At 53.6% G+C, this 115,343-nt stretch carries 106 protein-coding genes, 6 tRNA genes and 1 riboswitch (2 of these 113 cut by a window edge); of the genes, 42 read left to right on the top strand and 70 right to left on the bottom strand.

From position 1 onward, the window contains the following. The 5 genes from JAO79_RS10555 to JAO79_RS10575 all read right to left on the bottom strand — a co-directional run. On the bottom strand, window positions 1-2,932 hold the 5' portion of the coding sequence (locus JAO79_RS10555; RefSeq protein ID WP_199007229.1) for an STY4851/ECs_5259 family protein. 386 nt of this gene lie to the left of the window's left edge; only the first 2,932 of its 3,318 coding nucleotides appear in the window; it begins with the start codon at window positions 2,930-2,932; the stop codon falls past the left edge of the window. 119 nt (window positions 2,933-3,051) lie between these two features. Next, window positions 3,052-3,978 (bottom strand): metallophosphoesterase, encoded by a 927-nt coding sequence (locus JAO79_RS10560; RefSeq protein ID WP_199007230.1) that lies wholly within the window; start codon window positions 3,976-3,978, stop codon window positions 3,052-3,054. A gap of 21 nt (window positions 3,979-3,999) precedes the next feature. Beyond that, window positions 4,000-4,647 carry a hypothetical protein gene (locus JAO79_RS10565; RefSeq protein WP_199007231.1) on the bottom strand — a complete coding sequence of 216 codons (648 nt, stop codon included), beginning with the start codon at window positions 4,645-4,647 and terminating at the stop codon, window positions 4,000-4,002. A 59-nt stretch (window positions 4,648-4,706) separates the two neighbouring features. Next, window positions 4,707-5,087: a hypothetical protein gene (locus JAO79_RS10570; protein ID WP_199007232.1), complete on the bottom strand. Its 381-nt coding sequence runs from the start codon at window positions 5,085-5,087 to the stop codon at window positions 4,707-4,709. Beyond that, window positions 5,084-5,338, bottom strand: a complete 255-nt coding sequence (locus JAO79_RS10575; protein ID WP_199007233.1) for a hypothetical protein — start codon at window positions 5,336-5,338, stop codon at window positions 5,084-5,086. Before JAO79_RS10575 ends, JAO79_RS10570 begins: the two co-directional genes overlap by 4 nt. Before the next feature lie 132 nt (window positions 5,339-5,470). Between JAO79_RS10575 and JAO79_RS16525 the strand changes: the two genes are divergently transcribed. From JAO79_RS16525 to JAO79_RS10590, 3 genes are all read left to right on the top strand, one after another. After that, complete coding sequence (locus JAO79_RS16525) at window positions 5,471-6,625, top strand: PcfJ domain-containing protein (RefSeq protein ID WP_199007234.1); 1,155 nt, start codon at window positions 5,471-5,473, stop codon at window positions 6,623-6,625. 87 nt (window positions 6,626-6,712) lie between these two features. Then, a complete protein-coding gene (locus tag JAO79_RS10585; protein WP_199007235.1) occupies window positions 6,713-7,093 on the top strand; it encodes a hypothetical protein in 381 nt (126 codons plus the stop codon). Window positions 7,094-7,103: 10 nt separating this feature from the next. After that, on the top strand, window positions 7,104-7,457 hold the full coding sequence (locus JAO79_RS10590) for a hypothetical protein (protein ID WP_227664551.1): 354 nt from the start codon (window positions 7,104-7,106) through the stop codon (window positions 7,455-7,457). Window positions 7,458-8,225: 768 nt separating this feature from the next. Here JAO79_RS10590 and JAO79_RS10595 read toward each other — a convergent pair. Further along, window positions 8,226-8,699 (bottom strand): hypothetical protein, encoded by a 474-nt coding sequence (locus JAO79_RS10595; protein WP_199007236.1) that lies wholly within the window; start codon window positions 8,697-8,699, stop codon window positions 8,226-8,228. A gap of 229 nt (window positions 8,700-8,928) precedes the next feature. Here JAO79_RS10595 and JAO79_RS10600 point away from each other — a divergent pair, with 229 nt between their 5' ends. From JAO79_RS10600 to umuC, 3 genes are read left to right on the top strand one after another with little or no spacing between them, the layout of a single operon-like run. After that, window positions 8,929-9,372 carry a LexA family protein gene (locus JAO79_RS10600; RefSeq protein ID WP_199007237.1) on the top strand — a complete coding sequence of 148 codons (444 nt, stop codon included), beginning with the start codon at window positions 8,929-8,931 and terminating at the stop codon, window positions 9,370-9,372. Beyond that, window positions 9,369-10,118, top strand: coding sequence for a CLCA_X family protein (locus JAO79_RS10605; protein ID WP_199007238.1), 750 nt, complete (start codon window positions 9,369-9,371; stop codon window positions 10,116-10,118). The genes JAO79_RS10600 and JAO79_RS10605 overlap by 4 nt, the downstream gene beginning before the upstream one ends. Beyond that, complete coding sequence (gene umuC, locus JAO79_RS10610; protein ID WP_199007239.1) at window positions 10,115-11,401, top strand: translesion error-prone DNA polymerase V subunit UmuC; 1,287 nt, start codon at window positions 10,115-10,117, stop codon at window positions 11,399-11,401. Before JAO79_RS10605 ends, umuC begins: the two co-directional genes overlap by 4 nt. A gap of 3 nt (window positions 11,402-11,404) precedes the next feature. On the opposite strand, the gene JAO79_RS10615 is transcribed toward umuC, so the two are convergent. Beyond that, window positions 11,405-11,893 carry a hypothetical protein gene (locus JAO79_RS10615; protein WP_199007240.1) on the bottom strand — a complete coding sequence of 163 codons (489 nt, stop codon included), beginning with the start codon at window positions 11,891-11,893 and terminating at the stop codon, window positions 11,405-11,407. 118 nt (window positions 11,894-12,011) lie between these two features. On the opposite strand from JAO79_RS10615, the gene JAO79_RS10620 reads away from it, so the two are divergent. Further along, window positions 12,012-12,368 carry an SLOG family protein gene (locus JAO79_RS10620; protein ID WP_199007241.1) on the top strand — a complete coding sequence of 119 codons (357 nt, stop codon included), beginning with the start codon at window positions 12,012-12,014 and terminating at the stop codon, window positions 12,366-12,368. Here JAO79_RS10620 and JAO79_RS10625 read toward each other — a convergent pair. Further along, a complete protein-coding gene (locus JAO79_RS10625) occupies window positions 12,365-13,390 on the bottom strand; it encodes a helix-turn-helix transcriptional regulator (RefSeq protein ID WP_199007242.1) in 1,026 nt (341 codons plus the stop codon). The genes JAO79_RS10620 and JAO79_RS10625 overlap by 4 nt on opposite strands. A 223-nt stretch (window positions 13,391-13,613) precedes the next feature. Here JAO79_RS10625 and JAO79_RS10630 point away from each other — a divergent pair, with 223 nt between their 5' ends. Continuing rightward, entirely contained in the window at window positions 13,614-14,279 is a 666-nt protein-coding gene (locus JAO79_RS10630; RefSeq protein WP_199007243.1) for an SOS response-associated peptidase, read from the top strand. Between the two features lie 34 nt (window positions 14,280-14,313). On the opposite strand, the gene JAO79_RS16560 is transcribed toward JAO79_RS10630, so the two are convergent. Continuing rightward, window positions 14,314-14,523, bottom strand: coding sequence for an MbcA/ParS/Xre antitoxin family protein (locus tag JAO79_RS16560; RefSeq protein ID WP_199007244.1), 210 nt, complete (start codon window positions 14,521-14,523; stop codon window positions 14,314-14,316). A 171-nt stretch (window positions 14,524-14,694) separates the two neighbouring features. Here JAO79_RS16560 and JAO79_RS10640 point away from each other — a divergent pair, with 171 nt between their 5' ends. The 3 genes from JAO79_RS10640 (at window position 14,695) to JAO79_RS10650 (ending at window position 16,806) form a co-directional block, all read left to right on the top strand. Beyond that, window positions 14,695-15,105: a hypothetical protein gene (locus tag JAO79_RS10640; protein WP_199007245.1), complete on the top strand. Its 411-nt coding sequence runs from the start codon at window positions 14,695-14,697 to the stop codon at window positions 15,103-15,105. 218 nt (window positions 15,106-15,323) lie between these two features. Then, window positions 15,324-15,563 carry a hypothetical protein gene (locus tag JAO79_RS10645; RefSeq protein WP_199007246.1) on the top strand — a complete coding sequence of 80 codons (240 nt, stop codon included), beginning with the start codon at window positions 15,324-15,326 and terminating at the stop codon, window positions 15,561-15,563. Window positions 15,564-15,648: 85 nt separating this feature from the next. Further along, window positions 15,649-16,806, top strand: a complete 1,158-nt coding sequence (locus JAO79_RS10650) for a hypothetical protein (protein WP_227664552.1) — start codon at window positions 15,649-15,651, stop codon at window positions 16,804-16,806. Between the two features lie 93 nt (window positions 16,807-16,899). Here JAO79_RS10650 and JAO79_RS10655 read toward each other — a convergent pair. Beyond that, window positions 16,900-16,973: transfer RNA gene (locus JAO79_RS10655), tRNA-Cys, on the bottom strand. 51 nt (window positions 16,974-17,024) lie between these two features. Continuing rightward, window positions 17,025-17,100 (bottom strand) — tRNA-Gly (locus JAO79_RS10660). Window positions 17,101-17,341: 241 nt separating this feature from the next. On the opposite strand from JAO79_RS10660, the gene JAO79_RS10665 reads away from it, so the two are divergent. Next, the gene (locus JAO79_RS10665) at window positions 17,342-18,046 is read left to right on the top strand and encodes an START domain-containing protein (RefSeq protein WP_199007247.1); all 705 of its coding nucleotides are present in this window, start codon (window positions 17,342-17,344) and stop codon (window positions 18,044-18,046) included. Between the two features lie 14 nt (window positions 18,047-18,060). Here the strand turns inward: JAO79_RS10665 and JAO79_RS10670 are convergent, their stop codons facing one another. Further along, entirely contained in the window at window positions 18,061-18,792 is a 732-nt protein-coding gene (locus tag JAO79_RS10670; protein WP_114335523.1) for a murein L,D-transpeptidase catalytic domain family protein, read from the bottom strand. 159 nt (window positions 18,793-18,951) lie between these two features. Further along, window positions 18,952-19,047: riboswitch (TPP riboswitch) on the top strand. Between the two features lie 52 nt (window positions 19,048-19,099). Here JAO79_RS10670 and thiB point away from each other — a divergent pair. The 7 genes from thiB (at window position 19,100) to JAO79_RS10705 (ending at window position 25,945) form a co-directional block, all read left to right on the top strand. Then, window positions 19,100-20,104, top strand: a complete 1,005-nt coding sequence (gene thiB, locus JAO79_RS10675; RefSeq protein ID WP_199007248.1) for a thiamine ABC transporter substrate binding subunit — start codon at window positions 19,100-19,102, stop codon at window positions 20,102-20,104. A gap of 115 nt (window positions 20,105-20,219) precedes the next feature. Then, window positions 20,220-21,779 carry an ABC transporter permease subunit gene (locus tag JAO79_RS10680; RefSeq protein ID WP_227664553.1) on the top strand — a complete coding sequence of 520 codons (1,560 nt, stop codon included), beginning with the start codon at window positions 20,220-20,222 and terminating at the stop codon, window positions 21,777-21,779. Then, window positions 21,772-22,386, top strand: coding sequence for an ATP-binding cassette domain-containing protein (locus tag JAO79_RS10685; RefSeq protein WP_199007250.1), 615 nt, complete (start codon window positions 21,772-21,774; stop codon window positions 22,384-22,386). Before JAO79_RS10680 ends, JAO79_RS10685 begins: the two co-directional genes overlap by 8 nt. A gap of 36 nt (window positions 22,387-22,422) precedes the next feature. Then, window positions 22,423-23,574 (top strand): MlaE family lipid ABC transporter permease subunit, encoded by a 1,152-nt coding sequence (locus tag JAO79_RS10690; protein WP_413785057.1) that lies wholly within the window; start codon window positions 22,423-22,425, stop codon window positions 23,572-23,574. A 3-nt stretch (window positions 23,575-23,577) separates the two neighbouring features. Continuing rightward, window positions 23,578-24,384, top strand: a complete 807-nt coding sequence (locus JAO79_RS10695) for an ABC transporter ATP-binding protein (protein ID WP_199007251.1) — start codon at window positions 23,578-23,580, stop codon at window positions 24,382-24,384. A gap of 14 nt (window positions 24,385-24,398) precedes the next feature. Continuing rightward, window positions 24,399-25,337: an MlaD family protein gene (locus JAO79_RS10700; RefSeq protein WP_199007252.1), complete on the top strand. Its 939-nt coding sequence runs from the start codon at window positions 24,399-24,401 to the stop codon at window positions 25,335-25,337. Beyond that, window positions 25,334-25,945 carry an ABC-type transport auxiliary lipoprotein family protein gene (locus tag JAO79_RS10705; protein WP_199007253.1) on the top strand — a complete coding sequence of 204 codons (612 nt, stop codon included), beginning with the start codon at window positions 25,334-25,336 and terminating at the stop codon, window positions 25,943-25,945. Before JAO79_RS10700 ends, JAO79_RS10705 begins: the two co-directional genes overlap by 4 nt. Window positions 25,946-25,967: 22 nt before the next feature. Here the strand turns inward: JAO79_RS10705 and pgsA are convergent, their stop codons facing one another. From pgsA to JAO79_RS10725, 4 genes are all read right to left on the bottom strand, one after another. Continuing rightward, window positions 25,968-26,552: a CDP-diacylglycerol--glycerol-3-phosphate 3-phosphatidyltransferase gene (gene pgsA, locus JAO79_RS10710; RefSeq protein ID WP_199007254.1), complete on the bottom strand. Its 585-nt coding sequence runs from the start codon at window positions 26,550-26,552 to the stop codon at window positions 25,968-25,970. A gap of 7 nt (window positions 26,553-26,559) precedes the next feature. Then, on the bottom strand, window positions 26,560-28,419 hold the full coding sequence (gene uvrC / locus JAO79_RS10715; RefSeq protein WP_199007255.1) for an excinuclease ABC subunit UvrC: 1,860 nt from the start codon (window positions 28,417-28,419) through the stop codon (window positions 26,560-26,562). Beyond that, on the bottom strand, window positions 28,403-29,065 hold the full coding sequence (gene uvrY / locus JAO79_RS10720) for a UvrY/SirA/GacA family response regulator transcription factor (protein WP_133005379.1): 663 nt from the start codon (window positions 29,063-29,065) through the stop codon (window positions 28,403-28,405). The genes uvrC and uvrY overlap by 17 nt, the downstream gene beginning before the upstream one ends. Before the next feature lie 126 nt (window positions 29,066-29,191). Beyond that, complete coding sequence (locus JAO79_RS10725) at window positions 29,192-29,440, bottom strand: hypothetical protein (RefSeq protein ID WP_199007256.1); 249 nt, start codon at window positions 29,438-29,440, stop codon at window positions 29,192-29,194. Between the two features lie 77 nt (window positions 29,441-29,517). Here JAO79_RS10725 and JAO79_RS10730 point away from each other — a divergent pair, with 77 nt between their 5' ends. Together JAO79_RS10730 and JAO79_RS10735 are read left to right on the top strand one after the other, a co-directional pair. Beyond that, window positions 29,518-30,222, top strand: coding sequence for an AzlC family ABC transporter permease (locus tag JAO79_RS10730; protein WP_199007257.1), 705 nt, complete (start codon window positions 29,518-29,520; stop codon window positions 30,220-30,222). Beyond that, a complete protein-coding gene (locus tag JAO79_RS10735) occupies window positions 30,215-30,559 on the top strand; it encodes a branched-chain amino acid transporter permease (protein WP_199007258.1) in 345 nt (114 codons plus the stop codon). Before JAO79_RS10730 ends, JAO79_RS10735 begins: the two co-directional genes overlap by 8 nt. Here JAO79_RS10735 and JAO79_RS10740 read toward each other — a convergent pair whose 3' ends face one another. Then, window positions 30,560-30,964, bottom strand: coding sequence for a DUF1330 domain-containing protein (locus tag JAO79_RS10740; protein ID WP_199007259.1), 405 nt, complete (start codon window positions 30,962-30,964; stop codon window positions 30,560-30,562). A 101-nt stretch (window positions 30,965-31,065) separates the two neighbouring features. Between JAO79_RS10740 and JAO79_RS10745 the strand changes: the two genes are divergently transcribed. Beyond that, window positions 31,066-32,016 (top strand): AEC family transporter, encoded by a 951-nt coding sequence (locus JAO79_RS10745; protein ID WP_199007260.1) that lies wholly within the window; start codon window positions 31,066-31,068, stop codon window positions 32,014-32,016. A gap of 59 nt (window positions 32,017-32,075) precedes the next feature. On the opposite strand, the gene JAO79_RS10750 is transcribed toward JAO79_RS10745, so the two are convergent. Further along, window positions 32,076-32,166: transfer RNA gene (locus JAO79_RS10750), tRNA-Ser, on the bottom strand. 190 nt (window positions 32,167-32,356) lie between these two features. Between JAO79_RS10750 and JAO79_RS10755 the strand changes: the two genes are divergently transcribed. Both JAO79_RS10755 and JAO79_RS10760 read left to right on the top strand, forming a co-directional pair. Beyond that, window positions 32,357-32,887, top strand: coding sequence for an isochorismatase family protein (locus tag JAO79_RS10755; RefSeq protein ID WP_199007261.1), 531 nt, complete (start codon window positions 32,357-32,359; stop codon window positions 32,885-32,887). A gap of 18 nt (window positions 32,888-32,905) precedes the next feature. Continuing rightward, entirely contained in the window at window positions 32,906-33,559 is a 654-nt protein-coding gene (locus JAO79_RS10760; RefSeq protein WP_199007262.1) for a cupin domain-containing protein, read from the top strand. A 31-nt stretch (window positions 33,560-33,590) separates the two neighbouring features. Here JAO79_RS10760 and JAO79_RS10765 read toward each other — a convergent pair whose 3' ends face one another. After that, on the bottom strand, window positions 33,591-34,418 hold the full coding sequence (locus tag JAO79_RS10765) for a CheR family methyltransferase (protein ID WP_199007263.1): 828 nt from the start codon (window positions 34,416-34,418) through the stop codon (window positions 33,591-33,593). 37 nt (window positions 34,419-34,455) lie between these two features. Continuing rightward, the gene (locus JAO79_RS10770; protein ID WP_199007264.1) at window positions 34,456-35,385 is read right to left on the bottom strand and encodes a chemotaxis protein CheV; all 930 of its coding nucleotides are present in this window, start codon (window positions 35,383-35,385) and stop codon (window positions 34,456-34,458) included. A 153-nt stretch (window positions 35,386-35,538) separates the two neighbouring features. Here JAO79_RS10770 and flgA point away from each other — a divergent pair, with 153 nt between their 5' ends. The 3 genes from flgA to JAO79_RS10785 all read left to right on the top strand — a co-directional run bounded on the left by flgA (window position 35,539) and on the right by JAO79_RS10785 (window position 37,168). Beyond that, window positions 35,539-36,243 (top strand): flagellar basal body P-ring formation chaperone FlgA, encoded by a 705-nt coding sequence (flgA, locus tag JAO79_RS10775; RefSeq protein WP_199007265.1) that lies wholly within the window; start codon window positions 35,539-35,541, stop codon window positions 36,241-36,243. A gap of 126 nt (window positions 36,244-36,369) precedes the next feature. Further along, window positions 36,370-36,690 carry a flagellar biosynthesis anti-sigma factor FlgM gene (gene flgM, locus JAO79_RS10780; RefSeq protein WP_199007266.1) on the top strand — a complete coding sequence of 107 codons (321 nt, stop codon included), beginning with the start codon at window positions 36,370-36,372 and terminating at the stop codon, window positions 36,688-36,690. Window positions 36,691-36,697: 7 nt separating this feature from the next. Beyond that, entirely contained in the window at window positions 36,698-37,168 is a 471-nt protein-coding gene (locus tag JAO79_RS10785) for a flagella synthesis protein FlgN (RefSeq protein ID WP_199007267.1), read from the top strand. A 67-nt stretch (window positions 37,169-37,235) separates the two neighbouring features. On the opposite strand, the gene JAO79_RS10790 is transcribed toward JAO79_RS10785, so the two are convergent. After that, on the bottom strand, window positions 37,236-37,988 hold the full coding sequence (locus JAO79_RS10790) for a pilus assembly protein PilB (protein ID WP_199007268.1): 753 nt from the start codon (window positions 37,986-37,988) through the stop codon (window positions 37,236-37,238). Between the two features lie 215 nt (window positions 37,989-38,203). Here JAO79_RS10790 and JAO79_RS10795 point away from each other — a divergent pair, with 215 nt between their 5' ends. The 3 genes from JAO79_RS10795 (at window position 38,204) to JAO79_RS10805 (ending at window position 41,433) form a co-directional block, all read left to right on the top strand. Then, on the top strand, window positions 38,204-38,809 hold the full coding sequence (locus JAO79_RS10795) for a peptidylprolyl isomerase (protein WP_199007269.1): 606 nt from the start codon (window positions 38,204-38,206) through the stop codon (window positions 38,807-38,809). Continuing rightward, on the top strand, window positions 38,809-40,707 hold the full coding sequence (mnmC, locus tag JAO79_RS10800) for a bifunctional tRNA (5-methylaminomethyl-2-thiouridine)(34)-methyltransferase MnmD/FAD-dependent 5-carboxymethylaminomethyl-2-thiouridine(34) oxidoreductase MnmC (protein ID WP_199007270.1): 1,899 nt from the start codon (window positions 38,809-38,811) through the stop codon (window positions 40,705-40,707). The genes JAO79_RS10795 and mnmC overlap by 1 nt, the downstream gene beginning before the upstream one ends. Before the next feature lie 90 nt (window positions 40,708-40,797). Beyond that, entirely contained in the window at window positions 40,798-41,433 is a 636-nt protein-coding gene (locus tag JAO79_RS10805; protein WP_199007271.1) for a CBS domain-containing protein, read from the top strand. 12 nt (window positions 41,434-41,445) lie between these two features. On the opposite strand, the gene JAO79_RS10810 is transcribed toward JAO79_RS10805, so the two are convergent. The 5 genes from JAO79_RS10810 to JAO79_RS10830 all read right to left on the bottom strand — a co-directional run bounded on the left by JAO79_RS10810 (window position 41,446) and on the right by JAO79_RS10830 (window position 51,601). Further along, on the bottom strand, window positions 41,446-44,115 hold the full coding sequence (locus JAO79_RS10810) for a hypothetical protein (RefSeq protein WP_199007272.1): 2,670 nt from the start codon (window positions 44,113-44,115) through the stop codon (window positions 41,446-41,448). A 154-nt stretch (window positions 44,116-44,269) separates the two neighbouring features. Beyond that, window positions 44,270-46,306 carry an NAD-dependent DNA ligase LigA gene (gene ligA, locus JAO79_RS10815; protein ID WP_199007273.1) on the bottom strand — a complete coding sequence of 679 codons (2,037 nt, stop codon included), beginning with the start codon at window positions 46,304-46,306 and terminating at the stop codon, window positions 44,270-44,272. Window positions 46,307-46,329: 23 nt separating this feature from the next. Continuing rightward, the gene (gene zipA, locus JAO79_RS10820; RefSeq protein ID WP_199007274.1) at window positions 46,330-47,307 is read right to left on the bottom strand and encodes a cell division protein ZipA; all 978 of its coding nucleotides are present in this window, start codon (window positions 47,305-47,307) and stop codon (window positions 46,330-46,332) included. A 120-nt stretch (window positions 47,308-47,427) separates the two neighbouring features. After that, on the bottom strand, window positions 47,428-50,922 hold the full coding sequence (gene smc / locus JAO79_RS10825; protein WP_199007275.1) for a chromosome segregation protein SMC: 3,495 nt from the start codon (window positions 50,920-50,922) through the stop codon (window positions 47,428-47,430). 1 nt (window position 50,923) lies between these two features. Continuing rightward, complete coding sequence (locus tag JAO79_RS10830; RefSeq protein WP_199007276.1) at window positions 50,924-51,601, bottom strand: GntR family transcriptional regulator; 678 nt, start codon at window positions 51,599-51,601, stop codon at window positions 50,924-50,926. A 264-nt stretch (window positions 51,602-51,865) separates the two neighbouring features. On the opposite strand from JAO79_RS10830, the gene JAO79_RS10835 reads away from it, so the two are divergent. Further along, on the top strand, window positions 51,866-52,792 hold the full coding sequence (locus tag JAO79_RS10835; protein ID WP_199007492.1) for a GGDEF domain-containing protein: 927 nt from the start codon (window positions 51,866-51,868) through the stop codon (window positions 52,790-52,792). Window positions 52,793-52,803: 11 nt separating this feature from the next. On the opposite strand, the gene rluB is transcribed toward JAO79_RS10835, so the two are convergent. The 13 genes from rluB to sdhC all read right to left on the bottom strand — a co-directional run bounded on the left by rluB (window position 52,804) and on the right by sdhC (window position 68,133). Next, window positions 52,804-53,811 carry a 23S rRNA pseudouridine(2605) synthase RluB gene (gene rluB / locus JAO79_RS10840; protein ID WP_199007277.1) on the bottom strand — a complete coding sequence of 336 codons (1,008 nt, stop codon included), beginning with the start codon at window positions 53,809-53,811 and terminating at the stop codon, window positions 52,804-52,806. A 39-nt stretch (window positions 53,812-53,850) separates the two neighbouring features. Next, window positions 53,851-54,513, bottom strand: coding sequence for an SMC-Scp complex subunit ScpB (scpB, locus tag JAO79_RS10845; protein ID WP_199007278.1), 663 nt, complete (start codon window positions 54,511-54,513; stop codon window positions 53,851-53,853). A gap of 16 nt (window positions 54,514-54,529) precedes the next feature. After that, window positions 54,530-55,357 carry a segregation and condensation protein A gene (locus JAO79_RS10850; RefSeq protein ID WP_199007279.1) on the bottom strand — a complete coding sequence of 276 codons (828 nt, stop codon included), beginning with the start codon at window positions 55,355-55,357 and terminating at the stop codon, window positions 54,530-54,532. A gap of 41 nt (window positions 55,358-55,398) precedes the next feature. Beyond that, the gene (locus tag JAO79_RS10855) at window positions 55,399-56,613 is read right to left on the bottom strand and encodes a tryptophan--tRNA ligase (protein ID WP_199007280.1); all 1,215 of its coding nucleotides are present in this window, start codon (window positions 56,611-56,613) and stop codon (window positions 55,399-55,401) included. A 195-nt stretch (window positions 56,614-56,808) separates the two neighbouring features. Next, complete coding sequence (gene sucD / locus JAO79_RS10860; RefSeq protein ID WP_199007281.1) at window positions 56,809-57,681, bottom strand: succinate--CoA ligase subunit alpha; 873 nt, start codon at window positions 57,679-57,681, stop codon at window positions 56,809-56,811. Continuing rightward, window positions 57,681-58,847 carry an ADP-forming succinate--CoA ligase subunit beta gene (sucC, locus tag JAO79_RS10865; RefSeq protein WP_199007282.1) on the bottom strand — a complete coding sequence of 389 codons (1,167 nt, stop codon included), beginning with the start codon at window positions 58,845-58,847 and terminating at the stop codon, window positions 57,681-57,683. Before sucC ends, sucD begins: the two co-directional genes overlap by 1 nt. Before the next feature lie 195 nt (window positions 58,848-59,042). Beyond that, window positions 59,043-60,485, bottom strand: coding sequence for a dihydrolipoyl dehydrogenase (gene lpdA / locus JAO79_RS10870; protein ID WP_199007283.1), 1,443 nt, complete (start codon window positions 60,483-60,485; stop codon window positions 59,043-59,045). Between the two features lie 35 nt (window positions 60,486-60,520). Next, a complete protein-coding gene (gene odhB, locus JAO79_RS10875) occupies window positions 60,521-61,744 on the bottom strand; it encodes a 2-oxoglutarate dehydrogenase complex dihydrolipoyllysine-residue succinyltransferase (RefSeq protein WP_199007284.1) in 1,224 nt (407 codons plus the stop codon). 25 nt (window positions 61,745-61,769) lie between these two features. Then, window positions 61,770-64,607, bottom strand: coding sequence for a 2-oxoglutarate dehydrogenase E1 component (locus JAO79_RS10880; RefSeq protein ID WP_199007285.1), 2,838 nt, complete (start codon window positions 64,605-64,607; stop codon window positions 61,770-61,772). Window positions 64,608-64,921: 314 nt separating this feature from the next. Then, window positions 64,922-65,626: a succinate dehydrogenase iron-sulfur subunit gene (locus tag JAO79_RS10885; protein WP_199007286.1), complete on the bottom strand. Its 705-nt coding sequence runs from the start codon at window positions 65,624-65,626 to the stop codon at window positions 64,922-64,924. A 15-nt stretch (window positions 65,627-65,641) separates the two neighbouring features. Next, entirely contained in the window at window positions 65,642-67,414 is a 1,773-nt protein-coding gene (sdhA, locus tag JAO79_RS10890) for a succinate dehydrogenase flavoprotein subunit (RefSeq protein WP_199007287.1), read from the bottom strand. Between the two features lie 3 nt (window positions 67,415-67,417). Continuing rightward, window positions 67,418-67,759, bottom strand: coding sequence for a succinate dehydrogenase, hydrophobic membrane anchor protein (gene sdhD, locus JAO79_RS10895; RefSeq protein WP_199007493.1), 342 nt, complete (start codon window positions 67,757-67,759; stop codon window positions 67,418-67,420). Further along, the gene (gene sdhC / locus JAO79_RS10900) at window positions 67,756-68,133 is read right to left on the bottom strand and encodes a succinate dehydrogenase, cytochrome b556 subunit (RefSeq protein ID WP_199007288.1); all 378 of its coding nucleotides are present in this window, start codon (window positions 68,131-68,133) and stop codon (window positions 67,756-67,758) included. Before sdhC ends, sdhD begins: the two co-directional genes overlap by 4 nt. 474 nt (window positions 68,134-68,607) lie before the next feature. Here sdhC and gltA point away from each other — a divergent pair, with 474 nt between their 5' ends. Beyond that, window positions 68,608-69,882, top strand: a complete 1,275-nt coding sequence (gene gltA, locus JAO79_RS10905; RefSeq protein ID WP_199007289.1) for a citrate synthase — start codon at window positions 68,608-68,610, stop codon at window positions 69,880-69,882. Window positions 69,883-69,964: 82 nt separating this feature from the next. Next, window positions 69,965-70,837 (top strand): NAD(P)-dependent oxidoreductase, encoded by an 873-nt coding sequence (locus tag JAO79_RS10910; protein ID WP_199007290.1) that lies wholly within the window; start codon window positions 69,965-69,967, stop codon window positions 70,835-70,837. An 86-nt stretch (window positions 70,838-70,923) separates the two neighbouring features. Here JAO79_RS10910 and topA read toward each other — a convergent pair whose 3' ends face one another. The 3 genes from topA to fadB form a co-directional block, all read right to left on the bottom strand. Next, complete coding sequence (gene topA / locus JAO79_RS10915) at window positions 70,924-73,563, bottom strand: type I DNA topoisomerase (protein WP_199007291.1); 2,640 nt, start codon at window positions 73,561-73,563, stop codon at window positions 70,924-70,926. 265 nt (window positions 73,564-73,828) lie between these two features. Next, window positions 73,829-75,004, bottom strand: coding sequence for an acetyl-CoA C-acyltransferase FadA (gene fadA, locus JAO79_RS10920; RefSeq protein WP_199007292.1), 1,176 nt, complete (start codon window positions 75,002-75,004; stop codon window positions 73,829-73,831). A gap of 33 nt (window positions 75,005-75,037) precedes the next feature. Beyond that, complete coding sequence (fadB, locus tag JAO79_RS10925; RefSeq protein ID WP_199007293.1) at window positions 75,038-77,185, bottom strand: fatty acid oxidation complex subunit alpha FadB; 2,148 nt, start codon at window positions 77,183-77,185, stop codon at window positions 75,038-75,040. A 342-nt stretch (window positions 77,186-77,527) separates the two neighbouring features. Between fadB and JAO79_RS10930 the strand changes: the two genes are divergently transcribed. Together JAO79_RS10930 and JAO79_RS10935 are read left to right on the top strand one after the other, a co-directional pair. Next, window positions 77,528-78,346: a hypothetical protein gene (locus JAO79_RS10930; protein WP_199007294.1), complete on the top strand. Its 819-nt coding sequence runs from the start codon at window positions 77,528-77,530 to the stop codon at window positions 78,344-78,346. 108 nt (window positions 78,347-78,454) lie between these two features. Further along, entirely contained in the window at window positions 78,455-78,886 is a 432-nt protein-coding gene (locus JAO79_RS10935) for a universal stress protein (RefSeq protein WP_199007295.1), read from the top strand. A gap of 42 nt (window positions 78,887-78,928) precedes the next feature. Here JAO79_RS10935 and JAO79_RS10940 read toward each other — a convergent pair whose 3' ends face one another. From JAO79_RS10940 to JAO79_RS10955, 4 genes are all read right to left on the bottom strand, one after another. Beyond that, entirely contained in the window at window positions 78,929-80,863 is a 1,935-nt protein-coding gene (locus JAO79_RS10940; RefSeq protein ID WP_199007296.1) for an ATP-binding cassette domain-containing protein, read from the bottom strand. A 5-nt stretch (window positions 80,864-80,868) separates the two neighbouring features. Next, window positions 80,869-81,666 carry an MOSC domain-containing protein gene (locus tag JAO79_RS10945; protein WP_199007297.1) on the bottom strand — a complete coding sequence of 266 codons (798 nt, stop codon included), beginning with the start codon at window positions 81,664-81,666 and terminating at the stop codon, window positions 80,869-80,871. A gap of 138 nt (window positions 81,667-81,804) precedes the next feature. Beyond that, window positions 81,805-81,880, bottom strand: a tRNA-Gly gene (locus JAO79_RS10950). A 160-nt stretch (window positions 81,881-82,040) separates the two neighbouring features. Next, window positions 82,041-82,643, bottom strand: coding sequence for a DUF924 family protein (locus JAO79_RS10955; protein ID WP_199007298.1), 603 nt, complete (start codon window positions 82,641-82,643; stop codon window positions 82,041-82,043). 54 nt (window positions 82,644-82,697) lie between these two features. On the opposite strand from JAO79_RS10955, the gene JAO79_RS10960 reads away from it, so the two are divergent. The 3 genes from JAO79_RS10960 (at window position 82,698) to JAO79_RS10970 (ending at window position 84,180) form a co-directional block, all read left to right on the top strand. Next, entirely contained in the window at window positions 82,698-83,075 is a 378-nt protein-coding gene (locus tag JAO79_RS10960) for a sirohydrochlorin chelatase (protein ID WP_199007299.1), read from the top strand. A 36-nt stretch (window positions 83,076-83,111) separates the two neighbouring features. Then, a complete protein-coding gene (locus tag JAO79_RS10965) occupies window positions 83,112-84,017 on the top strand; it encodes a TIGR01777 family oxidoreductase (protein WP_199007300.1) in 906 nt (301 codons plus the stop codon). Window positions 84,018-84,104: 87 nt separating this feature from the next. Further along, window positions 84,105-84,180: transfer RNA gene (locus JAO79_RS10970), tRNA-Glu, on the top strand. A 10-nt stretch (window positions 84,181-84,190) separates the two neighbouring features. Here JAO79_RS10970 and ccoM read toward each other — a convergent pair. Continuing rightward, the gene (ccoM, locus tag JAO79_RS10975; protein ID WP_199007301.1) at window positions 84,191-84,346 is read right to left on the bottom strand and encodes a cytochrome c oxidase subunit CcoM; all 156 of its coding nucleotides are present in this window, start codon (window positions 84,344-84,346) and stop codon (window positions 84,191-84,193) included. 285 nt (window positions 84,347-84,631) lie between these two features. Between ccoM and JAO79_RS10980 the strand changes: the two genes are divergently transcribed. Genes JAO79_RS10980 through pta form a run of 3 tightly spaced genes read left to right on the top strand, consistent with a single transcriptional unit; the run spans window position 84,632 to window position 90,436 of the window. Next, complete coding sequence (locus JAO79_RS10980) at window positions 84,632-87,049, top strand: EAL domain-containing protein (RefSeq protein ID WP_199007302.1); 2,418 nt, start codon at window positions 84,632-84,634, stop codon at window positions 87,047-87,049. A gap of 20 nt (window positions 87,050-87,069) precedes the next feature. Further along, the gene (locus JAO79_RS10985) at window positions 87,070-88,254 is read left to right on the top strand and encodes an acetate/propionate family kinase (protein ID WP_199007303.1); all 1,185 of its coding nucleotides are present in this window, start codon (window positions 87,070-87,072) and stop codon (window positions 88,252-88,254) included. A gap of 28 nt (window positions 88,255-88,282) precedes the next feature. Further along, entirely contained in the window at window positions 88,283-90,436 is a 2,154-nt protein-coding gene (gene pta, locus JAO79_RS10990) for a phosphate acetyltransferase (RefSeq protein WP_199007304.1), read from the top strand. 33 nt (window positions 90,437-90,469) lie between these two features. On the opposite strand, the gene der is transcribed toward pta, so the two are convergent. The 13 genes from der to trmJ all read right to left on the bottom strand — a co-directional run bounded on the left by der (window position 90,470) and on the right by trmJ (window position 103,184). Then, window positions 90,470-91,891, bottom strand: coding sequence for a ribosome biogenesis GTPase Der (gene der, locus JAO79_RS10995; RefSeq protein WP_199007305.1), 1,422 nt, complete (start codon window positions 91,889-91,891; stop codon window positions 90,470-90,472). A gap of 60 nt (window positions 91,892-91,951) precedes the next feature. Next, entirely contained in the window at window positions 91,952-93,121 is a 1,170-nt protein-coding gene (bamB, locus tag JAO79_RS11000) for an outer membrane protein assembly factor BamB (RefSeq protein WP_199007306.1), read from the bottom strand. Then, the gene (locus JAO79_RS11005) at window positions 93,121-93,774 is read right to left on the bottom strand and encodes a YfgM family protein (protein ID WP_199007307.1); all 654 of its coding nucleotides are present in this window, start codon (window positions 93,772-93,774) and stop codon (window positions 93,121-93,123) included. The genes bamB and JAO79_RS11005 overlap by 1 nt, the downstream gene beginning before the upstream one ends. Window positions 93,775-93,821: 47 nt before the next feature. Continuing rightward, complete coding sequence (gene hisS / locus JAO79_RS11010; RefSeq protein ID WP_199007308.1) at window positions 93,822-95,096, bottom strand: histidine--tRNA ligase; 1,275 nt, start codon at window positions 95,094-95,096, stop codon at window positions 93,822-93,824. Window positions 95,097-95,136: 40 nt separating this feature from the next. Beyond that, the gene (gene ispG / locus JAO79_RS11015) at window positions 95,137-96,255 is read right to left on the bottom strand and encodes a flavodoxin-dependent (E)-4-hydroxy-3-methylbut-2-enyl-diphosphate synthase (protein WP_199007309.1); all 1,119 of its coding nucleotides are present in this window, start codon (window positions 96,253-96,255) and stop codon (window positions 95,137-95,139) included. A gap of 34 nt (window positions 96,256-96,289) precedes the next feature. After that, window positions 96,290-97,282 (bottom strand): RodZ domain-containing protein, encoded by a 993-nt coding sequence (locus JAO79_RS11020; protein ID WP_199007310.1) that lies wholly within the window; start codon window positions 97,280-97,282, stop codon window positions 96,290-96,292. Further along, window positions 97,272-98,075 carry a type IV pilus biogenesis/stability protein PilW gene (gene pilW, locus JAO79_RS11025; RefSeq protein WP_199007311.1) on the bottom strand — a complete coding sequence of 268 codons (804 nt, stop codon included), beginning with the start codon at window positions 98,073-98,075 and terminating at the stop codon, window positions 97,272-97,274. The genes JAO79_RS11020 and pilW overlap by 11 nt, the downstream gene beginning before the upstream one ends. A gap of 39 nt (window positions 98,076-98,114) precedes the next feature. Next, a complete protein-coding gene (rlmN, locus tag JAO79_RS11030) occupies window positions 98,115-99,224 on the bottom strand; it encodes a 23S rRNA (adenine(2503)-C(2))-methyltransferase RlmN (protein WP_199007312.1) in 1,110 nt (369 codons plus the stop codon). Window positions 99,225-99,286: 62 nt separating this feature from the next. Next, on the bottom strand, window positions 99,287-99,715 hold the full coding sequence (ndk, locus tag JAO79_RS11035; protein ID WP_199007313.1) for a nucleoside-diphosphate kinase: 429 nt from the start codon (window positions 99,713-99,715) through the stop codon (window positions 99,287-99,289). Window positions 99,716-99,785: 70 nt separating this feature from the next. Continuing rightward, entirely contained in the window at window positions 99,786-100,934 is a 1,149-nt protein-coding gene (locus JAO79_RS11040; RefSeq protein ID WP_199007314.1) for an IscS subfamily cysteine desulfurase, read from the bottom strand. Window positions 100,935-100,957: 23 nt separating this feature from the next. Further along, a complete protein-coding gene (iscR, locus tag JAO79_RS11045; protein WP_199007315.1) occupies window positions 100,958-101,455 on the bottom strand; it encodes a Fe-S cluster assembly transcriptional regulator IscR in 498 nt (165 codons plus the stop codon). A 78-nt stretch (window positions 101,456-101,533) separates the two neighbouring features. After that, window positions 101,534-102,319 (bottom strand): serine O-acetyltransferase, encoded by a 786-nt coding sequence (cysE, locus tag JAO79_RS11050; protein ID WP_199007316.1) that lies wholly within the window; start codon window positions 102,317-102,319, stop codon window positions 101,534-101,536. Window positions 102,320-102,323: 4 nt separating this feature from the next. After that, window positions 102,324-103,184, bottom strand: a complete 861-nt coding sequence (trmJ, locus tag JAO79_RS11055) for a tRNA (cytosine(32)/uridine(32)-2'-O)-methyltransferase TrmJ (RefSeq protein WP_199007317.1) — start codon at window positions 103,182-103,184, stop codon at window positions 102,324-102,326. 192 nt (window positions 103,185-103,376) lie between these two features. Between trmJ and JAO79_RS11060 the strand changes: the two genes are divergently transcribed. After that, window positions 103,377-104,177, top strand: a complete 801-nt coding sequence (locus JAO79_RS11060) for an inositol monophosphatase family protein (RefSeq protein WP_199007318.1) — start codon at window positions 103,377-103,379, stop codon at window positions 104,175-104,177. An 83-nt stretch (window positions 104,178-104,260) separates the two neighbouring features. Here the strand turns inward: JAO79_RS11060 and secF are convergent, their stop codons facing one another. The 10 genes from secF to JAO79_RS11110 form a co-directional block, all read right to left on the bottom strand. Further along, window positions 104,261-105,214, bottom strand: coding sequence for a protein translocase subunit SecF (secF, locus tag JAO79_RS11065; RefSeq protein ID WP_199007319.1), 954 nt, complete (start codon window positions 105,212-105,214; stop codon window positions 104,261-104,263). Beyond that, on the bottom strand, window positions 105,207-107,081 hold the full coding sequence (gene secD / locus JAO79_RS11070) for a protein translocase subunit SecD (protein ID WP_199007320.1): 1,875 nt from the start codon (window positions 107,079-107,081) through the stop codon (window positions 105,207-105,209). Before secD ends, secF begins: the two co-directional genes overlap by 8 nt. Window positions 107,082-107,169: 88 nt before the next feature. Next, entirely contained in the window at window positions 107,170-107,532 is a 363-nt protein-coding gene (yajC, locus tag JAO79_RS11075; protein WP_199007321.1) for a preprotein translocase subunit YajC, read from the bottom strand. 41 nt (window positions 107,533-107,573) lie between these two features. Beyond that, entirely contained in the window at window positions 107,574-108,695 is a 1,122-nt protein-coding gene (gene tgt / locus JAO79_RS11080) for a tRNA guanosine(34) transglycosylase Tgt (RefSeq protein ID WP_199007494.1), read from the bottom strand. A 14-nt stretch (window positions 108,696-108,709) separates the two neighbouring features. Beyond that, a complete protein-coding gene (gene queA / locus JAO79_RS11085; RefSeq protein WP_199007322.1) occupies window positions 108,710-109,810 on the bottom strand; it encodes a tRNA preQ1(34) S-adenosylmethionine ribosyltransferase-isomerase QueA in 1,101 nt (366 codons plus the stop codon). A 40-nt stretch (window positions 109,811-109,850) separates the two neighbouring features. Next, window positions 109,851-109,937 (bottom strand) — tRNA-Leu (locus tag JAO79_RS11090). Window positions 109,938-110,019: 82 nt separating this feature from the next. After that, on the bottom strand, window positions 110,020-111,252 hold the full coding sequence (gene flgL / locus JAO79_RS11095) for a flagellar hook-associated protein FlgL (RefSeq protein ID WP_199007323.1): 1,233 nt from the start codon (window positions 111,250-111,252) through the stop codon (window positions 110,020-110,022). A 16-nt stretch (window positions 111,253-111,268) separates the two neighbouring features. Further along, on the bottom strand, window positions 111,269-113,341 hold the full coding sequence (gene flgK, locus JAO79_RS11100; RefSeq protein WP_199007324.1) for a flagellar hook-associated protein FlgK: 2,073 nt from the start codon (window positions 113,339-113,341) through the stop codon (window positions 111,269-111,271). 6 nt (window positions 113,342-113,347) lie between these two features. Beyond that, window positions 113,348-114,340 carry a flagellar assembly peptidoglycan hydrolase FlgJ gene (gene flgJ / locus JAO79_RS11105; protein WP_199007325.1) on the bottom strand — a complete coding sequence of 331 codons (993 nt, stop codon included), beginning with the start codon at window positions 114,338-114,340 and terminating at the stop codon, window positions 113,348-113,350. 8 nt (window positions 114,341-114,348) lie between these two features. Next, window positions 114,349-115,343, bottom strand: partial view of a flagellar basal body P-ring protein FlgI gene (locus JAO79_RS11110; RefSeq protein ID WP_199007326.1) — the 3' portion only. 100 nt of this gene lie beyond the right edge of the window; the window shows 995 of its 1,095 coding nt (coding positions 101-1,095); the start codon falls outside the window, past its right edge — the gene reads right to left on this strand; the stop codon is at window positions 114,349-114,351.

Below are 115,343 nucleotides of genomic sequence, written 5' to 3' on the forward strand. Positions count from 1 at the left end.
AATTGGAAAGATGCATAAAACAAGGAATTACACTTGCGACGCTACTTATCCGATCCTCTATAAGTTTTTCAGAGAATTCTTCGGGTATGCCCTGATCAACGAGGTAATCATGCTGCCTAGACCGAACCTTGACCCAGGTCTTCACATTCACTGTCTCCCAGATCACTGCAAGCTCATTACTTAACCGCCGACAAAATACAGGATCAAACTCTAGCCGAAAAACAGCTGTGGCGACCGCCGCAGTATTCTTCGCTAACGCCTTCCAACTCTCAAACGCTGACAAGGGCAAGGCGTGATATTGCTCTTTGAGAACCCTAAGATAGTCCCAACCACTATGTGAAAAATCCTCGGTCATCGCCGATATTACTTCGTCAAAAGCATGAGGATTGTGCATCGGGTGAAAATTTTTGGCCGCAGAATGCAAGGTGTTTGCTTGAACTTCAGATGTGATCGCCGAATCCTCCGTAACCCAGACGGCCGGGCGAAACATTACGCTGGATTGAGTCGGAGAAAATAGTAACCACGGACCGTTTTTCATCATTTTCGGCGGAATTTCGAATATCCCCATTCCCACGCCCTCGGACACCCTCTCGGGAACCTCAACTGGTACTGCGCGCGGGTCGTCGAGTCGCATACCGGACACTCTGACAGAGCCCTGTGACTCGCAGCTAGTATCTGTAACAACTTCAAGCCGCCCTATCGCTGACGGGCGTTCAAGACGAGCATCGTAACGAACAATATTGAATTGTTTTAGTATTCGATCTGTTTCAACGGTTATGCGCACAAAGGCATCTTGATTAGAGGTTGTTCCCAGCATCTGCTGAATGTCTTCCTCAAACGCGTACAGGCTAATTTTCTGAGCCTGGCTGTTCACTGTAAATGGATAATAACGCCTGAAATTAGGAAGTTGCGGGCACATTAGTTCCAGAGAAACAAAGAATTCTTCTCTCGTGTCGGGCTTTGGTGTCAGCGTCATAGATATACCTATAAGCTGATCGAGGGATATCAAGCCACCCTTAATCTCTGTGCTCATATCATTAAAAAGCTGAACACCAGTCTTTGGATAGGGCAACCTTAAAATGACTGGTTCGCCTGGGTTTATCCCGTCAACGATAGCTACCTGTACTTTCTCTGGCGCTTTCTGTCCGGCTTTCGGCTCCATCGTTAACAGGTAACCATCGGAAGACTCCTCCGTCTTGGAATTAATGCTTTCTCCTATCAATTCGACCGAAAGTTTTCTGGAACTCCTTAGAATTATCCGCGCAGAGCTGTTTGACGAAGCCGGAACCGACATCACTCTCAAGTCTCTGGGGATAATCCCGACTTTGCGGCGAAGAAGAGTTTCTCCGGATTTTCCAAGAGCATTAAAATAAAAACTACCGACTTCGTTTTTTTGGTAGTCGAATTGAACAGGTACGCCATTGGCGAAAAGCCGGCAGTCCTGGCCGCCATCGCCTTCCATAAATTGAAGGTTTGGCCAGCCCCGATAGACCAAATTTGGCAGCGTGTCATAGAGCGCTACAGTTCCGGTCAAGATGGGCTTTGAAATCGTCGCCTGAGGATCGAAGTGCAAAATTACTTTGGTGCCCTCACCAACTAACGTAGCGTCATCGCATATTTCAAGCCATTGGCCAGACAGCGTGTCAATCCCTAAAACGCTAGGTCCTTCGTCCGATTGGATAGCAAATGTTTCCGGCAGTCTCACGATAGCGCTGGAATCAGGCACTGTTATCGATGCTGTTGCCGCCAGTTTGAGCTGTTCCCCTTCCTTTAAAAACACCATGGGAAGCGATCTATAGTCGACTTCGCTTCCCTCGAAATAAACAGCATGGACGCGATGGCCATTTGAGAGGAATTGGACTGTAAGCGGCAGCTCGGGCTTTGATCGAATGACTGGGATCGCTCGTGTGTTTATTTTCACGCCTATGCTAGATCGGTCATCGCTGACTTTTCCGTGAGCGATTCCGGAACGCTTCAGTAGAGCTTCACCCTCATAGAAAGCTATCTCGAGTCGGGTGCTTTGTATCTTGTGGCCTTCCAACTCGATCTGTATTTCGGCAGGTAGGAAGACCTCTGTTTCGATGTTCCAATTTTCATAGCCGCCTTTCAGCCAATGTTCACAGGTATAATTCTTCTCATCTGCTTCAAGGCGTTTTTTCTCCGAACGACTTTTACCAGCATCCTTGAGCCACTCATTGATGAGATTTCGCGCGTTGCCCTCGCCAACAGGTAACGGAGACTGCCTTCGCCACTCTGGGGCTTTATCGTCAAGGTAATCAGCGGGGTTATCAACGGTCGATATCGGATGGGCCTCAGCAAGGTCCATCAACCAATCCACGATTGAGGCAATCAGCAGATATTTGTCATGTGTTCTGAACGCCTGCGGAAAGTAGTGAGAATAATTAGCAACGACTGACACAATGTCGCCACCGAACTGCTTAATTCTGTAATAATTGGAAACCGCACCACGGACTGCACGGCCAAAGCTGTGGGTATTACTCTGAATTAAGCGCCACGGCAGTCCCCCTTCGTCAAATAACGAGCCAAGATAATCATAGCCGTTGGTTCTATGCCGAATTGGGCGTTTCCAGAAATCCAGACCTTTTCGTACCACTTCTCTACGGAGCTGACTGGAAAGCTCAGCAGATATCGGCTTTTCAAATCCACTCCATGACCAGCCTAGATTTGAACCGTCGTACTCTCTTCGATATTTCTCAGCTACGAACAGGCAGAAAACCGCTGACCAATATCTGAAATAGGAAGGGCTATCGACATCAGGAAGGGATTGTCGAAGTATGGTTGTTAGTTCTGAGTATTCTTCATCCGTAACATGGTATTGATAAAGAGGGCTAGCGTCTGGTCCTCCAATCATTCCTCTGACGAATAGGAATTCATTAATCCATGCTTTGGTTTTGCTACGCCTAGCGTACATTAATAAGTCCCTTTATACCTGTATTTATTCGTATCGAATCTATTTTCACTTGCCAACCTCTAGTGGCTCTACCAAGCAAACACATTTCGAAAAATTTGTTCAGGAAAATTAACTAGAGATCAGGCATGAACCCAAACGAAATTGCTAGCAGAGAGACACCGCTCGCCACCGAACTGATACGCGCATAATTTCCCGCCGTGATCTCCTGCAACGCTGTAATCAAGACAAGCAACATGCTCGCTCAACGGTGCAGGTTCGCCCTTCATCCAGTAATGCCCCACGAACACCGGCTTTTCTCCGTCATAACCTGGAAGGATGTGAGCCTCAACAGGCTCATGGGGGATCTTTTCAATCTCAGAGCCCGGCACCATCGCAAGGTCGCGATAGGTAAGATTTCCTGTCTGCCACCACTTGGTTCGCACATCAGTCCGCTTGTTCTTTTCTTTGTCGAGAAAGTAGTGATCACCTGGCAGGGGGATTTCCAAGCCTTTCAACAGAGTTTCGACCGCTCCATAGGCTTCGCTGCCTTTGCGGGCGCTCGCCTCCCAAGCCTCGGGTAACAACCGGTTGCGATCGTCAGTAAACTGCTTTACAGATTCCAGGTATGTCGGGTGCCAGCATGCGTGTACCACCCGAAATTCCGGCAGGTCTAGGTACAGCGGTAGAGATTTGAACCATTCGAGCATACTGAGGTGAAGCCTACTGCCCTCGCCTACCTGGTCCAAAAAGGCTTCGTGCTGCTTTAGATTTTTTTCGGTGTGGGGGCGAAGGTACTCGCTAGGGTTTCGTGGGTCTGGCGTGGCCCAGGCAACGGCATTGAACTCGTGGTTACCCATGACCGCTAAGGCATTACCGCTTTCGACCATGTTACGGGCGATCTGAACGGTTTCGATCTGTTCCGGGCCGCGATCCACAAAATCTCCTAGGAAGATCACTTCGCGCTCTGAATGCTGCCAAACGCCATTGGTTTCCTGGTAGTCCATCTTGGTCAGTAGGGCTTTAAGTGCGCGGGCGTGGCCGTGAATATCGCCAATCAGATCGTACATGGATACCGCTCCCTTCATCCATTAATGCGAGGCTGTGCGTGTTGCCTTGGTGATCAGATTTAAGGCCTTGTTTCCCGTGGCCTTACTGGGCACTGATCCCTCACATTTCCCTATTAATTCACCGTTGCGAGCTAACAAGTAGGCTGCATCGTTCTTGTAATAAAACCAATACTGCTTTATTTCGCCCCATATTCCAAGACTTCCGCCAGTTTCGTATACATGTTCGCGGACCATGATTTGGGCGCGCCCCAATTGTGCATCGGGCGTTAACCGCCAAAAGCCTTTTGGAAGTTCCAAGTAGCGCTGATGTTCGCACGCTGCAAGGGCAAAAAGTGGCTCGCTCTTTCGCTTAAATCCGGTATCCACCCACAAGTAGGGTTTGAACGCTACCTTTTCTACCGAAACGCGTTTTCTAATGCGAGTGATCCTCTGGTCGGCCAACGCGATATCCATTCCGACTACGGCGCACAATGCCCTCAAAAAGCCTTCACTACTGAATTTGAAATCGAAACCACCGTTGTTCAAGCCGAACTCGTCGCTTTCCAACACGGATTTTAATCGCTGTAAATTGGCGGAGGTGGGTTTGAAGTACCCCATGGCTTTGAGGATTTCTTCGGGCGGAATAGCCGCGGCGCGCACTACTAGGTCAGTTTTAAAGTTATCGATCATGACGCCTCCTTGAGTAATTCTAGGTGTTCATCAGGCGGGGCTTACACGGCTCAGTCCTGTTACGCCGTTTTCATTCGGTAAAAGTAAAAAACAGCCCCCTCTTCCACCATCTGGTATGGGAATCGCTCAGCAAAATACGCGGCCACCCTGCGGTAGATCATTTTTCGTTTTTCAGTCTCGGCTGAGAAGCTAAACATTGGTGGGCGTGTCTCGCCAATCCAATGAATGACTGTTCGGAGCGCAGTGCGCAATACCGTAATGGGGTAACGTGTAGTGCCTACATCCGCTGTGATGAACGGGGTGTACTCCCAATCGAATGGGTCATATGCTGGTTGGAACGTGGGGGAAGCTCCCCCGGTTATAGCTAGATGAATTGCATAGCGACTACTGATAGTCAGCTCATAAATCAGCCCGTCTACTTTGAAAGTGTGCAGCATCATTTTTCCTCCCTGAGTAATTCGAGAGTCGGGTTTAGCTGTTCGGTGTCGAAGCTTTCTCCGCCAAAGAACCATTCCGAGAAGCACTCGGCTAAAGCCTTTTCCAGACTCATCCCCTCCACCATTCGCTCTACTATTGCCTCCGCAACGTAGTCGTATTCATCAAAATAGTCGTTTTCTTTACAGCAGGTATTGGCGGGGTCGGTTTGGAACAAGGCGTGGGATAGTTGTTCTGTCGTGACGTTTAGCGTCATGGGCCCTCCTTTTTCGACAGGAGTATTGTGCAACAAGCATGCGACATATAATGTCGCGCCCATCGGTTAGGATAAAAACTCACTATCAAAGGTATTCTGCAATCAGTCAGATCTGATGAGGAGAACAACACGGTGACCACTTCGGCAACGCAGCGCCCGGAAGCCACAGTCGTATTCGACCTGAGCTCTATCCTCAATTACGCCATCCAGCTCACCGTGCAAACCTGGGACTCATCCCGGCCGCTACACTGGTTCAGTCAAACCGATGATTCGATTTTAGCGGAGGGGCGTTTTCTGGAAGCGCCGGGCTTGCCACTGTTCACTTTGGAAGACAACTCAGGAAGGCGGGTGTCTGATGGCATTCCTGAATCGGTTCTTAAGATCACTCGCTTAATGCCGGCGATGGATTTTGAGCTGGCCCAAGCCTGTGCCGCTTCTAGTGCAGCGTGCGAACTGGCTGAAAGCTCTCCCCTTTTATTTATCCTGCTCGTGGACTATGCCCGCGGTCAGTCGCTCACGCTTGACGAATTCGAAGAGTTATTAGCTTTGAAGCGAACCAGCATTCTTGAAAGGGCCGGCCTGCCCGCCAGCAAGTCTCTCGTGAAGCTGGTGAACCGTATTGAGCTTTCTCCACTGCTTCCTTGGGAATTAGAAGATGTGGTCAAAACGCTTCGCCGCACCGAGTTTATCGAACTGCTTCGGCATCATCCGAATGTGCATCTGAACCATTTACGGTTTCTGCGGCGCCAGCGCCAACCGCTTTGGCCAGGGATATTGTATCTGGTTGATAGCCAATCATCGGCTTTGGACATTACCTGGCTGTGCCGGATGATTCGAGACACGCTGACGATGGCGGAGGGGGATGTGCAACGCCTTAGGCATGTGAGATCGCGTGACGCTTTGCAAGATCTGCACGACCGTTTGGTAGGCTGGTTCAACAATTTGGGCTCTGAAGGAAAACGTAAAGCTCAAGCTGCTGCCCTCGAACAACGGCACGGCAAATATCCGGCGCCGCCTATTCCTGCCATCGAGGGTATCGAGCCCCTCACCTCTTGGCTTGAACTGCTGGAAGAAGGTGTGACGATGCACCACTGTGTAGGCAGCTATGATGAGCGCGTGGCCGATCGCGAGGTGTTCATTTACCGTATGATTCATCCGGAACGGTTAACGATTTCGTTGGCCTATCGGAACAACCGCTGGATCGTGAGTGAGGTGCGGGGGAGCCGAAACGCCAATCCGCCAACTCGGGCCATGGATTACATTCGCCGCTGGGTTGAAACACGTTGATCGCGACACTATTTGTCGCACACCTCTGTTAAAGTCTTTTCTGACTTCGGAAACCTCAGGCAAGCCAATCATCAAAGGTGACTTACTTTGACTGCATCTGCCTTTTCCGAAATTCTGGTCGAACACGGGTTCGTGCCCTACTCCTACGATTTCGCCGCCACAGCCTTGGGTTTTCAGCACGAGATTTTTAACGTGCTCATCCATGACGATCCGGTGTTCACCACCGACTCAACTATCCATGAACAGCTGTGCACGCCTGATGCGATGCTGCGCTGTGAGCTGGTTACGAGAACCGGGGATTTAACCGCCGGTATCGCCTACTTCTACCAACAGTGGTTCAGGGAGCTTCGTTACACCAACCCGGTGTTGCAAACCATCAACCTCAACCAGAACGCGGATACCGCCACGTTCGAGATTCTGACTATGAGTCAGCACAACGCAATGACTTTCCTGTTTACGATCAAATGAGGAACGCACGATGAACCGATATACAACCGAAGAAGCCCGTGCAAGCCAAAACGCTCGTGTTGGTAAAACGCCTGCCGAAATTACTGAGCTAGACCAGCAAAAAACACTTCAAGCCCGCATTTGCGAACTCGCCCGGACGATCCATATAGAACGATTCCCGGAAGAGTACGACCACTATTACGACTCCATCGCGGATGCGAGCGACCGTGCCAGCGGAATCAATCCGATGAGTAAAGAATACATTGAGCGAGTGACCGCCAAGCGGAAGAAAGAAGGAATGTCCCCGCTTGCAGAGAACGGACTGCCTACCGCCAACGACACGAGGGAAATCGCTCTCGCAGAAGCCGAGCGCCAGTTGTGCTGAAGAATCCAACACGCTCGATCGTCCACTAATCAAAAACACACTGCATCTATATAATTTTTTTGTACTTACTACCCTTTGAGGTTTTCCTCGGAAGCATAAGAGATCTTTTCAAACCCGTCGTGTGTGACGGGTTTGCGACAGGTTAGAGAATGATGCTGATGAATTACCACGTTCCGATCGAGCAAGTCGTCGAAATGTCGTCGATTCGACACAAAACCTATGCGCAATGGTATCGAATAAGGCACCAAAAGGCGGGCTCCTAGGACGTGCCCACCTTTCTCTCGTTCAGACAGACCAAACATGGGCGTAATTCCGGGACGGCGAGTTACGTCGAACGAGGGCTGTATTAATTAAATGTGGCATCGCGGATTCATGCTCGACGTGCCGCTTATACTGGTCTGCGCTGAAAGGAATTGACTGGAGATCAGGCAGGCGAGGATCACCATCGCGCAGGCATCATCAATAGCTAGTTCGCAGATGGTAAAAATGAAATAAGGAGGACAAATGGCACGCCACGATCAGACGCTGATGGTAGCTAATTCTGCGCCCTAAAGCCCCAAACAAACCGCCATATCGGTAGCCCACAATATGTCGTCACCAGGTCTACCGATCTTCAGATAAATCATGAGAATTAGGATTTGACTAGCGATTTTTGGCGACGGTAAACCCAAACTGATGGCCAAAGTCCAAAGGCCCTGATCAGCAACAAGGCCTTTGTCCACCACCTCTTATTTTATGACATGTTCGCTCCATCACTACGTCAGCGTATCAGTCGACACCGATATTGATAACCGTTAACCAAGCAAGGAATTTTTTCCATACGTTTGTAAGTCGATTAATTTTGCTCCTACAAAAGCTACAATTACAGGACGTTACAGACGCTTGTTCATCAAACCTCCTGGCCGCTTCTCGATATTTTCCGTTCGTCTCGATGACAAATGGCCAGGGAGCATCCTGCCCGCGAAACATAACGTTATGCCAAATCTCCCGGTCCGCCCAAAACTGCAGTTCGGTGAGATTTTGAAACTGATCAAGGTCGCATTTAATGTTATGTTGTTTCAGATATTTGAGCTCAATCTTTACCTCCTTCGTATTGCGATGTAGTGGCATCTGGGCCCATCCGAGCTGGAGAAATCGAGAAAGAGTGTCAGGTGACCACAGGTCAACACGAGGCTCAGGGAGATCAAAATGTTTAACGATCTGTCGAATTTTCTTCAATTGCTTTTCTGTTACTGCCGCCATAAGTCGCTCCGCTTAATGAAAATGCAACCTCAGGATAATGTCTCGAACAAGCCTGATGCTGACGTTAAAGTGTGTTTTTCGTCCGCTTTAACGTCATAGAGCGAATTTCTCGCGCGTAAAAACAGTTTTTTTGGTTCAAGAGCGTAGAGGAGCCCGATGGGATGTCGTATTGACCTCGAATCAAAATCATCCCAAAATACTGTATATTCAAACAGTATCTAGGAAAAGTATGTCCTGCACACTTCTTGGTGACTACCAATCGTTTTCCCGACTTGGCATTCCGTTCTTTTTAGAACGCGTCTCCGCGGGCTTTCCCTCACCCGCTGAGGATTACGTCGAGAGAACGCTAGATCTGAATGAGCTGTGTATCCAGCACCCTGCTGCGACCTTTTTTGTGCGCGTTCAGGGCGAGTCCATGATTGAAGCGGGCATCTACCCGGATGATGTACTGGTGGTTGATCGCTCTCTGCGCGCGACCCATGGCGACATCATAATCGCCAGCCTGGAAGCCGAAATGACGGTGAAGCAGCTCCACCTCAGCCCACCACCGGTGCGACTGCTGCCACGGAACGCAGCCTATCAACCGATCATCATTGACGGCGATAAGGTGATGGAAGTGTTTGGTGTTGTGACCAATGTCGTTCGCTCTCTCAAACGAGGAGGTAAGTCATGATGCCTCCTCAACCAATCTCCTTTGTCACGGTACGACGCCAGTTTGATTTCAGGGGTATTGAGATTGGCCGCTGGGTGACCGAGCAGGAACGTGATCGCGCAGCCGGTCGTTTTTACCGCGCGCTGTGTGATTTGATGGCAATACTCCAAGGGCCGGAGACACTGATATCACTGCGAGGCACTTTGGGTATGCAGTACGGAATTGGCGGTCGGCCCGGGGTGGCCGCACATTACATTCCGGCTACTCGTCAACTGGCCCTCGCCAAAAACGCCGGGGCCGGCAGCCTGGCCCACGAATGGTTTCACGCATTTGATCATTACATGGGAAACAAAGCATTTCGCGATGTGGGGAAGTTCGGCTTTGCCTCCAGCGGTTGGCTGGGAAGCGCGACTCAGAAAGAGCATCCGCTGAACAAACTTCTTAGTGACTGCTTCAAAACCGTTTTGCTGACTGAAGACGGTGCTGCACCTAGCCCTTTGTTCCAAGCATCAAAGGCTGCAGACAGTCGGTTAAAGGTACTCTATTACGCCAAACCTGAAGAACTCTGTGCTCGTGCATTCGAAGCATTCGTCGAAGACAGCACGCCTAAGAACGCGTTCTTGGTGCGCGGCACCGTTTACTCAGACGAAGCAAAAGCTGGCCTTTACCCCGAGGGAACGCACCGCCAGCGAATCAACGATGCTTTCCGGAACTATTTTGCCGCGCTGGGTACAGCCTTGTATCGGGAACAGGCCAAAGCGGGATGAAGCAGCCGGTCTTTGCCCTTGTGGACTGCAATAATTTTTACGCATCCTGCGAGAAGCTGTTTCGGCCAGACCTTCGGAATACGCCTGTCGTCGTACTCTCCAACAACGATGGCTGTGTGGTTGCGCGCTCTAAGGAAGCCAAAGCCCTAGGCATTAAAATGGGAGTGCCGGTACACCACATTAAGCAAGAAATCCGGCAGCACGGTATCCAACTGTTTTCATCCAATTACACCCTGTACGGAGACATGAGCCATCGCGTAATGATGACACTGGAAGCGATGGCACCGAAGGTAGATGTGTACTCCATCGATGAGGCGTTCTTAGATCTCACCGGCCTGGAACGCCTTATGTCCTATCAGAACTTTGGCCAACAGGCAAAAGACACGGTGCACCAAAACGTGGGGCTTCCGGTCTGTGTTGGTATTGCACCCACCAGGACACTCGCCAAACTTGCCAATTATGCGGCCAAGAAATACCCTGCAACCGGCGGCGTGGTAGACCTTACCAACCCAGCCAGGCAGCGAAGGCTTTTAGCGCGAGTGCCCGTAGACGAAGTCTGGGGTGTCGGGCGCAAGATAGCCTCCAGGCTCCAAGCCATGAACATTGTTACAGCAATACAACTGGCCGACACCGACTTAGCCACCCTGAGAAAGCGCTTCTCTGTTGTACTAGAACGCACAGCCCGCGAGTTAAACGGTGTGCCCTGCCTACCCTGGGAAGACGCGCCCCCACCGAAAAAGCAGATCATGTGCTCGCGCTCTTTTGGCCAGCCCGTTTATGCCCTCGCTAATCTGGAAGAGGCCGTAACACACTTTGCAACGAGAGCGACCGAAAAGCTGCGTGGTGGTCAGCAATATGCCGGCGAACTAATGGTCTTCATTCGAACCAACCCGTTCAAATCCACGGTGCCTCAATACTCTAAAAGCGCGAGCGTCCGATTCATCTCAGCATCTCAAGACTCCAGAGTGATTGTTCAGCACGCAATGAATCTACTGCGCTCTATCTATCGCGATGGCTTTGAGTATGCGAAAGCCGGGGTGATGTTGAGCGAACTAACCGACGATTCTGCCTTACAGGACGACCTCTTTGGATCCAGTGAAATCGGCACAGCCCATAGTGCGCGGTCCGAACGCCTTATGAGTGTTATAGACGAGATCAACCGAAAAAGCCGTGCAAAGATCTGTATGGCCAGGGAAACCGGGCCGGCTGTTTATGCCATGCGCAGAGAGCATTTATCGCCGGCGTATACGACGGATTGGGGCGAACTGCCTAGGGTTCTTTGAGTTTCAGCCAGCGCTCAACCGTTCGTTTACAACCTCCGGCACATTAACAACGGGCCCACCCGCCTCATACTGGGCATCCAGGTCGTAGGCCATTCGCTCCAGTGGCATTTTGTCATAGCCAGCGGCCTGCAACTCCTCAAGGTAACGGGTTACAAAGCCTTCCACTCCTAGCCGTTGCCACTGAGCCACGTGCACCAACTCGTGGAAATGCACCCGCAAATTGTTTTCTACGGAGGGCAGTAGGTAGTAGGTATTGTTTAAGGTGAGGCCAGCCACGTCCCGGTTGAATAGGTCCGTTAAGCCATGCTGTTCCAGGAATTGATACGCGGGCACGGGCATTTGGGGGACCACTACGTAGTGAGTTTGCGCCAAAAAGGGCTCGGGGAAATAACCCGCAAAGGGTTCTTTAAGTACCGTACATGGACGCCTGAGATCGTCGAATTGCATATTCATCAGACGCATCCATTCACTAACAATTTCCAGCATGGTCATAGCATTAATCCCTTCAGAGTTGCGAAAGCCACTCCCACCATAACGAACACATGCGACAGAAACTGTCGCACTCTACACCTACCATGGAGTATCCAAGCCTGCTGTAAGAGGATGCTCTATGCGGAAAATTGCCGTTATCGGATCACGCTCTTTTAACGATTTCGAACATCTTGAACGAGTGTTGTTGCCTTGGCTTCCGGCGCACATTGTTTCCGGCGGCGCACGCGGTGCGGACGCTTTGGCGGCCCGTCTCGCCGAAACGCACGACCTGCCTATTACCGTCATAAAACCGGACTGGGCTCAATACGGCCGTGCCGCGGGGCCCATCCGCAACCGGGCGATTGTCGAGGCCGCCGATATTGTGATTGCTTTCTGGGATCACTCATCTAAGGGTACGAAATCGGCCCTTGATTACGCTCGCAAAAAGCAGAAAACCATCATTATCGAAGGGATGTCGCCGGACGGCACCGCCTAGCCTTGTTTTCTTAGTCGTCGATCGCTTAAACCTTCCATACGCTCAAGCCCCTCTACTAACGTTTTCGTTATTTCCTCACGTAGCCAATTAGGCTCCAAAATATCGCAATGGACAGCTTGGGCCGTTAGCCACCATCGCAGATCCTGGGTATCACCTACGGTGACCGACAGCTCAAACGTTTGGTCATCGTCCTCTGTGACCAACTGATCCAACCCGAGAGGCGATTCGATCAGGTGATTCAAGGCGGGTTTGTCACAACGTAACTTCAGGAAAACCGGCTTGTCGGATTTCAGAATGCCCATGGCGCCCGAGTGAATGTACAGGTCCAGATCGAAGTCATCCGGGCGGTCTACCGGCTCTTCAACGATCTCTCCGGTGGTCGCCCTATGAAGGACTAACTGGCGCACACCTTCCCTGCCCTCAATGGTGCCAATGAGGTAGACGTTCGGGTCCCGGAATATGAGGCCATACGGGTGGACTCTGATCTCTTCTGGCTCTGGCCAGCTGCGCGCCTGGTAAGTGAGTTTGCACTGATACTCTCGAAGCAATGCCTCGGTTACGGTTTCCAGCACATCGGCATCAATGTCTGGGCGGCGGCCACCCAAGCCACGATTAATGACTCGCACCCGGTTTGGCCATTGCCCGAGAGGATTACGGTCTCGCGACAACGCTCGGTGGGCTTCATTGAAATGCGGTTCCAGATGCGACAACGCCCTGGGGGGCAACATGGGTGTGAGATACGCCTTGGCCAGTTCAAACGTCAACGCAGCGGGTAGGTCCAACGCCGGGATGATATCCATAGACGCTTCACGATCGAACGACCATCTGAACGGCCGAGCACTCTCGTCCACCATCAACGGGAAGTCGGTACTGAGCTTTTCAAGGTCACGCTGGATTGAGCGCATGGTCACCGAAAAATCATGCTCTTCCAGACGTTGAGCAAGCTCGGTGGTTGTAATGGACTTGGGATACCTTGGCACCATCCTGAGCATAGTCAGGTAGCGAATGGCGGTACTGGACAAAACTCGACTCCTTGTCGTGCGGGGACGGCCGACAGCGGACCCTGCTGCCACCCCGATTTTTTAGCGGCTACTCCAAAGTAGCATTAATTATCGGTGAAGCCCTGCAGAGTAACAACTCATTAGCCCAAAGCGTTTGGCCGAATGGTCTCGGTCAGTGCCTTGTTAGCGCAACGTCCAATCAAGCAGCTACTGTATCTAGCTAGGGTATGGAACCGAGGGCTTTATGTGCGGTAGATACAACGTCACGGATTCACCTGAGCTCCGAGCACTGATGGAACAGCTCGGCTTGCCTGGTATAACGCCGAGATTCCAACACAACGTTCCGCCAGGAGGTATAGGCGAATTTGTCGTTGAAACCGTTGAAGATCGCCACCTGCTTTCGGGGATTTGGTCGTTACTGATTGAACCTTGGCCTGAAGGCCAGGGATATCGGCCAAACCCGAAATTTAACACCTTTAATGCCCGAAGTGATCGACTTACCAGAAGCCCGCTCTGGAAAAAGGCGTACCCCTCAAAACGATGCATCATCCCAGTAAGCGCTTTCCATGAATGGCAAGGCAAGCAGGTTTACAACATTCATCCGTTAAATGAGGCCACGGCTCTCGCCGGCCTCTGGCAATCCTGGCACTTTGGCAACGAGCAGGTGAACTCATTCTCCGTCATTACCCTTCCACCACACCCAAGGTTCAGCCACATTCATCCAAAAAGTATTCCGATGATGCTTAGGCCCAATGAGTTTGATCTATGGCTAGACTCACGCTTTCATCAAGTGGAAGCGTTTCAGTCGCTCCTACAACCTCGCATTCCTGCTCCGCTGGTGTGTGAGCCGGTTTGCAGCCCTATGGACTTGGAGCTAGCGGGAGATGTAGAAGTTATACCTCCCGATTAACGGCTACATTGATGCTAGGGTGTCGTGCAGCTGTCTACGAGAGGTTGCCGTACTTCATATCACACAAATAACCTTCCAGCTGATCGATTCCCATCGGATCTAGCAATAGCTGATTCGGTGTTTTGCCCTCTAGAGCCGGAACAGGCCGACTTAACCATCGCTCGAATAATTCATCGTCCCCTCTGAATAGGGTTCGCCTAATTTCATCTAATAACGCTTTTTGTATGTCGCCTTGGGAGTCCATGGAGTCAACCAATAGTAAGACCTCAACGTTTATGTCAGCGTGAATAAAGGCTGGGGGGAGCCGAGCTTAAAGCTCACTTTTCCCGCAGGCCCAGCCCCTGTCCCACCCCAATTAGGTAAATCTTCCCTCTGCGTTATGCTTAATATTCACTCACTTTAGGTGGATAAACGCATGATCACAATCATTGCAGTAATTCTTGGCGCAGTGCTCGGCAGTTACCTCGGACCATTCGGGCTAATTGGTGGCGCGATTGCCGGACTCTCGCTTTCAAGCGCTGCCAGAACCTCTTACAGAGCAAATCATCCAAAGCATGGAATGTTTTCGGCGCCCCACATACCGACAGGTTTCAATGGAATGAACACGGAGAGAAATATCGATACCCATACACACAGCATCGATAGTTTTGATGAATCGCCTATGGCGAAGCCTACAACAATTAACCCGGCAACAGGATTACCCATGATAAGTGGGGATACGACTGGGGTAGATGTGGGTGGCAACCTGTTCGGCACGAGCAACGACGACCTGTTCAGCTCTCCAATGGATATAGGTAGCGACTCCATGTTTGACGACAACCTCTAATTCTCAGATCGGCCGGCACAAATCTTTGATGGAAACAGCCAGCCTCACGAGCATCCGAGGTACTTTTTCCTGAAAAGAGCGGTAAAACAGTCAAAAAAGTCATTTTAACGACAAAAGGGCTGAATTCTGAACCTTATCATTAGCGTTAACTGGTTCGGGCCCAAAGCTTAAGCCGCCCAAATCCAAAATGTAGGTAAACGCAGATTAGAGGAAAGTTTATGAGGCTCGTCTCGATCAAGAGCTTTATCAAGATCGTATATGGCGACGATGAAAAACCGCCTACGCCCACTACGATTCGCCGACGTTGCCCTGACATCCCAGGTGCCGTGAGGGATGGGCATCGCTGGATGATCGATCTCGATTGCTATTTCGAAGTCATGGAACGCCGTGTGTGGGGTTTTCCGGAGGACAACCAAGAACTGGGCTTCATCAAATCTCTTGCTAAGAAGCTGAAGTAATATGGGAGCTTCTCGAGATCGAACACAACACTGGCTTGATCGATACCCGGGCCTATACAGGCGACGCCGAGACGGTATCTATTATGTGCGTCATCCATTTACCCGCAAACAAGGCAGCTTGCAGACTGACGACAAAGAAACCGCGATTCGTCGTTGGGCAATCCTGCAACAAATCTGGGAGGAGGAACGCAGGGCGTTTGATGCTGAACTCATGGCCGGCAATCTTTCCATGTGCGATCCCATTGATGAAGCGAATCGAATCACTTTGAGGAAATACCTGCATACGTGGCGCACCGAATATCTCGGCCACAGCGTCGTAGATGGACGAACAAAATGGGGCAAGTGCACTATTTTCGCAAAACGAGGCAACAACCGCGGAAAACCCATTGCACTGTCGACACGGACGGATTACGCGAGTGATGCGCAGCAACTGGAAGCTAGCGAAGGGTCTGATTTTCTATTAGCAGACCCGCAAGTACTTCGTCGAATACGGCGGCTGCTCTCCGGCTGGCACACCAAACCCACTCACTATAATGGCTTGCGTAATACCCTCTCTCGAGTGTTCAGCCACGCGGTTCAGGACGGATTGATCGACCGAAACCCCATGGTAGACATCGAAAAGCTCATCGAGCCGAAAAGAGAAGTTCTGATTCCCGACGACGTATATGCAGACATAACCACACGTCTGTGTGTTCACAACCATAATCGTCGTACCAAGGATGGCACGTGGCGAGCGAAGATTTGCGATCTGATCTACATGATGAGTCAGCAACCCATCGATGTATTCGGACTAAAAGAAGATCAAATCAAAGACGACGAAGGTGAATTCGGAGAAATTCATTTTGCCCGGCACAAAACCGGGGTTGCAATTGCACTAGAAATGAATCAGGACCTACGGGAACTCATCGACTGGTTTCGCGAATGGAAACGCGACCAAGACATCATCTCTCCATACCTTATGGTCTATCCCCGCTATTTTGATTTCCGTAGCCGTACCAAACCAGTCAGGCACCGATATATCCAGGGAGTCTGGGCAGAGGCCTGCGAAGAGGCTGGGTACAGAGGCCAATATCAATTAAGAGATTTGCGGAAGAAAGGTTTAACGGATGAATTTGTCTCGCAAGGAGAAAACAACAAGGGTGGTCACGAGACCGAAGCAATGCGGAAACACTACCGATTGATTCGACCACCAGAGCGTTCGAAATCGACGTTAAAATCACTGAGAGATGCGGACAGAAAATGAAATTGATGTCGCCATTTTGTCGCCATTTTGTCGCCATCGACACGCCGGTTAAGACAGCAAAACGCTAAGCGATTGAACCAAAAGGGTAAAAAATGGAGGCGCGGGTCGGAATCGAACCGGCGTACACGGAGTTGCAGTCCGCTGCATAACCACTCTGCCACCGCGCCGGGTAAGCCTTTTCGGGCTCTGCTCTCAGGGGGCGTGAGAGACTTGGAAATTGGAGCGGGAAACGAGATTCGAACTCGCGACCCCAACCTTGGCAAGGTTGTGCTCTACCAACTGAGCTATTCCCGCTCTTCGTTTAAGAGGCTTTGCCTCGTCAACGGATGCGTATTCTACGGATTACTTCGCCGGCGTCAACAACTTTTTTCAACCTTTTGTTTTTTAGCGTGTTTTGGGTGTTTTTTAGCCAAACAAGACAATTCTTTGCCGCTCCTCTCCCCTGCGATGTCATTCACGCCATAGATTCACCCTGACTCATCCCCGAGAATCGCCGCCTATCGATATTCCGTTTCAATAAAGGCTTGTGTTGACCATGCGACATTTCAGTTTTTCGACCCTGGCATTTCTAACACTTTCGTTATTCAGCGTGAGCCCTGCCCTTGCCTCTGAGTGGGTCGTCAAGCAGCAGGGCGAAGAACGTTCCGACATTACAACTTACGTTCGTGATGCTGAAAATTCGCCGATTAAGCAGTTCCGTGGTGTGGTGGAAACTCAACACTCCATATTCTCAGCGATGTCCGTCATCAACGACATTTCCGTATGCCAGGAATGGATCTACAACTGCCAGGAGGCTCACTATCATTTCACCGAAGACGGCGAAAAGTTTCTATGGATGATGTTTGATGGCGTATGGCCAGCTTCCGACCGTGACCTGGTGATGAAGTCTGCATTTAAGCAAGAAGAAGTAGACGGGCCCGTCACCGTGCAATCTATTGGCTGGCCAAAAGGTGCACCGGAACAGGAAGACTATGTGCGCATTCCGATGCTGAACAACAGCTTTTACCTTGAGCCGCTGGCTGACGGCTGGACGCGCATCACGTTTACCACCCAGGTTGATCCGGGCGGGTTGGTTCCTGCATGGATTGCAAACATGGTTGCCACCGACGCCCCCATCCGAACTCTGGAAGGACTTCAGAAGATGATGAAAAAGGAGCCTTTCAACAATTACGATGAAGAGAACGTGCCAACAGAATTAGTTGAGAAGCACAATTTGCGCTTCTCAACGCTGGGCTCTTAAACAAACTCGCCAACTTACGAGTTATTACCCTTCGCCGGAGTGGCTTCGGCCACTTGGGCGGGGGCATCGCAATTCAGGAAGCTGGAACTCTGCAGCCACTCCTGATCCGGGTAATAGGTAAACACCAACTGCCCACCCTTCAGATTATCCACCACAGAACGAATCACTTTTCGGTCAACCGCCGGGCAGCCGTGACTACGGCCAATTCGTCCGTAATCTGCCACCCAATCCGGGCTTACGTAATCGGCACCATGAATCACAATGGCTCTCTGGCGGGCCAGGTCATTCACCCCAGGTTCCAATCCGTCCAGTCGCAACGCATAACCATGAGTGCCACTGTAGCTTTCGTTACCTTTGAACAAGCCAATGCTGGACTGGTGGCTGCCTTCAATGTTCGAGAAGGCGCGGGCTTCCAGGTTTCCGGAATTCTTTCCATGCGCTACCAAATCTCTGAGCAACAAATCGCCCTTGCTTAGATCGAAGATCCACATACGTTCTTCACTGGATGGCAGTGAAAAATCAATCACCGCTAGCCGCTCGGGCATGGCAACACCGTTGTTAACCGCACACTGGGTTGCTTTGTAGGCTGCACCCAACACTTCTGGGTTCAAATTCGGAGCAGCCCCAGACAGTCTATCGAGTAACGTTTGATCAATGGATGAGGCATTTCCTTGAACGGAAAAACAAGCAAGAAATGCCAGGCCCGATAACCATGTAAAAGGGCGTCGTTTGGTGTGCAAAGACATACGCACAAGACCTCAAAAGTAATAATCGTTGACTAGCTGACTAAAAATTGGCCCCATTCTAACAGCGAACTTTTAGACTTTCGTGTTTCCGTACATTTTTTAACCTTTACCCTACAAAGACCTCGAATTTGTCCTGCCTCAGCGGCATGATAGAATCGCTCTAACTCAACGGGGTGCCCTCGTTAAAGGGCTGAGACCACACCCGCGGAACCTGACACGGATAATGCCGACGAAGGAATTGAGTCACACTGAACACCTCAGTGTGTGCCGCGGCATGGTATCTCCCCCTCAAATAAGGATGCCGCACATGCTTTCTCGCTTATCCCTCTTGGTCTTGGCCGTTACCTTGCCTGTGATTGCACACGCGGCCGACCGACCGGTATTGAACGTATATACCCACCCGTCCTTCGCCGCTGAATGGGGCCCCGGGCCCGGCGTTAAAGAGGCGTTTGAGAAGCAATGTGAGTGCACGCTCAATTACACCGTACTGAACAGCGGTGGTGATATTTTGCAGCGGCTTCGGTTGGAAGGCGCTTCAACCCCGGCCGATGTGGTGCTGGGGCTGGATACAGCCACTATGGAAACCGCGCTTCAAACCGGCCTGATTGCAGAGCACGACCGCTCGTTAGAGGCACTGGATTTACCCATCGACTGGAATGACGCCCATTTCATTCCTTACGACTGGGGCTACTTTGCCTTTGTGTATGACACCGAACAGCTGCCAGAGCCACCCACCAGTTTCGATGATCTGATCAACTCACCCGATGATCTGAAAATCATCATCCAAGACCCCCGAACCAGCACTCCGGGGCTCGGTCTGTTGCTGTGGATGCACTCGGTCTACGGCGAAGAAGCGCCGGCCAAGTGGGCGCAGCTGAATGACAAAATTCTGGCCACCACACAAAGCTGGAGTGACGGCTATTTCTCGCTGTTTATGAATGGTGAAGCGCCAATGATTCTTTCCTACAGCACTTCGCCTGCCTATCACATGGCCGTTGATAAAACCGACCGGTACCAAGCGGTTCAGTTTGAGGAAGGTCACTATCTGCAAGTCGAAGTCGCCGCGCTGGTTGAATCTTCGCAACAAAAACCGTTGGCCCGGCAATTTTTGGATTTCATGCTCACTCCTGAGTTTCAAACACACATCCCGCTCAAGAACGTCATGTACCCGGCCATTGATCTGGGCGACGATCTGCCTAGCGTTTTCAACCGCCTGATTTCGCCTGAGCATACCTTCTTCCTGCCTCCAGCGGAGGTTGCCGGCCAACGACGCCAGCTTGTGAACGACTGGCTGGATGCGATGACCCGTTAGCGTTATGCGCTCCACGCCCACGAAAGCACCTCTCAGCCACCCGGGATGGCAACTCGTCCCGGGCCAACTTATAGGCTTGGTCTTATTGATACTGGTCGCCCTTGGTCTTGGCAGTATGCTGATAACCGCCGGCGGCCTGGATCTCTCGACGGTGCTTGGCAGCCGTTATTTGCGGGGCGTGGTGTGGTTTACGGTCTGGCAGGCATCGCTGTCAGTTTTATTCAGCCTGGCACTGGCACTTCCCGTTGCCTTGGCCTTGGCCAGATACCGCCACTTCCCCGGCCGGTCAGCGCTGCTTCGAGTGATGGAACTCAGTTTGGTGCTGCCTACCATTGTCGCGGTTTCAGGGATCATTGGCGTGTATGGCCGGCAAGGCTGGGCCACCGGTTTACTAACCGAATGGCTCCCCGGCCATGGCTGGAATCTGTATGGGATCAACGGCATTCTGCTGGCCCACGTGTTCTTTAACGCGCCTCTTGCCGCACGCGTGATGCTGCAATCCCTGGAAGCAGTACCGCCATCCCGGCTGCGAATTGCTTCACAACTGGGCCTTCGTGGCTGGTGGTTGTGGCGCTCGGTGAAGTGGCCTGCCTTGCGGCCTGTCTTGCCGGGGTTGAGCGCCCTGGTCTTTACCCTGTGCTTCACCAGTTTTGCCATCATCATGACGCTCGGGGGCGGGCCGGCGGCGACAACTCTGGAAGTAGCGATTTACCAAGCGCTGCGATTTGAATTCGACTTCCCGCAGGCGGCGGTTTTAGCAGTTATTCAATTATTGATTTGCGGCAGCTTGTGGCGGCTGGTGTTCCGCCAGCGCCTGGAATCCTCTCTGCTTCCGCATCGGCAGTTTGCCCATGCCGTTCCGCTCAAGCCCTGGCGCGCCCAGTCTGCGCTGTCAGGTGCACTGTTACTGATGTTCAGCCTATTTTTACTGCTGCCCTTATTAGCCATAGGCATTCGCGGATTGCCCGCGCTTTTGGCCCTCGATGCCAGCCCTACTCTCTATGGCCGGCTATTACCCGCTACCGGGCGTAGCCTGATGATTGCGCTGCCTGCGGGGGTTGGCTCGGTCGCCGCGTCGTTATTGATTCTGGCCTCGGCCAACAAAGCCAAGAACTCGATATTGAAGGCCATTCCAACAACCACCGGATACCTGCCATTGATCGTACCACCCCTTGTGCTTGGCACCGGGCTGTTTTTGTTGCTTCGCCCGGGGTTAGGCAACCATGCGCAAGGCTGGGTGCTGGTGGCTTTGATCAACGGCTTGATGGCCCTGCCTTTTGTTATCCAGGTATTGCGTGGCCCACTGAGCAGCCTGGATGGCCATTCCCGCCGTGTGGCCTATCAGTTGGGCATATTGGGTTGGTACCGGTGGCGCTGGATCTATTGGCCATTATTACGCCGCCCGATGGCTCTGGGGCTGGCCTATGGCATTGCGCTTTCAATGGGAGATTTCGGGGTTATTGCCCTGTTTGGAAGCCCCGGCCAGCCAACATTGCCGGTTCTGTTATACCAACAACTGGGCAGCTATCAGGTAGCGGCAGCCGCTGGCACCGGCTTATGGTTGCTGCTGTTGTTGGTGTTCATTTTCGGACTTCTGTCGGCCATTGGCCGGCCACCCGCCCACCAAACCAGATCCCGCTTGCCTGAAACCACTCTGGAGCCCAAGCATGCTTGATGTCGAACACCTGTGTTTTCGCTACCCGGGGCAATCCGAGGGTTGGGAATACCACTTCTCTCTGGCACCCGGCCGGTGCGTGGCGGTTCATGGCGCCAGCGGCAGTGGCAAGACCACATTACTGAATTTAATTGCCGGTTTTCTCGCGCCGGATTCAGGGCAAATCCTTTGGAACGGCAGGCCGATTCAGCACCTTGAGCCCTGGAACCGCCCGGTTACCAGCGTGTTCCAGGAACACAATTTGTTCGAGCATCTGGATGTAGCCACCAATATCGGCCTCGGGCTTCATCCGGGATTGAAACTGACCGCCCATCAGCAGCAAAGCATTCACGACGGGCTCGAACGCACCGGGCTTTCGGGGTTCGGCTCGAGAATGCCGGGCGATCTGTCTGGCGGACAACGCCAGCGAGTGGCTTTGGTGAGAGCGATTCTGCGGCGACAACCTTTATTGCTACTGGACGAACCACTAACCGGCTTGGACAACGAAGCAAAAGACAGCCTTCGAGCCATGCTGAAGGAAGAGAAGGCTCGAGGTGTCGCCTTGATTCTCGCCAGCCACGACGAAGATGACCGAAAGTTATTGGCAGACTCCTATTGGAATCTCTAAGCTTGCAGTGAACGGCAGCAAGGACCTAATTTCGTAGTGGCAATTTCTCCCCGGCAATCTTCACGCTCACACGAACCGTCAGCCGGTAACGCAGAACTGAGCGATTCCGGACTGACCTGCAGCGGCGATTGGACTCTGTCGAATTACACCGAACTGGCCCGATTGGTCGAGATGATACAAACGAAGGATGTTGCAAGCGTCCCGCTCGATGTCTCTCAGCTCGGCCGGGTGGATACCGCAGGCGCTTCATTACTGGTAAAACTCGTCGGGCCCTCGGCACTTATACAATCTGTCGAAAGCAGCAATCTAGCCACCGAGCAACAAGCGTTGATTTCAACAGTTGCGTCAGCGATGAAGGCAGAACCACGCCCAGAACCGAGGACCAACCCTCTACTGGCATTTGTGGCAAGCACGGGTGAGAGAGTAACCGACATTTCCCGTCTGGTCTGGCTATTGGCGGGCTTCATCGGTCAAACATTGGCGGCATTATTTTACATCCTTCCCCGCCCCACACGCTGGCGCATTACCTCGTTTGTAGCAGCCGTTCACGACACCGGTCTCAACGCACTGCCTATTGTTGCCTTGCTCACCTTTCTTGTCGGTTCCGTCGTCGCCTTTTTGGGTGCCACCGTGTTGCAGGATTTTGGTGCCACCATATACACCGTGAACCTCGTAGCGTTTTCGTTCCTTCGGGAATTCGGCGTTTTGCTGGCCGCTATCCTGTTGGCCGGTCGCACCGCCAGCTCTTTCACCGCACACATCGGCGCCATGAAGGTGAACGAAGAGCTGGATGCCATTCGTACTTTGGGCTTAAACCCGGTGGAGTTACTGGTGGTGCCCCGGGTACTGGCCATGATGGTGAGCCTGCCGGTTCTCACGTTTGTCGGCATGATTTCGGGCATGATTGGTGGTGCGGTGGTCTGCGCGATTACGCTGGATATTCCGCCAAGCCAGTATTTGGCGATTGTTGAACGGGATATTGGCCTAACGCACTTTCTGGTGGGTATTGGCAAAGCTCCGGTGTTCGCCTTTCTGATCGCCGTGATCGGCTGCCTCGAAGGCTTCAAGGTGGCTGGCAGCGCACAGTCCGTCGGTGAGCACACCACGTCCAGTGTTGTGCAATCGATCTTCATGGTGATTCTGCTGGACTCCATCGCCGCGCTGTTTTTCATGGAAATGGGCTGGTAACGCATGACTCACTCTCAAGCTCAACGAAAACAACCGGGCGACGTCATTATTCAGGTACGAGGCTTGAGCACGCGCTTTGGCAGCCACATTGTGCACGACGATCTTGATCTGGATTTGTATACGGGCGAGATACTCGGCGTGGTGGGCGGCTCGGGAACCGGAAAATCGGTACTGCTTCGAACCATTGTGGGCTTGAACACCCCAAGTGCCGGGCATATTCGGCTGTTCGATACCGACCTTACCGAACTGCCCGCTGAAGAACGCTCCCGCTATGAACAGCGATTCGGTGTCTTGTTCCAGGGCGGCGCTCTGTTTACTTCTCTGAATCTGGTGCAGAACATTTCGGTACCACTGGTCGAACATGCGGGGCTTGCTCGCGCTGATGCAGAAGAGATAGCCCGCATGAAACTGGCGTTGACGGGATTACCGCCGGAGGCGGCCTTGAAATACCCGGCCGAACTTTCAGGCGGCATGGTCAAGCGGGCGGCACTGGCCCGCGCGCTGGCGCTGGATCCTGAAATTCTGTTCCTGGACGAGCCGACCGCCGGTCTGGACCCTATCGGTGCCGCAGATTTCGATGAATTAATTGTCACCCTGAGCAAGGCCTTGGGTTTGACGGTTTTTCTGGTCACCCACGACCTCGACACACTCTATTCCACCTGTGATCGGGTGGCGGTGCTGGCCCAACGCAAGGTATTGGTTGCCGATACGCTTGACCGCGTTGCCCAAACCGATGACGCTTGGATTCAGGAATATTTCCATGGCCCTCGTGGTCGTGCTGCCATCGCTGCTGGAACAAGAGCTACTTAACAGGAGTTCCGTAAATGGAGCCGAAGGCCCATCACATCATCATAGGATTCTTCACGCTGGCTGCGGTAACGGCAGCGCTGCTTTTTGCGCTGTGGCTCGGAAAATCCTCGGCAGATAGGGAATGGGCCTATTACCAAATCGGCTTTGATCACCCCGTCAGTGGGCTGGCCAAGGGAAACCCGGTTTTGTACAGCGGCATTCAGGTAGGTGACGTTCTGGAACTGACGTTAGCGCCGGATAATCCCGCCCACGTTCGGGTGCTGGTGCGCGTTGAGCAAGACATTCCGGTGCGCACAGACACCAAAGCCGGATTGGTACTGGCCAACATCACCGGCAGCATGAGCATCCAGTTTACCGGGGGCACGCCTCAGAGTGAGAGGCTTCAGGGCGACCGCAATAACCCACCGTTAATTCATGCAGAACCATCGGCTCTGAACAATCTGATGAATAACGGCGAAGCCATGCTCGCGCAGGCAGAACAATTACTGACGAACATGAACCGGCTGCTGGCTAGCGAAAACATCGAAAACGTATCCGCTCTGCTCGACAACGCCCGGGAAGCGAGCGAATCTTTGTTAGCAAACCGCGAAGCACTCATTGCCCTGATGGATCAATTCAACGCCGCCGCTGTGCGCGCCGAGGAGGCGGCCATTAAGGTATCGAACGTGTCTGACAACACTCGGGCAGTGCTCAATGATCGAGTCGTGCCCGTGCTGAATGCTATGGATAACGCCATCGCGACCCTGCAACCATCCTTGGAGCGGGTTAACAGCCTCACCGCCGACAATGAGCATTCGCTGAACGCCGGGCTTCAAGGGCTATCTCAGCTAGGCCCTGCCCTGCGGCAATTGAAATCCACTTTGCGCAACCTGAACAGTTTCACGCGGCGGCTTGAACAAGATCCGGCAAGCACCCTGTGGGGCGGATCGACCATCAAGGAGTTTGAGAAATGAATAGTCGCCTCTCTGCAATGGCCGTCTTGATGGCCGCACTATCAACGGCCGCGTGCACGGTTCTCCCGAGGCCAGAGCCACCCAGAGCCATGGATTTGGCGGTTGTGAGTGCATCGGTTGATTTCGAAAAACCGCTGCAAAGCAGCCTGCGCATCCATACGCCACTGGCTTCAGACCCCATGGACAGCTCCGCCATTCTGCTTAAGCCAACCCCTTACGAGTTTCAGGCCTACCCAAAAGCTCGGTGGCGCGACAGTGCTCCGGTCGTGATTCGCGACTACCTTGCCCGGCATCTTCGCAACAGTCGAGGGTTTCGAAATGTAGTGATCGACACCAGTGCAGCCAACACCGAACACTCCCTGCTCACAGAACTGTCGGCGTTTCAGGTCGTGCAACACGGTAACAGGCATCAGGTGGTTCTGGAACTGCATGCCGAAGTCATCAGCGAGCAAAGTGGCCGCAGTTTGTGTATTCGCAACTGGTCGATTCAAGAAATGGCTGCCAGCTCCGAACTGGAATCGGCGGTAGAAGCCTTTTCCCGAGCCAGCAATACGCTGGCAACCGAACTGACCGATTGGGCCTGGAGTTGTGTGCAGCGGGCGCAGTGAGCCGCGCCCGGATAGGGCAGGTTTAGATTTCGCTCCGGTTTTCGTCCGCCACTGTTTCATCCGCCTTCGGAAACAAGTCATCCCAGGCGGCGTGCAAGTACAGGTACATCGACCACAACGTTAGCACCGCAGCCAGGTACAGCAGCCCAACGGCGATGTCAGCAAGCATGTTCCCCGGCGGGAATGCCAGCAATCCTACGATGGCTGCAATCTGAGCCGTGGTTTTAATTTTGCCAATGTAGGAAACCGCCACACTGCCCCGGCTACCAATTTCAGCCATCCATTCGCGCAACGCGGAAATCACAATTTCACGCCCGATAATGATTGTCGCGGGAATGGTCAGCAGAACCGCAGAATACTCTTCGATAAGAACCGCCAGCGCGACTGCCACCATCAATTTGTCTGCAACCGGATCCAGAAACGCACCAAACGGTGTGCTTTGGTTCAGCCGCCGGGCCAGATAACCATCCAACCAGTCCGTGATACCCGCCAACGCAAAAATCGCCGCACTCGCCATATAACTCCAGCTCGCCGGCAAATAAAATACCACCACGAACACCGGAATCATGACGATGCGGGACAGGGTAATCAGGTTCGGTAAATTCATTGTGTTCCTATTCGTTATGCAATGCTGCGTAAATGGTTTCGGCCAATGCTTTGCTGATGCCTTGAACCTTGGCAATTTCGTCGACTCCGGCTTTTCGGATACCCTGAATTCCACCGAAGTAACGTATCAATTCTCGCCTGCGTTTCGGCCCCACACCCTCAATGCCTTCAAGGGTGGATTGCCGGCGCTTTTTATCTCGCCGCGCCCGGTGGCCGGTAATAGCAAACCGGTGTGACTCATCCCGAATGTGCTGAATCAGGTGTAACGCCGGCGAATCCGCAGGCACTCTGAATACCGCATCGGTCATGGCATCAATCAATTGTTCCATGCCCGCCCGGCGAGTAACACCCTTCGCCACACCTATTAGCGGAATATCTGAAATCTCAAGTTCGTCAAATACTTCCCGGGCAATGTTCAATTGCCCTTTACCACCATCGATAAACACCAGGTCCGGCTTCTTACCTTCCCCGCTCGCCAATCGACGGTAGCGGCGGGTCAGCACCTGCCGCATGGCGGCGTAGTCATCGCCAGCGGTCACGCCTTCGATATTATACAGGCGGTAATCGCTTTTCAGGGGGCCATTCTCGTCGAAAACCACGCAGGATGCGACGGTATTTTCGCCATGGCTGTGGCTGATATCAAAGCATTCCATGCGACTGGGGGTTTCGGTTAGCTCCAGCAGATCCCGAAGCGCCAGCAAACGACGATACACGGTTTCCTTGCTGGCAAGATGCGTAAGCAACGTCTGCTGAGCGTTGGTCATCGCAAGTTCGAGCCAACGTTTACGCTCACCTCGCACGTTGCCCCGTATACGGGTTTCGCGGTTGGCCGCCTCGGTAAGAGCTTCCGCCAGCAGTTCCTGCCCCTCAACCTTGACCGGCACCAGTATATCGTTCGGGATCTCCCGGCGCGTATCGCCGCCAAAATAATACTGGCCAAGAAACGATGCCAACAATTCGCCTTCGGTCTGCTCCAACGAGAATTTCGGGAAATAATCCTTGGTGCCCAGTACCCGGCCGCCCCGCACAATAATCACCACGATGCACACCACGCCGGCATCCTGGGCGATGGCAATCACATCGGCATCGCCACCCTCGCCATCGACGGACTGCTGCTCCTGTACATGGCGCAAATGATTCACCTGATCGCGGTAGGTTGCGGCTTTTTCAAACTCGAGCTTTGCAGCCGCTTCCTCCATTGCATTCATCAGATCCCGGATGATCGCAGGGTTCTTACCCTCCAGAAACATGGTGGCTCGACGGATGTCCTGCTGGTACTCCTCGGGGCTGATGTACTCTACACAAGGCGCGGTGCACCGGTTAATCTGATATTGCAGACAGGGCCGATTCCTGTTTCTGAAATAGCTTTCATTACAGGATCTTATCTTAAATACTTTTTGTAGAATATTAAGACTTTCTTTGACCGCGCCGGAGCTGGGAAAAGGCCCGAACCACGTACCACCGCCCTTTTTTGTGCGGCCACGACGAAAGGTCAAAGACGGGTAATCGCTGTGCGATGACAGGTAGATATAGGGATAGGATTTGTCGTCCCGAAGCAGAATGTTGTACGGCGGCCTGAGCGATTTGATCAGGTTTTGCTCGAGCAAAAGCGCTTCAGTTTCACTCCCTGTAATGGTCACTTCAATGGAGTGAATCTTGCCAACCAAGGCTTCGGTTTTCGGCGCCAGGCCAGTTTTGCGAAAGTAACTGCTGACGCGATTTTTCAGGTTGCGCGCTTTGCCGACGTACAGGATTTCTCCCGCACTGTCGTACATACGATAGACACCGGCGCGTTCGGAGAGTTGTTTGAGGAAGCTCTTGCTGTCGAACTCCCCGGGAGTGTAGTTAGGGTCAGACGGTGTCGGCATCCAGCAATCCAAGCCGTACTGCCATCAGCGCCAGTTCAACGTCGCTGGAAATCTCGAGCTTTTCGAAAATCCGATAGCGGTAGCTGTTCACGGTTTTCGGGCTCAGGCAGAGCTTGTCCGAAATATCCTGAACTTTCTGGCACTCTACTACCATCATGGCAATCTGCATTTCACGCTCAGACAGGCGCTCGAATTTAGACAATTCGCCGTCTTCATCCCGATCACCGCCGCCCAGCGAGTTTAACGCCATCTTCTGGGCGATCTCGGGGCTAATGTAACGCTGGCCGGAATGGGCTTTGCGAATGGCACGCACCATTTCCTGAATATCTGCGCCCTTGGTGATATAAGCTGCAGCACCACTTTGCATCACTCGCGCCGGATAAGGATCGTCCGCGCAGGCGGTCACCACGATGATCCGGATGGAATCGTCTAACCGGAGAATTCGGCGTGTGGCTTCAAGCCCACCAATACCCGGCATCCGAATATCCATCAAAACAATATCCGGACGGGCGTTGCGGACAAAATCGATTGCATCCTCACCAGAAGACGCCTGACCAATCACATCAATGTCAGGATTGTCAGCCAGCATGCGCGTAATACCGGAGCGCACCAACTCGTGGTCATCAACAACCAGAACCCTGATCAAAGCTCACCTCACCAACAGAATAAAAACAACGCTCAGTGATTGTACCCATTAGCAGAGTCAGCGCATAGGTAAGGCGCTCAAAACCTTGGCCTTCGTCAACTCTTGCCGTATTCCTGGCCCAGCACATCAAGCCGGTGAGCCCAAACCGGCGGTATTTTCAACCGGATCAAACCACACCACCAACTCCCCTGCGCGAACAGCCGCAAGCACGCGGCTGCGCTCGGCCAACGGGTTCTCGGTATCGTTCAGCCCGTGGTAACGGGTGCAGTACTCCTCTACCAAGCCTTCCAACTGATCTTCAGTCAGCAAGCTGGCATCTACCACAAACTTTTCCTGGCGCGGATCGGACTCAGGTCCATTAGCATAATCGCTCATCATCAATCCTTTCACACTATCTTCAAAAGCCACAAGCAATTCATTATCATCGTGCCTTTCACAAAGTTTGGATGCTAATGAACCAGAACGTTTTCAAGCTAACACTACCTATCCTGTTTGGCTACCTGCCCCTGGGCACCGCCTTCGGTGTGCTTTTTTCCACGCAACTGGATTACGCGTGGTGGATAGCACCGCTGATGGGCTTGGTGATCTATGCGGGTGCCGGGCAAATCCTCGCTGTCAGTTTGCTGGCCGCCAACGCAGGGCTACTCGAAGTAGCGGTTGCCATGCTGGTTCTGAATGCCCGTCATTTATTCTACGGTTTGTCGCTGCTAGGGCAATTTCGCGGAGCCGGCTGGCGTAAAGGCTATCTGATTTTTGGCCTTACCGATGAAACCTACTCGTTGCTCACCAGCCGTGCACGATCCGGCGACAAACACCACGAACAGGAAATCGACTTTCGCATTACAGCTTTCAATCAACTTTATTGGATAGCCGGCTGCGCACTGGGTGCTCTGTTGGGCGACTGGATCGCGTTTGACAGCACCGGCATCGAATTCGCACTGGTTGCGCTGTTCATTGTATTGACCATCGAGCAGTTCAAAGCCTTGCGTAATACCTTTCCGATCTGGGCCGGTGCTCTGGCGGCCGGCGCTGCCATGTTACTGATACCCGCCACGCACCAGCTAATTGCCGCCATTGCCATTGTTACCGCTGTGCTGCTGATTCAGTACCGGTATCAGAGCGATTCAGCTCTTGAACCGGAGGTCAGTCATGACTGAGAGCTACTATCTAATGGCCTTTATCGCGGTGACGGCGCTGGCAACCTTTGCCACTCGGGTGGTGCCTTTTCTGTTTTTCGAACGCCATACCGAACACCCGTTGATCAAACATCTCGGGAGGTTTTTACCCGCAGCTGTGATGGCGCTTTTGGCCACCGTTTTCCTTCAGCGTTCGGCGAGTTGGGATGCGGATACTCTGGGGTTGGACGCCCTGATTCCCGGCTTGCTTGTGGTAGCGGTCCATCTTTGGCGAGGTAATGCATTGCTGTCGATTGCGACAGGCACCGTCGCCTACATGGCTATTCAGCAAACCGGAATGATCGTTTCCGGAGGGTGATTACACACCGCCTTCAACATTGGCGACCAAGCGGGAGTCTTCCAGTGCCGCGGTTCTATGTTTGAGAACCCCTTTGTAATCGGGACTTTCAATCATGGCCAGAAAGGCATCAGTCGAAGGGTAGCGAACCAATAACACTTGATCCCAGGCTTCGTCTGGTGGCGCAATGAGCGACCCGACACTTCGGCCCGACCAAATAACTTCAGCGCCGACGGCTCTGACACATTCGGCAGCTTCCTTCATGTAGCGCTTGTAGGCATCGCGCCCGGAACATTCTTCACTCGCGTCCTGGTATTCCGCGCGATCACGGAATCTCAGCAAGTTGAGCATGACCACCGGTTGATCTTTAGGGGTCTCCTGCAGGACTTTTTTCAGCTCTTCCTGGGAAGCGTCAACAGTCGCCATAAGTATCCTTTTTATTTGTTATTGAGGATGCCAAAGTTCGCAAGCACTTGGGCACCATAAACCAATTTGCCCAACCATGCACATTGAGAGAGTACTGTACTTTGAGCGGATTACTAGCCACCTTCAGCTACACACTGGAAACCACACTTCCCGTCTTTGCCATGGTGTTCTTGGGAATCGGCCTCCGCCGGCTGGGCTGGATTGACCAAAACTTCATTTCCACCGCATCCGCCCTGGTATTCAAGGCGACCCTGCCCACCCTGGTTTTTCTGGCCATTATCAAAGCCGATTTGAGCGCCACACTGAACGCCAACATGCTGCTGTTCTATCTAGCGGCAACGCTCGCGAGCTTTTCCGCAGCTTGGCTATGGGCCATCAAACGGGTGCCCAGAGACGACCGAGGGGTGTACGTGCAGGGCGCGTTTCGAGGGAATTGCGGTATTGTCGGCCTGGCGCTTGCCGCCAATCTCTATGGCGATTACGGGCTCTCGGCCGGGGGCTTGTTGCTCGGCCTGGTCATCATTTCATACAACATATTGTCGGTGGTTGTGCTGCTTGCTTACCAACCCGGCAAACAGATGAACGTCTCAACAACGTTGCGAGACATTGTGCGTAATCCATTGATCATCGCTGTGGTGGTCGCTGTTCCCTTCGCGGGCCTGCAAATCACGCTGCCCGAATGGGTCATGACCAGCGGCGAGTACTTTGCCTCGCTGACCCTGCCACTCGCCCTGCTCTGCATTGGTGGCGCTGTGTCATTAAAAGCCATCCGCAATGACAGCGGACCTGCTTTGGGGTCAGCGGTTTGGAAGATGGTGACACTACCGGTAGCCTGCACACTGGCCGCCTGGTTGCTTGGATTCGAAGGTCGGGAACTGGGATTGATGTTTCTGTTCTTTGCCAGCCCAACGGCAGCGGCCAGTTTCGTCATGGTGAAAGCGTTGGGCGGCAACGATCGCATGGCCGCCAATATCATCGCGCTAACCACGCTTACGGCAAGCGTCACTGTGACCGTGGGTGTGTTCGTGTTGCAGACAACGGGACTGGGTTGAGTAAACCTTTTTTCTGCTGACAAACAAAAAACCCCAGCATCTCTGCTGGGGTTTTTATTTGGCGGAGAGGGAGGGATTCGAACCCTCGATACGCTATTAACGTATACACACTTTCCAGGCGTGCGCCTTCAGCCACTCGGCCACCTCTCCAATAAACTGTTTCAAATCAGCGAACTCGCCGCTCATTTGAGGGCGCAAACTTTAATTGTTTTGGCGGCGTTTGGCAACCGTATCTGTGAAATTCTCTGAAATTTTCTTTCAGCACGTTCGATTGGCCCTATTGGGGCGGCATTTTCGCTATGCTTAACGGATTAACGCCCACTTAATCTGGAGACACACCATGCTGATGAAAGCCGAGCAATCCACCTTGCTACTCATCGACGTACAGGAAAAGCTAATGCCGGCGATCAGTCAGGGCGCGGAAGTCATTGATCGCTGTACCACACTCGCAATCATTGCAGGTCTGCTTGAGGTCCCCATTATCGGCACCGAGCAGCTGCCTGATAAGCTGGGCTCGAACGTTGAGTCCATCCGGGAGCTGTGCAACACCACTGTTGGCAAAACTCACTTTGACGCCTGCCCTGACGGCCTCATCGACGAATTACCAGAAGGACGCCAGCACATCATCATCGGAGGCTGTGAAACTCACGTTTGCATGCTTCAAACGGCGTTGAGCCTGCTGGACTCCGGATACAAGGTTTGGGTCGTTGCCGATGCCACCGGTTCGCGCAATGAGCTCGACCGGGATGTCGCCCTGGACCGCCTGCATCAAAGCGGAGCCAGGATCGTCACTACCGAAATGGTGGCGTTTGAATGGCTGGGCCATTGCCAGCACCCGCACTTCCGCGACATACAAGAACTGATCAAGTAAGGAGTAACGAGCACCCTCATGCTGAACATGGACTTTACCCAACGCGTGGTCATCCGGACTCGCGATCTTGAGTGGGCACCCAGCCCTGCCGCTGGTGTAGAGCGCAAACCTCTGGCCCGCGAAGAAGCAGAGCGCGGCCACGCCACCAGCATTGTTCGGTATAAGCCCGGAGCTTCGTTCAGCCGTCATGAACACCCTTTGGGCGAAGAGATCCTGGTGCTTGAGGGCGTTTTCTCGGACGAAACCGGCCACTACCCTGCAGGCACCTACCTTCGTAACCCGCCCGGAAGTGGCCACGCGCCGTTCAGTGACGAAGGTTGCACCTTGCTGGTCAAACTACACCAATTTGATCCGCGTGACCGTGCAACCGTCAGCATTGATACCACAGCCGCCGAATGGCTACCCGGTACAGGCGGCTTGCAGGTTATGCCGCTGCACGACTTCGAACACGAACACGTTGCGCTGGTGAAGTGGCCGGCCAATGAAGTGTTCCAGCCCCATCGGCATTTTGGTGGCGAGGAAATTCTGGTGCTGTCCGGGGAATTCTGCGACGAGCAAGGCCGTTATCCGAAAGGCACCTGGATACGCTCACCGCATATGAGCCAACACCATCCCTTTGTGGAGCAGGAAACCGTGATTTGGGTTAAGACGGGCCACCTGCCACTGGACTAGCCCGGCGGCAGGTTTCTCGGTTACGCCGGATTCATTTTTTTCGGTAGATAATACCGGGCTGGCACTGCACCATTTCGTACAGATCCGGCAGGCCGTTCAGCGATTCGGAAGCGCCGAGAATCAGGTACCCACCCGGATTCAGCGCCCCGTGCAGGCGCGTAAGGATGTCTTTTTTGGATTCCGCGGAGAAGTAGATAAGTACGTTTCGGCACAGAATGATGTCGAATTTTCCGAACATATAGCGCTCAAGCAGGTTGAGCTCTTTGAATTCCACCATGGCCCGGATCTGATCGTTAATCTGCCAGCCACCGTTTACAGACGGCTTGAAGTAGCGTTTCTGGCGCTCAGGGGACAAGCCGCGCCCAATCGCGATCATTTCATACTCGCCTTTGCGCGCCACTTCCAGAACACTTTTCGATATATCGGTCGCCGTGATGCGCACATCCCTGAGCTTACCCGGCCGGGCCTGTCGATACTCATCCAGAACCATGGAAACGGAATAAGGCTCCTGCCCCGTTGAACAGGCAGCAGACCAAATTCTCAGCGGCTGTAACGATTTACGCTCCGCGAACTCCGGGAGCAACTTATCCTGAAGAATGCGGAATGGATGATTGTCCCGAAACCAAAGCGTCTCGTTGGTGGTCATCGCATCGATCACCACTTCGCGCAGCCCCATGCGCCCGGAACGCTTGAGTCGCTCCAATAGCTCACCAAGCGAACTCAGTCCATTATCTTCAAGAATTCTGCGCAACCGGCTTTTCACAAGATACTGCTTGTTATCGCCGAGCAAAATGCCGCAAGCATCTTGCAAGAACGTTTTGAACTCTTCGTATTCCCGAGGCGTAATTTCCGCGTTCATTGCATCTCTATCATGGGTAAAACGGTTAACCGAGACCTTAACTCTGATCGATTAATTCCATCACGCGCTCAGCCAACTCATCCGGGCTGAATTTCGCCATAAAATCGTCCGCACCGACTTTCTTGACCATGGCAAGATTGAAAACGCCGCTAAGCGACGTATGCAACATGATGAATGCATCTTTCAGCGCGGGGTCTTCTTTAACGCGAGTGACTAGCGTATAGCCGTCCATCTCGGGCATTTCCACATCAGAGATAATTAATGAAAGGTGGTCTTTGATGGATGAACCATCGCGGACCAGACTTTTCAGATAATCCAGCGCTTGCCTGCCATCGTTGTAGGTGACCACCTCCATTCCGATCGCCGTCAGGCACCTGCTGATCTGGCGCCTGGCGACGGCCGAATCGTCCACCACAAGAATCGGCAGATAACGTTTTGCGCCAGCAGCACTGCGCGTCACAAGCTCATCATTGACGTCTTCACGAAGCGGAGCAACTTCTGAAAGAATCTTCTCTACATCAATGATTTCTACAAGCTTTTCATCAACTTTTGTCACCGCAGTCAGGTAAACATCTTTACCCGCACCTTTTGGCGGCGGCAAGATCTCTTCCCAGTTCATGTTCAAAATACGGTCAACGCCAGACACCAGAAAACCCTGTGTCTTCCGATTGTATTCCGTAATGATAACGAAGCTTGTCGCGAGTTGTTCTTGGGGAATTCCGGGCAATCCAATCGCCATGCCCATATCAACAATCGGAATAGTTTCTCCGCGTATGTGAGAAACCCCACGGACAACTGCGCGACTGTTAGGAATTGAAGACAGTTTCGGGCACTGCAACACTTCTTTCACTTTAAACACGTTAATGCCATACACCTGCCGTCCACGGAGCCGAAACAGCAACAGCTCCAGCCGATTCTGGCCGACCAGCTGCGTGCGCTGATTAACGCTTTGAAGTACCCCTGTCATGTCGTTCTGCTCCTGATTGCCCTAACCGGCACTGATTTTGCTTCGTAGCTCAAAGACTCGGATTTCAGCTTAGTGTAACGGCCACAAGCCCAGATTCTTAACTTTTTTTAAAGGGCGACAGGCTTACCGACAGCATAGGACAAAGCACCCAATATGCGTACCCTCATTTTATTGACGCTGACACTGGTTTTCAGCGTACCCGTTCTCGGCGAACAGAGCACAACCGCCAGCGACATCCGGCAGATGGCCGAGCGGTTCTTGCAAGTTTGGGCCGAGGAACAGCAGGGCCTCGGCCGCCGCGTTGCGTATCAAACCGGCAATGTGGACCGACGTTTGAAACTTGCGCTCTGCGAAGGTGAACCTGAGCTGGAATTTGCCAGTAATCCGTTGCGCACCCCCAGCCCGTCGATTCTCATCAGCTGCGCGGGAAAACGCCCTTGGCGAATGTACGTATCAGCCTCTGTGGAGGTGTACGGCCCGGCGATCGTTGCCGCTCGCCCTCTGACCCGCGGGGAGCGCCTATCCAGCTCTGCCCTGACCACAAGTGAAGTGCAACTGAACGCCAGTCGCCGTGGCACACTCACCGATATCCAATCCATTCAGGGCATGCTGGTCCGCCGTCCTGTAAAAACCGGCACAGTGTTAACACCGGACTTACTGGAAGCGCCCGATGCCATCGAGCGCGGAGACCATGTTATTATTCTGGCCCGTACCGGTTCTTTTTCAGTGAGCTCCCGAGGCAAAGCCTTGGGCAACGCCAGCATCGGCGAGCAAGTAGTGGTAGAAAATCTACGCTCCGCTCGAACCGTCAAAGCCACGGTTGTCGCACCGGGACGTGTCGAAATTCCAATGCAGTAAGCCGTAAGAAGCCGGGCGGAAATTTTTTTCCTATATTGACTAAAGTCCGGCAACAACTTGCCGTTAACGAGATATAAACCCGAATCCGCCACTGAAAGATGTGGCCCCAGGCAAGCAGGTAATATTATGTCAGTTGACTTAAATGGAATTGGCCCAGGCCAGGTCAACACCACCAGAACCCAGGCCGACAAGGCGTCAGGCAGCGCCACGACAGCACCCGCCGATCAAGCCAAGGCACAAGGCCCGGCAGCCCGCGGCGAAAACGTCAGCCTCAGCAGCCAGGCAAAAAACCTGAAGCAGCTTGAGGAAGAACTTGGCGATTACCCGGAAATGGACGACGATCGCATTGCGGAAATTCGCTCCGCGCTGGATAACGGCACCTACAAGATTGACGCAGAAAAACTGGCCCAGAAAATGCTTGAGATGGATGAAAGCATTTTCGGGTGAGTAGAGTATGGCCGCTATCGATGAATTGAAGACTCTTCTACAAGAAGACATCCGCCAGCTGAACGTTCTGGCGGATCTTCTCCTTAGGGAGAAAGAGGCGCTGGCCTCTGCGGATATCAATCCCCTGCACGAGCTCACGGAAGAAAAGAACCAGATTCTTGGCGCAATCCGTGATCGAGCTCGCCAGAAGATCCACCACCTTGTGAATATAGGTTACCGCCCGGATTCCGGCGAGGCTTCACGCTTTATTCGCGCAGGCGGGATGGAGGACCTGTATCAGCTCTGGAAAGCCGCTGACCAAAAGCTTCGGGAATGTCAGTCGCTTAATCAGAATAACGGACGCGTGGTTGGCCATCTGCAAAAACGTCTCGCCCGCGTAACCGATATTTTCAGGGGCGCTTCCGGACAACAAAAGCTCTATGGCGCTCAAGGGCAACAAACCAACGTGTCGAGCGGAACTGTATTTGCCAGCGCTTAACGTTAGCGTTTCAACAAGAAGGCCCGGCAACTAGCCGGGCCTTCTTGTTTTGCACCCGGACAAAGGATTAACGAGTATAAATGGTCATGCTCGACGCGGTATGAAAACGAATATCCTGAATGCTGACGCTGCCCATCGATGCGCCATTACCGCCCGCCACCCGGATATTATCCATTCGAATTTCTTCAATACGCTCTGGCAACGCGAGCGATAACGCGCCGTCGTCCCGGATTGAATAACGCTCTTCACCCTCCCGGTATTTCACGCCTGATATCGTAAGGTCCGAATCAAGAAAGCTTAGAACCGGCACAAACACGTTGGCCGCCAGCCGCACCCCTTCAACCGCGTCCAGCCCGATCTCATCTGCACTACCGCCATCGGCATCCGCGGCTTTCTCTGGCATAGCAGCAACTTTCTCGATGCGGTCCAGTAACCCGATGTTGCGCTGCCCTGACACAGAAGACATTTCGTCATCGGTCAAAGGGGAAAAACCATGGCCTTCATACAACTGCCCTGCACTGGCGACAGCATCAGCATCTTCTTTGTCGGTAGTCGAGGCAAACGACACTAACGGTTGAAAAGGCAACGCCACCATCGTGACGAAAGCGGCGGTATTCCGGTATCGGGACTGGTGCTTCAGTACCCGGACCAAATCCTTTTCACTGATACACCCCGAAGCCACCAGAACCTCACCGAGGCGCTGACCAGAGGTACGCTGCTGCGTCAACGCCTCTTCCAGCTCCGCTTCGGTCAAATAACCACGATTGATCAACAACCGACCTAGCCGTGACTTCTCTTCAAATCCTCTTTGGACTTTCACTCGAGTTCTCCTGTGTTCGCCATGAACACCGTACAACCAGGCCCGGCATCGTCATTTTTGGTTAAGCTATGGCAAGCGTAGCCGAGAGTAGCCGGACTTGCTGTTTGCTTTTACTCTTATCGGCGTAAGGATCTGTTAATATCGTTAACTGCTTTGTAGCAACTATGATTATGTCACCAATCCCGACACCCACTGAAACAAAGAGCTGCCTTTAAATGACAAACTTCGTAAAACAACAATTCCTTGTGATTTATGCCGCATTGTTGGTTATGTCAGCGTTGATTTTCTCCGGCGCAGCACACGCAGACGCCAACAACGACTTGCCCAAAGTGCGCTTCGTCACTTCCGAAGGCGCGTTTGAACTTCTTTTACGCCCCGACGTTGCACCCAAAACGGTCGAGAACTTCTTAAGCTATGTGGACGACGGCTTCTACGACGAAACCATTTTTCACCGAGTCATCGCCGGATTCATGATCCAGGGTGGCGGGTTTACCGCAGATATGGGCCGAAAGCCTACGAAAGCTCCGATCGTCAACGAAGGTAGTCAAACGCTACCCAACCTGCGCGGCACCATCGCCATGGCGCGAACCAACAATCCTGACTCGGCCACATCGCAATTTTTCATCAACGTGGTGGACAATGACTTTTTGAACGCCGGCGTTCGCGGTGCTGGCTACGCTGTATTCGGGAAAGTGACCGAAGGCATGGGCGTAGTGGACAAGATTGCCTCGGTACAAACCGGACGAAAGCAAGGCATGGGAGATGTCCCGGTGTCTCCGATCACCATTAAAAGTGTGACACGGGTTTCCGCAGAAGACTGATGGCTTTTACCGGTACCCTAAAACCGCCGGCCACAGCGCCGGCGGATTTAATTTGGCAAGACGGCGTTCCGGAGTCGGCCCGGTTCGGCGATGTCTATTTCAATCGCGACGATGGTCTCGCTGAAACCCGCCATGTATTTATTAATCCCAACAGACTGCCCGACCGTTTCGGGAAACTGTCGCATCATGGGCAGTTTGTCATTGGCGAAACAGGCTTTGGTTCTGGCCTCAGTTTTTTAACGGCGTGGGCGGACTGGAAACAGCAAACAACCAGCCTCGAACACACCGTTCTGCATTTTGTTTCGTTCGAGCGCTACCCGCTCACCCGTGAACAGCTACAAGCCGCACTGGCCCGCTGGCCTGAACTTTCGGCCCTATCCGACCAACTAATCCGCCACTACCCACCTCTTATGAACGGCGTTCATCGGCTGGTTTTCGAGGGCGGCAAAGTCAGGCTAACCCTTTTCTTCGGTGAAGTTCTAAATGGGCTGGGTCAACTCTCGTTTCAGGCAGATGCCTGGTTCCTTGATGGCTTTGATCCTCAACACAATCCGGAGATGTGGTCTGATGAGGTGATGCAATCCGTCCGAACTCATAGCCGGCCGGGCACCACGTTCGCAACATTTACTGCCGTCGGTCGGGTGCGGCGATCTCTTGAAGCGGCGGGGTTCGAGGTTCGAAAACTGCCAGGCTTCGGCCGTAAAAGAGAAATGCTCTCCGGCACCCTGGCGACAGATACCAATGCCCCGGGTCCTGTAGACAACCCCAATGGCCCCGTCGCCATCATTGGAGCGGGAATTGCAGGCACCCTATTAGCCCGAAATCTGGCCGAGCGGGGTCTCCCGGTTTTGCTGATCGACAAAGCCGCCAAAGCGGGCTCCGGGGCATCCGGGAACGCTCAGGGTGCGCTTTATGCCAAGCTTGGCATTGAATACAACGCGCAAGCCGAACTGGCGGCGACGGCTTTGGCTTTCAGCCAGCGTTACTACCGCCCATGGCAAGGTGACTTCTGGCACCCGACCGGTTTGTTGCAGCTCGCGACAACGGAAAAAGAGAGTGAGCGCCAGCGAAAATTTTGCGAGCGTAATCAATATCCCGGAGATTTGCTGACACCTGTAACGGCGAATCAAGCCTCGGAACTCGCCGGCATCGAGATCCCGGTTGAAGGCCTATGGTTTCCGCAGTCAGGCTGGCTTGAGCCCGCAAAAGCGTGTGACCGCCTGTCCCGACACCCTCTGATTACCACCTTATTTGATTTTGAGGTGCATCGTATTGGGCGCCTGGAACATGGCTGGTGCATTCAGGATATTCACGGCACAAACCAACAGGTGTCTAAATTGGTCATCGCTTGCGGCCATCAAACGGCCGAGATTGCCCCCGTTACGGGAACGCTCCGGCTGAAGCCTATTCGCGGGCAAGTCACCTATCTACCCGAGAGCACCGTGACCCCGCCGGCAACCGTTATCTGCGGTTCTAAATATCTGAATCCTGTCGCTCATGGCCAAGCGACCACCGGCGCAACCTTCGACATCAGAAATAACAACCCCGAGTTAACCGCCGAAGGTCATCAGGAGAATCTGGATGAACTTCTGCGCATGTTGCCCAAGCTGCCAGCAACCCAGATACCCTCAGCCGACGCATTACATGGCCGTGTTGCCTTTCGATGCACCACCCATGATTATCAACCGGTCGCCGGGGAACTGCGCACAGAATCCGGCGACAAAGTAGAGGGCGCATACCTTTTTACGGGGCTCGGCAGTAAGGGACTGGTTTGGGGGCCGTTGCTGGCAGAATATCTGGGAGACCTTATCTGCGAACAACCCCTGTGCTTGCCCAGTCATCTTACCCGCCGTGTAGAGACACATCGCCTGTACCCGAAGCGGGAGGCCGGGCAATAAAGCAAATAACTGAAGTTTTCAGCTCTGCAGCCGATAAACGGTTAATGACGTTCATAGGGATTTGGCCGATCAGCCACGCAAGGTGTTGTTATGTCTATTCATGTTAGTGAACCCGGCCGCCCCATCGGCACTCGTCTTCCGGAAATCTTCCGGAACCGCACGGTGGGTGATGTCACAGAACTGGAAGCTTCAAGTGCGCTTTCGAATACTCACAACGAAGCCACGGATGCCGAGTTCCAGCAAGCGGCTAACAGCGGCCGGCAAAGGGCGCTGCAGCAATATGGTACCGTGGCAGCTGGTGAACGAAAGGAAGAGCGGGTTTACCTGCCTGTTTCAGAGATCGCGTCACCTGCCCAATTTACGGTACCGGCAACCGCCACGATGGCCCAGGCGCTCGCGGTGATGGAAGACAATGCCGTACACCATCTGGCGGTTATATCCGAGGATAACATTGCGGGCTTAATCGACTTCAGGTGGCTGCTGAGCTGGATATACGAAAACCCGGAGGAAGCACAGACCCAGAGCCTGCTAAACATAGAGTTGCCGGCGTTCCTGACCGCTTTTCCCGAAACCGACGCACACCAATTGGCTCGGCTGATGCTGGCCCACCGCTTGAATGCCGCGCTGATCGTCGATGGAACCAGCGGCCAGCCTTCCGGCATTGTCACCAGCACGGATTATTTAAAACTCTATGCCAACGCAAGCAGACAAGAAGGGGCGGTGTAATCCGCCCCGGCACTAAGGCCCAATCGGCGACAGCAGTTTTCCTTCGGGGCTGAACACAATCAGCTGCCGTTCCCCAGCCACATCGACCAGCGCCATCACTTCGTCATTACGATAGTTCACGAGATCAAGGAACGATAAATCGCTGGGAATCTGCGTGTTCCAGTTCCGATGATGCAACTCACTCTGTGCGCTTCTTCTGGCCAGGATACCGTCGTTACTCGTGGCCATGGGGCTGGTTTCATCCAGTTGCCCGTCGGTATTGCCTGCCAGCACGATGTCGCCATCGAACAGTATGCTTTGGGTAAGTGTTTCGTTCGATGCATCAGCAAAATCGTTGACCTGGAGGGCGTGCTTCGGATCGCCACTTCCCGCTATGCCCCACACGAACCCCGCCTGACTGTTAAGTGTGCGGCTACGGGTCAGTTCGTTATCGGCATCTTCCACTTCCGTGATGCCGTATGCCAGCCCGCTCGCATCACCCACCAACCAGGCCAGCCCTGAACCATATACCCCATGTCGCAGCGTTTCGGTAGCGTCTTCACCACTCTGAACCAGGTTAAAATCCGCACTGACCCTACCGCTGGCAAAGAAAGGGCCTATTGCGTTGGTGCCGTCCAGCGTGACCGGCGCTTGCCCAAACAGCACGACGGACGACGCATTGAAATCGCCCGCTGCCAGGCGGTCATCAGCACCTGAACCAAACAACCGGACTCCCTTCTCCTCAGGCGCACCGCCGTTATCAGCAATTTCCGCCAAAAACACATCTGTACGGCCTGCATTAGCCTGGGCGCCCCAACTCCCGTCGGTATCACCTGCAAGGGCCACAACGGGCTTGCCTTGATCGACTCTTAAACCCACCCACCGCACTAGATCATCAGCGTTCGAACCAACTTCGTAAGCAGTATTCCAGACAGGAAGATAGGCGGAACCATCAAACCGGAACAAACGGGAAAACACATTCTGATCCCCCGTGTTACCGGGCGCAGAGTAGCCTACCGCCAATTCCTGGTAGGTCACCCTCGGGGTGGCTGTAGTGTCAACTCGAGCCGCCACGCTGATGTATAGTTCGGTACTGGTCACGCCGGAGGCGACCGTCACTGTCTCCAACAAATTACCGGCCTGATCGTAAATGCGAACTTCCGAATCCGAATTGGTGTATCCCGCCACAAACAAACGGCTGCCATGCCCCAGCTCTATGTCTGTCGGCGTAAAATCAGTAAAGGTTTTCGGGGAGACCAAGCGGTTGAGATTGACCCTTAGCAAGCTGTCACTCGCCCCCCTCGCGTAACCTTGGCGACCCGCTTGATAGGCATCGTCTACGGCAAGATTCAGAAACAAATCGTCGAAGCCGTCGTCAGCGCTCAAGTTGTAGGCTTTACCGCGAAGACCAAACTCAATGGCGTCCTGCCCTAGGGGAAACAATAACTCCGATATAGCCGAGCCGTTGCCATCAACAATCTCGTAATGAGTACCTTTCCTGGCACCGGAACCTTTACCCTGCTCCGAAAACCGTACTTTTACGGGGCCGTCACGCTCTCCTTCCAAAACCGCCTTGTAGGTTGTGGGTTCCTCATTTTCATTCGCATTGATGGCGTCTTTTGCCCCGCCCTTCAGCGTTTGAACCGTAACCAAAGGCTCATTATCCAGTATGGTAATACCCGCCCGGGTGCCTGTGTTTTTCACCCCAAGCGAGGCAATGCCGTCGCGCACTTCGGTCAAACGAATAAACGCCAGTTCGCTGAGTTCCGGAATGCGATCATCGATCACTTCCATGGGGATGTAACATTCGGTGATGCCAGGTTCCAACGTCAGCACGCCACGATCATAAATACCCGCAGCATTTTTTTCATAGGTGATATAGGAAAGAGATTTTCCATTCTGATCAACCGCTTCATCCGACTGAGAACCGCGAACAACAATATCCTGACCAACGATAGCCCGCCCGGTATTAGAGGTGCTGTATTCGCATTTCTGATGCGGCGCGCTTTCGCCTGAGTCGCAATTGTCAGGATCGAAATCGCTATCCAGCTGAAAGGCAACGCGGATGCGTGTGACCGAAGGTTTGTCCAGAATGACTTTGGCGTAAGTGCGATGGGTAGTGCTGGTGACAGGTTCGGTTTGCTTGAAACTTCCGTCATCCTCGTAGGTATTCAGCTCAAACGAGTGCTCTCCAGTGGCCTCGAGAGCCGGCACCGAACAGCTTTCCGCGTTCGGGCTCGGTTCCGCCCCGGTCGCCTCTCCCTCTTTGAGCTCCCCGACTTCGATCGACATCACATTGGGCTTTACTTCAATATCGAACGCCTGAAAGCCCGCCATTTTGCCGTCGGTAGAAACAATTTCGATGTTCGTGGTTTTGCCAAGATCCGCTTCGCCGCGATTACCCCCTGAGAGGCCGGGTACCCCCCGCATAATGATGCCTTGGCGAGCCTTGTTTGAGGTATCCTCCAGCGCGAGCCAGGCAGGTGCGTTTACCAGCGAGTAGTCGAGAATATCCTCACCGCCGTATGCGCCCCAGTTGTAGTAATACTCAACGCCAAGATAAGCAGTCGGCGCAGGGGCACCCAGTAACGTAGGTTGGTCAGGATCTTTTTCGGTTTTGCAGCCTGCAAAAACCAGAACGATAAGTGCAAGACCGGCCAAGCGGCTGGCCGGGCAGGTACGGGAAGACAAATCGGCACGCATGCAAAAATCCGTTTCTTGACGTTGTTGTTAGGTCGGTGATCCGGCTCGCTTTCACGCGGCCTATTTACACACCGTTACAGATCAACGTCATGGTAGCCAATTTGTCCAAGGCAGGACCTGCGCGAGTTCTCAGATTCACCCGGCAGGCATCTGGTCAGATTTCTACTCCGTGTTCGTCAAAGAAGGCCAGTAGTGCTTCTTCATCCAGCACGGCTACACCAAGCTGTTCTGCCTTGGCGAGCTTTGAACCCGCCGCTTCACCCGCGACCACGCAGGCGGTCTTCTTCGAGACACTGCCGGCCACTTTGGCCCCTAGCCCTTCCAGCCTGGCTTTGGCCTGATCTCGTGTCATTTTCGACAAAGTGCCGGTCAGAACCCAGGTTTCGCCTGCCAACGGCTGCGCCTCAGCAGGCGCCACTCGCTCTTCTTGCCAAACAACGCCGGCCTCTCGCAGAGCAGCAAGAGTTTCCTGGTTGTGGGGCTGATCAAAGAAGCTGCGAATATGGCCGGCAACGATCGGGCCCACATCTGGCACCTGCTGAAGTGCTTCTTCCGTGGCAGCGGCAATGGCTTCCAGGGTACCAAAATAAGCCGCTAACGATTTCGCCGTAGCCTCACCCACTTCCCGAATACCTAGCGCATACAAGAACTTCCACAATACAGGATTACGGGAACGGTCAATCGCGGCAACAAGGTTGCTGGCCGATTTGTCGCCCATGCGCTCTAAGCTGGATATCTGGAATTTGGTTAAACGATAAAGGTCAGCAACGGTGGCGACCATACCTTCATCGACCAGCACTTCAATCAGCCGATCGCCCAAACCTTCAATGTCGAGCGCTTTACGAGACGCATAGTGGCGGATGGCTTCTTTGCGCTGCGCGGGACAATAAAGCCCCCCGGAACAGCGCGCCACCGCTTCTCCTTCGATTTGAACAATGTCGGACTCACACACCGGACATTGGGTGGGCATCACCACCCCTTGAGCGTTCTGGGGGCGTTTCTCGGGCACCACTTTCACGACTTGCGGGATGACATCACCAGCCCGGCGAATAAACACCGTGTCACCGATGTGCACATCCAGGCGCCGAACTTCATCCATATTGTGCAGAGTGGCGTTCGAGACGGTCACGCCGCCTACAAACACGGGCTTCAAACGCGCAACCGGGGTCACGGCACCGGTTCGACCCACCTGAAATTCAACGCCTTCAATGGTAGTCAGCTCTTCCTGAGCCGGGAATTTCTGGGCAATGGCCCATCTGGGTGCCCGCGACACAAAGCCGAGCTGCGTTTGCAGATCCAGCCGGTTCACTTTGAACACAATGCCATCGATCTCATAGGGTAAGCTGGCGCGCTTATCCATCAAGTCGTTATAGGCATCCAGGCAGGCTTTTGCCCCGGTCGCCAAACGCATCTCTGGGTTGATTCGAAAGCCCCAATCTTTCACCCGCTGCAAGCTATCCCAGTGCGTGGCCGGCAACTGATCTTCATCCAGGACCGCCATACTATAGGCGCACATTTCTAAGGGCCGCTTCGCGGTGACGGTCGATTTCTTTTGCCGCAAGCTACCGGCAGCCGCATTACGGGGGTTTACGAAGGTTTTCTCGCCTTGGTCCGCCAGCCCTTTATTGAGCTTCTCGAAACCCGCTTTAGGCATATAAACCTCTCCCCTAACCTCGACGAGATCCGGGTAATCGCTCCCACGTAATTTCAGAGGAACCGATGGAATGGTTCGAATGTTGGCGGTTATGTCCTCACCGGTTGTTCCGTCACCCCGCGTTGCCGCCCGGGTAAGCAAGCCGTTTTCGTAATGCAGGCTTACCGCCAGCCCGTCAAGTTTCGGTTCACATACGTACTCGATCGGCTCATCCGCTCCAAGCCTGTCACGCACCCGTCGGTCGAACTCCTGCAGTTCTTCTTCGCTGAACGCATTATCCAGCGAGAGCATCGGAACACGGTGGGTCACCTCGGCAAAGCTGGTATCTACGGCACTACCGACCCTGCGGGTGGGAGAATCGTCCGAGGCAATCTGCGGATGCTCGGCTTCTAACGCCTGCAGCTCCCGGAACAAACGGTCGTATTCTGCGTCGGGAATTCTGGGGTCATCCAGTACGTAATACTGGTAGTTATGATCGTGGAGTGCAGCGCGTAGCTCTTCTACGCGCTGCTGCACTTCTGCGGGGATCTGTGTCATCAGGTGGGTGTCCTGGTTAAGCGTTACACCCGGTGGAAACGCTGTTTACGTTCAAATTCACGGATGCGCTGGCGACAATGCTCAATGGTTTGCGGGGTCATCACACTCCGGCGCTCGTCTTTCAGTTCTCCACCCATATTACGAACCACACACTGGGCGGTTTCAAGCATGAACTCAAACGCTTGCAGCGCGTTGGTCGGGCCCGGCAAACTCATAAAGAAACTAAGGCCTGGCGTGCTCAGCGTGGGCATGTCTTCCGGCCGGAAGGTGCCCGGCTCAACCGCACTGGCAACGCTGAACTGAACGGGGGTCGTCGTGTCGCTGCCTTCATGGCGGTGATAGATATCCAAATCCCCGAATTCCAGACCACAGGCTTCGAAGAGTTTTTTCAAAACCGTCCCTTCGAAGGGTTTGTCTTGCGGCGACAGCACATTAATGACCAATACTTCTTTCGCTTCCGGTCGGTTGGCGCCGGCCAATGGCCGGTTGGCATCGCGCTGAGCGACTTGTCGATTGGCGGTATCTTCCTGAACGTCTGAAACCACACCTTCACGCTGCTGCGCGACATGATCTCCCTCTCGGGCAGAATCCTCCGCCGGCTGGATCGTAGGCTCGTCAGGAGCCGCAACAGGCGCTGATTCCGCCCTACGAGAATTCTGCTGCGGTTGGTCCGGGGTAAAGCCATCGTCTCGCTCGGCCCCCCATCCGGATTCGGGGGCAAAATCGCCATCGTCGTCCAGGCTGTTCAAAGTCTCAGAATGATCGGATTTCACATAACCATTCTCTTCGAGCGTTCCTCTGGAAACAATTCGCGCCCCGCCGTTGGGTAGTTCGGGATTAAAGTCCGGATCCAGAGGTGAATCATCCAGCTCGTCTACACCCATGCCCGACGATATAGCGATGGATTCTTTACGGGCTCGGTGCATTCTACGGATGCCATCAACGACGATTCCGATAATAACCAGGGTACCTATGGCAATTAACCATTCCCTAAGTGACATAATTCTGCTGTCCTGTTTGCAGTTTGCAACGTTGTTACTCTAAAAAAAGCCCGTAGCGAATACAACGCGCGCCGGGCCCAGATGGCCGTATTGTCATGGTTGGTGGCTTTTCCACCAGCGTTAGGCTTCGGCTAAAGCGGCCGCCTCGTCTACATCCACCGTGACCAATCGCGAGCAGCCGGGTTCATGCATGGTAACCCCCATCAGCTGATCTGCCATTTCCATGGCAATCTTGTTATGGGTAATGTAAATAAATTGTACCTGTTTGGACATTTCTTTCACCAGATTTGCGTAACGCCCTACGTTGGCATCGTCCAGCGGCGCATCCACTTCGTCCAACATACAAAAGGGTGCCGGATTCAGTTGGAAGATTGAAAATACCAATGCAATCGCGGTCAACGCTTTCTCGCCACCCGAGAGCAGGTGAATCGTACTGTTCTTCTTGCCGGGGGGACGGGCCATGATGGCCACGCCGGTTTCCAAAAGGTCGTCGCTGGTGAGCTCGAGGTACGCACTGCCACCACCAAACACCTTCGGGAACAGCGCCTGCAAACCACCATTAACCTGATCAAAGGTTTCCCGGAATCGTTGACGGGTTTCCCGGTCTATCTTGCGAATGGCGTTATCCAGCGTCTCCAACGCTTCCATCAGGTCGTCGTTCTGCTCGTCCAGATAGTTCTTACGCTCACTCTGAACCTGGTACTCCTCGATAGCAGCCAGGTTAATCGCGCCCAAACGCTGAATGCGATTCCCAATTTTGGTGAGTTCTTCTGCCCAAACCTTTTCTTCGGCGTCTTCGGGAAGTTGGCCGAGCACTTCCTGCAGCTTCACGCCCAGCTCTGCGAGCTGCTCAATGTGGTTTCCGGATCGGATTTCAAGGGCTTGAGATTCCATTTTCAATTTTTCGAGACTCGCCCGTACATCCTGAACAACGTGATCGGTGCGGCTACGCCCCTGCTCCCGGTCACGCACTTCTTTGTCGATATCTTCCAGAGCATCTCTGGCCGCACTGAGCTTTTCTTCTTCCGCCAGGCGCCGCTCCAGCAACCCTTCCAATTGCAGCTTGAGGTCTTCGATGGGTTCTTCCGATCCCTCGCGAGTTTCCCGGAGCACCTCGAGGCGCTCTTCAAGACGTTCTTTCTGTAGCTGCATCCGGTCAATGGTTTGCTTCAGGGCATCCCGCTGGCTGTGCAGGGTTTGCAACTGCAGCTGAAGCTGGTGTGCATGGTCGCGATCGTGGCGTGCATCCTGGCGCAACCGGTCAAGATTTTCGCGGAGCGTATCACGCTGTTCGAGCAGACGTTCTTTCTCTTCGTCACTGTCTTCGCTCGAAGCCAGCGCCATATCCCATTCTTCTTTCGCTTCCTGCAGCTGAATGTGCTGCTCTTCAAGATTGGCACTCACGTCTTCGATGTCATCGTGGATGCGTGCAATACGAGCATCAATTTGTTCGGCCCTCGCCTTCAGTCCACTTGCCTGTGAAGATAGGTTCGACAGTTCGCGCTGAACCTCGCTCAAACGGCCCTGGGCATCGTCGCGAGCCGTTTCTGCACGCTCGCCTTGCTCTTGGAGCTGTTCCAGCCGAGCGGTTGCCAATTCCAGTTTATCCTCGGCTTCGGTCAACTGGATCTGAAGTTCATCCACTTTCTTCTGCCGTTCGATAACCCCAACCTGGCTTGCATCGGAATCCGGCATTAATACCCAGTCCCGCGCAACCCATACCCCCTCAGGCGTAATGACGCTCCGGTTTGCATCCAGACTTGCGCGGCAATCTAATGCCTCTTGCGCGGAGTTTGCTACATCGATATGGCTGAGCAATGCTTTAATGGCGGCCAACCCGCTGACCTTAGACGCGAGCCCTGCTTTATCGGCACTGTCCGCCGCATTCTTAGCAACGACCGCAACCCCTTTAGGGGCGCCGGCTATAACGTCGCCAAGCTCCTCGAGCCCCGGCAAGGCCAATCCTTGAGTAAAACGGCCAATCACCTGCTCTACCGCAAACTCCCAGCCTTTTTCAATATCGAGCTGGGCGGCAACCCGTGGAGTCTCGGTAAAACCGTTCTCGGCGAGCCAGTTTTGCAGAGCGTCATCCTGCCCGCCCAACTGCTCATGTAACAGTGCTTGCTGAGATTCCAACGACGCACGAAGACTTTGAACCTGTTGGCGGTGATTCAGCACCTCGGCTTCTGCCTCTTTCAGCTGCTGGCGGGCCTGATACACATCGTCTTGCAGCGTTTCGATTTGCTCAGACGCTTCTTCCCGCCGAAGCTCCAAGGTTTCTTGCTGTTCAAGTAACTCTTCAAGTTCGGACCGGTCCAGCTGACCCTCAAGCAATGCTTGCTCGTCTTTCAACCGGTGATGTCGGGTCTGCAATTGCGCAATGGCTTCTTCCAGTGACCGTATTCGGGATTGAGCCAGCTCGGCCTGGCGGCGCGCATCGGAGGATCGTGTACTGAACTCATCCCAGCGATGCTGCCAGTCGGCCATCGCCTCTTCGGCTAGCTGCAGCTTCTCACTGGACTCTTCTGACCGCATCGCCAACTCTTCCTGTTCGGGCTCTATCATGCTGAGCTCATCAAGAATGGTCGCCAGCTTGGCTTCGTCCTGTTCGAGTTCTCGCTGTATCTCGCGCTGATTGGAAACCGCCTGATCAAGTTCTAGGGCTGCCTGTCGGCTGCGGTCACGATGGTGTTCAAGGCTTTGTTCAATGCGGGCAATATCGGCACCCGCCTCGTAATATTTGGCCTGCGCACGGTTAAAGTGTTCGGTGCGCTCATGATGCGCCTCTCGCAAGGATTCCAGAGAGGTTTCCAGATTAACCCGCTCCGTAAGCAGCTTTTCCAGTTCAAGTTCAGTATCGCGAATCTTCTCTCGCCAGGCTTGCAGGTCCTGATCGAGGGCCTTCCAACGAAGAACGGTCAACTCGGCTTTTTTCTGCCGCTCTTCCTGTTTGTAGGCTTTGTATTTTTCAGCCGCGGCGGCCTGACGCTCGAGATGCTGTAACTGCCGGCCGAGTTCTTCCCGCAAATCGGTCAACCGTTCGAGGTTTTCCTGGGTTCGCTTGATTCGGTTCTCGGTTTCTCGGCGGCGTTCCTTGTACTTGGAGATACCCGCGGCTTCTTCAATGTAAACCCGCAATTCCTCGGGCTTGGCTTCGATCAGGCGGGAAATCATCCCTTGCTCAATGATCGCGTAGCTTCGTGGCCCAAGGCCCGTACCCAGGAACAGATCGGTGATATCACGTCGCCGGCATTTCGACCCGTTGAGGAAGTACTCGGACTGCCCTTCGCGCGAAACCCGGCGTTTGACCGAAATCTCATTAAACTTAACAAACTCGCCAGGGGCTTTGCCGGAATCGTTGTCGAAGACTAATTCAATGGAGGCCTGGCCTACCGGTTTACGGGCGGTCGAACCATTAAAGATCACGTCTGACATGGATTCGCCCCGCAGGTATTTTGCGGAACTCTCGCCCATTACCCAGCGCACGGCGTCAATGATGTTCGACTTGCCACAGCCATTCGGACCGACCACCGCAGTGAGATTAGTCGGGAAAGGAACGGTTGTGGGATCGACAAACGATTTGAAGCCGGCCAGTTTAATGGACTTAAGCCTCATATCAGGCGCTCTCCTCCTTGAGAATATGCATTATCTGTTTACGCTGGTGCTCACCGTATTCCTGAATGACCTGCTGAAGCCTGGCTGCATCGTTGCCTGCCGCTGTGTCGGCCAGTTTGAGAAACAACTCGCCAGTTTCTGCCGCCTCGCTTGGCCGGTTTTCAAGCACCATGTAATAGGTTCGGCTGATGGCCGGACGAAAATTTTCGAGGGTTTCCTGCAAAAATGGGTTTTCAACCATCTGACAGGCATTCCGCACCAGGTCAAAGCCGGCATCAATAACCTGTTCCGGGTTACTGCCAGCCCCTTTCAATCCGGACAATAACGAAGCGTGCTTTCGCACCTGCTCCACCAATGCGCTGATTTCGTGGCCGGACCAACATTCCAGCACCTTGCGCCCCAGCATACACAACAGGTCGATATAGATATCATACAGAGCATGCACCGAGGCGAGGGTCATTTCTGAAACCACCGCCCCTCGGCGCGGGTATATCTCCACCAAATGACGACGCTCGAGTATCAGCAAAGCCTCACGTACTGAACCACGGCTGACATTCAGCTCACCAGCTACTTTCAGCTCTTGAATACGCTCGCCGGGCTTCAGACTGCGGACGACAATGCGCTGACCAATGTGCTGGGCTATCTGTTCAGACAGACTCTCTGGGGCCTCAAATCTCATGCTAAAACCGCTCACCTATGACATTTACGCTCAAGCGCGGGAGTTTATCACAGGCGGTCAAAGCACCCACCCCCTTGTAGGACATTTTGATTTCAGGCAAATATCAACCGGCAAACACTTGCCAAAACATTGACACAAATAAAACCCTAAGCCGTCAAAACGGCAAATATTGTTCGTATATATCTGGTTTGGTTACATAAATCAGGCTTGGCACTAATGGTGCATGAGCTCAACCATCTCTACTATTGGAACGAGCAAATTGCCGTGAAAAATCTGACCTCAATCCAGTCGTCCACATCTAAACCGGCCAAGCTGGCCGCACTCAGGCAGGCTTTTCAGACATGGAGCCAGGAGCCAGACCCTCTGGCCCGATTGACCAAGCGACTTTCCACGACCTTATCGCTGGAAAACCAACTGGAGATGATCGCGGAGGAAATCTCCGCCATCATTCCCTTCGACTCTATGCAATATCGCCACCGGATTGCGCGTCGGGAATTTGTTTTCTCTACCGGCGTTGGCGGCCCACACCGCTGCGAATACCGCCTGTCCCTGGAAGGGAGCCACTACGGCTTAATTACCTTCCACCGGCGCCAGAGGTTCAGCGACGATGAACTGGCAGGTTTTGAGATGATGCTGTCGGCCGTTGTCTGCCCCCTTCGCAACGCTTGCCAATTCATTGCCATCGAACAAGCTGCGCTGACCGATTCGCTAACCGGTATCGGCAATAAACGGGCTCTGCAAGAAGAACTTACACGGGCAAGCTCGCTTTCAGACCGCCTTGATGCTTCCTGCAGCTTAATCTTGTGCGATCTGGACCACTTCAAACGCATCAACGACACGCACGGCCACGTAGTGGGTGACCATATACTGTCGAAAGCGGCTGAAAAAATCGAACGGGCGATACGTAACTCGGATTCGGTGTACCGCTTTGGCGGGGAAGAATTTGCTGTGTTACTGCCTCACACCGACATTCAGGAAGCGAAAACTGTGGCGGAGCGCATTCGCGTGGCGCTGGAAAGCATTCGTGTTGACGGAGGTGAAACACCGATTACGGTAACGGGTAGCTGTGGCATTGCGACCCACCTGACAAATGAGCCGACCGAGCAATGGTTGGCAAGGGCCGATGAGGCGTTGTATCAAGCCAAAGCCTGCGGCCGCAACTGCAGCCGCATCTTCGCCTCTATTCCTTAGCAGGCGCGGGGTCAGGAACCTCGATTGTTCCGGGCCGGCCGAGAACCGCCAGCCGTTCTCTTTTTGGCGTCCCGCTTGGCTTTTGGCTGCCCTGCATCACTCACCTGCCAACTACCGCGCTTGGATTTTTGCACTGATCGACCGGGGCTCTTGCGCATTTTTCGATCATGCTCAGCCTGCTCGCCCGGCGTTTTCTGAGGCACCGGAACCGATTGCAATTCCACGGTACGGCTTAGCAAATCGACGGCTTTCTGATCCAACTCTTCCCACTTACCCAGAGACAAGCGACTCGGCAAGAAGATGGGGCCATAGCGAACACGCTTGAGCCTGCTCACTCGCACACCTTGAGATTCCCAAAGGCGACGCACTTCCCGATTCCGACCTTCCAGCAGGGTGACATGAAACCATTTGTTCATGCCGCTGCCGCCCGCTTCCGAAATGTCGGAGAATTGGGCCATGCCATCTTCCAGCAATACACCATCCAATAAACGCTGGATCATGGCTTCGTCTACTTCACCAAAAACCCGAACCGCGTATTCCCGGTCAATCTGACGAGACGGATGCATCAGGCGGTTTGCCAACTCGCCATCGGTCGTGAACAGCACCAGGCCGGTCGTATTTAAGTCAAGACGTCCGATTGAGATCCAACGCTGATCTTTCAGACGTGGCAAACGGTCAAACACCGTTGGCCGGCCTTCCGGATCTTTACGGGTAGTGACTTCTCCTTCCGGCTTGTTATAAATAAGAACCCGGCGAACAACCTGGCCGGCCGATGAAACGTCCAGCTTTTTGCCATCGAGCTCAAAGGTATCTTCGATCGTTGCCTTCTGGCCAGGCACGGATGGCTGACCGTTAACCAACAAACGACCGGCGTCCATCCAGCCTTCTATCTCCCGGCGTGAACCTACACCAGCGCGGGCCAAAAGCTTCTGAATGCGCTCAGGGCCTTCAGTGAGTGATTTATCACCTTGTGCGACCTTTTTGCCTGCACGTGGTTTTCCGGGGCTAGATGCCGCCATGTATTCTTTCCTTCCTGAGTATCTGATGCCTTCGAGGCGTCAGTGAATTGTCTGCTCTGAGGGCGATTCGACAGGTTCCTGAACTTCGGCTGCCTCGCTGTCTGATGAGGGGCCTGCCGCTTCAGTCTCGCCCTGCATATTCTTTTCAATCTCCCGACCGATCTCTTCCAAATCCCGCACTTCTGATAAAGCGGGCAACTCGTCGAGACCGGCCAGGTTGAAGTAATCCAAAAATTGTTTCGTCGTGGCATACATCGCCGGCCTGCCCGGCACATCACGATGCCCCACAACACGAACCCACTCTCGCTCAAGCAGGGTCCGAATGATATTGCTGCTTACCGTAACACCGCGGATTTCTTCGATCTCGCCGCGCGTGATGGGTTGCCGGTAAGCAATCAGCGCCAGCGTTTCCAGCAGTGCCCGGGAGTACCGCTGTGGCTTCTCTTCAAACAGCCGGCCCACCCATGGCGCAAACTCTTCCCTCACCTGAAGCCGATAACCGCTGGCAACCTGCTTTAACTCAAAGCCACGACCCTCGCATGCCCTTTCCAGCAATTCCATGGCCTGCCCCATAACCTGTCGCGTTGGCCGTTCGCTTTCCAGAAACAATTCTCGAAGTTGCTCAATCGACAGAGGCTTACCGGCAGCTAACAAGGCCGCCTCCGCAATCGCCTGGATTCTGACAAGTTCGTCTGCGTTCATGATCGATGACTATCCTTCAGCTAACGGCTCGAGCCCTGACATGAATTGGGCCGAGCACCTCGGCCTGCACCAGCTCGATCAGCTGCTCTTTCACCAACTCAAGGGTTGCCAGAAAACTGACCACCACACCGAGCCGTCCTTCTTCAACTGAAAACAGGCTTTCAAAAGTAACAAACCGATCCCCCTGCAACATCGACAGAATGTGAGACATTCGTTCTCGTGTGGACAGGCGCTCTTTCTCAACGTGGTGACTGGTAAACAAATCCGCCCGTTTCAGTACACCCTGAAGCGCAAGAATCAACTCTCGCATATCCACATCCGGATGCGGCTGGCTCGACGGCAATTTCGGCAACGCGGCTGATCCGGTAAACGTGTCACGGTCTACCCGCGGCATCTGCTCAATGTCTTCGGCGGCCTTTTTAAAGCGCTCATACTGTTGCAGGCGCCGAATCAGTTCGGCTCTGGGGTCCAGCTCGTCGTCGTCATCACTTTCCTGACGTGGCAACAGCATTCGGGATTTGATCTCGGCCAGCGTGGCCGCCATGACCAGGTATTCAGCCGCCAGTTCGAAGCGCATCGACTCGACTGCTCCAATGTACTCCATGTACTGACGGGTTATCTCACTGACATCGATGTCCAGAATGTTCATATTCTGGCGTCGGATAAGATACAGCAGCAAATCCAGAGGCCCCTCAAAAGCTTCCAGAAAAACAGCAAGGGCATCAGGCGGTATGTAGAGATCTTTGGGAACATCGACCAGAGGTTTGCCTGACACCAACGCGAGGGGCACCTGCTCCATCTCCTGCGCAGAAGCGTCAACTGGCTCCTTGATCTCTTCCGTCATACCACCGTCGCCTGTTTCCATCGATAACCAACGAGTTCGCGTCAGCGGTAACTGAGGCCCATGGCTTCCCGAACTTCTTCAAGGGTGTCTCTGGCGGCATCTCGCGCGCGCTCCCGACCTTCCTGCAGGATCGAGTACACCAAATCCGGATCGTTTTCGTATTCCTTGGCTCGTTCGTGCAGTGGTTTTTGCTCTTCCACAATGGCGTCGATCAAAGGCGCCTTACATTCCAGACACCCGATGCCGGCACTGCGGCACCCTTCCTGAACCCAGGCACAGGTTGCTTCGTCGGAATAGACTTTGTGCATTCCCCAGACCGGACACTTCTCGGGCTCACCCGGATCGGTTCGGCGCACACGCTGCGGGTCGGTCTGCATGGTGCGAATTTTCTGAGCAACGCTATCCGGCTCTTCACGCAGACCAATGTAGTTGTTGTACGATTTGGACATCTTTTGCCCGTCGAGCCCGGGCATTTTGGATTCCGGTGTCAACAAGGGTTGAGGTTCGGGCAGGATTACCTTGCCGCCGCCTTCGATGTAGCCGTACAAACGCTCGCGGTCGCCCAACGAAATGTTCTGCTGCTCTTTCAGCAGAGCCCGGGCAATTTCCAGTGCCTCGGTGCTGCCCTCTTCCTGATAACGTTTTTTCAACGATCGATACAGCTTGGCGTTCTTCTTACCCATTTTCACGATGGCTGCTTCGGCCAACTCTTCAAATCCGGGCTCGCGGCCATAGATGTGATTGAAGCGGCGGGCAATCTCACGGGTAATTTCCACGTGTGATACCTGGTCAGCCCCAACCGGCACTTTACCGGCGCGGTACATCAGAATATCCGCGGTTTGCAGCAATGGATAACCCAGAAAGCCATAGGTCGCGAGGTCTTTTTCACGCAGCTTTTCCTGCTGGTCTTTGTAGGTCGGAATTCTTTCGAGCCAGCCCAGCGGCGTAATCATGGAAAGCAGCAAGTGCAGCTCAGCGTGTTCCGGAACCTGAGACTGAATAAACATAGTGGACGAGCCCGGGTTTACACCTGCAGCCAACCAATCCACAACCATGTCCCAGACACTTTGCTCGATACCAGAGGGATCGTCGTATTGCGTGGTTAACGCGTGCCAATCGGCAACGAAGAAGAAGCACTCGTATTCGTGCTGGAGCTTAACCCAGTTTTTCAGCACACCGTGGTAGTGGCCGAGGTGAAGCTTGCCGGTCGGACGCATGCCGGACAAAATTCTTTGCTGGGAATCGACGGAACTCAAAGCACAAACTCCTTCTTTCTATTTATAAAGCGCCTGAATGAGCGTGAAGTCACGGGATGAGTCACCAGGCTGACCGGGCATTATAGTCTTAACACCCCCTTGCGTTAAACAAACAGGGTTAAAACAATCGCCTTAAAACGACAAACCCCCGGCATTCTTTCGAACCCGGGGGTTTGTCACAGGTCGTGAAAAGGCTTACCAGCCAGTCACTTCCTGCAGTGCCTTGCCGATTTCAGCCAGGCTGCGCACGGTTTTAACGCCGGCGTCGTTCAGAGCTGCGAACTTCTCGTCCGCGGTACCCTTACCACCTGAAATGATGGCACCTGCGTGGCCCATACGCTTGCCTGGAGGCGCGGTTACGCCGGCAATGTAGGAAACCACAGGCTTGGTGACGTTGTCCTTGATGAACGCGGCCGCTTCTTCTTCAGCGGTACCGCCGATTTCACCAATCATCACGATGGCTTCAGTCTGCGGATCTTCCTGAAGCAGCTTCAGGATATCGATGAAGTTGGAGCCCGGGATCGGGTCACCACCGATACCTACGCAAGTAGACTGGCCGTAGCCGAAGTCTGTGGTCTGCTTGACCGCTTCGTAAGTCAGGGTGCCGGAACGCGATACGATACCGACCTTACCTGGCTTGTGGATGTGGCCCGGCATGATACCGATCTTGCTTTCGCCCGGTGTGATTACGCCTGGGCAGTTTGGCCCGATCATGCGTACGCCTTTACGATCTACGTATTCTTTGGCGTACAGCATATCGATGGTCGGAATGCCTTCGGTGATGCACACGATCAATTCGAGGCCGGCGTCTGCCGCTTCGATGATGGCATCTTTACAGAATGGAGCCGGTACGTAGATAACGGTCGCCTGCGCGCCAGTCTGTTCTACGGCTTCACGTACGGTGTTGAATACCGGCAGACCCAAGTGCTCGGTACCACCTTTACCCGGGCTTACGCCACCAACCATTTTGGTGCCGTACTCGATAGCCTGCTCAGAGTGGAAAGTACCCTGTGCGCCGGTAAAGCCCTGGCAGATTACCTTGGTGTCTTTATTAATCAGGATGCTCATTATTTACCCCCTGCGGCTTTAACGACTTGCTCAGCAGCGTCTGCAAGGCTGCTAGCGGCGATGATGTTCAAGCCACTGTCAGCCAGAACTTTGGAACCCAGCTCAGCGTTGTTGCCCTCAAGGCGAACAACTACGGGAACTTTAACGCCCACTTCTTTCACTGCGCCGATGATGCCTTCGGCAATCATGTCGCAACGAACGATACCGCCGAAGATGTTAACCAGAACGGCTTGCACTGCATCGTCAGACAGGATGATCTTGAACGCTTCGGAGACGCGTTCTTTGGTCGCGCCGCCGCCAACGTCCAGGAAGTTGGCCGGCTTACCGCCAGACAGCTTGATGATGTCCATGGTACCCATGGCCAGACCAGCGCCGTTAACCATGCAACCGATGTTGCCTTCAAGCGCAACGTAGTTCAGTTCCCAGGCAGCCGCTTCCGCTTCACGGGCATCTTCCTGAGAAGGATCGCGCATCTCCTGCAGCTTCTTCTGACGGTACAGAGCGTTGCCGTCTGCGCCGATCTTGGCGTCCAGGCAGTGCAGGTCACCAGCAGGAGTGATAACCAGCGGGTTGATTTCCATCAATGCCAGGTCGTAGTCTTCGAACAGCTTTGCCAGACCCATGAAGATCTTGGTGAACTGACCGATCTGCTTGCCTTCCAGACCCAACTGGAACGCCAGATCGCGACCCTGATAAGGCTGAGGGCCTACCAGCGGATCAATTTCTGCACGCAGGATCTTTTCCGGAGTTTCTTCAGCAACGGTTTCAATCTCAACGCCACCTTCGGTAGACGCCATGAAAACGATACGGCGAGTGCCACGGTCTACAACGGCACCCAGGTACAGCTCCTGATCGATGTCAGTCAATGACTCGACAAGAATCTTGCTAACAGGCTGACCGTTTTCGTCGGTCTGGAAGGTTACCAGATTCTTGCCCAACCACTGCTCGGCAAAGGCACGGATGTCGTCTGTGTTCTTGACCAGCTTTACACCGCCAGCCTTACCACGGCCACCAGCGTGAACCTGTGCCTTGACAACCCAGCTGTTGCCGCCAATTTTTTCAGCCGCTGCTACTGCTTCTTCCGGGGTGTCACAGGCGATGCCTTGTGAGACAGGCAGGCCGTATTCAGCGAATAGCTGTTTGCCCTGATATTCATGCAAATTCATAGTTAATGTCCCGCTATTTGATGGAGGATAACCACGTACGGAGAAGAACCCGCTGCTCCCCTCATGGGAAGTCTTGAATGCGAATTCGGTTTGATGAGCAGGGGATCACCTCAGCTCATCATGTCCGCAACCAGAAATCGGTTGTTGTTATAGCGAAGGGGCGCTCTTTCGGGCGCCCCTTGCTTCTGGTCTGCGTTACTTCTTTTTGCGTCGGTTGGCGACATGAATCGCCCCGCCCGCAACGGCCAGAGCCGCCTCATGCACAGACTCGGACAGAGTCGGGTGCGCGAAGCACGTCAAGGCCAGATCTTCAGCGGTAGAACCGAACTCCATGGCGATCACGCCTTGGGCAACGATTTCTGACGCCTGAGGTCCCACAACGTGGAAGCCAAGAATCCGGTCCGTCTTCGCATCTGCGATGATCTTGACCAAACCGCCGGTGGCGTTGGCTGCCATTGCTCGACCGTTTGCGGCGAACGGGAAAGTACCAACGTTGTACTCTTCCCCTTCCGCTTTCAGCTGCTCTTCGGTTTTGCCGACCCAGGCAACTTCCGGAGCTGTGTAAATCACGTTCGGAATGCAGTCATAGTTAACCTGAGGCTTGTGACCTGCGATACGCTCGGCAACCATGACACCTTCTTCAGAGGCCTTGTGTGCCAGCATCGGGCCACGAACGATATCACCTACTGCCCACACACCAGGCGCTTCGGTTTTGCACTGGTCGTCAACGAAGATGAAACCGCGCTCGTCGAGGCTTACGCCGGAGTCTTCGGCCAGCAGTCCGTCGGTATAAGGACGACGCCCAACCGCAACGATCAGCTTGTCGAACTTCGCTTCCTGCTTGCCTTTAGAATCTTCGTAGCTGACGTTGACCAGCTTGCGCTTCACTTCGGCACCGGTCATACGGGCACCGGTGATGATGTTCAGGCCTTGCTTCTTGAACTGCTTAAGCGCGTCTTTGGCAATCTGCTGATCAACCACTGGCAAGAAGTTGTCTTGCGCTTCAAGAATGGTGACCTCAGAGCCCAAGCGCGCCCATACACTGCCCAGCTCCAGACCGATCACGCCGGCACCGATAACGCCCAAACGCTTGGGCACTTCGGTGAATTCCAACGCACCTTCGGAATCGACAATGTACTCGCCGTCGAACGGAGCCGGTGGGATCTCAACCGGCTTTGAACCACTTGCCAGGATGACGTTTTCAGCTTCGTAAGTCTTGGTTTTGCCGTCTTTATCGGTCACTTCTACCTTGCGACCGTTCAGCAATTTACCGTGACCGTGAATTGAGGTTACACCGTTAGCTTTGAACAGACCGGCGATGCCACCGGTCAGCTGCTTAACGATACCCGCCTTACGCTCCATCATTTTAGCCACGTCGATATCGACGCTCTTGGCCAAAATACCCATAGATTCGTAATCGTGGCTGGCTTCTTCGTACTTGTGAGTCACTTCCAGAAGAGCTTTCGACGGAATGCAACCCACGTTCAAGCAGGTTCCACCCAGTACCTGACTCTTACCGTCTTCGGCAGTCCAGGATTCTACGCAGGCAGTTTTCAGGCCCAGCTGGGCAGCCTTGATAGCCGCCACATAACCGCCGGGGCCGGCACCAATGACAATGACATCGTACTTATCGGACATAATTATTCCTGTTCCCAGATTCGTTGAGTGTCAGCTTACACGTCCAGCAGGATGCGCGCCGGGTCTTCTAGCATTTCCTTGATGGCTACCAGGAACTGAACGGCATCTTTGCCGTCGATCATACGGTGATCGTATGACAGCGCTAGGTACATCATCGGCAAGATCTCAACCTTACCGTTCACCGCCATCGGACGCTCCTGGATCTTGTGCATACCCAGAATAGCCGTTTGAGGCGGGTTCAGAATTGGCGTAGAAATCAACGAACCAAAAATACCACCGTTGGTGATGGTGAAGGTACCGCCTGTCATGTCTTCAATGCCCAGCTTGCCACCTTTGGCCTTGGTACCGTATTCAACAATCTTTTTCTCGATGTCCGCCAGACCCATGGCATCAACATCGCGAAGCACAGGTACAACCAGTCCACGCTCGGTGGATACCGCAACACCGATATCCTGGTAACCGTGGTAAACCATGTCATTGCCATCGATCGAGGCGTTAACAGCCGGGAAACGCTTCAAGGCTTCCGTGGCGGCTTTGGCGAAGAACGACATGAAACCGAGTTTAATGTCGTGACGCTTAACAAAGCTTTCCTGATACTGCTTACGCAGCTCCATGATCGGCGCCATGTTCACTTCGTTGAACGTGGTCAGCATCGCAGCAGTCTGCTGGGCTTCAACCAAACGCTTGGCGATGCTGGCACGCAGGCGAGTCATCGGAACACGCTTCTCAGGACGCTCACCCGGTGCAACGTTTACTTCCGGTGCAGCAGCTGGCTTGGCCGCAGAAGAACCTGAAGACTTCTTGCTATCAATATGATTCTGAACGTCTTCTTTGGTAACACGACCGTCTTTCCCGGTACCTTTGACGGCGGCCGGATCAACGTCATTTTCTTCCGCCAGTTTGCGTGCTGCCGGGCTCAAAATCGCATCGCCGGATGCAGGAGCATCTTCGCTCTTCTCAGACTTCTCTTCGTCTTTGCTGCTATCCGCCTTGCTGTCTGCCGGCTTGGATTCACCCGCAGCGCCTTCTTTAAATTTACCGATCACTTCGCCGCTTTCGCAGGTGTCGCCTTCGGCTTTTACGATTTCTTCAATCACACCGTCAGCCGGAGCAACCACTTCGAGCACAACTTTGTCGGTTTCAATATCAACAATCAGCTCGTCACGTGAACAGGCTTCACCTGGCTGCTTGTGCCAAGTCGCGACGGTGCCTTCGGCGACCGACTCAGGGAAAACTGGGGCTTTAATCTCTGTTGTCATTACAATTCCTTAGCTCGGTAGCTCGTCAGATTTCGAACGCGTCGTTAACCAACTTCTTCTGCTCTTCGATATGGACAGACATATGTCCACACGCTGGAGCAGCCGAAGGCTCACGACCGGCATACTGAAGGTAGAGTTTTGGGTTCAGGCGCTGCAGCGCATTCCGCATGTGGTGCTGACTGGGGTACCAGGCACCCTGGTTCATGGGCTCTTCCTGACACCACACCACCGTTTTCAGCTTAGGATACTGGCCCAGAATTTCATCCAGATCATCCGCCGGGAACGGGTACAGCTGCTCAATGCGAACCAACGCAACGTCATCACGCTCATCTGCTTTCTTTTTATCCAGCAGATCGTAATACACCTTGCCACTGCACATAATCAGACGAGTGACCTTCTTCGGATCCGGAAGCTCCTTTTCGGGCAACACGGTCTGGAAGGTACCTGAGGTCAGATCGTCCAGGCTTGAGATGGCTTCTTTGTGACGCAGCAAGCTCTTAGGCGTGATAGCAATCAAAGGCTTGCGCAAGGGGCGTTTAACCTGGCGGCGCAGCATGTGGAATACCTGCGACGGCGTTGTCGGCACACACACCTGAATGTTGTGCTGGGCACAAAGCTGCAGGAAGCGTTCCAGACGGGCCGAACTGTGCTCTGGCCCCTGCCCTTCGTAACCATGCGGCAACAGCAGCGTCAGACCGCACAAACGGCCCCACTTGTGCTCGCCGCTGGTCAGGAACTGGTCGATAACCACCTGAGCACCGTTGGCGAAGTCACCAAACTGCGCTTCCCAAATGATCAATGCGTCCGGCTGAGTGGTTGCGTAGCCGTACTCGAATGCCATAACGGCTTCCTCGGACAGCAACGAGTCATAGATATCAAAACTCGGCTGGTCGTCCGACAGCGCCTGAAGCGAGATGTAGGAGGATCCGTCTTTCTGGTTGTGCAACACTGCATGGCGGTGCGAGAAAGTACCACGACCCACGTCCTGGCCGGTCAGGCGAATCTGGTGGCCTTCATTGAGCAGAGTCGCGTACGACATCATCTCACCGTAACCCCAGTTCAGAGGCAGAGCGCCGGCTGTCATTTTCTCGCGATCGTTGACGATCTTGGAGACCTGACGCTGGACGCTGAACCCTTCCGGAACCTGCGTTAACTTGGCACCCAACTTCTTGATCGTTTTAGCCGCTACGCTGGTTTTACACTTGGCGGTCCACTCATGTCCGAGGTAAGGAGTCCAATCAACGTACAAATCTTTGTTGGGCTCTTTCACCAGTGACTTGACCACGTGCTCGCCGTTGTCGAGCGCATCCCGGTACTCTGTCTCCATCTGCTTGATCTCATCCTCATTGAGGATGCCATCCTGCATCAGACGGTCAGCGTAGATGTTACGGGTGGTTTTCAGCTTGCGAATCTTTTCGTACATCAACGGCTGGGTAGCCGCCGGCTCATCCGCTTCGTTGTGACCACGACGGCGGTAGCAAACCAGATCGATAACGACATCACGCTTGAACTCATTGCGGTAATCAACCGCCAGATGCGTCGCGAACATCACCGCTTCAGGGTCATCTGCGTTCACGTGAAGAATGGGGGCTTGTACCATCTTCGCCACGTCGGTGCAGTACTCGGTGGAGCGCGCATCTTCCTGACGGCTTGTGGTGAAGCCAACCTGGTTGTTGATCACGATGTGGATGGTGCCACCGACTCCAAAGCCTCGGGTCTGGGACATCTGGAAGGTTTCCATAACCACACCCTGCCCGGCGAATGCCGCATCACCGTGCATAACGATTGGCAACACCTTGCTGCCATCTTTATCGTTACGACGGTCCTGACGCGCTCTGACCGAACCAACAACAACCGGAGACACGATTTCCAGGTGCGACGGGTTAAACGCCATGGCCAGGTGCACTTCGCCGCCCGGCGTCATCACGTTTGAGGAGAAGCCTTGGTGATACTTAACATCACCAGAGCCGGAATCCGCGAGTTTCTTACCCTCGAATTCGTCAAACAATTCTTTCGGGTTCTTACCGAGCGTGTTAACCAACACGTTCAAGCGACCACGGTGCGCCATGCCCAACACGATTTCTTTGGCACCGTATGAACCGGCACGCTGAATCAATTCGTCGAGGCAAGGAATCAGGCTTTCGCCACCCTCAAGACCGAAACGTTTAACGCCGGGGTAACGGGACCCCAGATACTTTTCAAGTCCTTCCGCAGCGGTCAGGCGCTCCAGGAGATGCTTGCGTGTTTCAGGCTCGTACTGAGGACGGGAACGTACCGGCTCCATGCGCTGCTGGAACCACCGCTTGATACGGGTATCCACCACGTGCATGTATTCCGCGCCGATACTCTGGCAATAGGTCTGGCGAAGCCCGTCAACAATGTCTCTGAGCTTCATTGTTTCGGAACCAAAGCTCAGAGAGCCGGTCTGAAACTCGAGATCCAGATCCGATTCATTCAGCTCATGAAAAGCCGGATCGAGGTCTTCTACAGGTTCACGCTGCCAGACACCCAGAGGGTCAAGCTTGGATTCCTGATGTCCGCGGAAACGGTACGCGTTAATCAGCTGAAGAACACGAATCTGCTTTTTGTCAGCATCGGATGTGGCGCTGGCCGGAACGCCGCCACTGGCCAAAAAGCGCTGGTTTCGCGAGATGTGTTCAAACTGTTCACGGATCGTCGAGTGGATAACGTCACGACCTTGTTGGCCATCGACACTCGGGAGCTTATCGAAGTAGCTCCGCCACTCTTCAGGAATAGCATTGGGGTCTGTCAGGTAGGTTTCAAAAAGCTGTTCAACATAGGCTAGATTTCCACCCTGCAAGTGGGAAGTCTGCCATAACTGCTCCATGATGCTTTCGTGCATTTTGAATAGCTCACCTTGGCTGGTGCGGGGGAGCGGGTATGGTCGGCCAGTGGTATTTTCCAGTCAATACGGGTTATTACGGCATGACAACCGGATACCACAACCATTACGGATGTTTCCGTCCCCTGTGATTTGTTGTACTCAGCGACACTGCAAGGAAACCATAGGAAGGGAACCAGGCAGCGGGGTCAGTTTGCATCCTGGTAAGACTTTTGACTATAAGCCTTTGGTTGAAGGCCCCGCAATTGCGAGGCCTCCAGAGGCGCTAACTGACACCGGTGTACCAGTATAGCTATTTCTTCGGGATTTGCCGGTCAGGTGGCCCTGTGCAGCAACAAATTCCGGATATGACCGATGGCCTTGGTCGGGTTCAGGCCTTTCGGACACACGCTGACGCAGTTCATGATGCCCCTGCAGCGGAATACGCTGAACGGGTCATCCAGCTCAGCCAAACGCTCGGCTTGAGCCGTGTCACGACTGTCTGCAAGGAAACGGTACGCCTGAAGCAGACCTGCCGGCCCAATGAACTTGTCCGGGTTCCACCAGAACGAAGGGCACGAGGTTGAACAGCAAGCACAGAGAATACACTCGTACAGACCATCCAGCTTTTCACGCTCTTCTGGCGACTGCAGACGCTCAATGGCGGGCGCAGGCTTGTCATTAACCAGGTACGGCATAACCTTTTCGTACTGCTTGTAGAAAAGACCCATGTCCACAACCAGGTCACGAATGACCGGAAGCCCCGGTAACGGGCGCAGAACCAGCTTGTTGTTCTTGACCACATCGGAAACCGGAGTGATACAAGCCAAACCGTTCTTGCCGTTCATGTTCATACCATCAGAACCGCAAACCCCTTCACGGCAGGAACGACGGTAGCTCATTGAAGGATCCTTCTCCTTCACGAGGTTCAGCACGTCCAGAACCATCAGATCTTTGCCTTCAGGAATCTCGACTTCGACATCCTGCATGTAAGGGGCGTTATCAGCTTCTGGATTGTAGCGATACAGACTTACCAACATATTCAGAATCTCCCCTTAGTAGGTCCGGACTTTCGGCTCGAACGTCGGAACGGTCTTCGGCGCAAAGTTCACGTCACGCTTGCCCACACGCTTCTCGAGCGGGAAGTACATGGAGTGCTTCAGCCAGTTCTCGTCATCACGCTCGGTGAAGTCGTTACGGGCGTGAGCACCACGACTTTCTTTACGCTCGTTAGCCGAAATAGCGGTCGCCAGAGCAACCTCATACAGGTTATCGAGCTCAAGCGCTTCAATACGCGCGGTATTAAAGGCCTGACTGGTATCCGCCAGCTTGGTCTTACGCACACGCTCGCCAATCGCTTCGAGCTTCTTGAGACCCTCTTCCATGCTCTTGCCGTCTCGGAATACACCGAAGTACAGCTGCATGCAGTTCTGAAGATCCTTACGAACCGTTGCCACATCCTCGCCTTCGGAGGCACTGTTCAGACGGTCCAGACGCGCCATGGCACGCTTGATGTCTTCATCGCTGGCACTGTCTACTTCAAAGCCGCCACGAATCTGCTCTTCAATGTGCAAGCCAGCCGCACGACCGAACACAACCAAGTCGAGCAGCGAGTTACCACCCAGACGGTTCGCACCATGAACGGATACACAAGCAGCCTCACCACAAGCAAACAGACCCGGGATAGGCTGATCGTTGCCGTTCTCATCCTGAGACAGAGCCTGGCCGCCAACGTTGGTCGGGATACCACCCATCATGTAGTGGCAGGTCGGAACAACCGGAACCGGCTCTTTTACCGGATCAACGTGAGCAAACGTACGTGACAGCTCACAAATGCCCGGCAGACGCAGATTCAGAGTTTCTTCGCCCAGGTGATCCAGCTTCAGCAGTACGTGATCCTTTTCAGGGCCACAGCCACGCCCTTCCAGAATTTCCAGAACCATAGAGCGCGCAACAACGTCACGACCCGCCAGGTCTTTCGCGTTCGGAGCATAACGCTCCATGAAACGCTCACCTTCGGAGTTGATCAGATAACCACCCTCACCTCGGCAACCCTCGGTTACCAACGTACCGGCACCGTAGATACCAGTCGGGTGGAACTGCCACATTTCCATATCCTGAACCGGGAAGCCAGCACGCAGCGCCATACCAATACCGTCTCCAGTATTGATCAGCGCGTTGGTCGTAGACGCATAAATACGACCCGCACCACCAGTAGCCAGAACGGTTGCCTTGGATTTGATGTAGGCAACTTCACCGGTTTCAATTTCGATGGCCACAACACCAACAACTTCGTTCTTAGAGTTCTTAACCAGATCAACGGCGTACCATTCATTCAGGAAGCTGGTACCACCTTTGAGGTTTGCCTGATACAGCGTGTGCAGAAGCGCGTGACCAGTACGGTCAGCTGCAGCACAAGTACGAGCAGCCTGAGTCGGGTTATCAGGACCCTTGGACTGACCACCAAATGGACGCTGATAGATACGACCTTGCTCTGTACGAGAGAACGGCAGACCCATATGCTCAAGCTCAAAGACAGCCTGGGGGCCTACAGAACACATGTACTCGATCGCGTCCTGGTCACCGATGTAGTCGGAACCTTTAACGGTGTCGTACATGTGCCAGCGCCAATCATCGTTGGGATCAGCACTTGCGATCGCACAGGTAATACCGCCCTGGGCAGATACCGTGTGCGAACGGGTCGGAAATACTTTTGTGATACACGCGGTGTTAACACCAGACTCAGTCAGCTGGAGGGCGGCACGCATACCAGCTCCACCACCACCGATAACAATCGCGTCGTAAGACATGGTTTTGATGTTAGACATCGATTAAAGCCCCCAAAGGATCTGAATGCCCCACACGACATAAACGAACATCACTAGGATGCAAGCTGCCTGCAGCAAGAAACGCGGAAGTGCCGACTTAATGTAGTCGGTGGAAACGGTCCACAAACCGACCCACGCATGCCCGGCAATAGAAAGCAGCGCCAGCAGGCTAAAGATCTTGAACCAACCCTGATTAAACAGCGCAGCCCAAGCCTGGTAATCCACGTCAGTCGTGACAAAGAAGCCCAAAAGGAACAGCGTATAAAGAGCCAACACATAGGCTGTAGCACGCTGAATGATCCAATCTTGAATTCCGTTACGACCGATATTCGTTACACTGTTCATGCCCATACCCAGACTCCTGCCAGAACAATCAGAACAATGGAAACCACCAGCGTGGCTTTCGCGGCAAGGCGACCGCTCTCAAGCTCTTCGCCAATACCAGCGTCCATTAGCAGGTGCTTGATGCCCGCAACGAGGTGGTACAGCAGAGCAGACAGGATGCCCCAGGTAATCAGCTTTGCCAGGAAGCTGTCCAGCAGTTCATTCACACGATTAAAGCCATCTTCTCCGGACAAGGAGAGATCCAAACCGTACATCAGGAAAGCAACACCCACGAAGATGATGATGCCGCTGATGCGATGCAGGATCGATGTAATGGCTGGCAGCGGAAAATGGAACTTGCCGAGATCGAGATTTACTGGTCGTTTGCTATTCACAGCGCTCTCACACTCTCTTTTGGTTCCGCAAAACCGATATTCCGGCAGCGGATGGTTAGTATGTAGGGACCGGAGAATCGATACGAAACCGATAACCGATTGGTTCAGGAGGGCGGATGGCAACCCGATAGCTTGCTATGATCTAGCCTGCAAGCAGGCGCATCCCCGATTCCGGGCTACGGATTATAAGGAGACACCTCGGCAATTACAAACCTGCAACCACGCCGAAAGCCTTGCTAGGCGTAGACCAGCTTTACCCATTCGCATTATTGACAAATATTTTACGAACCACAAAGCGCTGGAATCCCGCGGCTCAGAGCCAACTTTTGCCAATGTAAATCCGTGTTTTCATCATCAATAGATTGACAAAAAAAGCTAACGCCCTATATTTTGCCGCCAGTTTTGCGATAATACGCGCCTTCTCGCGCATCGATAAATGCAAGAGCTGTTAAGCTAATTGAACAGGAGAGCACCATGACCGACAGGAAAGCCACGCTCTCGGTGGGAGATAAGTCCATTGAGCTTCCGGTTTACTCCGGCACCGTCGGCCCTGACGTAATTGACGTACGCGGGCTAGTCCAGGAAGGCGTTTTTACATACGATCCAGGGTTTGTATCGACTGCAGCCTGCGAATCCGCTATCACTTACATCGATGGCGCCAACGGCGTTCTGCTGCACCGGGGCTACCCGATTGACCAGCTCGCCGAAAAATCTGACTTTCTTGAAGTGTGCTACCTCCTCCTGAACGGCGAACTGCCGAGCGAAGAAGAGAACAAGCGCTTCCACACCACGATCAAAAACCACACCATGCTGCACGATCAGATGCGCAACTTCTTCAATGGCTTCCGCCGTGATGCGCACCCGATGGCGATTATGTGTGGTGTCGTCGGAGCGCTATCTGCGTTCTATCACGACCAAATGGATGTTGGCGATCCGAAGCAGCGTGAAATTACCGCGCACCGCTTGATCGCGAAAATGCCGACCATTGCAGCCTGGTGCTACAAGTATTCTGTTGGCCAGCCGTTCATGTACCCGCGCAACGACCTGTCATACGCAGAAAACTTCCTGCAAATGATGTTCGGCACGCCGTGCGAAGAGTACAAGCCGAACCCGGTTCTCGCCAATGCGATGGACAAGATCTTCATTCTGCACGCAGATCACGAGCAGAACGCTTCGACCTCAACCGTACGCTTGGCAGGTTCCACCGGCGCCAACCCGTACGCCTGTATTGCCTCCGGTATTGCGGCACTGTGGGGCCCGGCACACGGCGGCGCGAACGAAGCGGTTCTGGATATGCTGGCTGAAATTGGCGACGAATCCAATATTGAAAAGTTTATCGCCAAGGCGAAGGACAAAGACGATCCGTTCCGCCTGATGGGCTTCGGTCACCGGGTTTACAAGAACTTCGATCCACGCGCCAAAGTAATGGCTCAGACCGCTCACGAAGTTTTGAGCGAGCTTGGTCTGGAGAACGATCCTCTGCTGAAGATCGCCCAGCGCCTCGAAAAAATCGCCCTGGAAGACGAATACTTCGTAAAGCGCCAGCTTTACCCGAACGTCGACTTCTACTCTGGCATCATTCTGAAAGCGATCGGTATCCCAACCTCCATGTTTACCGTTATTTTCGCAATGTCCCGGACAATCGGCTGGTTCTCACACTGGAACGAAATGGTCAGCGGCGCCAACCGCATCGGCCGCCCTCGCCAGCTGTACACCGGCTCGCCGAAGCGCGATTACCCAAACAAGTAATTGCTTTGGGCACACCGGAAAACACACAAAGGCCGCTGATCACAGCGGCCTTTGTGTTTGTAATGGAAAAAGGAGATCAATAATGACAACAACAGCTGCTTTTATTGGATTAGGCGTGATGGGCTACCCCATGGCCGGCCATTTGGCTAAAGCAGGCATACTGGTTAAGGTCTGGAATCGTTCCAGCGAAAAAGCCGAAAAGTGGGCCGCCGAATACTCCGGAACCGCCTGCGAGACCATCTCAGAAGCGGTTCGAAATGCCGACTTCGTAATGACGTGTGTCGGCGCAGACAAGGACCTTTTAGCCGTTTATGAAGGCCCCGAAGGTATCATCGAAAACGCACCCAGGGGCACAACCCTGATCGACCACACCACCGCCTCGGCCGGTATTGCCGAGCAGCTCTCAGCAATCGCAGCCAAAGCCGGCCAGAGCTTTATAGATGCCCCGGTCTCTGGCGGCCAACAGGGCGCTGAAAACGGCCAGTTAACGATTATGTGCGGTGGAGAACAGGCAGATTACGACAAAGCAGCCCCTGTCATGGAGCACTACGCCCGTGCCATCAACCTGATGGGCCCTGCCGGTAGTGGCCAGAAAACCAAAATGGTGAACCAAATCGCCATCGCAGGTTTGATTCAAGGGCTCTCAGAGGCTCTGCACTTCGCTGAACAAGCGGATTTAGACATTCGAAAAGTCGTGGATGTGATATCCAAAGGTGCCGCCCAATCCTGGCAAATGGAAAACCGCTCAGCCACCATGGCAGACGGCAAATTTGACTACGGTTTTGCCGTGGACTGGATGCGTAAGGATTTAGGGATCTGCTTGCAGGAAGCCAACCGAAACGGCGCAACCTTACCGGTCACGGCCCTGGTGGACCAGTTCTATGGGGACGTACAAAAGATGGGCGGAAACCGCTGGGATACCTCTTCGCTGATTCATCGGCTTCGCAAGAAATAGGCAACGCTCAACCTGGCTAAGCTCGATTAGCCCCCTGCAGGAAGCGCCTTTTCCACGGCAGCTCCTGCAGGGCTCTAAAGCCGGAACTATTTTTTCTTGTCCCTCGGCACCCAGCGTCCATTCTCGTACCAGGCAGACCAGCCCGTCGCTTTGCCGTCTTTTTCCGACATAACGTACTGCTCTTTCGTCTTCCGACTGTAGCGAATCACGGTTGGGTTACCCTCGGGATCTTTCTCCGGAGCGTCCATCAGATAATCGTGCTTCGGATCAATTTCCTTGCGATGCGGCTTAATTTCCATGACCAGGGGTGGCCGGGTTTCCCGGTTCTTCGGGAACTTGCTCGCAGCCAGGAACAAACCCGAGGCGCCGTCACGCAAAACATAGGTGTCGTCCACCTTCTGACACTTCAGTTCAGGCATGGGCACCGGATCCATTTTGGGGGGCGCTGGCTCACCGCTTTTCAACAATTTGCGGGTATTCTTGCAGTCGTCGCTGGTACAACCGAAATACTTCCCGAAACGGCCGGTCTTCAGCTGCATCTCGGAGCCGCACTTGTCACATTCAAGCGTAGGCCCGTCGTAACCCTTGATTCGGAACGTACCCTGCTCTACTTCGTATCCAGAACAGTCTGGATTGTTACCGCACACATGCAGCTTACGGGCCTCATCAACCAGATAGCTGTCCATGGCAGTGCCACACTTACCGCAACGACGCTTCATGCGCAGAAGACGGGTTTCACCTTCGCCTTCCACATCCTCATCGGCACTGACCACCTCATCGCCAGACACCAGATTAATGGTTGTCTTGCAGCGTTCTTTGGGCGGCAATGCGTAGCCCGAGCAACCCAGAAAAACACCGGTACTCGCCACACGAATCTGCATATTCCGACCACAGCTCGGGCATGGTATGTCAGTTTCAGTTGGCGTATTGGCACGCATGCCACCTTCTGCCTGACTGGCACCGTCAAGCTGCTTGCGGAACTTCGCGTAGAAGTCGTTCAGCACCTTTTTCCAGTTCACATCACCGCCGGCAATATGATCCAGCTCATCTTCCAGCCGGGCCGTGAAATCGTAGTCCATCAGATTCGGGAAGGACTCAGCCAAACGCTCGGTAACAATCTCGCCCATCTTTTCGGCGTAGAACCGGCGGTTCTGCAAACGCACATAACCACGATCCTGGATGGTCGAAATAATCGAAGCATAGGTAGACGGCCGACCAATACCCTGCTTTTCAAGCTCTTTTACCAAGCTCGCTTCGGTATACCTTGGCGACGGCTTGGTGAAGTGTTGTGTTGGATCCAGCTTACTAAGCTCAAGAGCTTCATCGACCTTGATGTCTGGCAACGCCACATCTTCATCCTTTTTGGACGACTGGGGCGCGGCCTTCAAGAAACCTTCAAACTTTACGATGCGCCCACGGGTACGGAGCTCGTAATCGCCATTCGCCACCACGATCGAGGTACTCAAAAACTCCGCATCGGCCATTTGGCAAGCAATGAACTGACGCCAGATCAGGTCGTAAAGCTTCTCAGCGTCTTTCTCCAGGCCAGAAATATCAGACGGCCTGCGCGTCACATCAGACGGACGAATCGCCTCGTGCGCTTCCTGAGCGCCTTCTTTGCTGCCATACAGGCGCGGTGCATCTGGCAAATATCGATCGCCAAACTGTTTTTGTACGAACTCACGACAACTCTCAACCGCATCTTTGCTCAGGTTGGTAGAGTCTGTACGCATATAGGTGATGTAACCCGCTTCGTACAACCGCTGCGCCAACATCATGGTCTTCTTGACACTGAAGCCCATGCGGTTGCTGGCCGCTTGCTGTAGCGTCGAGGTAATGAACGGGGCCGAAGGCTTCGAGCGAGTCGGCTTATCTTCCCGTTTAGCAACCTTGAAGCCACCCTCATTAAGGCGAGCTACGTGCTCATTGCTCTGGGCCTCGTTGGCCGGGCGATAAGGCTTACCGGCATAACGAGTGACCTCAAAGCGAACCGGTTGCTTGGCTTCATTCGCCTTCAGGTCGGCATGCAATTGCCAAAACTCTTCCGGAACAAACTTACGGATTTCGCGCTCGCGCTCTACAATCAGGCGAACAGCAACGGACTGAACTCGTCCCGCTGACAAACCTCGGGCAATCTTGCTCCACAGCAACGGCGAAACCATATAGCCCACAACCCGGTCCAGGAAGCGGCGAGCTTGCTGCGCGTTTACTCGATCGGTATCCAGATTACCGGGATCTTCAAAGGCTTCCTGAATGGCACGTTTGGTGATTTCGTTGAACACCACCCGACGATACTTTTCGGGTTCACCACCGATGGTTTCCTGGAGATGCCAGGCAATAGCCTCCCCTTCTCTATCCAAATCCGTTGCGAGATAAATGTGGTCAGCGTTCTTGGCTAAGCGCTTCAGCTCACTGACCACTTTTTCTTTGCCCGGCAGGACTTCGTACCGCGCACTCCAGTCGCGATCGGGATCGACACCCATGCGCGCAACCAGCTGTTCTCTGGCTTTACGCTTTTTGTGCTCGGCCTTTTCCTTAGGACTCAACTTACGTGTTGCAGCCGCCTGCTTGGCCCGCTCTTTCGGGTCAGACTGACTACCACTGCCACTGACAGGCAGGTCACGAATGTGGCCAACGCTCGACTTAACAATGAAGTCCGAGCCCAGATACTTGTTGATGGTCTTCGCTTTCGCTGGAGACTCGACAATAACGAGACTTTTACCCATATCGGAGATCTATATCCTTGGCGGCGAATCGGTTAATAACTAAACAAACCGCAAACTCGCATAAAAATCAGGCAACTGGAAACGTAAGGGTTGCCATTATGTATAGGCACACTGTTTTACAGGGTCAAGAATGGCAAGACAACCCATTCTTTGGCCTGAAACAGTCTTTTTCTGATTTTTTGGCACCAAACAAGCGCACCACAAACAGGAAGGCCCGGCATAAGCCGGGCCTCCTGAACAAGCGTTACTGATTCGAGTTAGTCGATCAGAGACGCTCCCAGACCGTCGCGATGCCCTGGCCCAAACCGATACACATGGTGGATACACCAAGCTTACCGCCTTTGGCCTGCATAACGTTCAGCAGGGTGGTAGAGATACGGGCACCGGAGCAGCCCAGCGGATGCCCAAGAGCAATCGCGCCGCCGTTCAGGTTAACCTTCTCTTCCATTACACCCAGAAGCTTCAGGTCTTTCAGTACTGGCAGTGACTGACCAGCAAACGCTTCGTTCAGTTCCCAAAAGTCGATATCTTCAACTTTCAGGCCTGCACGCTTCAGCGCCTTCTTGGTCGCCGGAACCGGGCCGTAACCCATGATCGCGGGATCACAACCGGCTACAGCCATGCTGCGGATCTTGGCAATTGGCTTCAGGCCAAGTGCTTCAGCACGCTCTGCAGACATCAGCACCATCGCAGCGGCACCGTCAGTCAGCTGAGAAGAAGTACCGGCAGTCACGGTACCGTTCTTCGGATCGAAAGCCGGCTTCAGCTGGCCCAATGATTCCGCAGTGGTTTCCGGACGAATGGTTTCGTCTTCTTCGATCAGCTTCACGAAGCCATTTTCATCATGGCCCTGCACAGGAACGATTTCGTTCTTGAAGCGGCCTTCAACCGTGGCTTCGTGAGCCAGGCGGTGAGAACGCGCACCAAACTCGTCCTGCTGCTCACGGGTAATACCGTGCATTTTAGCCAGCATTTCTGCAGTCAGGCCCATCATGTTGGACGCTTTTGCAGAGTACTTGGATGCAGCCGGGTTGTGGTCGAAGCCGGCAGTCATGGGTACGTGGCCCATGTGCTCTACACCACCAACCATGAATACATCACCGTTACCGGTCATGATGGCCTGGGCCGCAGTGTGGATGGCGCTCATCGCGGAGCCACACAGACGGTTTACAGTTTGTGCTGCAGACTCGTGCGGGATACGGGTCAGCAGAGAAATCTGCCGAGCCACGTTAAAGCCCTGCTCTTTAGTCTGGTTTACACAACCCCAGATCACATCTTCAACTTCTTTCGGGTCGAGCTTCGGGTTGCGCTCGAACAGTGCGTCGATCAGCGCAGCCGACAGGGTTTCCGCACGTACGTTACGGAAACAACCGTTTTTGGCACGACCCATCGGAGTCCGTACGCAATCGACGACGACAACGTCTCTCGGATTAAGGCTCATTGATCTTTCTCCGTTCGGAAATCTCTTTCAGGGTTAGCCAAAGAATTTTTCGCCAGTCTTGGCCATTTCACGCAGCTTCTCGGTCGGGTGATACAAAGGACCCAGATCTGCAAACTTGTCTGCCAGTTCAACGAACTTGTCTACACCCATATCATCGATGTAGCGCAGCGCACCACCACGGAACGGCGGGAAGCCGATACCGAAGATGAGGCCCATATCTGCGTCAGCCGGATCTTCCACGATGCCGTCTTCCAGGCAACGTACAGTTTCCAGACACAGAGGGATCATCATGCGGGCGATGATGTCTTCGTCGCTGAATTCGTTCTTGGCTTGTACTACTGGCTCAAGCAGCTTGTAGGTTTCTTCGTCTACAACTTTCTTCTGCTTACCCTTGCGGTCCAGCTCGTACTTGTAGAAACCAACGTCGTTCTTCTGACCGTAACGGTTGTTATCAAACATTACGTCGATCGCTGTGGTTTCAGCGTGCTTCATACGATCCGGGAAGCCTTCGGCCATTACTTCACCAGCGTGCTTGCCGGTATCCATACCTACAACGTCCAGCAGGTACGCCGGACCCATCGGCCAGCCGAATTTTTCCATCACTTTATCGACTTTCTGGAAGTCGGCGCCGTCACGGACCAGACCTACGAAGCCACCAAAGTACGGGAACAATACACGGTTAACCAGGAAGCCCGGGCAATCGTTTACTACGATCGGAGTCTTGCCCATGGCCTTAGCGTAAGCAACAGTGGTCGCGATAGCGCGGTCACTGGTCTTCTCGCCACGGATAACTTCAACCAGCGGCATCATGTGCACCGGGTTGAAGAAGTGCATGCCACAGAAGTTTTCCGGACGCTTCAGGTTTTTAGCCAGAAGGTCGATGGAAATAGTAGACGTGTTGGACGTCAGGATGGCGTCTTCGCGAACTGCATCTTCAGTTTCACGCAGAACTGCATCTTTAACTTTCGGGTTTTCAACAACCGCTTCAACAACCAGGTCTACGTTCTTGAAATCACCGTAGTTCAAGGTAGGAGTGATGCTGTTCAGAACGTCGGCCATCTTGCCAGCGTCCATACGACCCTTATCAACACGCTTGGACAGAAGCTTCTTGGCTTCTTTCAGACCCAGCGCGATGCCGTCCTGATTGATGTCCTTCATGATGATCGGCGTGCCTTTCAGCGCAGACTGGTAAGCAACACCGCCGCCCATGATGCCGGCACCCAATACAGCGGCCAGTTTCACATCAGAGGCTTCTTTTTCCCATGCGCTAGCTTTCTTCTTCAGCGCCTGGTCGTTCAGGAACAGGCCGATCAGACAAGCAGCAACGTTGGTCTTGGCCATCTTGGCGAAGCCTTTGGCTTCAACTTCAAGAGCCTTGTCGCGAGTCATGCCAGCATGCTTCTGCATGGTCTTGATCGCTTCAACCGGAGCCGGGTAGTTTTTACCGGCCTTGCCAGCAACAAAGGCTTTGGAGATCTCGAACGCCATCATGCTTTCCATGGCGTTCAGCTTGATCTTGCCCTTCTTTTCTTCGCGACGAGCCTGATTGTCCAGCTTGCCTTCGTTGCACTGCTCAATAATCGCAACAGCAGCGGCAACCAATTGGTCCGGAGCAACAACTGCATCAACAGCGCCAATCTTCAGAGCGGCATCAGCACGATTCTCAGTACCGCCAGCAATCCACTCAACTGCGTTGTCTACACCAACAAGACGTGACAAACGTACGGTGCCACCGAAGCCCGGGAAGATACCCAGCTTGGTTTCTGGCAGTCCTACCTTGGCCTTAGGCGCCATTACACGGTAGTCCGTAGACAGACACATTTCGAAACCGCCACCCAGAGCGATACCGTTGATCGCGGTAACCGTCGGGAACGGCAGGTCTTCGATGGCGTTAAATACTTCGTTCGCCTTCAAGTTGTTGGCGACAAGCTCTTCCTCAGAACCCGCAAACAGCTCGGTAAACTCGGTGATGTCTGCACCAACGATGAAGCTGTCTTTAGAGCTGGTTACAACCAGGCCCTTCAGGTTGTTCTGGGATTTGAGTGCTTCAGCTGCGGCGCCTAGCTCTTCGATAGTGAGACGGTTGAACTTATTGACTGACTCGCCTTGCAAGTCAAAGTCCAACTGAGCGATCCCACCGTCGATCTCTTTAACCGTGATGGCTTTACCTTCGTAAATCATCAACTGATCTCCAGTCTGTGTTTGGAACTGCTGACAACCAGTGGGCGCTATGCTCCACACCGGCCGTTTTTGCAGCGAGATTTCGGTCACTGCCCGATCTTTCCGATCCAAAAATTCATACACTTGTTTGAATCGTGAGGGCACACGATGAAAAAAAATGGAGCGTTTGTCAATTTGTTTCTTTCGGAAGCCTCTTCAACTTGTTCGGAGACTTGAGCGGAACTAGCTCACGGAACCCTCCGCAAACGCCGGAAACTACTTGATAAGCCGGTGGAGTTACTTTAACTTCGCTGAACGATAATAGCCCAAAATAATAAAACCGCATTACGGAGACTTATTCCGATGACCGGCAGTCGAACGCGCTTCACCTCAATCATCTCGGCAATTCTGTTTTTATCTCTCGTCTCCTTTGGCGCCCGAGCCCAGGAATCGGGTGGCGAATTTCTGGCTGACCTTCACGATTTCCGCGTAAACAACTATCTTGCCGTGGATGCTTTCTACAACTTCAGCGCAACGGGCGACACTGACACTCTGAACCGGATTGTCGTTGCGATCAACAATGCAAATGACGCCATGAACTCGGTAATTGCCAGCACCAGCGGTGTGCTGACCAGCGATCAGATAGAGGGACTGAACCAGTCGTTTGACAAGTTCAAGGACCTCATGCGCAGTAATATCAATGAGGTTCGTGATCGAGGCTACCCCGATCTGCGTTTGATGGCGGATATGGCCGACAAAGCTCTCACGATGAACGCAACAGCAACCGAGCTCTACGGCATTGCTCAGGAAAATAGCGGCGCGAAAGCCGATGATCGGGTTGAATCGGCAAGGTCTGCATCGGTTCTGATGGCACAGATGATGGCCCGTTACGCAGCTCGCACCCATTCGTCGGTGTCGCAAACGTTCCAGGGCGCCACCACAGAAGTTCCGCTGGACGAGCAAGCCAAAACGTTCGACAACTACCTGAAAAATGTGAGCTCAGGCTCCCCGACTGGTGAACTCAAAGAAATCCTGAGCGATATTTCTTCAAAGTGGCAGTTTATTCGAAGCTCATACGTCAACTACAACGAAAACAACGTGTCCTTCATCATCGACCGATACTCCAAAGGCATCATCAATGGCTTGACCTCCGCCATTGAACTGATGCGCCAAAACGGTTAAGTCGTCTGGTTTCAGGGCAGGAATGTCTTTCTGCCCTCCCCCCTTTCATACGCCACCCAACGGTACTATGCTTGGTTTAAGCGTTATAAATCACAAAGGAGTGAAAGCATGCCGACGTACAAACGAATGCTGGTGGCGATTGATTTAACAGAAGAAGCCCCGCAAGTTTTGGACAGAGCGAGTGCTATTTGTGAAGCCTTCGGAGCAAAGCTGATCCTTGCACACGTGGTGGAGCCGGTTGGTTATGCTTATGGCGGCGACATCCCCATGGATTTATCGGAACTGCAGGATCAACTGGATAAAGCAGCTAAGGAACAGCTCAGCAAATACGGGGAACAATACGGCATCAGCCCAGAAGACCAGGTTGTAACCGTGGGCCGGCCAGAATCTGAAATTCACCGCCTGGTGGCAGACCACGATATCGACCTGACCATTGTAGGCAGCCATGGCCGAAAAGGTATTCAGTTATTGCTAGGCTCCACAGCCAACGGCGTACTGCACGGAACCGAGTGCGACGTGCTGGCCATCAGGATCCACTAAAACTGAATTAACGGGGGCATTGTACGCCCCCCATCTACCCGCTTATTGGCTGGCCTGCTCTTCCAGCTCCATCCAGCGCTCGATCACGCCCTCGAGTTGCGTTTCCGCTTCGCTCAAGGCTTCCAAAGTAGCAGCCACCTCTTCCGGCGCTTTCGAGTAGAAATCTGAAGCAGAGATTTCTTCCTGCAAAGCCGCCACTTGAGCTTCAAGCTGCTCGATTTTGCCCGGCAATTGCTCGAGCTCAAGCTTGAGTTTGTAACTCAGTTTGGCCGGCTTCGATTTTGTCGGGCGAGCCGCAGCTTCTTCAGGCTTCTTGCTCCCAGCCTGATTCGCTTCCTTGCCACGCTTATCTTGTTTATCAGGCCGATTCCCTGAGGCCTCCGATGGGAATGTTCCGCCTTGGCGGCGCCAATCACTGTATCCGCCTACATATTCCCGCGCCTCGCCAGTGCCATCCAGGAAGATGACGTCCGTCACGACGTTGTCGAGAAATTCGCGGTCGTGACTGATGACCAGCACCGTACCCTTAAACTCCGACACCTGCTCCTCGAGCAGCTCGAGCGTTTCAACGTCCAGGTCATTGGTTGGCTCATCCAGCACCAGTATGTTGGCGGGCTTGCTGAATAGCTTTGCCAACAGAAGCCTCGCTCTTTCCCCCCCGGAAAACACACTGACCGGCGAACGCGCCCGCTCCGGGGTAAACAGAAACTCCTGCAAATAGCCAAGCACGTGCTTACTCTGACCATTAATTTCGATGAATTCACGCCCTTCCGACAGGTTGTCCAGAGCGTTTTTATCGAGATCCAACTCTCCGCGTAACTGGTCGAAATACGCAACTTTCAGGTTGGTACCCAACCGTATGCTGCCAGAACTGGGCTCCAACTCGCCTAACAACAACCTTACCAACGTTGTTTTGCCGGTACCGTTTTCGCCGACCAGACCAATCTTGTCGCCACGCAGAACGGTCAAATCCAAATCCCGGATGACTGGCGGCTGCCCGGGATAAGCGAAGTCTGCATGTTTTGCTTCGGCCACCAACTTGCCTGAGCGCGCCGCTTCCTCGACAGCAAAAGTGGCGGTACCTCCTCGCACTCGCCTTTGCCGATGCTCTTCCCGCATTGCCTTCAAGTGACGCACTCGCCCCATATTTCGAGTTCTTCGCGCCTTGATACCCTGACGAATCCAAGCCTCTTCCTGCTTCAGACGTTTATCGAACAGAGCATTCTGTCGCTCTTCCTCTTCCAACGCCTTTTCCTTGAGCTCGAGGTATTTCTCATAAGTCGCAGAAAAACTGACCAACTGCCCCCGATCCAACTCTACAACCCGTGTCGCCATGCGCCGGATAAACGCCCTGTCGTGACTCACAAACAGCATTGCGCCACGGAATTGCCCCAGGGCCTCTTCAAGCCAGGCGATGGCCGGCACATCCAAGTGGTTGGTTGGCTCATCCAGCAACAGAACATCCGGCTCAGCCACCAACGCTTTCGCCAGCAATACACGGCGCTGCCAACCACCCGAGAGCGTATTCAAAGCCCGATCCGGCTCTACACCATATTGAGCCAGAATGGTGGTGACCTTCTGATCCAGGCGCCAGCCATCCAAGGCTTCCAGGCGTTCCTGAACACTCATCATTTTATTCAGACTGTCTTCGTCAGCCTGTTGGGACAGGTGATGAAACTGTGCGAGCAACTCACCGGTTTCCGGGAAGGCCGAGGCCACCACCTCGTAGGCTGTGCGCGAATCTTCCGAAGGCAGATTCTGTGGCAACACAGACAATACTGCGCCCTCCTCCAATCGCACCACACCGCTTTCAGGCGTAACCTCGCCTTTGACGATTTTGAGCAGCGTTGATTTCCCCTCGCCGTTACGACCAAGCAAACAGACCCGCTCGCCCGGTTCGATAATCAATGACGCACCGTCTAACAATGGATGCATACCGAACGACAGGGAGATTTTATCAAGGGTTAACAAAGGCACGGCTATCAACACTCCTGCTCAACAATAGAAACGGAATCCCCTACTGAAATTCTGCCAACCCCCTCGTGCACAGCGTTTTGGCCGAAGATCACGCCGTCTTCGGTTTTTCGGTAGTGCGACAGGGTCTTGAGTGGTTCCGTATTGGAATCTTTCTGGCCTGTATCCGGGTCCACGGTGGTCAACACGCACCGCGAACACGGCTTAACAACACGAAAACGAACATCACCAACGGTTAGCGAACGCCAGGAATCTTCATTCCAGGGGGCAGCGCCAGAAATCACAATATTCGGCCGAAACCGACGAATATCGACCGCTTGTGCAAGGCGGCCATTTAACTCATCCAGCGATGCGGCATTCGCCAAAAGGAAAGGAAAACCATCCGCAAAGCCGACTCGACGAACCTCGGCAACCCGTTCCGGATCCACTCTGCGAAACGTTGAATCCGGCATGTACACCATCCGTAACGGCTCGCCACAAAACCTGCTCAACGCATCATTGACATCTTGCTGGGCTTCGCTGGCAAGCACCTGATCGCGCCATACCGTTACTTGCTGCTGCTCAGAGGTCGCCACCAAGGCGAACTCACCCTGCTCCGGAATGCTGATACTCACCACACCGGCATTCAGCCTGACCCCAATCAATGCCAATCGCGGCAATCGCCTTTGAGTCACAAACTTCCCGAGCTTATCAACGATCATCCACCGGCGATCTCCGGAAGGACCAAAATCATCCAATTCGAGATTTGGGACCGCAATACCTGCGAGCGATTTTACCGGGTAAATAAAGAGGGATAACACGTTCATAGAGAAAACCTGAGACACGCGGTTACGAAAGTAAGACGACAGAGTATAACCGAGGCCGATAGCTAAAACAGAAGGGAGGCAGAATGCCGGGAACAAATAGCAAAAAACCCGACACAAAGGTCGGGTTTTTCTAAATTCTGGAGCGGGAAACGAGATTCGAACTCGCGACCCCAACCTTGGCAAGGTTGTGCTCTACCAACTGAGCTATTCCCGCTTTTCGGCTGTGAGGCATTGCCTCTCAACGGCTGCGTATTCTACTGATCCCGGCCCGGCCGTCAACCGTTTTTTATCACTTTTTTTCAAAAAAACCAGATCGCTCAAATATCAATCTACCATCATGCCCAGCCGTGCCACTTTCCTGCCCCAGCTTAATACTATTGCCCATACCGGGAACCGCTACGCAAATACACCTCCTCCGACTCTGTCGAAACCCGCCCCAGTGCCCGGTTGCGGTGAGGGAATCTGCCAAAGTTCCGAATTACCTCTCGGTGATCTTCTGCAGACTGCACAAAGCTCTCAAGAAATTCCCCAAGTAAGCCAGACTCCGTCGCCGCCAATTGGCGATAACACTGCACCGACAACTCCTGGTCATCCAGCTGCTCAGAGTGCTGCAACGGCATATACACAAACGCTCGCATCACTGAGGGCAGCGCCACATCAAAACCGCGCCGCATGGCTTCCTTGCAACGCTCTCTGGCGAGCCGGTCGTGCTCAAAGGCAAGGGAGGTGCCCCGGTATATGTTACGGGTGAACTGATCCAGCAAAATAATTTCCGCCAATGATCCACCAGCCTGAGCTCTCCAGTTTTCTAACCCCTGCTCTGATGCAAACACGACCAGTGACATGAAACGCCGCCTTATTTCCCGATCAAAAGAACGGTCTGATCGGAACCAACGATTCCGATGAAACGTATCCGGCAGCCCCTGCTCATCTAATTCGCCAAACCAGAAGTCCAAAAGCTCTTTCCAATCGAACATTACCCAACTCCCTGATACATTAACCATAGACTGATAAATCATTCTGGAGATGCTATGACCAGTGCGCACCATATCATTTTGCTAGCCCATGGCAGCAGCGACAGTCGCTGGTGCGAAACCTTCGAGAAACTTGCTGAACCCACACTACACTCTATAGACAACTCTTCCATTGCTTATATGGAGCTCGCCGAACCCTCTATGGAAACGATTGTTGAACAGGCGAAAGCGCAAGGCGCGAACCAGTTTACCGTGGTTCCCTTGTTTCTTGCCGCCGGCCGACATTTGCGCAAGGACGTACCGGCAATGATCAAGACCATCTCTGAAGAGCATTCGGTGACGATGCGCTTGGCAGATCCAATTGGCTACAACCCGCAACTCGGGCTAGCGATCAGGGATGTCGTGCAGGAAGAGCTGGCGAAACCGGCAGATTAAACGCGCCAGCAATTAACAGAAAATCGGGAGGTCAGCATGTCAAAGAAAATCTTGATCACCGGAGGCACGGGATTTATCGGCAGGGAGCTATGCAAACACCTGCTAAAAGCTGGGCATACCGTCACGGTTCTGAGCCGGCAAAAGCCCGCAACAGTGAAAGCAATCTGCGGCAAAGTGGAGCCAGTGGCTGACCTCAATCTGCTAAAAGCTCACCCCGGGTTCGATGCTGTTTTTAATCTGGCTGGGGAAGGCATTGCAGATAAACGCTGGTCACAGGAACGAAAAGCCAGCCTGTTGGATAGCCGTGTCGCACTCACCCTCTCACTTGTATCCATCATCAGGTCTTGGGAAAAATTACCCGAAGTGTTGATTTCAGGCTCGGCTGTCGGCTTTTATGGAGATCAACAAGGACACCTTGTAACCGAAGACACAGCACCAAACCCCGAATTTACCCATAAACTCTGCTCTGAATGGGAAGACGCAGCACTTTCTCTACAAGCGGACGGTGTCAGGGTATGCCTTTCGCGCACCGGGCTCGTGGTCGGCCAAGACGGAGGCTTTCTTGAACGAATGATCCTGCCATTCAAGCTGGGCCTGGGGGGCAAACTGGGCAACGGGCAACAATATATGCCCTGGGTACACCGTGACGATGTTGTGGCCGGCCTGATCTGGATGTTCGAGAACCAGCTTCCTCATGGGCCCTACAACATGGTTAGCCCAAACCCGGTCACCAACGAGGAATTCACACGCACCCTTGCAAGAGTGTTAAAGCGCCCGGCCATCTTGCCTGCACCAGCAGCCATGCTAAAACTGGCTCTGGGTGAAATGGCCGGCTTACTTCTCACCGGACAGAAGGCAGTGCCAACACGACTGCAAACGGAAGGTTTCGAGTTCAGCTACCCACATTTAGAGCCGGCTTTAAGGGACAGCGTAAAAAAATAAAACTTTTTTGAAAATAATCGTTGACACCCCCGCCATCGATACTTAATATACGCGCCATCTCGACGAGGCAAGTCAAGAAAACGTTGCGTCCCCTTCGTCTAGTGGCCTAGGACTCCGCCCTTTCACGGCGGCAACAGGGGTTCGAACCCCCTAGGGGACGCCAATTTTTTCTTCTAAGACAAGCCTATCTGGCTCCGGCCAACCTCTACTTTCGCTTTCTTGTCGTGTCGCTTCTGATCTTTAACGATGAAGATCGCAACACCGACAAAAAAGCCGATCATCAGCAACACCGTTGCAATTCCCGCAAACACGACCACGTCCATAAACATAATTACCCCCATCAATACGCAACTGCTTCAAATGAATTAAGCTCAGCTTACGCACTGCGAAGATTTGAGTATTGATCTGCATCAACTAAGCATCGTTGTCAGGCCTGACCGCCAAAGCTGAGAAGTACACCTCCCTTTTGCCATTCCCAAGACGCAAATCCTAAGCATTTGAAAAAAACTGCTGCTATAGTCAGTTTTTAACGACTTGCTTACATTTTCAAACTAGGGATTGCCAAGGATATGGCGGCTCAGCTCGGAACCACATGCGGTGACCAAACTAATAACATGCCCGATATTTCCAGTCGTTTAAGACGATTCCGACGCACCTCTCCCCTTTCCTTCCGGCTGCTTAGCTGGATATTGATCTTTAGCTCGGCTCTTACACTTCTGGCATCCGGCATCCAGATTTACTTTGATTACCGGCAAGACCTGAACGATATCGAAGACAGAATGGATGTGATTGAATCGGGGTATGCATCCAGCCTGACGCGAAGCTTATGGTCTCTGGACCAAAAGCTTTTGCAAACCCAGATGGAAGGCATTTTGAGCCTACCCGATATATCCCATCTGCGCTTGCGCATCGAACCCGATTCAGAACTGGTCATGGGCAACATCAACAATGGGTCAAAAACCCTCAGCCACAGCTTCGATCTCAATCATCAGGAAGGCGAGCTCTTCCGGCTCGGGCGACTGACCATCACGGCAAGCCTTGACCGCGTGTACGCCGATCTGAAAACAAAGATTGGTGTTACTCTCATTACCCAGTTCCTCACCATCTTCGTGGTTTCAATCGTTATCCTGTCTATTTTTCGGCATCTGGTCACCCGCCACCTGGCAGAAATGGCGGAGTACACTCGTGACCTGTCCCTCGACGATCTCAGCCACCCGCTACAATTAGATCGCCAGGAACCCGCGAATCATTTCAAAGATGAGCTCGCCATGGTAACGGATGCCATCAACCAGATGCGCGAGCGACTGAATGAAGACATCGCTCGCCGCGAACACGACGCCGCAGAAATTCTGAAGTTCTCCGAAGCCATAGATCAAAGTCCTTCGTCGGTCCTGATTTGCGATAAAGACTGGCATATCGAATACGCTAACCGGAAGTTCCTGCAGCTTACCGGGCACAGCCTGGAAGACATCAGAAATCAGCACCCCTCCAGCCTTATCAGCCAAAGCATGGAAGAACGTCAAGCCCAACAACTGTGGCAATCAGTCCGCCTGCAGGTTCAACGCGTTGGCGTTTGGCAAGGCGAGGTCAATAGCGCCCGATCCAATGGTGAACGCTACTGGGAGCAACTGGTGATCACACCGATTAAGGGTGCCAATAGCCAAACCACAGGCTACCTCATACTCGGCGAAGACATCAGCATTCGAAAACGCTATGAACAACAATTGCTCAGGCAAGCAAACTACGACATTCTCACCGGACTGCCGAACCGAATGCTCGCGCTCGACCGGTTGAAGCTCGCTATTGCGCAGGCTCGCCGGGACACCACCCAGGTTGGCGTCATGTTTCTTGACCTCGACAATTTCAAACACATTAACGACACACTCGGTCATGACGCAGGCGACACCCTGCTTGTGGAGGCTGCCCGCAGAGTATCAAGCTGCCTTCGCGGCACCAGCACTGTCGCAAGGCTTGGTGGTGATGAATTTCTGGTCATACTCCCGGGCCTGACTGAGCAGAACGATGCGGTTCAGGTTGCCCAGCGTATTTTGCTCACATTCTCCGCCCCTTTCATGCTTCATGCCCAGGAGGTCTTCGTAACGACCAGTATCGGCATCGCCATTTTCCCCAACGATGCCGACACAAGCGGGACGCTGCTCCAGCACGCCGATGCCGCGATGTACGAAGCAAAGCACCAAGGTAAAAGCTCCTACGCGCTCTTCACTCCGGAAATGACCGAGGTATCTCACGAACGCCTTCACATGGAATCTCACATGCGAAAGGCGTTGGAACTCAATGAGTTTCAGTTGGTATTTCAACCCATTGTTGAGACCTCATCAGGCAAACTGGTTGCAGCCGAGGCGCTGTTGCGGTGGAACAACCCGTCGCTTGGCACCGTCATGCCGGACCGCTTCATTCCACTGGCAGAAGAAACTGGCCTGATCATTCCTATCGGAGAGTGGGTAATTCGTGAAGCCTGCAAAGCCGCTCAGTGCTGGCAAGCATTGACCGGATACGACATTGGAATAGCGGTGAACGTCTCCCCCAGGCAATTCCGGGACCCCGGCTTCACGGATGTGGTTCATAAAGCCTTGGCAGAAAGCCATCTGAAACCCGAATTGCTTGAACTGGAAATCACCGAACGACTGATTCTGGATAACACCATCGAGACGGCCGACATCCTCCGGCACCTGGATACGGCTGGCATTCGGCTGTCGGTGGATGATTTCGGAACCGGTTACTCGGCCTTGAGTTATCTCAAAACCTACCCCTTCGATACACTGAAAATTGACAAGTCGTTCGTTCAGGACGTTCTTACCGATACCGATGACCTGGCGCTGGTCAGAGCCATAATTAATATGGCGCATAGCTTAGGTCTCGCGGTTATTGCTGAAGGTGTCGAAGAAGAAGCGCAAACGCACTTCCTGAAATCGGAGCATTGCGATTATTCCCAAGGCTACTTTTACAGTCGCCCCCTGCCTGAGCAAGACTTTATTCACTGGCTCGAAAACAATCACCGAGCTCATATATAAGCACCAAAACGGCATTATCCATGGACGAATCAATACTGGTTGTAAACAGCGGCAGTTCCTCTGTGAAACTGGCTCTCTTCAACAAAAACCTTGAAAAAAAAGCTTCCGCGCTGGCCGAAAAACTCAACAATAACGATGCAGTGGCCCACATAAATGGAATCTCCGAACCCATAGAACTTCCTCAAGGAGCCGATCACCAACAGGCACTTCAAGCACTGATCGAGATCTTCACCCGTACAGGACTTCTTAAGGGCTCGCCCTTCGCCATCGGCCACCGTGTCGTTCATGGCGGTGAAACCTTCCGGGAAGCAGCTTTAATCGATGCAGGAACAATCTCAGCCATCAAAAAGGTTTCCGGCCTTGCCCCGCTTCACAACCCGGTAAACCTCGTCGGCATCGATGCCATGCACGAGTTGTTCCCGTCGGTGCCTCAGGTGGCGGTATTTGACACCGCCTATCATCAAACATTGCCCGAAAAAGCATTCCGCTACGCCCTACCGAAGCACTGCTATGAAGAATGGGGGGTGCGTCGCTACGGCTTTCACGGAACCAGCCACTCGTTCATGGTTCAGGAAGCGGCTCGCCTGCTTGGCAAGAACGTCGAAAGCACATCAATCATTTCAGCCCACTTGGGCAATGGTTGCAGCATCACGGCCATTCAAGATGGGAAGAGCGTTGATACCAGCATGGGGCTTACACCGCTGGAAGGGCTGGTAATGGGCACCCGCAGCGGAGACGTCGATCCGGGCTTGTTCGATTATCTGTCTGGCCGGGGGGTCAGTGCGAGCGACGTCCACGCCATGCTGAACAACGACAGTGGCTTGATGGGGTTATCAGGCCACACCAACGACATGCGAACACTGTGCGAACTTGCCGAACAAGGCGACAAACCCGCCCGTCTGGCGATTGACGTATTTTGCTTCAGATTGGCCCGCTATATCGGCGCCATGACCGCGTCGCTCAGCCATCTGGACGCGGTGGTATTTACCGGCGGCATCGGTGAGAACAGCGCTCAGGTACGCCAGGAAACCATCAAGCACCTTGGTTTATTGGGGCTGGAGATCGATCCAGACCTTAACCAGATGCACGGCAAACAGTCGGATCACCGCGTGAGCCATTCCGATTCTCGCTTTGCGATTCTCACCATCCCCACGAATGAAGAATTGGTGATCGCGCAAGAAGCCAGCCGGCTGGCGAGCAACTGACAACACACGAATTTAAACTGGATACATCATGGCAAAAAGTCTTTTTATTGCGCCAACGTCAATGAACTCAGGTTTGACCTCAGTGTGCCTCGGGCTGCTTAGAGCATTGGAACAAGAAGGCGTAAGCGTTGGTTTTTATAAACCCTTTACCCAATCCGTCCATCAGGGCGAGGCCATCCACAACAACGGGAAAGACTCCTCGGTCGCCTTTGTAAGGGCCCACGGCGACCAGCCGGTTCCCGACCCTATTCCGCTAAAAGAAGCCCAAACGCTATTGAACCGCGGAAAAACCGACCTGCTGTTGGAGAACGTGGTTGGTGAATACCAGAAAGTCGCCAAAGACGTTGATGTTGTGATCATCGAGGGGCTCGTGCCAGACAGTGGCGAAACTTATATCGCACGCCTTAACGTAGAGGTCGCACGCAACCTCGGTTCCGAAGTCGTTCTGGTGAGCGCTCCCAAAGACTGTTCAGCCAAAGAGCTGGATGAAGAACTCGACTTCACCGCACGGCTTTTCGCAGCGCCGTCTGACCCCGAGGTGATCGCCGTCATACTGAACAAGGTCGGCGAGCCACGCCAGTCCCGCCCGGATTTATCGCTGCATTCTGAAAACCAACCGCCCGAAATCGATTTCCGTACATCGTGCAGCGTGTTTACAACCGAGCGTTTCCACCTGCTCGGACAAATTCCCTGGGACCCTCAACTTCTTGCGCCACGCGTTTCAGACGTGGCACGGGAGCTCGGCATAAAGGTCTTGCACGAAGGCCAGATGCATCAACGCCGGGTTCAAAAGGTATCCGTGTGCGCACGAACCATCCGTAACATGACCGACATACTGAAGCCCGGCACCCTGCTGGTCACGCCGGGCGACCGCGACGATATCATCGTCACCACGGCCGTTGCCGCTTTGAATGGTGTGCCTCTGGCAGGCCTGGTGCTGACCGGTGGCTTATTGCCGGATGACAACATCATCGAGCTATGCCGACGAGCACTCGATACCGGGCTACCCATTCTGGCCTCGGACAATAACACTTATGAATCAGCAAACAGGCTGGCCGGTCTTTCCCCATCCGTTCCGATCGATGACACAGAACGGGTCGAGCAGACCATGGAAGCGATCGCAAAAAACATCGACACCGGCTGGCTTGAAGAGCACCTGAAAGTAACGCGACAACGCCGGCTTTCGCCTCCGGCCTTCCGCTACCAACTCTCTGAACGCTCTCGTGCCGCCGACAAGCGCATCGTGCTGCCTGAAGGCAGTGAGCCCCGGACGGTTCAGGCGGCGATTATTTGCCACGAAAGGCGCCTGGCCCGGTGCGCATTAATCGCCGAGCCCCAAGAAGTGCAGTCTGTTGCCGATTCACTAGGCATTCAAATCCCTGCCGATATGGAGATTATCGATCCCCAGGCCGTGCGCGAGCGCTATATTGAACCGATGGTTGAGCTGCGCAAACACAAGGGCCTCACTTTCGACCAAGCCGAGGCGCTCCTCGAGGACAACGTGGTTCTCGGCACCATGATGGTTGCCATGGACGAAGCCGATGGTCTGGTTTCCGGTGCCATTCACACTACCGCGAATACCGTCCGCCCTGCCCTGCAGTTGATCAAGACTCATGACAACGCCAAGGTGGTCTCGTCGGTATTTTTCATGCTGCTACCGCAACAGGTACTGGTATATGGTGACTGTGCAATTAACCCTGACCCGAACGCTGAAGAGCTGGCAGACATCGCCATACAAAGTGCGGAATCAGCGGAAGCATTCGGGATTGAGCCTGTTGTCGCCATGATCAGTTACAGCACGGGAAAGTCCGGAACCGGACAAGATGTGGAGAAAGTACGGGAGGCTACACGCATTGCACGTGAGCGGCGTCCGGATCTGTTGATCGACGGCCCTTTACAATACGATGCTGCGGTCATTGAAAGCGTTGGCAGATCTAAAGCACCGGACAGCAAAGTGGCGGGTAAGGCAACCGTATTTGTCTTTCCTGATCTCAACACTGGCAACACCACCTATAAGGCCGTGCAGCGCAGCGCTAACGTGGTCAGTGTTGGCCCTATGTTGCAGGGGTTGAGAAAACCGGTGAACGACCTGTCACGAGGCGCACTGGTGGAAGACATTGTCTTCACTATCGCCCTGACGAGTGTTCAGGCGAAGCAGGTAGAAGATGCAGGAGCGGCCTGAGCCGCTCCCTGAAAACAAAAGCAGTTCGGCAGCTTAGCGTTTCGTGCTTTTCTGTCGGACTTTCTTCACCACACGCCCTTTTTTCATATCGTTGTCTTTCTTGACTCGCTGCCTGGGCGTCAGGCGATCCACTTTATTCGCAAACGGGTTTTCACCGCCGCGGAATTCAAACCGGATAGGCGAACCGACCACTTTCAGCACTTTGCGGAACGTATTTTCCAGGTAACGCTTATAAGCCCCTGGCAAGGAGCCAACCTGGTTGCCGTGCACCACGATAACCGGTGGATTGGACCCGCCCTGGTGAGCATATCGAAGCTTGATGCGTCGCCCATGCACCATGGGGGGCTGGTGCTGGGCAATCGCGTCTTCAAGAATGGCTGTCAGACGATTCGTTGGCCACTTGGCCATAGACGATTCGTAGCTGGCCTGAACCGACTCGTACATGGTACCAACACCGGTACCGTGCAAGGCCGAGATGTAGTACTTGTCTGCATAATCGAGAAAGTCCAGGCGGCGCGCTACCTGCTCTTTGACCTTAGCCCGGTCTTCCGAATCCATGCCATCCCACTTATTAATGGCGATGACCAACGAGCGGCCCGCATCGAGCACAAATCCGATCAAGTGCAAATCCTGATCAACCAAACCCTCTCGCGCATCGATGACCAGAATGACAACATGCGCATCATCAATGGCTTGCAAGGTTTTGATGATAGAAAACTTCTCTACCACTTCCTTCACGTTCTTGCGGCGGCGCACACCCGCGGTATCGATCAGGGTGTATTCGTGGCCATGCCGCTCATACGGGATATAGATACTGTCTCGGGTTGTACCCGGCATGTCATAGACAACCACCCGCTCCTCGCCGAGCATGCGGTTAACCAGCGTGGACTTGCCCACGTTCGGGCGCCCGACCACACCGATACGAATACCCGGATACCGGTCGGCACGATCCTGCTCTGACGGCTCTTCAGGCTCCGGAAGCAGGTTTTCAAGTAGAGACCGAACACCTCGGTTGTGAGCAGCGGCAATCATGAACACCGATTGAAAGCCCAGTTTGTAAAAGTCGGCTGCTGCCACGTCTGGGTCTTGGCCATCGGTTTTATTCACGACCAGATGGGCTTGCTTGTCCGAGCGGCGAAGATGGTCAGCGATGACTTCGTCACCGGCAGTCAGCCCTGCTCGGCCATCCACCAAAAACAGCACAATGTCGGCCTCATCCACGGCCTGAAGAGACTGCTGGGCCATTTCCGAGTCCAGACCGGCCTCCTGGCCTGTGAGTCCACCAGTATCGATAACAATAAACTTTCGGTCCTCGTAGAAACCTTCGCCGTACTTCCGATCGCGGGTCAGTCCCGGAAAATCCGCAACCAACGCATCCCGGGTACGGGTCATCTGGTTAAACAAGGTGGACTTGCCTACGTTTGGGCGTCCTACAAGGGCAATTACTGGGGTCATAATTATCTGCTATACAAAGAAACAAAAACCCGGCCTGAGCCGGGTCATTTCAGCGGGGCTTCAGTCGTCCTGCTCAAGCTTGAGAACCGACATTTTGCCACCGTTACCATAAACCAACAGGTTACCATTACTCAGTACCTGGACAGGTACGCGGATACCGTCACTGTCAAAGTCCATTTGGCCCACCAAGCGACCATCGCTCATCTGCAAAACATGCAGATAACCTTCATAGTCACCAACAACCAGATACTCTCCGGTTACCGCAGGGCGTGTGACCTGGCGCCATGCCAAATCACTTTGCACCCACAGCTCGCGGCGGTCGTTACCCCGCAAAGCGACTATGTCGCCATTGGCGGCTGCGAGAAAGATATTGCCACGACCAATAGCCGGTGAGTAGTAACTGGACGCCGAGCGGCTCCAGATTTCCTGCCCGGACCGAATATCAATCAAAGCAAGCTTACCCTGATAACCCACCACCATAATGGCTGAATCCAGTACCAGTGGCTGGCCGCCGATATCCACCAGTCGTTCCAATTCCGTGCGCCCTTGCGCCTGACCTACCTGATATTGCCAGACGGGCTGACCGTTCTCCGCGGTCAGTGCAATCACCCGGCCGTTGGCAAAAGAAGCAATCACGATATCAGCACCTACCAACGGGGCCGCAGCTGTGCGCATGGTGAGCACAGGAACCTGCGCTTCATACTGCCAAAGCTGTTCACCCTTATCGGTATCGAAACTGATCACTCGCCCATCGGTAGTTTGAACAACAACCGATGAACCGTTTGATTGCGGCGCTGCCAACACTTCTGTGGGCAATTCAACGCGCCAGTTTTCCTTTCCATCCTCGCTGGACAGTGCGATTAATTCTGCGTCGCGAGTAACGAAATAAAGCTGTCGGCCATCGGCTCCCGGTCCCGCGAAAATACGGTCGTCGAGCTCTTTTTCCCAAATCACTTTGCCGTCTTCCGCGGCCACAGTAACCACTTCGCCGTCCGCAGAGGCGGCGTAGATCACATCCCCCGCATAAAGCGGCGCCAACTGCAGATACTCGTCGTCGTGCCCGTCGCCAACGGACATTTTCCAAACCCGTTCAAATTCCACAGAGGTTTCGATGTCTGGCACTGGAGCCGGCTGCTCAAATGTATCGTTTGTACTGCAGCCAGCCAACAGCAAGGCCAGGGCCGCGGTTATTGACGTCAGTGCGAACGGTTTGTTGCGCCCAAAAGGCATCAAGCGCCCTCCCCGACACCAAGGTCAGACAGTTTGAGTTCGAGCAGATCGCCACCACGGGACGGACCCTGTTCTCTGGCCGCAAGATAGGCTTCACGCGCACCTTCGGTGTCGCCCTTGGCAAGAAGAATGTCGCCCCTCAGCTCGGAAAACACCGCAGCGAAGGATTTCGCCTCACTCGCATCGCCCAGAGTTTCCAATGCCGCGTCGTGCTCACCAGCGGCAAACTGAGCTTGCGCCAGACGCTGGCGAATCACCAGAGACAGCGCCTTATAGTCAGCGGCTTTATCCAGAGCCCACTTGAGTGACTCAACGGCCGCTTCTGGGTTGCTCTCTACCATCATCTGCTGACGGGCCAGTACCAGATTGCCGTAAATGGCGTAAGCACTGTCGCTATGCTCTTCACGCAACGACTCGGCTACAAACTCAACGGTGCTGTTGCTATCTTCGTCGCCGGTCGAGAAGGCTGTCAGCAGCGTTGTAAACTGATTCGCGGCTTCCGCACGCTCTTGGGCCTGATGGTTCTGCCAAGCCTGCCAACCGAACACAATCGCCAAGGCGGCACCAATACCGATTAGCAGTGAGCTACCGTTCTTTTTCCACCAATCTTTGATCGCCTGGACCTGTTCTTCCTCGGTGCGTAACTCAGCCATGAAAACTCCTGTTATTTATTAGTTATTGCCCGTTAATCGGTCGATTTTTATAGCAGTGGCGTCAAAACATCAGCCAATTCTGACTGCGCGACTTCCTGTTGAGCTTGCTCATCCCGTAACGGTTTCAACCCTACGGTGCCATTGGCCACTTCATTTTCGCCAAGAATTACTGCATAGCGAGCACCGCTGCGATCCGCTTTTTTCATCTGGCTTTTGAAACTTCCGCCGCCACAATGGGTAATCACCACCTTGCCGGGTAAAGCTTTTCTCAGCGTGTTCGCAATGGCCATTGCCGGGGCTACACTTTGTTCACCCATCGCGGTGACATAGACGTCGGCCCGATTGTTGACCTCGTCCGGAATCAATTCGAGAGTTTCCAGCAACAAAATCAGACGTTCCAGACCCATTGCAAAGCCGACGGCCACCGTGGGCTTGCCGCCCAGCTGCTGAACCAGCCCGTCGTAACGCCCGCCGGCACAGATTGTCCCTTGTGCGCCCAGGCTTTCGGTGACCCATTCAAACACGGTCTTACCGTAATAATCGAGTCCGCGAACCAGCGCCGGATTTACGGTATAAGCAACACCTGCAGCATCGAGCAACGCTTTGAGCTGTTCAAAGTGAGCCACAGACTCTTCGTCCAGATAATCACTCAAGCTGGGTGCATTCTCGAGCACCTTACGAGTATTCGGATCTTTGCTGTCCAGAATTCGGAGCGGATTAGTCGTTAAACGGCGCTTACTGTCTTCATCCAGCTCGTCATGATACTGCTCGAGATAGCTAACCAATGCCTCCCGGTATACTTTTCGAGCCTCGCTGGTACCGATGGAGTTAATCTCGAGGCGAGCGTGAGCCGTCAAGCCCAGTTCATCCCATAAGCGAGCGGTCAGCATTAACAGCTCAGCGTCGATGTCCGGGCCAGCCATACCGAAACATTCCACACCAATCTGATGGAACTGGCGGTAACGGCCTTTCTGTGGGCGTTCATGACGGAACATCGGGCCCGTGTACCACAGACGACGCGTCTGGTTGAACAGCAAACCATGCTCTTCGGCAGCACGAACACAACCTGCCGTGCCCTCAGGGCGAAGGGTCAGGCTGTCACCGTTGCGATCCTCGAAGGTGTACATTTCTTTCTCGACGATGTCGGTGACTTCGCCAATGGATCGCTTGAAAAGATCGGTCTGCTCCACAATCGGCATACGGATTTCCTGATAGCCGTATTGGGAAAGCACTTTGCGAACCGTTGATTCAACGTACTGCCAGACAGGTGTCTGGTCCGGAAGAATGTCGTTCATCCCCCGGATTGCCTGAATTTTAGCCAATGTAAAACCCTGATTGCTTCTTAATATAAATGTTTGGAGATCAGTCTTCGGACTTCGCTATCAATAATGCGTCCTGCTCTTCGCGACGAGCAACCTCTTCTCGGATTAACCGCTCCAAGTCATCCGTCAGCGTTTCATTGACCAACTTTTGGTTTGGCTTTCCGTGAAGATAAAACAGATTCTTCGGCGAACCTCCCGTCAAACCGATGTCGGCTTCGCGGGCTTCGCCGGGACCATTAACGATGCATCCAATGATTGCAACGTCCAGAGAACGGTTCACGTCTTCCAGTCTTGCTTCGAGATCGTTCATGGTCTGAATGACATCGAAGTTTTGCCGCGAGCAACTGGGGCAGGCAATAAAGTTGATGCCATGGCTACGCAGGCGCAGGCTCTTCAGAATATCAAAACCGACTTTAATTTCCTGAACCGGATCGGCTGCCAGCGACACACGAATGGTATCGCCAATGCCATCCATCAACAGCATCCCCAGGCCGATGGAAGATTTAACGGTACCGGACCGGAACCCGCCGGCTTCCGTGATACCCAGATGCAACGGTTGCTCAATTTGCTCAGCAATCAAGCGGTAAGCCGCGACCGTCATAAACACTTCAGACGCCTTCAAACTCACCTTGAAGTCCTGAAAATCGTGCCGGTCCAAAATATCGATGTGTCGCATGGCGGATTCAACCAACGCTTCAGGCGTGGGTTCGCCGTACTTGCGTTGCAGAGCTTTTTCGAGAGAGCCCGCATTAACACCGATACGAATAGGAATGTTGCGGTCTTTGGCGGCATTAATGACGGCACTCACGCGATCGTCACGGCCGATATTCCCCGGATTGATGCGCAAACAGTCAACACCAAGCTCTGCAACCCGAAGCGCGATCTTATGATCGAAATGGATATCCGCAACCAACGGCACCGACACCTGCTTGCGGATCTGCCCGAATGCTTCTGCGGCTTCCATAGACGGCACAGAAACCCGGACGATATCGGCCCCGGCCTCCTGAATGGCGTTAATCTGCCCTACCGTAGCAGCGACATCGCAGGTATTGGTGTTGGTCATGCTTTGAACCGCGATAGGTGCATCGCCACCTACGGGCACATCACCAACCATGATCTGCCGGGATTTACGTCTTTTGATCGGGGAATCTTGTTTCATTGACAGGAACCAACACTATATCCGGACGTTTAATTCAGGGTTCGAGTGTGAACTCTGACCGATTGTTCACGACGCGAAAGTTACCTTTATCGACGACTTCATTTTGAAACCGGATAACTTCCACTGCACTCATCGCACCGACAACCACATTCAACGGTGGCGTGCCGCGCACATCTAATTTATCACCCCGTTGGCGCAACCCACTTGCCAGCCGCTGGCCTGTGGCATCGGTAACTTTTATCCAGCAGTCGCCACTAAACCTCATTTCCAACTGGCCCGCAACGGAAGCTGCGACGGGTTGGACGACTTCGGGGGCCTGACTTGACTCCACCGGCGCCTGCAATGGCTCAACCGGCTCAGCGGTATTAGCCATCACCTCTGGTTCGGCCTCACTGCTCTCGGGAACGGAAGCCTGATCAGCGTCACCGGCCAAAGGCTGTGTTGAAGCAGGAGTATCCGTCGCCTCCAACTCGTCTGCAGGCTCATCAACCAATAAATCTGTCGCCGGCTCTGAAGCCATCGGTTCAGGCAAACGGTCACTGGCGTCGATATCTTCATTCACCGAAGTTTCAGCCGAGGGCGCAACCCGTTCATCAGTTGCGTTTTCCTTTCCCGCCACGAAATATAAAGCGATCGATGCTACTACACCCAGCAGCACGAGCCATAAAATAGCTTTCGCAATCCGCTGTTTCCGCCTTTTGCGGCGTTCGATATCAATCAGCGGATTGGCTTGCAACGCTTCTTCACGGCGCTTACGGGCGGGAGCCAATTCAACATCAAGGTCTTTAATCACCGAATCGGCATTCAAACCCACCTGCCGGGCATATGCCCTGACATAGCCCTTCAGAAACAGCTCGGTGTCGATCTTTTCGTAATCGCCAGCTTCAATAGCCTGGACAACCGAAGGACGAAGATGTTGCTGCTCGGCGATCGCCGTGACAGGCAGCCCCTTCGCTTCCCGGGCCCTCTTTAACTGTTGGCCAACAGGTTCCGCAGGCGTGTAGTTTTCCGGCTTTTCACTGACCATTCGTAACCAGTACCTTATATTGTTGGTATTCCTCTGACTCAGCGAATTCGTTTCTCAGCAAGAGAGCCAAACTGGCCTCTTGGTCACGATCCTTGAAATGTCGCGCAATTCGAATACCCGTATACAAACTCTCGGCAGAATGAACCAATCTGGGCGTGTTCTGAATCATCACCTGCAGGCGTGAGTAATAACGCGAAGCCGCCGAGTATTCGCCCTGCTCCACCAATACCCGCGCTAAGGAGAGCAAGGTGCGCGCCTCGCCACGGGTCAATTCTACCGCCCGACGATAGGCCTGCTCGGCTTGTGCGAGCTCGCCCAGCCGCTCCTGGGTCATGCCCAGATTGTAAAAAACACCGCCACGGTCTTTGTAGGCGGTATCTTCAGACGCCTTCGCGAACTGAGCCCTAGCCTCTCGGTATTCGCCCTGGCTGTAAAGAAAGGCTCCGTAATACACCCGACCGCGGGTGTATTTGCCATCTGCAGAGACGGCATCTTTGAAGCTCTGCTCAGACAGCCGTTCATCCCCTTCAGCGCTATAGACCAAACCCATGGTCGCGAGTGCGGGCGCATAATCGTCATCGATTTCAAAAGCGCGCTCAAGGTGATGGCGCGCACGCGTCAGATTTCCCTGCGCAATATACCGGGAAGCAAGTTTGACGTAATTCTCTAGTGCTTTTTCACGATCCGCTTCGCGGGTAAACCGGCTGTCTGTAGTGGTGACGCAACCCGAAACAAGCAATCCCAAAACCAGCAAGGAAAGAGTGGCCAGTTTTACGGCTGTGTTCTTAACCATCTACAAACACCTTCTGTTATGACTGACACCCCGTTCAGATCAGGGGTTAACTTGTTGCACGGCGATGTAACGTTGGCTGCGTTTAGTCCGGTCTTCAACACGACCAACCAGCTGCCCACAAGCCGCATCAATATCATCACCGCGAGGTGTGCGAACCGTTGTCACGTACCCCGCTTCCGTCAACGCATTCTGGAACCGTCTTGTTGCGTTCATGCTCGGGCGTTCGAAATCACTTTCCGGAAACGGATTGAATGGAATCAGGTTGATCTTGCACGGCAACCCTTTCAAAACAACCGCCAACTCTTTTGCATGCTCCAGCTTGTCGTTTACGCCTTGAATCACTGTGTATTCAATGGTCGCCTTCCGCTTATCCGGCAATCTGGAGAGATAACGGCGGGTAGCCGCCAACAACTCCGAAATTGGATACTTTTTATTCAGCGGAACCAACTGGTTACGCAGCTCATCATTAGGCGCATGCAGCGAGATGGCCAGTGAAACATCGGTAACCTCACCCAGACGATCCAACGCTGGAACCACCCCGGATGTACTCAGTGTGACCCGCCGCTTGGATATCCCGTAGGCGAGATCTTCCATCATGAGGTTCATGGCATCGACAACGTTGTCAAAATTGAGCAGTGGCTCACCCATGCCCATCATGACAACATTGGTGATCGGTCGGCTGCTTGGCTCGTAAGGCATGAATGCTTTGCGAGCGACCCAAACCTGACCGATGATTTCAGCGGCAGTAAGATTGCGGTTAAATCCACGCTTACCGGTTGAACAGAAGGTGCAGTCAAGGCTGCATCCGATCTGTGAAGAAACACACAGTGTACCTCGCTCACCATCGGGAATGAGAACGGTTTCAACATTGTTACCGTTGTCCATTCGCATGACCCATTTACGGGTACCGTCTTTGGAGGTTTCGTCGTAAACCACCTCCGGCCCACGCACCTCAGCAATAACCTTGAGCTTCTCGCGCAAGGCAACGCTCATATTGGTCATTTGATCGAAGTCATCAACACCACGCTGATGGATCCACTGCAAGACCTGCTGCGCACGAAATTTCTTTTCGCCCAGAGTCTCGAAGAAAGCCTCCAGCTTCGCTTTTGGCAGTCCGAGAAGATTGGTTTTTTCAGCAGGGGCAGTCATGGCATAACCTCGATCAGATAACCAATTCAGGGGTGACGCCCGTCACCCCTGAACAAACAACTTTAGCCGCGCGGGCAGATTTCGTTGTCGTTAAAGAAGTATGCCACTTCGCGCTCCGCAGAAGCTGCAGAGTCGGAGCCGTGAACGGCGTTGGCATCGATAGATGAAGCGAAATCTGCACGGATGGTGCCGGCTTCGGCTTCTTTCGGGTTGGTAGCACCCATCAGGTCACGGTTCTTCAGGATAGCGCCTTCGCCTTCCAGAGCCTGAACAACAACGGGACCAGAGGTCATGAACGCGACCAGGTCGTTGAAGAAAGGACGCTCTTTGTGCTCAGCGTAGAAACCTTCCGCTTGCTCCTGAGTCAGGTGCATCATCTTGGCAGCAACAATTTGCAGGCCAGCTTTCTCGAAACGGCTGTAGATTTCGCCGATTACGTTCTTGGCTACCGCGTCGGGCTTGATGATAGAGAGCGTGCGCTCGTTTGCCATGTCATTTCTCCAGTCTGGTTAGGGGGGTAAAAATCAGGGCGTAGATTATACGCAGTCAATAGGCCACTGCCTACCGCACCATGCGAAGTCGAGTAACCACATCAACAATTTGGCTGCTCGCGCATTCGATTTCTTCATTCGTTGTGTAACGGCCTAACGAAAACCTCAATGCCCGATGGGCAAGCTCGTCGCTCAAGCCAATTCCACGCAACACAAAAGACGGCTCAACCGAAGCAGAAGCACATGCAGAACCGGAAGACACTGCCATGTTCCGCAAACCAAGCATCAGGGATTCTGCCTCAACACCCTCAAACGACAGATTCACAATGCCCGGCACTCGATGCTCTTCGCTGCCATTAAAATGCACGCCTTCCAAAGCGCTCACGCCCGACATAAACCGCTGGCGCAGGTCTTCCAGCCGGGCCATTTCATCCTCAAGGCCTTGCCCTGCGATTTCAAACGCCTTACCCATGCCCACTATTTGATGAGTGGCAAGCGTGCCGGACCGCATATTCCGCTCGTGCCCGCCACCATGCATTTGCGCCTCTACACGAATATCGGGCGACCGGCGTACATACAATGCCCCGATGCCTTTTGGTCCATACACCTTATGAGCCGACAGGGACAGCAGATCCACATTCAGCCGAGTTACATCCACAGGAATTTTTCCCGCGGCCTGGGCGGCATCCACATGAAAACGAATGCCCCGCTCTCGCAACATCGCACCGATCGACGCGATATCCGTAATGCAACCAAGCTCGTTATTCACCAGCATCAGGCTGACGAGCACTGTATTTTCTTTTAACGCCTGCTCGACGGACTCGAGAGAAACTCGACCATCCCCTTCGGGCTCTAACCAGGTAACTTCTACACCCTGCTGCTCGAGCCACTTACAGGTATCAACCACCGCTTTGTGCTCGATGATCGACGTCACGATATGGGGCTTCTCGGCAATATCCACCGACCCTTTGATCGCCAGGTTATCCGACTCGGTTGCTCCCGATGTCCAAACGATTTCACGCGGATCCGCATGAATCAGGCTCGCTACCTGACGACGCGCATTCTCGACTGCTGCTTCCGCCTGCCAGCCGAACCCGTGGGATCGCGAGGCAGGATTTCCAAAGACACCATCCAGCGTGAGGTGCTTGGCCATTAAATCAGCGACAACGGGGTCAACCGGCGTGGTCGCCGCATAATCCAGATATACAGGCTTTTTCATAATTTAACGGGAGTACGTTGTTGTCAGGCCGGAGCCTGATCTGTCAGTTGGCGGGTATTAATAGTATCCGCATCGGTTTCTGACTGTTTTCGATTTTGACGGTCAGCCACCAATTGAATTTCGCGCTTGCGCATCAAATCACCAAGACTGATATCACTCAGGAATTGATGAATTTGATCGCTCAGGTCAGACCACAGGTGATGCGTCAGGCATTTTTCGCCGTTTTGACAATCGCCTTTATTGCCACAGCGCGTGGTGTCGAGCGATTCGCTGACAGCATCCACCACTTCAGCAACAAACACCTCATCCGCGTGCCGACTCAAACGGTACCCTCCTCCGGGCCCGCGAATGCTGACAACCAACTGGTGCCGACGCAAACGTGAAAAGAGCTGTTCCAGGTAGGATAAAGAGATTTCCTGACGCGACGAAATGTCGGCCAGACTCACCGGCCTTTCACTGCCATGCAGCGCCAGATCCAGCATTGCTGTTACGGCATAGCGGCCTTTTGTGGTGAGCTTCATATTCTCTGCCCCGACGATGGGTTTGAATATTGGTTTTCACCGCTGAGTATGAATTGACCTACTAAAACAGTCAAGTATTCAGGCTTTGCCGTCACTGTCCGGTTCATCGCGCACACAATCAAAATCCTCTTCATCCAATTGCGGCAAATCCCCGTTCTGATATTCGCTGTTCACCTTGCGCAGTGCCTTGCACATAACTTCCAAGCGCTCGTCTACAGCGTGCATGTGATCAAGCAGAGCCCGCACGGAGCGAGCCACCGGGTCTGGCATCTCTTCGGTTACACCGTATGCATCGAACCCCATCCGTTCTTCCATCACCTTCCGGCGAGGATTTTCTTCCGCCTCAGCCTTACGCTTAACAATAATGCGCCCCGGAATACCGACAACAGTTGCACCGGCGGGTACCGCCTTGGTGACAACCGAGTTAGAACCCACCTTGGCACCAGCACCCACTTCAAATGGCCCGAGAATCTTTGCCCCGGCACCCACGACTACACCATCACCGATGGTCGGATGGCGCTTACCTTTATTCCAGCTGGTGCCGCCAAGCGTCACTCCCTGATAGAGCGTCACGTCGTCACCAATAACGGTGGTTTCGCCAATCACCACGCCCATGCCGTGGTCAATAAAAAACCGCCGCCCGATTGTTGCGCCGGGATGAATTTCGATGCCGGTAAACCAGCGGGTCAGCGTCGAGATAGTGCGCGCCAACCACTTCAGACCAAGCCCCCAGATCCAATGCGCCAACCGGTGCAACAACAATGCGTGCAAGCCCGGGTAATTGGTTAACACCTCAAAGGTATTTCGCGCCGCAGGGTCACGGTGAAAAACGCTGTTTACATCTTCCCTTAAACGTTCAAGCATAACTCTACTCCTGACCTTTATCCTGGGAGCCCTCAGAGCGTTCGGCACTGTGCTCTTTACCTTTTTGCGGGCCGGCTGCCTTCTGGATGGATGAAAGCACCCCGCGAAGGATATTCACTTCCATCTGATCCATGCGTGCCCTTTGGAACAGACGCCGCATGCGCGCAATCAGATGGCGCGGATTTTCTCGCCGATGGAAGTTCACATCCACTAGCGTTTGCTCGAAATGGCCGAAGAAACCTTCCACCTCGCCCGCCGTTGCCGGCGGCGAATCCCAACCCTCATCTCCCGGCGCAACCATCGGCTGAAGGTAGGGGCGAGACTCCCCGTCTTCAAGACTGTTCAGATGAAACATTCTCAGCTCATAAGCGATGACTTGCACTGCCATCGCAAGATTCAACGAGCTGTAATCCGGATTGGAGGGGATATGAATGTGATAATGGCAGCGCTGCAATTCTTCATTGGAAAGGCCATGGTTCTCCCGGCCGAACACCAGTGCCACCTTGCCATTTTCCGCCTGTTGTACAGCGGTTGCCGCAGCATCAGGTGGCGGAATGACCGGCCAGGGCACCTTGCGCCCGCGAGCACTGGTTCCCATCACCATGACGCAATCCGCAACCGCCTCATCCAGCGACGAAACCACATGCGCGCGATCCAGAACGTCGCTTGCACCGGCAGATCGGGCGTACGACGTTTCATCCGGGAACGAGGCCGGGTTCACCAACCACAAATTGCCGAGCCCCATATTTTTCATGGCCCGCGCGACAGCTCCGATATTTCCGGAGTGGGATGTTTCTACCAGGACAATACGAATTTGATCATTGAACGAGTCATTACTTTCCGGCGAGCGCGCGGTTTCATGCATGGTATCTGGGCCTGTTGCTCATCAGTATTTTTAAAAAAGAGGCGAATCATACCAGAAACCCGAAAAAAACGGTTCTCAGAATATCCCGAAACCCTGTGGTATGCGTGCATTTGCTGAGGCAAAAAGCATACAAGCACAGCAAGTTTTTGCTATGATGTCGGCCCTTCACACATTCGGATAATGAACTCTCAGATGCAACCAGCAATTAAAATGGCCCTGCGCGTTGCCCGCCAGGGGTCTGACTACCTCAAAGCCCATTTCGAGCGTCAGGAACCCAACGGCAAAGACGAAGCCGACCGTTACCGACAGCTGGAACGGGTAGAGCAATCTATCTACGACAATTTCACGGAACAGCTGGCGAAAGCGTATAAAGACCACTCCATCGCACCGATGGGTGAAGCCGACGCCAATGGCAGCGAAAGAAGCTGGCACATATTTCCGATTCTTGGACGGGACAACTTCGTTCGCGGTATCCCCGAGTTCGCTCTCGCCCTGTCGCAGAAAAAGAACAACCGTACCGAGAATCTTCTGGTTGTTAACCCGATTACCGGCGAAGAATATTCGGCGAGCCGAGGGCACGGCGCTGCCTTGAATAGCCGCCGGGTTCGCGCTTCAGACGTGAAGATGCCCGCTAAATCCGCACTAGCCACCAACCTTCTCGACCAGAGCCGCCAGGGCGATGACCCAATGATCTGGGGCGAGATGGCAGCCACGCTGGCGCGTGATACAGCCATGTTCCGCACGTCTGGCTGCGTTGTGCTCGACATTGCTCGCGTTTCTGCAGGCCTGCTGGATGCCGCCGTCATTTTCCGGCCTTCCGCCGCCGATCTTGATCTGGGCGTCACCTTAGCGATGGAATCCGGGGCTTTGACCGGTGATTTTTCTGGCAACCCGTCAGCTGGTTCTGCAAAGCAGCTGATCGTCGCCAACCCAAAATTGTTCCGGGAAATTTTGAAAGTCATGAACCCGTTCCGCGGTCGCCTGCCTCGCTAACGATTCTACCGGACACAAAAAAACCGCCATCATTTCTGATTGGCGGTTTTTTTATGGGCCGGCTTACGCCGGCACCTAGCACATCACATACGGTTCAACCATTCGGGCGGCTGCTCTTCTTCCGCTTCATCTCCAGCACCCTCTTTCGCAGGCACCATAAGATCTTCACGGGTGACACCCATCACCATCAACATGTTTGCAGACACATAGATGGAGGAATAGGTACCCACAACCACACCAATGATCAACGCCAAGGCAAAGTTGTTGATGGCTTCTCCACCCAGAAAATAAAGCGCTATCAAAACAACTAAAGTTGTGCCGGACGTATTGATCGTCCGAGAGATCGTCTCATGGATCGACTGGTTGATAACATCCCAGGGCTCCCCCACACGCAACTTTCGGAAGTTCTCACGAATACGGTCCGCAACAACAATCGTGTCGTTAAGGGAGTAACCGATAACCGCCAGGATCGCGGCGAGCACGGTGAGGTCGAAAGTCCATTGAAACAGCGCAAACATCCCCAGAACGATCAGTACGTCGTGCGCCAACGGAATCACCGAAGCGATGCCGAACTTAAACTGGAAGCGCATACCAACGTAAATCAACACCACCGCAAGTGCGATGAGAAGACCCAGACCGCTGTCTTCTTTCAACTCTTCCCCGACCTGGGAGCCAACAAACTCTGAACTGACCAGCTCCAGATCTTCACCGGATTCAGACAGAGCAGCAGTCACCTCACGGGCCAACTCATCGTTGCCCGCTTCAGCCATCCGAATCAGCACCGTGGTATCTGCTCCGAAATTCTGAACCGAGAATTGTTCGTATCCTGCTTCAGTCAGCTGGTTTCGAACGGAGTCCAGGCTGGGCGCCTCAGCGTATTCGAACTCAACAGAGGTACCGCCCGTGAAGTCCATGCCCAGATTGAGACCACGAACTCCCAGCAACACTATGGAACCTATAACCAACACCAGCGACAACACTGACGCGGCTTTTCGAAGCCCCATAAAATCAAACGGTTGTTTCTTCATATCAGACATTGGCGAGCTTACCCCCGATCGACAGCTTCTCGACCCTACGGCCGCCGTATACCAGATTGACGATGCTCCGGCTTACCATCAAACCACTGAACATAGAAGTGAGTATGCCGATACACAGCGTGACGGCGAAACCTTTCACCGGGCCAGATCCCATCGCGAACAAGATAACCGCCACCAGCAAAGTTGTGATGTTCGCATCAAAAATCGATACGAAGGCACGTCCGTAACCCGCATTAATGGCCGTTTGAGGCGGCACGCCCGCCCTCAACTCTTCCTTGATTCGCTCAAAAATCAGAACGTTCGCATCAACAGCCATACCCACGGTCAGAACAATCCCTGCAATACCCGGGAGCGTTAACGTTGCGGAAAGAATCGACATGCACGCCACAAGCAACATCAAGTTCAATGTCAGGGAAATATTGGCAATCATGCCAAAGCCCCGATAGAACGCCAGCATGTACAGAAGTACTAAACCGAAACCGAGCGCTACTGACATAACGCCAGCATCGATATTCTTCTGCCCGAGGCTCGGGCCAATTGTGCGCTCTTGCACGAAGTACATCGGCGCAGCCAAGGCACCTGCGCGCAGCAGCAAGGCCAGCTCAGCCGCTTCAGGAATGGAGTCCAGACCGGTAATACGGAAGCTACTGCCCAATGCAGACTGCACCGTGGCCAGACTGATCAGACCTTTTTCGACAACACGCTTTTCGACCTGTTTCAGTTCACCGCCAACCTGGCGGGTTTCTGTCTCTGTCCGAAACTCGATGAACAGCACGGCCATGCGGCGACCAATGTTGTTACGGGTCGCCCGATTCATCAAATCACCACCGACAGAATCCATGGTGATATTAACCTGAGGCTGACCGTTTTCATCAAAAGCTTGCTGAGCGTTCGCAACATTATTACCCGTCGCAATCACATCCCGCTGAAGACGCGCGGTACGCTGGGGATTGTCACGGAAAGCGAACTGTTCGGTTTCAGAAGACGGCGCATCCTGGCGAGCTTCCATCCGGAACTCGAGGTTTGCCGTAGCACCCAGAACCCGCTTCGCCTGGGCAGTATCCTGCACACCAGGCAACTCAACAATGATGCGGTCTGATCCCTGGCGCTGCACCAATGGCTCTGCGACGCCCAGCTCGTTCACCCGATTCCGGATGGTGGTCAGGTTTTGCTCCAAGGCGTATTTTTTTATGCCCTGAACTTCCGCATCCGATAAGGTCAGCGTCAGAAAAAACTCTCCGCCTTCCGAGCTTTCGTTTAACAAGAATTCGTTGTACTGATCACGAACCAGCGAGAAAGCTTTCGCCCGCGTTTCAGAATCCCGAAAACTCAGAACGATATCTCGGCTGTTTCGGATATCACCACCACGGTAGCGAATCCTCTCTTCACGCATATCCTGCTTGATCTGACCCGAAAGCGCTTCCAGCCGCTGAGTCACCGCGGTATCCATATCCACTTCCAACAGGAAATGGACACCACCCCGCAGATCAAGCCCCAACTTCATGGGCCCGGCACCCAAACTACGTAACCAACCCGGTGTTGACGGCGCCATGTTCAATGCAACCAGGTAATCATTGCCCAGTGCCGCCTGCACCGCAGGGCGTGCCCGCAGTTGAGCGTCAGAGCTTTTAAGGCGAATCAAAGCATCGCGCTCTTCAACAACACTGGATTTGACTTCGATACCCTGACTTTCCAGAGCACCCAGCGCACGATCAAGTATGCGCTGATCAACCTCGGTACTACCTCGGGAACCAGTGATCTGAATGGCGTAATCGTCAGGGAAGAAATTGGGCAAGGCGTATATGAATCCGATGACCAGCGCGAACACGATCACCAGATTTTTCCAGAGAGGATACTTGTTTAGCATGGGATCCCTTTGAGCCGGCTAAGCCGCCAGCCTTGGTGTTTCAGCCAGAAAGATTCTGGCCGGCGCAGCGCACCGGCCTTGAATCGGCTCAGATATCCTTGAGCGTGCCCTTGGGCAGAGCACCGGCAACAGCAACTTTCTGAATCTTGATTTCGATATTGTCGGCTACTTCCAGAACGATGAAATCATCGGAAACCTTGGTGATGCGGCCAACCATGCCACCAGAAGTCACAACTTCGTCACCCTTGTTCAGGCTGGACATCAGGTTCTTATGCTCTTTTGCACGCTTGGACTGCGGACGCCAGATCAAGAAGTAGAAAATCAGAATGAAGCCTGCGAAAAAGATGACCTGACCCATAACACCCATGGACTGGCCTTCAGCGCCTTGAGCCATGGCCAGGGTCGGCAGAAGAGACAGCAGGCCAGCGATTAGCAGTTTGATTGATTTCATTCAGGTTCTCCGTTTATAGACTGTTCTTTAGTCAGAATTGATCACTCATCACCCAACGGCGGCACTGTTTCACCGCGTAAGGCGTAGAATTCGCTTACAAAGTCGGACAATGTACCTGCTTCAATGGCACCACGCAATCCACTCATCAGGTTCTGATAGAAACGCAGATTGTGGATGGTATTCAGTTGCGAGCCGAGCATTTCGCCGCACTTATCGAGATGGTGCAGATAGCTTTTCGAAAAGTTTTTGCAGGTGTAACAATCGCATCGTTCATCCAAAGGACCGGCATCGTGGCGGTTCTTTGCGTTCCGGATTTTCACGATTCCGGTAGACGTAAACAGGTATCCATTGCGCGCGTTGCGAGTTGGCATCACACAGTCGAACATATCAACGCCGCGACGCACCGCTTCCACTATATCCTCCGGACGCCCTACACCCATCAGATACCGTGGCTTGTCTTCCGGCATTTTGGGCGGCAAATGATCCAGAATCCGGATCATATCTTCTTTGGGTTCACCAACAGACAACCCACCAATGGCGTAGCCATCGAATCCGATATTCGTCAAACCCTCGAGAGACTGGTCACGCAAGGATTCGTACATGCCGCCCTGAACAATACCAAACAACGCGGATGGGTTGCCTTCATGAGCTTTCTTGCTGCGTGCTGCCCAACGCAACGAAAGCTCCATGGAGTCTTTCGCCTGCTTCTCAGTAGCCGGATACGGGGTACATTCGTCAAAGATCATCACGATATCCGAACCCAGGTCGCGCTGAACCTGCATCGCAATTTCAGGATTCAGCTCTACCTTGGCACCATCCACAGGGGAGCGAAAGGTTACACCCTGCTCGGTGATCTTACGCATTTCACCCAAACTGAACACCTGGAATCCGCCGGAATCCGTCAGGATGGGACCATGCCACTGCGTGAAATCGTGCAGATCGCCGTGCGCCTTTACCACTTCAGTACCCGGGCGCAGCATCAAATGGAATGTGTTCCCGAGAATGATTTCTGCGCCGATTTCTTCGATATCACGAGGCAGCATGCCTTTCACGGTACCGTATGTTCCAACAGGCATGAAGGCCGGGGTTTCCACCGTGCCGCGAGGAAAAGTCAGGCGGCCACGACGGGCCCTGCCGTCTTCACCCAGCTTTTCAAACGACATAAAACAGGATTCACTCACAAGCATTCTCCATTGGAATCGGTGCTGGCATCATCAGCTTGAGCTGAGCTTGCCAACCTACCACGACTGGGCTCCTGAGCGGTCAGGAACATGGCGTCACCGTAGCTGAAAAACCGATATTTCTGCTCTACCGCTTCACGATAGGCACTCATAATATTGTCGTACCCTGAAAAAGCGCTGACCAACATGATCAACGTCGATTCAGGCAGATGGAAATTCGTGACCATGGCATCAACGGTATTAAACCGGTAGCCCGGGTAAATGAAAATATCCGTTTCGCCCCGGAAAGTTGTCAGTTGCCCGGATTGGCTTGCCGATTCCAACGAACGAACGGATGTGGTTCCTACCGCGACCACTCGCCCTCCCCTCGCACGGGTCTGGCGAACCGCCTCGACGGTTTCATCAGGCACATGCGCGACTTCGCTATGCATCACGTGCTCTTCGATCTTATCGACACGCACCGGCTGGAATGTTCCTGCGCCTACGTGCAAGGTTACATATGCGAACTCAACCCCTTTGGCCTTCAAGGTTTCGAGCAGAGCGTCATCGAAGTGGAGCCCTGCTGTGGGCGCGGCTACCGCTCCGGCTTCCTGGGCGTATACGGTCTGGTATCGCTCGCGATCAGACTGATCGTCATCTCGCTCCATATAAGGAGGAAGCGGCATATGCCCAATGCGTTCCAGCAGATCGAGAATGGGCTCATCACCCTCATTCACAAATCGGAACAACGCATCGTCCCGGCCAACCATGGTCAGGGACGTACCGTCTTCCAGAATAACCCTCTGACCTTCTTTCAAAGCCTTGGAGGCTCGGGCATGGGCAAGAATTTCTCGCTCTCCCAATAACCGCTCCACGAGAACCTCAACACGACCACCGGTTTCTTTCTGACCGAACAGGCGAGCGGGGATAACGCGGGTATTATTGAAAACGAGCAGGTCACCGGGCTCTAGCAAATCCGGGAGATCTGTAAACTGAAGATGCTTGGTATGACCGGAAGAACCTTCAAGGTTCAGCAGACGAGAGGCACTGCGTTGTTTAAGCGGGTAACGAGCAATCAACTCGTCCGGCAAGTCGAAATGAAAATCGGAGACGTTCATGGGCCGGCTATTCAAGATGCCGTAGGATACGGCCAATAAGTGGTAGCGGCGGGCGGACTCGAACCGCCACTCCCGTTAAGGAAACGGATTTTGAATCCGTCGTGTCTACCAATTTCACCACGCCGCCATCAGGAAGTGGTGGGAATTATACTGAGCCTGAATCTGAAAGCAACACGCAAAGTAAAAAAATTTCCCACTGCCTCAAACAATTACAATCGATCAAATAATGACAGTCTTGAGATCTGCGCAAACGATTGCTGCGCGGCCTGCAAGACAAAGCTTTGGAAGCTCAGATTACTGATTGCTTCCGCATAATCAACATCTTGCAACTGCGATCGAATTTCCTTGGCATACAGTGCCGAATCGTCCAAAAACGCACTGGTCGATTCTACCGCGTTCATGCGACCGCCTATTTCAGTTTGCTTCAGCAGAATAGACTCCTGGCCATTATCCAGATTGGCTAAAGATTCTGATATCAGGGCATCGTATTCCGCATTACCCTTTGGAGAATCCTTCGAGATATTGTCCAGACCCGCGATGAGCGTTTCAATGGTGCCGAAGATGGATTGTTTGTCGTTGATGCCGATCGTAAAGCTTTTATTATCAGCAACATCGTTTAAAGTAAATTTAATACCAGCAAACTCAAGCTCTTCACCGCCCTGAAAAGGAATGGGAGACGTTACTAAATTTACTGGGGGTGTATTCCGATCATCGTAAATACCTTCAATCTCATAAACACCGGGACTAGGTTCATTTATGGTGATGCGTAAATCATCTGGCACTTTCGGATCGAATACAGCTGCAAGACTTTTTGGATCCACAACCTCGAGCCCGGTGATAAAACCATCTTCCTGCGTCGCCGACTTCACGAACACCTCCGCAGGTACATCCCCAAAAATTCCCTTACCGTGATCACTGATCGGCACTGTCACGCCGTCATCTATTTCCAGAACGCGCTGGCCTTCATCGCCGTTGTAGGTCCAAGAGCCGTTTTCTTTAACGAAAGCCGGTGAATTACCTTGAAAGCCACTAAAGATATACTCACCCGAAGCGTCACGGGTGTTAGCCACATCGGCCAACTGTCCAAGCCGCTCTTTAAGTTCAGACGAAATTGATTTGCGATCATTAGCAGACAACGAGCCGTTACCGGCTTGTACCGTCAGCTCCCTTACCCGCTGGATAATATCGATGGCACTGCTCAGCGCACTCTCTTCCTGCTTCAGGCGATTATCAGCTAGGTCGGCGTTGCGTTGATAGGTTTCAAGGCGACTCAGATTTTGATCGAGTTTAAGAATACGCGCGGCCGCTACCGGATCGTCTGAAGGCTTATTGACCTTCTTGCCGGTAGAAATCTGCTGCTGGGTTTTGACCAGATCGCTATTGATATCCTGCATCCGGTTGATACCGCCGGAGAATATCTGCTGTGATGAAATGCGAACCATTTTATCTTACCCCACCTTACCGGAAGCTTTGCAGAAGTGTATTGAACAAGTCCTGCGCCACCGACATCACTTGCGCTGATGCGTTGTAGGCCGCCTGATACTGGATCAGCTTACCTGCTTCCTCATCCAGATTGACTCCGGACACAGACTCCCGCTGGTTATTGGACTGCTCCAGCAGCGTTTGGCCAGCTGCCTTATCAAGCTGGCTCTGGCGGGTTTTCACGCCCACATCTTCCACCAAGCCGGCGTACCCTTCGGCAAAGTTCTGGCTGCCGCCGTTCAAGGTGTTAGCCGTACCCAATGCTGCCAGCAATTCAGCGTTTCGGTTATCGGACACGCCGTTTTTATTGAAGTCGATTACAAATTCATCGCCATCAGCTGGCTCGCCCGTTATTTCGAACTGGTACCCTTGATAAAGAGCGCCTGCCGCAGGATCACCACTAAACGCGACGTTAACGCCCTTTGGATCATATGGCACACCGGTCGGATAGTCCGATGCCGAAATCTCTGTTCCAGAACCATCGAAAATCCGATAAACGATGTCGGTCCCGTCATTGTCGAACGCGATTCTCATGGGGCCATTTGCCAATTTACCCTGACTTTGGAAACCGCCCAATAGCGCGTTTGTATTCGGGTTACGGACATTGAGCATCTTGCCCTGATTTATTTGGCCGGTGCCAAGATTGCTATCTTTTACTTTCTCGGTTAGGGGATCGATAACACCCGCACTGGCCCGAATCGGACTAGCAAACGCAAGATCCTCCTCCCGACGAACGTTCAGAGCAATATTCGCCGCCGCGTTTCGGCTGGGCTGAATCAGGTACTCATCTCCCGGATTGAAATCGCCGCCTTCAATACGCACGTTAAAGCCCGGCATGCTGATTTCAGACTGGACCGGGTCAGGCAACCGCCCTTGGCGTGCCACCTCACCTGTTGAGGCATCTACCAATTGGTAGCTTTTGCCGTCGCCACTGAACTTCAACGACCATGTTCCGGCCGCCAACAAACTGCTGTCAGTGATTTCGACCGCTAGCTGAGCGTTTTGAGGCTCTGCGTTATTGCCGTTTGCAATCACGCGGCTACGCTGAAATTCTATGTTGTTGATGTCGGTGAAAAAGTTTCCGCCTAAATCACCTTCCAGATCCATACCGATTTCATGCTGATGGTTTATCGCAGCCGAAATCCCAATCGCCAAACGGCCAAGCTCATCAAATGCCGGGCGCAAAGCTTCACGTTCGAAGCGGCGCAACCCGCCTAACGAACCACCTTGAATTTGATCATCAACCTGTAACAGACGCCCACCGCTGGTAAGCGTGAACTCCAACTGGGTCGGGTCTTGGGCACTGGTTCTGGTGCCCAATTGCGCGGCATCGGAACCGGTCACGAGGGACTGCCCGTTTGCGAGCGACACGTTCACCTGACTGCCATCCGTGTGGGTTACGCGGATACCGACTAACGCCGACAGCTCCCGAAGGTTTTCGTCCCGCTTGTCCATTAGTTCAAGCGGCATTTTACCCTGTGCAATACCGGGTGATTCAGAAATGGCGAGGTTCAAATCGGCAATATTCTTCAGCAGCGTATTGGCATCCCTAACGCCCTGCTGCATTTGCGTTTTGACGGATTCCCGCTGCTGAATGAACTGCTCATTCAGGGCCTGAAAACGATTTACAACCTGCTGCGCCTCGCTCAGTACCAGTTGACGCTGCGGCAAAGACGTTGGGTCTTCAGCGGCGTTCTGCAAAGAAGCAAAGAAATTATTCAAGGCATTGTTGAGCCCGGTGCTTTCGCCACCGAGTAAATTGTCCAACTGGGTCAACTCGGCATTAAGGGCGTTCTGCTCACCAAACAACGTGCTGTCTTCGCGCAATTGCTGAGTGAGGTATTCGTTTGCCAAACGGCGAATGTTCTCGATCGACACGCCAGTGCCAACGGTGCCAGCCCCGGTGCGATTGCCTTCCTGTGTCGCAAACTGGACTTCCTGGCGACTATAGCCCGGGGTGTTGGCATTGGTGATGTTATTGGCTGTGGTATTCAGAGCACTCTGGTGACTAAGCACTCCCGACAAGCCAATTCCGATTAATCCAGCCATGACCTGTTACTCCTTTAATCCGTTGTCGCTCATGGACAACGTCATCAGAGAATCGCGGTTCATAATCCGGCGAATCTTGGAACCGTATTCCGGGTCGGTGGCGTAACCCGCTTGCTGCAGTTTTTCTGCGAAAACTTCAGGCTCGCCTGCTGAGGAAAGCACCTCTTTGTAACGCGGGTTGCTTTGAAGGAAGTCCACATAGTCTCGGAAGCTTGCCTCATAATCCGGGTAAGCCCGGAAGTCTGCACGCTCCTTCATCGCCACACCGCCGCGGAACTCGGTGGTAGTGATGGTGACCGCTTCCCCGCTCCAACGGCTGTCCGCTTTGATGCCAAACAGGTTGAAACTCGGCTCGTTGCCGTCGCCTTCAATCATATGTTTGCCCCACCCTGTTTCCAGAGCGGCTTGAGCAACCATCAAGCGAGGATCAATGCCGCTCTCTCGGCCAATGCGTTGGGCAAAGGGCATCAACTCACTGACGAAATGCTCCGGGCTTTCAAAGGTGGCCGGCAATTGAGTATTCGGGTTCAATTCAGCAACATCCTCGGGCATGGCCCGCACCACCTCTGCCACTGCTTTCATTCGTTCCGGCAAGGCCGGAGAAATAGCTGGCAAGGTACGGTCGTAATCCGCCAGCGTCGCCTTGTGCCCTGCCAGTTTTTCGCCGTTCGATGCAACGCCGGGAATGCTCTCACCCAACTGCCGAACCAAGGCTTCAGCCAATCCGGTTCCGGCGCCGCTAGCCATGCTTAAACTGATCTGGCTATCAAACATATCCCGATAGAACTCGCTCTCATTGCTGTTCAGGTAGTTGCCTTCGGCGAAGACTTCGCCGGCTTTGCGCATGGATTTGAGCATTTCCGACAAGAACAGGCTTTCGAATTGCTTGGCCACTTGCTCAAGCGCGGCTTGTTTGTCGCTGCGAGCCTGGGTTTTCAACGCATTGAGGCCGCTGAAATCGGTATATACCTGAGCTTGTTGAACCCGATAGTCCTGCATAGCCACCTCTAGATCACAATCAACTCGGCTCGCAAAGCGCCAGCCTGCTTGAGAGCTTCCAGTACAGCCATCACGTCACCAGGGGCCGCCCCCACCTGATTGACCGCCTGCACAATTTCATTAAGCGTGGTTGCCGGGCCAAACTGGAACATCCGTGCCGGATCTTCAGTGATGGCTATCTGCGTATTCGCTTGCACTTCGGTGTCGCCACCGGCGAAGGGATTGGGCTGCACCACCTCAGGATTTTCCTGAATAGTGACCGTCAAATTACCGTGAGTAATCGCCGCCGGGCTGACTTTCACATTCTGTCCCACCACGATGGTGCCGGTACGGCTGTTGATGACCACTTTGGCAGACTCTTCCGCCGGATCGACTTCAATATTTTCGACGATCGACAAAAAGCTCACTCGCTGGGAAGGGTCCCTCGGTGCCCTGACTGAAATAGATGTCGCATCATGGGCATAGGCCATATCAGGGCCTAAGCGGCCGTTGATGGCTTCAACCACTCGCCGGGCCGTCGTAAAATCCGCGCGTAACAGGTTAAACGTAATGGTATCGCCACGGTTGAACGGCGATGCCACTTCCCGCTCAATGGTCGCGCCGTTAGGAATTCGCCCCACGCTCGGCACGTTCACGGTAATGCGGGATCCGTCTTGCCCCTGAGCGCCAAACCCACCCACAACCAAACTGCCCTGAGCCATGGCGTACACTTGGCCGTCAGCGCCTTTCAGTGGTGTCATCAATAACGTACCGCCGCGCAAGCTATCGGCGTTACCGATCGAAGACACAGTGATGTCCAGCTCCTGGCCGGATTTCGCGAACGCCGGCAGTGTGGCGCTCACAGTCACGGCAGCCACGTTAGCCAACTTCGGGTTAACGCCGTCCGGTAAGGTAATACCGAACTGATTCATCATGTTACGGAAAGTCTGGTTGGTGAACGGTGCTTTATCCCCGGTACCGCTGAGCCCTACCACCAAGCCGTAACCAATCAGCTGGTTGTTCC

This window comes from Marinobacter litoralis (assembly GCF_016427555.1).
GTDB lineage: Bacteria > Pseudomonadota > Gammaproteobacteria > Pseudomonadales > Oleiphilaceae > Marinobacter > Marinobacter litoralis_A.

What these genes read in the sequence shown, in the direction of transcription:
- JAO79_RS10560 (WP_199007230.1), bottom strand. Translation starts at nt 3,978, where the DNA reads ATGTACGATCTGATTGGCGATATTCACGGCCACGCCCGCGCACTTAAA.
- JAO79_RS10565 (WP_199007231.1), bottom strand. Translation starts at nt 4,647, where the DNA reads ATGATCGATAACTTTAAAACTGACCTAGTAGTGCGCGCCGCGGCTATT.
- JAO79_RS10570 (WP_199007232.1), bottom strand. Translation starts at nt 5,087, where the DNA reads ATGATGCTGCACACTTTCAAAGTAGACGGGCTGATTTATGAGCTGACT.
- JAO79_RS10575 (WP_199007233.1), bottom strand. Translation starts at nt 5,338, where the DNA reads ATGACGCTAAACGTCACGACAGAACAACTATCCCACGCCTTGTTCCAA.
- JAO79_RS10590 (WP_227664551.1), top strand. Translation starts at nt 7,104, where the DNA reads ATGAACCGATATACAACCGAAGAAGCCCGTGCAAGCCAAAACGCTCGT.
- JAO79_RS10595 (WP_199007236.1), bottom strand. Translation starts at nt 8,699, where the DNA reads ATGGCGGCAGTAACAGAAAAGCAATTGAAGAAAATTCGACAGATCGTT.
- JAO79_RS10600 (WP_199007237.1), top strand. Translation starts at nt 8,929, where the DNA reads ATGTCCTGCACACTTCTTGGTGACTACCAATCGTTTTCCCGACTTGGC.
- JAO79_RS10605 (WP_199007238.1), top strand. Translation starts at nt 9,369, where the DNA reads ATGATGCCTCCTCAACCAATCTCCTTTGTCACGGTACGACGCCAGTTT.
- umuC (WP_199007239.1), top strand. Translation starts at nt 10,115, where the DNA reads ATGAAGCAGCCGGTCTTTGCCCTTGTGGACTGCAATAATTTTTACGCA.
- JAO79_RS10615 (WP_199007240.1), bottom strand. Translation starts at nt 11,893, where the DNA reads ATGACCATGCTGGAAATTGTTAGTGAATGGATGCGTCTGATGAATATG.
- JAO79_RS10620 (WP_199007241.1), top strand. Translation starts at nt 12,012, where the DNA reads ATGCGGAAAATTGCCGTTATCGGATCACGCTCTTTTAACGATTTCGAA.
- JAO79_RS10630 (WP_199007243.1), top strand. Translation starts at nt 13,614, where the DNA reads ATGTGCGGTAGATACAACGTCACGGATTCACCTGAGCTCCGAGCACTG.
- JAO79_RS16560 (WP_199007244.1), bottom strand. Translation starts at nt 14,523, where the DNA reads ATGGACTCCCAAGGCGACATACAAAAAGCGTTATTAGATGAAATTAGG.
- JAO79_RS10640 (WP_199007245.1), top strand. Translation starts at nt 14,695, where the DNA reads ATGATCACAATCATTGCAGTAATTCTTGGCGCAGTGCTCGGCAGTTAC.
- JAO79_RS10645 (WP_199007246.1), top strand. Translation starts at nt 15,324, where the DNA reads ATGAGGCTCGTCTCGATCAAGAGCTTTATCAAGATCGTATATGGCGAC.
- JAO79_RS10665 (WP_199007247.1), top strand. Translation starts at nt 17,342, where the DNA reads ATGCGACATTTCAGTTTTTCGACCCTGGCATTTCTAACACTTTCGTTA.
- JAO79_RS10670 (WP_114335523.1), bottom strand. Translation starts at nt 18,792, where the DNA reads ATGTCTTTGCACACCAAACGACGCCCTTTTACATGGTTATCGGGCCTG.
- thiB (WP_199007248.1), top strand. Translation starts at nt 19,100, where the DNA reads ATGCTTTCTCGCTTATCCCTCTTGGTCTTGGCCGTTACCTTGCCTGTG.
- JAO79_RS10680 (WP_227664553.1), top strand. Translation starts at nt 20,220, where the DNA reads ATGCTGATAACCGCCGGCGGCCTGGATCTCTCGACGGTGCTTGGCAGC.
- JAO79_RS10685 (WP_199007250.1), top strand. Translation starts at nt 21,772, where the DNA reads ATGCTTGATGTCGAACACCTGTGTTTTCGCTACCCGGGGCAATCCGAG.
- JAO79_RS10695 (WP_199007251.1), top strand. Translation starts at nt 23,578, where the DNA reads ATGACTCACTCTCAAGCTCAACGAAAACAACCGGGCGACGTCATTATT.
- JAO79_RS10700 (WP_199007252.1), top strand. Translation starts at nt 24,399, where the DNA reads ATGGAGCCGAAGGCCCATCACATCATCATAGGATTCTTCACGCTGGCT.
- JAO79_RS10705 (WP_199007253.1), top strand. Translation starts at nt 25,334, where the DNA reads ATGAATAGTCGCCTCTCTGCAATGGCCGTCTTGATGGCCGCACTATCA.
- pgsA (WP_199007254.1), bottom strand. Translation starts at nt 26,552, where the DNA reads ATGAATTTACCGAACCTGATTACCCTGTCCCGCATCGTCATGATTCCG.
- uvrC (WP_199007255.1), bottom strand. Translation starts at nt 28,419, where the DNA reads ATGCCGACACCGTCTGACCCTAACTACACTCCCGGGGAGTTCGACAGC.
- JAO79_RS10725 (WP_199007256.1), bottom strand. Translation starts at nt 29,440, where the DNA reads ATGAGCGATTATGCTAATGGACCTGAGTCCGATCCGCGCCAGGAAAAG.
- JAO79_RS10730 (WP_199007257.1), top strand. Translation starts at nt 29,518, where the DNA reads ATGAACCAGAACGTTTTCAAGCTAACACTACCTATCCTGTTTGGCTAC.
- JAO79_RS10735 (WP_199007258.1), top strand. Translation starts at nt 30,215, where the DNA reads ATGACTGAGAGCTACTATCTAATGGCCTTTATCGCGGTGACGGCGCTG.
- JAO79_RS10740 (WP_199007259.1), bottom strand. Translation starts at nt 30,964, where the DNA reads ATGGCGACTGTTGACGCTTCCCAGGAAGAGCTGAAAAAAGTCCTGCAG.
- JAO79_RS10755 (WP_199007261.1), top strand. Translation starts at nt 32,357, where the DNA reads ATGCTGATGAAAGCCGAGCAATCCACCTTGCTACTCATCGACGTACAG.
- JAO79_RS10760 (WP_199007262.1), top strand. Translation starts at nt 32,906, where the DNA reads ATGCTGAACATGGACTTTACCCAACGCGTGGTCATCCGGACTCGCGAT.
- JAO79_RS10765 (WP_199007263.1), bottom strand. Translation starts at nt 34,418, where the DNA reads ATGAACGCGGAAATTACGCCTCGGGAATACGAAGAGTTCAAAACGTTC.
- JAO79_RS10770 (WP_199007264.1), bottom strand. Translation starts at nt 35,385, where the DNA reads ATGACAGGGGTACTTCAAAGCGTTAATCAGCGCACGCAGCTGGTCGGC.
- flgA (WP_199007265.1), top strand. Translation starts at nt 35,539, where the DNA reads ATGCGTACCCTCATTTTATTGACGCTGACACTGGTTTTCAGCGTACCC.
- flgM (WP_199007266.1), top strand. Translation starts at nt 36,370, where the DNA reads ATGTCAGTTGACTTAAATGGAATTGGCCCAGGCCAGGTCAACACCACC.
- JAO79_RS10785 (WP_199007267.1), top strand. Translation starts at nt 36,698, where the DNA reads ATGGCCGCTATCGATGAATTGAAGACTCTTCTACAAGAAGACATCCGC.
- JAO79_RS10795 (WP_199007269.1), top strand. Translation starts at nt 38,204, where the DNA reads ATGACAAACTTCGTAAAACAACAATTCCTTGTGATTTATGCCGCATTG.
- mnmC (WP_199007270.1), top strand. Translation starts at nt 38,809, where the DNA reads ATGGCTTTTACCGGTACCCTAAAACCGCCGGCCACAGCGCCGGCGGAT.
- JAO79_RS10805 (WP_199007271.1), top strand. Translation starts at nt 40,798, where the DNA reads ATGTCTATTCATGTTAGTGAACCCGGCCGCCCCATCGGCACTCGTCTT.
- JAO79_RS10810 (WP_199007272.1), bottom strand. Translation starts at nt 44,115, where the DNA reads ATGCGTGCCGATTTGTCTTCCCGTACCTGCCCGGCCAGCCGCTTGGCC.
- ligA (WP_199007273.1), bottom strand. Translation starts at nt 46,306, where the DNA reads ATGACACAGATCCCCGCAGAAGTGCAGCAGCGCGTAGAAGAGCTACGC.
- zipA (WP_199007274.1), bottom strand. Translation starts at nt 47,307, where the DNA reads ATGTCACTTAGGGAATGGTTAATTGCCATAGGTACCCTGGTTATTATC.
- smc (WP_199007275.1), bottom strand. Translation starts at nt 50,922, where the DNA reads ATGAGGCTTAAGTCCATTAAACTGGCCGGCTTCAAATCGTTTGTCGAT.
- JAO79_RS10830 (WP_199007276.1), bottom strand. Translation starts at nt 51,601, where the DNA reads ATGAGATTTGAGGCCCCAGAGAGTCTGTCTGAACAGATAGCCCAGCAC.
- rluB (WP_199007277.1), bottom strand. Translation starts at nt 53,811, where the DNA reads ATGGCGGCATCTAGCCCCGGAAAACCACGTGCAGGCAAAAAGGTCGCA.
- scpB (WP_199007278.1), bottom strand. Translation starts at nt 54,513, where the DNA reads ATGAACGCAGACGAACTTGTCAGAATCCAGGCGATTGCGGAGGCGGCC.
- JAO79_RS10850 (WP_199007279.1), bottom strand. Translation starts at nt 55,357, where the DNA reads ATGACGGAAGAGATCAAGGAGCCAGTTGACGCTTCTGCGCAGGAGATG.
- sucD (WP_199007281.1), bottom strand. Translation starts at nt 57,681, where the DNA reads ATGAGCATCCTGATTAATAAAGACACCAAGGTAATCTGCCAGGGCTTT.
- sucC (WP_199007282.1), bottom strand. Translation starts at nt 58,847, where the DNA reads ATGAATTTGCATGAATATCAGGGCAAACAGCTATTCGCTGAATACGGC.
- lpdA (WP_199007283.1), bottom strand. Translation starts at nt 60,485, where the DNA reads ATGTCCGATAAGTACGATGTCATTGTCATTGGTGCCGGCCCCGGCGGT.
- odhB (WP_199007284.1), bottom strand. Translation starts at nt 61,744, where the DNA reads ATGACAACAGAGATTAAAGCCCCAGTTTTCCCTGAGTCGGTCGCCGAA.
- JAO79_RS10880 (WP_199007285.1), bottom strand. Translation starts at nt 64,607, where the DNA reads ATGCACGAAAGCATCATGGAGCAGTTATGGCAGACTTCCCACTTGCAG.
- JAO79_RS10885 (WP_199007286.1), bottom strand. Translation starts at nt 65,626, where the DNA reads ATGTTGGTAAGTCTGTATCGCTACAATCCAGAAGCTGATAACGCCCCT.
- sdhA (WP_199007287.1), bottom strand. Translation starts at nt 67,414, where the DNA reads ATGTCTAACATCAAAACCATGTCTTACGACGCGATTGTTATCGGTGGT.
- sdhD (WP_199007493.1), bottom strand. Translation starts at nt 67,759, where the DNA reads ATGAACAGTGTAACGAATATCGGTCGTAACGGAATTCAAGATTGGATC.
- gltA (WP_199007289.1), top strand. Translation starts at nt 68,608, where the DNA reads ATGACCGACAGGAAAGCCACGCTCTCGGTGGGAGATAAGTCCATTGAG.
- JAO79_RS10910 (WP_199007290.1), top strand. Translation starts at nt 69,965, where the DNA reads ATGACAACAACAGCTGCTTTTATTGGATTAGGCGTGATGGGCTACCCC.
- topA (WP_199007291.1), bottom strand. Translation starts at nt 73,563, where the DNA reads ATGGGTAAAAGTCTCGTTATTGTCGAGTCTCCAGCGAAAGCGAAGACC.
- fadA (WP_199007292.1), bottom strand. Translation starts at nt 75,004, where the DNA reads ATGAGCCTTAATCCGAGAGACGTTGTCGTCGTCGATTGCGTACGGACT.
- fadB (WP_199007293.1), bottom strand. Translation starts at nt 77,185, where the DNA reads ATGATTTACGAAGGTAAAGCCATCACGGTTAAAGAGATCGACGGTGGG.
- JAO79_RS10930 (WP_199007294.1), top strand. Translation starts at nt 77,528, where the DNA reads ATGACCGGCAGTCGAACGCGCTTCACCTCAATCATCTCGGCAATTCTG.
- JAO79_RS10935 (WP_199007295.1), top strand. Translation starts at nt 78,455, where the DNA reads ATGCCGACGTACAAACGAATGCTGGTGGCGATTGATTTAACAGAAGAA.
- JAO79_RS10945 (WP_199007297.1), bottom strand. Translation starts at nt 81,666, where the DNA reads ATGAACGTGTTATCCCTCTTTATTTACCCGGTAAAATCGCTCGCAGGT.
- JAO79_RS10955 (WP_199007298.1), bottom strand. Translation starts at nt 82,643, where the DNA reads ATGTTCGATTGGAAAGAGCTTTTGGACTTCTGGTTTGGCGAATTAGAT.
- JAO79_RS10960 (WP_199007299.1), top strand. Translation starts at nt 82,698, where the DNA reads ATGACCAGTGCGCACCATATCATTTTGCTAGCCCATGGCAGCAGCGAC.
- JAO79_RS10965 (WP_199007300.1), top strand. Translation starts at nt 83,112, where the DNA reads ATGTCAAAGAAAATCTTGATCACCGGAGGCACGGGATTTATCGGCAGG.
- ccoM (WP_199007301.1), bottom strand. Translation starts at nt 84,346, where the DNA reads ATGTTTATGGACGTGGTCGTGTTTGCGGGAATTGCAACGGTGTTGCTG.
- JAO79_RS10980 (WP_199007302.1), top strand. Translation starts at nt 84,632, where the DNA reads ATGCCCGATATTTCCAGTCGTTTAAGACGATTCCGACGCACCTCTCCC.
- JAO79_RS10985 (WP_199007303.1), top strand. Translation starts at nt 87,070, where the DNA reads ATGGACGAATCAATACTGGTTGTAAACAGCGGCAGTTCCTCTGTGAAA.
- pta (WP_199007304.1), top strand. Translation starts at nt 88,283, where the DNA reads ATGGCAAAAAGTCTTTTTATTGCGCCAACGTCAATGAACTCAGGTTTG.
- der (WP_199007305.1), bottom strand. Translation starts at nt 91,891, where the DNA reads ATGACCCCAGTAATTGCCCTTGTAGGACGCCCAAACGTAGGCAAGTCC.
- bamB (WP_199007306.1), bottom strand. Translation starts at nt 93,121, where the DNA reads ATGCCTTTTGGGCGCAACAAACCGTTCGCACTGACGTCAATAACCGCG.
- JAO79_RS11005 (WP_199007307.1), bottom strand. Translation starts at nt 93,774, where the DNA reads ATGGCTGAGTTACGCACCGAGGAAGAACAGGTCCAGGCGATCAAAGAT.
- ispG (WP_199007309.1), bottom strand. Translation starts at nt 96,255, where the DNA reads ATGAAACAAGATTCCCCGATCAAAAGACGTAAATCCCGGCAGATCATG.
- JAO79_RS11020 (WP_199007310.1), bottom strand. Translation starts at nt 97,282, where the DNA reads ATGGTCAGTGAAAAGCCGGAAAACTACACGCCTGCGGAACCTGTTGGC.
- pilW (WP_199007311.1), bottom strand. Translation starts at nt 98,075, where the DNA reads ATGGTTAAGAACACAGCCGTAAAACTGGCCACTCTTTCCTTGCTGGTT.
- rlmN (WP_199007312.1), bottom strand. Translation starts at nt 99,224, where the DNA reads ATGACTGCCCCTGCTGAAAAAACCAATCTTCTCGGACTGCCAAAAGCG.
- ndk (WP_199007313.1), bottom strand. Translation starts at nt 99,715, where the DNA reads ATGGCAAACGAGCGCACGCTCTCTATCATCAAGCCCGACGCGGTAGCC.
- JAO79_RS11040 (WP_199007314.1), bottom strand. Translation starts at nt 100,934, where the DNA reads ATGAAAAAGCCTGTATATCTGGATTATGCGGCGACCACGCCGGTTGAC.
- iscR (WP_199007315.1), bottom strand. Translation starts at nt 101,455, where the DNA reads ATGAAGCTCACCACAAAAGGCCGCTATGCCGTAACAGCAATGCTGGAT.
- cysE (WP_199007316.1), bottom strand. Translation starts at nt 102,319, where the DNA reads ATGCTTGAACGTTTAAGGGAAGATGTAAACAGCGTTTTTCACCGTGAC.
- trmJ (WP_199007317.1), bottom strand. Translation starts at nt 103,184, where the DNA reads ATGCATGAAACCGCGCGCTCGCCGGAAAGTAATGACTCGTTCAATGAT.
- JAO79_RS11060 (WP_199007318.1), top strand. Translation starts at nt 103,377, where the DNA reads ATGCAACCAGCAATTAAAATGGCCCTGCGCGTTGCCCGCCAGGGGTCT.
- secF (WP_199007319.1), bottom strand. Translation starts at nt 105,214, where the DNA reads ATGTCTGATATGAAGAAACAACCGTTTGATTTTATGGGGCTTCGAAAA.
- secD (WP_199007320.1), bottom strand. Translation starts at nt 107,081, where the DNA reads ATGCTAAACAAGTATCCTCTCTGGAAAAATCTGGTGATCGTGTTCGCG.
- yajC (WP_199007321.1), bottom strand. Translation starts at nt 107,532, where the DNA reads ATGAAATCAATCAAACTGCTAATCGCTGGCCTGCTGTCTCTTCTGCCG.
- tgt (WP_199007494.1), bottom strand. Translation starts at nt 108,695, where the DNA reads ATGTCGTTTGAAAAGCTGGGTGAAGACGGCAGGGCCCGTCGTGGCCGC.
- queA (WP_199007322.1), bottom strand. Translation starts at nt 109,810, where the DNA reads ATGAACGTCTCCGATTTTCATTTCGACTTGCCGGACGAGTTGATTGCT.
- flgL (WP_199007323.1), bottom strand. Translation starts at nt 111,252, where the DNA reads ATGGTTCGCATTTCATCACAGCAGATATTCTCCGGCGGTATCAACCGG.
- flgK (WP_199007324.1), bottom strand. Translation starts at nt 113,341, where the DNA reads ATGGCTGGATTAATCGGAATTGGCTTGTCGGGAGTGCTTAGTCACCAG.
- flgJ (WP_199007325.1), bottom strand. Translation starts at nt 114,340, where the DNA reads ATGCAGGACTATCGGGTTCAACAAGCTCAGGTATATACCGATTTCAGC.